The 111,408-nt window shown below is 68.4% G+C and carries 116 protein-coding genes and 1 pseudogene (2 of these 117 running past the window's edge); 55 read left to right on the top strand and 62 right to left on the bottom strand.

Going from position 1 to position 111,408, the window contains the following annotated elements; genetic code table 11:
- Positions 1-834, top strand: partial view of an SAM-dependent methyltransferase gene (locus A5730_RS04005; RefSeq protein ID WP_067895912.1) — the 3' portion only. 99 nt of this gene lie to the left of the window's left edge; the window shows 834 of its 933 coding nt (coding positions 100-933); its start codon lies off the left edge, out of view; it ends in the stop codon at positions 832-834.
- Positions 831-1,469: a class I SAM-dependent methyltransferase gene (locus tag A5730_RS04000; protein ID WP_067895909.1), complete on the top strand. Its 639-nt coding sequence runs from the start codon at positions 831-833 to the stop codon at positions 1,467-1,469. Before A5730_RS04005 ends, A5730_RS04000 begins: the two co-directional genes overlap by 4 nt.
- A 104-nt stretch (positions 1,470-1,573) precedes the next feature.
- On the opposite strand, the gene A5730_RS25080 is transcribed toward A5730_RS04000, so the two are convergent.
- Positions 1,574-2,188 carry a chitin-binding protein gene (locus A5730_RS25080; RefSeq protein WP_082946705.1) on the bottom strand — a complete coding sequence of 205 codons (615 nt, stop codon included), beginning with the start codon at positions 2,186-2,188 and terminating at the stop codon, positions 1,574-1,576.
- A gap of 207 nt (positions 2,189-2,395) precedes the next feature.
- Here A5730_RS25080 and A5730_RS03995 point away from each other — a divergent pair, with 207 nt between their 5' ends.
- From A5730_RS03995 to A5730_RS03985, 3 genes are all read left to right on the top strand, one after another.
- Positions 2,396-3,109 carry a VIT family protein gene (locus tag A5730_RS03995; protein WP_067895907.1) on the top strand — a complete coding sequence of 238 codons (714 nt, stop codon included), beginning with the start codon at positions 2,396-2,398 and terminating at the stop codon, positions 3,107-3,109.
- 94 nt (positions 3,110-3,203) lie between these two features.
- Entirely contained in the window at positions 3,204-4,049 is an 846-nt protein-coding gene (locus A5730_RS03990; protein ID WP_067895904.1) for an acyl-CoA thioesterase domain-containing protein, read from the top strand.
- On the top strand, positions 4,046-5,596 hold the full coding sequence (locus A5730_RS03985; protein ID WP_067895900.1) for a class I adenylate-forming enzyme family protein: 1,551 nt from the start codon (positions 4,046-4,048) through the stop codon (positions 5,594-5,596). Before A5730_RS03990 ends, A5730_RS03985 begins: the two co-directional genes overlap by 4 nt.
- 8 nt (positions 5,597-5,604) lie before the next feature.
- On the opposite strand, the gene A5730_RS03980 is transcribed toward A5730_RS03985, so the two are convergent.
- Positions 5,605-6,225, bottom strand: a complete 621-nt coding sequence (locus tag A5730_RS03980) for a TIGR03085 family metal-binding protein (protein WP_067895897.1) — start codon at positions 6,223-6,225, stop codon at positions 5,605-5,607.
- Between the two features lie 93 nt (positions 6,226-6,318).
- On the opposite strand from A5730_RS03980, the gene htpG reads away from it, so the two are divergent.
- The gene (gene htpG / locus A5730_RS03975; RefSeq protein WP_067895894.1) at positions 6,319-8,256 is read left to right on the top strand and encodes a molecular chaperone HtpG; all 1,938 of its coding nucleotides are present in this window, start codon (positions 6,319-6,321) and stop codon (positions 8,254-8,256) included.
- Positions 8,257-8,328: 72 nt separating this feature from the next.
- Positions 8,329-8,544, top strand: coding sequence for a hypothetical protein (locus A5730_RS03970; RefSeq protein WP_067895891.1), 216 nt, complete (start codon positions 8,329-8,331; stop codon positions 8,542-8,544).
- Between the two features lie 12 nt (positions 8,545-8,556).
- Here the strand turns inward: A5730_RS03970 and A5730_RS03965 are convergent, their stop codons facing one another.
- The gene (locus tag A5730_RS03965) at positions 8,557-9,063 is read right to left on the bottom strand and encodes a hypothetical protein (protein ID WP_067895888.1); all 507 of its coding nucleotides are present in this window, start codon (positions 9,061-9,063) and stop codon (positions 8,557-8,559) included.
- 200 nt (positions 9,064-9,263) lie between these two features.
- On the opposite strand from A5730_RS03965, the gene A5730_RS03960 reads away from it, so the two are divergent.
- The gene (locus A5730_RS03960) at positions 9,264-10,289 is read left to right on the top strand and encodes a TIGR03617 family F420-dependent LLM class oxidoreductase (RefSeq protein ID WP_067895885.1); all 1,026 of its coding nucleotides are present in this window, start codon (positions 9,264-9,266) and stop codon (positions 10,287-10,289) included.
- Here A5730_RS03960 and A5730_RS03955 read toward each other — a convergent pair.
- Complete coding sequence (locus A5730_RS03955; protein ID WP_067895882.1) at positions 10,279-11,913, bottom strand: Nramp family divalent metal transporter; 1,635 nt, start codon at positions 11,911-11,913, stop codon at positions 10,279-10,281. The two genes, A5730_RS03960 and A5730_RS03955, sit on opposite strands and share 11 nt — an antisense overlap.
- Complete coding sequence (locus tag A5730_RS03950; protein ID WP_067895879.1) at positions 11,910-13,238, bottom strand: magnesium transporter MgtE N-terminal domain-containing protein; 1,329 nt, start codon at positions 13,236-13,238, stop codon at positions 11,910-11,912. The genes A5730_RS03955 and A5730_RS03950 overlap by 4 nt, the downstream gene beginning before the upstream one ends.
- Before the next feature lie 286 nt (positions 13,239-13,524).
- Between A5730_RS03950 and A5730_RS03945 the strand changes: the two genes are divergently transcribed.
- On the top strand, positions 13,525-13,896 hold the full coding sequence (locus A5730_RS03945) for a VOC family protein (protein ID WP_067895876.1): 372 nt from the start codon (positions 13,525-13,527) through the stop codon (positions 13,894-13,896).
- Here the strand turns inward: A5730_RS03945 and A5730_RS03940 are convergent.
- Positions 13,888-14,775: a DMT family transporter gene (locus A5730_RS03940; protein WP_067895874.1), complete on the bottom strand. Its 888-nt coding sequence runs from the start codon at positions 14,773-14,775 to the stop codon at positions 13,888-13,890. The two genes, A5730_RS03945 and A5730_RS03940, sit on opposite strands and share 9 nt — an antisense overlap.
- 79 nt (positions 14,776-14,854) lie before the next feature.
- Between A5730_RS03940 and A5730_RS03935 the strand changes: the two genes are divergently transcribed.
- Positions 14,855-15,442, top strand: coding sequence for a TIGR03086 family metal-binding protein (locus tag A5730_RS03935; protein WP_067896001.1), 588 nt, complete (start codon positions 14,855-14,857; stop codon positions 15,440-15,442).
- 34 nt (positions 15,443-15,476) lie between these two features.
- Here the strand turns inward: A5730_RS03935 and A5730_RS03930 are convergent, their stop codons facing one another.
- Positions 15,477-15,869, bottom strand: a complete 393-nt coding sequence (locus A5730_RS03930; protein ID WP_067895871.1) for a hypothetical protein — start codon at positions 15,867-15,869, stop codon at positions 15,477-15,479.
- A gap of 153 nt (positions 15,870-16,022) precedes the next feature.
- On the opposite strand from A5730_RS03930, the gene A5730_RS03925 reads away from it, so the two are divergent.
- Positions 16,023-17,198, top strand: coding sequence for a thiolase family protein (locus A5730_RS03925; RefSeq protein ID WP_067895868.1), 1,176 nt, complete (start codon positions 16,023-16,025; stop codon positions 17,196-17,198).
- Here A5730_RS03925 and A5730_RS03920 read toward each other — a convergent pair.
- Positions 17,195-17,779, bottom strand: a complete 585-nt coding sequence (locus A5730_RS03920; protein WP_231994626.1) for a hypothetical protein — start codon at positions 17,777-17,779, stop codon at positions 17,195-17,197. The two genes, A5730_RS03925 and A5730_RS03920, sit on opposite strands and share 4 nt — an antisense overlap.
- Positions 17,780-17,912: 133 nt before the next feature.
- Between A5730_RS03920 and A5730_RS03915 the strand changes: the two genes are divergently transcribed.
- The gene (locus tag A5730_RS03915; protein WP_067895866.1) at positions 17,913-18,656 is read left to right on the top strand and encodes a 3'(2'),5'-bisphosphate nucleotidase CysQ; all 744 of its coding nucleotides are present in this window, start codon (positions 17,913-17,915) and stop codon (positions 18,654-18,656) included.
- A 38-nt stretch (positions 18,657-18,694) separates the two neighbouring features.
- Here the strand turns inward: A5730_RS03915 and dmpG are convergent, their stop codons facing one another.
- From dmpG to A5730_RS03900, 3 genes are read right to left on the bottom strand one after another with little or no spacing between them, the layout of a single operon-like run.
- Positions 18,695-19,696 carry a 4-hydroxy-2-oxovalerate aldolase gene (gene dmpG / locus A5730_RS03910; RefSeq protein ID WP_067895863.1) on the bottom strand — a complete coding sequence of 334 codons (1,002 nt, stop codon included), beginning with the start codon at positions 19,694-19,696 and terminating at the stop codon, positions 18,695-18,697.
- Positions 19,693-20,649: an acetaldehyde dehydrogenase (acetylating) gene (locus A5730_RS03905; RefSeq protein WP_197506134.1), complete on the bottom strand. Its 957-nt coding sequence runs from the start codon at positions 20,647-20,649 to the stop codon at positions 19,693-19,695. Before A5730_RS03905 ends, dmpG begins: the two co-directional genes overlap by 4 nt.
- A complete protein-coding gene (locus tag A5730_RS03900) occupies positions 20,646-21,275 on the bottom strand; it encodes a TetR/AcrR family transcriptional regulator (protein ID WP_067895860.1) in 630 nt (209 codons plus the stop codon). Before A5730_RS03900 ends, A5730_RS03905 begins: the two co-directional genes overlap by 4 nt.
- A gap of 95 nt (positions 21,276-21,370) precedes the next feature.
- Here A5730_RS03900 and A5730_RS03895 point away from each other — a divergent pair, with 95 nt between their 5' ends.
- From A5730_RS03895 to A5730_RS03885, 3 genes are read left to right on the top strand one after another with little or no spacing between them, the layout of a single operon-like run.
- The gene (locus A5730_RS03895; RefSeq protein WP_067895857.1) at positions 21,371-22,957 is read left to right on the top strand and encodes a bifunctional 3-(3-hydroxy-phenyl)propionate/3-hydroxycinnamic acid hydroxylase; all 1,587 of its coding nucleotides are present in this window, start codon (positions 21,371-21,373) and stop codon (positions 22,955-22,957) included.
- The gene (locus A5730_RS03890) at positions 22,954-23,814 is read left to right on the top strand and encodes an alpha/beta fold hydrolase (protein WP_067895855.1); all 861 of its coding nucleotides are present in this window, start codon (positions 22,954-22,956) and stop codon (positions 23,812-23,814) included. Before A5730_RS03895 ends, A5730_RS03890 begins: the two co-directional genes overlap by 4 nt.
- Positions 23,811-24,812 (top strand): VOC family protein, encoded by a 1,002-nt coding sequence (locus A5730_RS03885; protein WP_067895853.1) that lies wholly within the window; start codon positions 23,811-23,813, stop codon positions 24,810-24,812. The genes A5730_RS03890 and A5730_RS03885 overlap by 4 nt, the downstream gene beginning before the upstream one ends.
- A gap of 61 nt (positions 24,813-24,873) precedes the next feature.
- On the opposite strand, the gene A5730_RS03880 is transcribed toward A5730_RS03885, so the two are convergent.
- Positions 24,874-25,779: a haloalkane dehalogenase gene (locus A5730_RS03880; RefSeq protein WP_067895850.1), complete on the bottom strand. Its 906-nt coding sequence runs from the start codon at positions 25,777-25,779 to the stop codon at positions 24,874-24,876.
- Positions 25,780-25,894: 115 nt separating this feature from the next.
- Between A5730_RS03880 and A5730_RS03875 the strand changes: the two genes are divergently transcribed.
- Positions 25,895-26,623: a DUF2652 domain-containing protein gene (locus A5730_RS03875; protein ID WP_067895847.1), complete on the top strand. Its 729-nt coding sequence runs from the start codon at positions 25,895-25,897 to the stop codon at positions 26,621-26,623.
- Here A5730_RS03875 and A5730_RS03870 read toward each other — a convergent pair.
- Both A5730_RS03870 and A5730_RS03865 read right to left on the bottom strand, forming a co-directional pair.
- Positions 26,620-27,810: a MalY/PatB family protein gene (locus A5730_RS03870; protein WP_067895845.1), complete on the bottom strand. Its 1,191-nt coding sequence runs from the start codon at positions 27,808-27,810 to the stop codon at positions 26,620-26,622. The genes A5730_RS03875 and A5730_RS03870 overlap by 4 nt on opposite strands.
- Positions 27,811-27,844: 34 nt before the next feature.
- Entirely contained in the window at positions 27,845-28,942 is a 1,098-nt protein-coding gene (locus A5730_RS03865) for a dihydrodipicolinate reductase (RefSeq protein ID WP_067895841.1), read from the bottom strand.
- 237 nt (positions 28,943-29,179) lie between these two features.
- On the opposite strand from A5730_RS03865, the gene A5730_RS03860 reads away from it, so the two are divergent.
- The 3 genes from A5730_RS03860 to A5730_RS03850 are packed head-to-tail and all read left to right on the top strand — an operon-like array spanning position 29,180 to position 32,256.
- Complete coding sequence (locus A5730_RS03860) at positions 29,180-30,160, top strand: LLM class flavin-dependent oxidoreductase (RefSeq protein ID WP_067895838.1); 981 nt, start codon at positions 29,180-29,182, stop codon at positions 30,158-30,160.
- A complete protein-coding gene (locus A5730_RS03855) occupies positions 30,157-31,236 on the top strand; it encodes a dihydrodipicolinate reductase (protein WP_067895834.1) in 1,080 nt (359 codons plus the stop codon). Before A5730_RS03860 ends, A5730_RS03855 begins: the two co-directional genes overlap by 4 nt.
- 45 nt (positions 31,237-31,281) lie before the next feature.
- Positions 31,282-32,256: an LLM class flavin-dependent oxidoreductase gene (locus tag A5730_RS03850; RefSeq protein ID WP_067895830.1), complete on the top strand. Its 975-nt coding sequence runs from the start codon at positions 31,282-31,284 to the stop codon at positions 32,254-32,256.
- 1 nt (position 32,257) lies between these two features.
- Here A5730_RS03850 and A5730_RS03845 read toward each other — a convergent pair whose 3' ends face one another.
- The gene (locus tag A5730_RS03845) at positions 32,258-33,043 is read right to left on the bottom strand and encodes a spirocyclase AveC family protein (RefSeq protein ID WP_067895827.1); all 786 of its coding nucleotides are present in this window, start codon (positions 33,041-33,043) and stop codon (positions 32,258-32,260) included.
- A gap of 193 nt (positions 33,044-33,236) precedes the next feature.
- Between A5730_RS03845 and A5730_RS03840 the strand changes: the two genes are divergently transcribed.
- Complete coding sequence (locus A5730_RS03840; RefSeq protein WP_067895824.1) at positions 33,237-33,902, top strand: TetR/AcrR family transcriptional regulator; 666 nt, start codon at positions 33,237-33,239, stop codon at positions 33,900-33,902.
- A gap of 12 nt (positions 33,903-33,914) precedes the next feature.
- On the top strand, positions 33,915-35,117 hold the full coding sequence (locus A5730_RS03835) for a cytochrome P450 (RefSeq protein WP_067818094.1): 1,203 nt from the start codon (positions 33,915-33,917) through the stop codon (positions 35,115-35,117).
- Positions 35,118-35,205: 88 nt separating this feature from the next.
- Here A5730_RS03835 and A5730_RS03830 read toward each other — a convergent pair whose 3' ends face one another.
- The 6 genes from A5730_RS03830 to A5730_RS03805 all read right to left on the bottom strand — a co-directional run bounded on the left by A5730_RS03830 (position 35,206) and on the right by A5730_RS03805 (position 40,001).
- Positions 35,206-36,192, bottom strand: a complete 987-nt coding sequence (locus A5730_RS03830) for an alpha/beta fold hydrolase (RefSeq protein WP_067895821.1) — start codon at positions 36,190-36,192, stop codon at positions 35,206-35,208.
- A gap of 56 nt (positions 36,193-36,248) precedes the next feature.
- On the bottom strand, positions 36,249-36,743 hold the full coding sequence (locus A5730_RS03825) for a lipoprotein LpqH (protein WP_067895818.1): 495 nt from the start codon (positions 36,741-36,743) through the stop codon (positions 36,249-36,251).
- 84 nt (positions 36,744-36,827) lie between these two features.
- Complete coding sequence (locus A5730_RS03820; RefSeq protein WP_067895992.1) at positions 36,828-37,553, bottom strand: hypothetical protein; 726 nt, start codon at positions 37,551-37,553, stop codon at positions 36,828-36,830.
- Complete coding sequence (locus tag A5730_RS03815) at positions 37,553-38,425, bottom strand: TIGR03619 family F420-dependent LLM class oxidoreductase (protein WP_067895815.1); 873 nt, start codon at positions 38,423-38,425, stop codon at positions 37,553-37,555. The genes A5730_RS03820 and A5730_RS03815 overlap by 1 nt, the downstream gene beginning before the upstream one ends.
- A complete protein-coding gene (locus A5730_RS03810; protein WP_231994620.1) occupies positions 38,422-39,222 on the bottom strand; it encodes an SDR family NAD(P)-dependent oxidoreductase in 801 nt (266 codons plus the stop codon). The genes A5730_RS03815 and A5730_RS03810 overlap by 4 nt, the downstream gene beginning before the upstream one ends.
- Positions 39,201-40,001: an alpha/beta hydrolase gene (locus A5730_RS03805; RefSeq protein ID WP_067895810.1), complete on the bottom strand. Its 801-nt coding sequence runs from the start codon at positions 39,999-40,001 to the stop codon at positions 39,201-39,203. Before A5730_RS03805 ends, A5730_RS03810 begins: the two co-directional genes overlap by 22 nt.
- Positions 40,002-40,126: 125 nt before the next feature.
- Here A5730_RS03805 and A5730_RS24145 point away from each other — a divergent pair, with 125 nt between their 5' ends.
- A complete protein-coding gene (locus A5730_RS24145) occupies positions 40,127-40,987 on the top strand; it encodes a hypothetical protein (protein ID WP_082946704.1) in 861 nt (286 codons plus the stop codon).
- Positions 40,988-40,990: 3 nt separating this feature from the next.
- On the opposite strand, the gene A5730_RS03795 is transcribed toward A5730_RS24145, so the two are convergent.
- The gene (locus tag A5730_RS03795; RefSeq protein WP_067895809.1) at positions 40,991-41,845 is read right to left on the bottom strand and encodes a sulfurtransferase; all 855 of its coding nucleotides are present in this window, start codon (positions 41,843-41,845) and stop codon (positions 40,991-40,993) included.
- Positions 41,846-41,902: 57 nt separating this feature from the next.
- Between A5730_RS03795 and A5730_RS03790 the strand changes: the two genes are divergently transcribed.
- Positions 41,903-42,382, top strand: a complete 480-nt coding sequence (locus A5730_RS03790) for a hypothetical protein (protein ID WP_231994619.1) — start codon at positions 41,903-41,905, stop codon at positions 42,380-42,382.
- Positions 42,383-42,396: 14 nt separating this feature from the next.
- Complete coding sequence (locus A5730_RS03785) at positions 42,397-42,816, top strand: hypothetical protein (RefSeq protein ID WP_067895808.1); 420 nt, start codon at positions 42,397-42,399, stop codon at positions 42,814-42,816.
- Here the strand turns inward: A5730_RS03785 and A5730_RS03780 are convergent.
- From A5730_RS03780 to A5730_RS03765, 4 genes are all read right to left on the bottom strand, one after another.
- Positions 42,813-43,943: a glycosyltransferase gene (locus tag A5730_RS03780; protein WP_067895807.1), complete on the bottom strand. Its 1,131-nt coding sequence runs from the start codon at positions 43,941-43,943 to the stop codon at positions 42,813-42,815. The genes A5730_RS03785 and A5730_RS03780 overlap by 4 nt on opposite strands.
- A 191-nt stretch (positions 43,944-44,134) precedes the next feature.
- Positions 44,135-45,292 carry an AAA family ATPase gene (locus A5730_RS03775; protein ID WP_067895806.1) on the bottom strand — a complete coding sequence of 386 codons (1,158 nt, stop codon included), beginning with the start codon at positions 45,290-45,292 and terminating at the stop codon, positions 44,135-44,137.
- 32 nt (positions 45,293-45,324) lie between these two features.
- Entirely contained in the window at positions 45,325-46,917 is a 1,593-nt protein-coding gene (locus tag A5730_RS03770; protein ID WP_067895984.1) for a Na+/H+ antiporter, read from the bottom strand.
- Positions 46,918-47,045: 128 nt separating this feature from the next.
- Positions 47,046-48,092, bottom strand: coding sequence for a DUF5685 family protein (locus tag A5730_RS03765; protein WP_067895805.1), 1,047 nt, complete (start codon positions 48,090-48,092; stop codon positions 47,046-47,048).
- A 98-nt stretch (positions 48,093-48,190) separates the two neighbouring features.
- Here A5730_RS03765 and A5730_RS03760 point away from each other — a divergent pair, with 98 nt between their 5' ends.
- Positions 48,191-48,643, top strand: a complete 453-nt coding sequence (locus tag A5730_RS03760; RefSeq protein ID WP_082946703.1) for a protease inhibitor I42 family protein — start codon at positions 48,191-48,193, stop codon at positions 48,641-48,643.
- A gap of 17 nt (positions 48,644-48,660) precedes the next feature.
- Complete coding sequence (locus A5730_RS03755; RefSeq protein WP_067895804.1) at positions 48,661-49,140, top strand: hypothetical protein; 480 nt, start codon at positions 48,661-48,663, stop codon at positions 49,138-49,140.
- Here A5730_RS03755 and A5730_RS03750 read toward each other — a convergent pair.
- The gene (locus A5730_RS03750) at positions 49,137-49,904 is read right to left on the bottom strand and encodes an SDR family oxidoreductase (RefSeq protein ID WP_067895803.1); all 768 of its coding nucleotides are present in this window, start codon (positions 49,902-49,904) and stop codon (positions 49,137-49,139) included. The two genes, A5730_RS03755 and A5730_RS03750, sit on opposite strands and share 4 nt — an antisense overlap.
- Positions 49,905-49,913: 9 nt before the next feature.
- The gene (locus tag A5730_RS03745) at positions 49,914-50,339 is read right to left on the bottom strand and encodes a DUF1707 domain-containing protein (protein WP_067895800.1); all 426 of its coding nucleotides are present in this window, start codon (positions 50,337-50,339) and stop codon (positions 49,914-49,916) included.
- 62 nt (positions 50,340-50,401) lie between these two features.
- On the opposite strand from A5730_RS03745, the gene A5730_RS03740 reads away from it, so the two are divergent.
- The gene (locus tag A5730_RS03740) at positions 50,402-51,028 is read left to right on the top strand and encodes a TetR/AcrR family transcriptional regulator (RefSeq protein WP_067895799.1); all 627 of its coding nucleotides are present in this window, start codon (positions 50,402-50,404) and stop codon (positions 51,026-51,028) included.
- Here A5730_RS03740 and A5730_RS03735 read toward each other — a convergent pair.
- Together A5730_RS03735 and fdxA are read right to left on the bottom strand one after the other, a co-directional pair.
- On the bottom strand, positions 50,974-52,269 hold the full coding sequence (locus A5730_RS03735) for an alpha/beta hydrolase (RefSeq protein WP_067895798.1): 1,296 nt from the start codon (positions 52,267-52,269) through the stop codon (positions 50,974-50,976). The genes A5730_RS03740 and A5730_RS03735 overlap by 55 nt on opposite strands.
- A gap of 35 nt (positions 52,270-52,304) precedes the next feature.
- Positions 52,305-52,631 (bottom strand): annotated as a pseudogene (fdxA, locus tag A5730_RS03730) (ferredoxin).
- 102 nt (positions 52,632-52,733) lie between these two features.
- Between fdxA and A5730_RS03725 the strand changes: the two are divergent.
- Positions 52,734-53,699: a LysR family transcriptional regulator gene (locus tag A5730_RS03725; protein WP_067895797.1), complete on the top strand. Its 966-nt coding sequence runs from the start codon at positions 52,734-52,736 to the stop codon at positions 53,697-53,699.
- Here the strand turns inward: A5730_RS03725 and A5730_RS03720 are convergent.
- Genes A5730_RS03720 through A5730_RS03710 form a run of 3 tightly spaced genes read right to left on the bottom strand, consistent with a single transcriptional unit; the run spans position 53,663 to position 56,783 of the window.
- A complete protein-coding gene (locus tag A5730_RS03720; RefSeq protein ID WP_067895796.1) occupies positions 53,663-54,379 on the bottom strand; it encodes a sirohydrochlorin chelatase in 717 nt (238 codons plus the stop codon). The genes A5730_RS03725 and A5730_RS03720 overlap by 37 nt on opposite strands.
- Positions 54,376-55,101, bottom strand: coding sequence for a phosphoadenylyl-sulfate reductase (locus A5730_RS03715; RefSeq protein WP_067895795.1), 726 nt, complete (start codon positions 55,099-55,101; stop codon positions 54,376-54,378). The genes A5730_RS03720 and A5730_RS03715 overlap by 4 nt, the downstream gene beginning before the upstream one ends.
- 14 nt (positions 55,102-55,115) lie before the next feature.
- Positions 55,116-56,783, bottom strand: coding sequence for a nitrite/sulfite reductase (locus A5730_RS03710; RefSeq protein ID WP_067895978.1), 1,668 nt, complete (start codon positions 56,781-56,783; stop codon positions 55,116-55,118).
- Between the two features lie 235 nt (positions 56,784-57,018).
- Between A5730_RS03710 and A5730_RS03705 the strand changes: the two genes are divergently transcribed.
- Both A5730_RS03705 and A5730_RS03700 read left to right on the top strand, forming a co-directional pair.
- Entirely contained in the window at positions 57,019-57,669 is a 651-nt protein-coding gene (locus A5730_RS03705; RefSeq protein WP_231994618.1) for a TIGR03085 family metal-binding protein, read from the top strand.
- A gap of 89 nt (positions 57,670-57,758) precedes the next feature.
- Complete coding sequence (locus tag A5730_RS03700; RefSeq protein ID WP_067895792.1) at positions 57,759-58,568, top strand: lysophospholipid acyltransferase family protein; 810 nt, start codon at positions 57,759-57,761, stop codon at positions 58,566-58,568.
- Here A5730_RS03700 and A5730_RS03695 read toward each other — a convergent pair.
- Entirely contained in the window at positions 58,565-59,944 is a 1,380-nt protein-coding gene (locus A5730_RS03695; protein WP_067895790.1) for an FAD-binding oxidoreductase, read from the bottom strand. The genes A5730_RS03700 and A5730_RS03695 overlap by 4 nt on opposite strands.
- A 6-nt stretch (positions 59,945-59,950) precedes the next feature.
- Positions 59,951-60,595, bottom strand: coding sequence for a polysaccharide deacetylase family protein (locus A5730_RS03690; protein WP_067895787.1), 645 nt, complete (start codon positions 60,593-60,595; stop codon positions 59,951-59,953).
- 61 nt (positions 60,596-60,656) lie between these two features.
- On the opposite strand from A5730_RS03690, the gene A5730_RS03685 reads away from it, so the two are divergent.
- The 6 genes from A5730_RS03685 (at position 60,657) to A5730_RS03660 (ending at position 67,320) form a co-directional block, all read left to right on the top strand.
- Positions 60,657-61,277, top strand: a complete 621-nt coding sequence (locus A5730_RS03685) for a TetR/AcrR family transcriptional regulator (protein ID WP_067895784.1) — start codon at positions 60,657-60,659, stop codon at positions 61,275-61,277.
- Complete coding sequence (locus tag A5730_RS03680; protein WP_067895781.1) at positions 61,274-63,091, top strand: alpha/beta fold hydrolase; 1,818 nt, start codon at positions 61,274-61,276, stop codon at positions 63,089-63,091. Before A5730_RS03685 ends, A5730_RS03680 begins: the two co-directional genes overlap by 4 nt.
- A 118-nt stretch (positions 63,092-63,209) precedes the next feature.
- Positions 63,210-64,358, top strand: coding sequence for a serine/threonine-protein kinase (locus A5730_RS03675; protein WP_067895778.1), 1,149 nt, complete (start codon positions 63,210-63,212; stop codon positions 64,356-64,358).
- 45 nt (positions 64,359-64,403) lie between these two features.
- On the top strand, positions 64,404-64,754 hold the full coding sequence (locus A5730_RS03670; protein ID WP_067895776.1) for a hypothetical protein: 351 nt from the start codon (positions 64,404-64,406) through the stop codon (positions 64,752-64,754).
- A 78-nt stretch (positions 64,755-64,832) separates the two neighbouring features.
- Positions 64,833-66,251, top strand: coding sequence for a serine/threonine-protein kinase (locus A5730_RS03665; RefSeq protein ID WP_067895773.1), 1,419 nt, complete (start codon positions 64,833-64,835; stop codon positions 66,249-66,251).
- A gap of 16 nt (positions 66,252-66,267) precedes the next feature.
- Positions 66,268-67,320, top strand: coding sequence for a 2-oxo acid dehydrogenase subunit E2 (locus tag A5730_RS03660; protein WP_067895770.1), 1,053 nt, complete (start codon positions 66,268-66,270; stop codon positions 67,318-67,320).
- A gap of 78 nt (positions 67,321-67,398) precedes the next feature.
- Here A5730_RS03660 and A5730_RS03655 read toward each other — a convergent pair whose 3' ends face one another.
- The 3 genes from A5730_RS03655 to A5730_RS03645 are packed head-to-tail and all read right to left on the bottom strand — an operon-like array spanning position 67,399 to position 70,811.
- Positions 67,399-68,400, bottom strand: coding sequence for a tocopherol cyclase family protein (locus tag A5730_RS03655; RefSeq protein WP_067895768.1), 1,002 nt, complete (start codon positions 68,398-68,400; stop codon positions 67,399-67,401).
- Complete coding sequence (locus tag A5730_RS03650) at positions 68,397-69,557, bottom strand: alpha/beta hydrolase (protein WP_067895765.1); 1,161 nt, start codon at positions 69,555-69,557, stop codon at positions 68,397-68,399. Before A5730_RS03650 ends, A5730_RS03655 begins: the two co-directional genes overlap by 4 nt.
- On the bottom strand, positions 69,558-70,811 hold the full coding sequence (locus A5730_RS03645) for a cytochrome P450 (RefSeq protein ID WP_067895762.1): 1,254 nt from the start codon (positions 70,809-70,811) through the stop codon (positions 69,558-69,560). It lies immediately after the preceding gene.
- Positions 70,812-70,894: 83 nt separating this feature from the next.
- On the opposite strand from A5730_RS03645, the gene A5730_RS03640 reads away from it, so the two are divergent.
- A complete protein-coding gene (locus A5730_RS03640) occupies positions 70,895-71,347 on the top strand; it encodes a VOC family protein (protein ID WP_067895759.1) in 453 nt (150 codons plus the stop codon).
- Here A5730_RS03640 and A5730_RS24140 read toward each other — a convergent pair whose 3' ends face one another.
- Both A5730_RS24140 and A5730_RS03630 read right to left on the bottom strand, forming a co-directional pair.
- Entirely contained in the window at positions 71,348-73,618 is a 2,271-nt protein-coding gene (locus A5730_RS24140) for a DUF2357 domain-containing protein (protein ID WP_082946701.1), read from the bottom strand.
- 2 nt (positions 73,619-73,620) lie between these two features.
- Positions 73,621-75,768 (bottom strand): McrB family protein, encoded by a 2,148-nt coding sequence (locus A5730_RS03630; protein WP_067895753.1) that lies wholly within the window; start codon positions 75,766-75,768, stop codon positions 73,621-73,623.
- A 325-nt stretch (positions 75,769-76,093) separates the two neighbouring features.
- Between A5730_RS03630 and A5730_RS03625 the strand changes: the two genes are divergently transcribed.
- Positions 76,094-77,053: an SMP-30/gluconolactonase/LRE family protein gene (locus tag A5730_RS03625; protein WP_067895750.1), complete on the top strand. Its 960-nt coding sequence runs from the start codon at positions 76,094-76,096 to the stop codon at positions 77,051-77,053.
- On the opposite strand, the gene A5730_RS03620 is transcribed toward A5730_RS03625, so the two are convergent.
- Together A5730_RS03620 and A5730_RS03615 are read right to left on the bottom strand one after the other, a co-directional pair.
- Positions 77,050-77,895, bottom strand: a complete 846-nt coding sequence (locus A5730_RS03620; RefSeq protein ID WP_067895747.1) for an SDR family NAD(P)-dependent oxidoreductase — start codon at positions 77,893-77,895, stop codon at positions 77,050-77,052. The genes A5730_RS03625 and A5730_RS03620 overlap by 4 nt on opposite strands.
- Positions 77,892-79,103, bottom strand: a complete 1,212-nt coding sequence (locus tag A5730_RS03615; RefSeq protein WP_067895744.1) for a hypothetical protein — start codon at positions 79,101-79,103, stop codon at positions 77,892-77,894. Before A5730_RS03615 ends, A5730_RS03620 begins: the two co-directional genes overlap by 4 nt.
- Before the next feature lie 202 nt (positions 79,104-79,305).
- Between A5730_RS03615 and A5730_RS03610 the strand changes: the two genes are divergently transcribed.
- Complete coding sequence (locus tag A5730_RS03610; RefSeq protein ID WP_067895741.1) at positions 79,306-79,863, top strand: TetR/AcrR family transcriptional regulator; 558 nt, start codon at positions 79,306-79,308, stop codon at positions 79,861-79,863.
- On the opposite strand, the gene A5730_RS03605 is transcribed toward A5730_RS03610, so the two are convergent.
- From A5730_RS03605 to A5730_RS03595, 3 genes are all read right to left on the bottom strand, one after another.
- Positions 79,860-81,029, bottom strand: coding sequence for an acyl-CoA dehydrogenase (locus A5730_RS03605; RefSeq protein ID WP_067895738.1), 1,170 nt, complete (start codon positions 81,027-81,029; stop codon positions 79,860-79,862). The genes A5730_RS03610 and A5730_RS03605 overlap by 4 nt on opposite strands.
- 36 nt (positions 81,030-81,065) lie before the next feature.
- Entirely contained in the window at positions 81,066-81,455 is a 390-nt protein-coding gene (locus A5730_RS03600) for a DUF6636 domain-containing protein (RefSeq protein ID WP_156745671.1), read from the bottom strand.
- Positions 81,456-81,521: 66 nt separating this feature from the next.
- The gene (locus A5730_RS03595; RefSeq protein WP_067895733.1) at positions 81,522-81,731 is read right to left on the bottom strand and encodes a three-helix bundle dimerization domain-containing protein; all 210 of its coding nucleotides are present in this window, start codon (positions 81,729-81,731) and stop codon (positions 81,522-81,524) included.
- A gap of 118 nt (positions 81,732-81,849) precedes the next feature.
- Between A5730_RS03595 and A5730_RS03590 the strand changes: the two genes are divergently transcribed.
- Genes A5730_RS03590 through A5730_RS03580 form a run of 3 tightly spaced genes read left to right on the top strand, consistent with a single transcriptional unit; the run spans position 81,850 to position 83,914 of the window.
- On the top strand, positions 81,850-82,476 hold the full coding sequence (locus tag A5730_RS03590; protein ID WP_067895730.1) for a TetR/AcrR family transcriptional regulator: 627 nt from the start codon (positions 81,850-81,852) through the stop codon (positions 82,474-82,476).
- Positions 82,473-83,126 (top strand): enoyl-CoA hydratase-related protein, encoded by a 654-nt coding sequence (locus A5730_RS03585; RefSeq protein ID WP_067895727.1) that lies wholly within the window; start codon positions 82,473-82,475, stop codon positions 83,124-83,126. Before A5730_RS03590 ends, A5730_RS03585 begins: the two co-directional genes overlap by 4 nt.
- A gap of 26 nt (positions 83,127-83,152) precedes the next feature.
- Positions 83,153-83,914 (top strand): Rv3717 family N-acetylmuramoyl-L-alanine amidase, encoded by a 762-nt coding sequence (locus A5730_RS03580; RefSeq protein ID WP_067895723.1) that lies wholly within the window; start codon positions 83,153-83,155, stop codon positions 83,912-83,914.
- Between the two features lie 6 nt (positions 83,915-83,920).
- Here A5730_RS03580 and A5730_RS03575 read toward each other — a convergent pair whose 3' ends face one another.
- On the bottom strand, positions 83,921-84,673 hold the full coding sequence (locus A5730_RS03575; protein ID WP_067895720.1) for a cutinase family protein: 753 nt from the start codon (positions 84,671-84,673) through the stop codon (positions 83,921-83,923).
- A gap of 230 nt (positions 84,674-84,903) precedes the next feature.
- On the opposite strand from A5730_RS03575, the gene A5730_RS03570 reads away from it, so the two are divergent.
- The 3 genes from A5730_RS03570 to A5730_RS24595 all read left to right on the top strand — a co-directional run bounded on the left by A5730_RS03570 (position 84,904) and on the right by A5730_RS24595 (position 87,247).
- Positions 84,904-85,134, top strand: coding sequence for an acyl carrier protein (locus A5730_RS03570; protein ID WP_067895717.1), 231 nt, complete (start codon positions 84,904-84,906; stop codon positions 85,132-85,134).
- 230 nt (positions 85,135-85,364) lie between these two features.
- Complete coding sequence (locus A5730_RS03565) at positions 85,365-86,852, top strand: NAD(P)/FAD-dependent oxidoreductase (protein WP_067895972.1); 1,488 nt, start codon at positions 85,365-85,367, stop codon at positions 86,850-86,852.
- A gap of 257 nt (positions 86,853-87,109) precedes the next feature.
- Positions 87,110-87,247 carry a hypothetical protein gene (locus tag A5730_RS24595; protein WP_156745670.1) on the top strand — a complete coding sequence of 46 codons (138 nt, stop codon included), beginning with the start codon at positions 87,110-87,112 and terminating at the stop codon, positions 87,245-87,247.
- 36 nt (positions 87,248-87,283) lie between these two features.
- Here A5730_RS24595 and A5730_RS03560 read toward each other — a convergent pair whose 3' ends face one another.
- From A5730_RS03560 to A5730_RS03540, 5 genes are all read right to left on the bottom strand, one after another.
- The gene (locus A5730_RS03560) at positions 87,284-87,862 is read right to left on the bottom strand and encodes a fasciclin domain-containing protein (protein ID WP_067895714.1); all 579 of its coding nucleotides are present in this window, start codon (positions 87,860-87,862) and stop codon (positions 87,284-87,286) included.
- An 84-nt stretch (positions 87,863-87,946) separates the two neighbouring features.
- Complete coding sequence (locus A5730_RS03555; RefSeq protein WP_067895969.1) at positions 87,947-89,698, bottom strand: cytochrome c biogenesis protein DipZ; 1,752 nt, start codon at positions 89,696-89,698, stop codon at positions 87,947-87,949.
- An 89-nt stretch (positions 89,699-89,787) separates the two neighbouring features.
- A complete protein-coding gene (locus A5730_RS03550; protein WP_067895711.1) occupies positions 89,788-90,456 on the bottom strand; it encodes a fasciclin domain-containing protein in 669 nt (222 codons plus the stop codon).
- A gap of 103 nt (positions 90,457-90,559) precedes the next feature.
- Positions 90,560-91,255: an anti-sigma factor domain-containing protein gene (locus A5730_RS03545; RefSeq protein ID WP_067895707.1), complete on the bottom strand. Its 696-nt coding sequence runs from the start codon at positions 91,253-91,255 to the stop codon at positions 90,560-90,562.
- Positions 91,252-91,815, bottom strand: a complete 564-nt coding sequence (locus A5730_RS03540; protein WP_067895966.1) for a sigma-70 family RNA polymerase sigma factor — start codon at positions 91,813-91,815, stop codon at positions 91,252-91,254. Before A5730_RS03540 ends, A5730_RS03545 begins: the two co-directional genes overlap by 4 nt.
- Positions 91,816-91,965: 150 nt before the next feature.
- On the opposite strand from A5730_RS03540, the gene A5730_RS03535 reads away from it, so the two are divergent.
- Positions 91,966-92,664 (top strand): haloacid dehalogenase type II, encoded by a 699-nt coding sequence (locus tag A5730_RS03535; protein ID WP_067895704.1) that lies wholly within the window; start codon positions 91,966-91,968, stop codon positions 92,662-92,664.
- On the opposite strand, the gene A5730_RS03530 is transcribed toward A5730_RS03535, so the two are convergent.
- Genes A5730_RS03530 through A5730_RS03515 form a run of 4 tightly spaced genes read right to left on the bottom strand, consistent with a single transcriptional unit; the run spans position 92,665 to position 95,299 of the window.
- Positions 92,665-93,063, bottom strand: coding sequence for a hypothetical protein (locus A5730_RS03530; protein ID WP_369829854.1), 399 nt, complete (start codon positions 93,061-93,063; stop codon positions 92,665-92,667).
- Positions 93,064-93,114: 51 nt separating this feature from the next.
- Complete coding sequence (locus A5730_RS03525) at positions 93,115-93,654, bottom strand: ester cyclase (RefSeq protein WP_067895699.1); 540 nt, start codon at positions 93,652-93,654, stop codon at positions 93,115-93,117.
- A complete protein-coding gene (locus A5730_RS03520) occupies positions 93,651-94,949 on the bottom strand; it encodes a cytochrome P450 (RefSeq protein WP_067895696.1) in 1,299 nt (432 codons plus the stop codon). The genes A5730_RS03525 and A5730_RS03520 overlap by 4 nt, the downstream gene beginning before the upstream one ends.
- 17 nt (positions 94,950-94,966) lie before the next feature.
- Positions 94,967-95,299 carry an MmpS family transport accessory protein gene (locus tag A5730_RS03515; RefSeq protein WP_197506131.1) on the bottom strand — a complete coding sequence of 111 codons (333 nt, stop codon included), beginning with the start codon at positions 95,297-95,299 and terminating at the stop codon, positions 94,967-94,969.
- 106 nt (positions 95,300-95,405) lie between these two features.
- On the opposite strand from A5730_RS03515, the gene A5730_RS03510 reads away from it, so the two are divergent.
- The gene (locus A5730_RS03510; protein ID WP_067895691.1) at positions 95,406-96,491 is read left to right on the top strand and encodes a dihydrodipicolinate reductase; all 1,086 of its coding nucleotides are present in this window, start codon (positions 95,406-95,408) and stop codon (positions 96,489-96,491) included.
- Between the two features lie 104 nt (positions 96,492-96,595).
- Positions 96,596-98,257 (top strand): Hsp70 family protein, encoded by a 1,662-nt coding sequence (locus A5730_RS03505; protein ID WP_067895688.1) that lies wholly within the window; start codon positions 96,596-96,598, stop codon positions 98,255-98,257.
- A 1-nt stretch (position 98,258) separates the two neighbouring features.
- Here A5730_RS03505 and A5730_RS03500 read toward each other — a convergent pair whose 3' ends face one another.
- The 3 genes from A5730_RS03500 to A5730_RS03490 form a co-directional block, all read right to left on the bottom strand.
- Positions 98,259-98,645, bottom strand: a complete 387-nt coding sequence (locus tag A5730_RS03500; RefSeq protein ID WP_067895685.1) for a hypothetical protein — start codon at positions 98,643-98,645, stop codon at positions 98,259-98,261.
- 68 nt (positions 98,646-98,713) lie between these two features.
- A complete protein-coding gene (locus tag A5730_RS03495; protein WP_067895684.1) occupies positions 98,714-99,811 on the bottom strand; it encodes an SAM-dependent methyltransferase in 1,098 nt (365 codons plus the stop codon).
- 17 nt (positions 99,812-99,828) lie between these two features.
- Positions 99,829-100,785: an SDR family oxidoreductase gene (locus tag A5730_RS03490; protein WP_067895683.1), complete on the bottom strand. Its 957-nt coding sequence runs from the start codon at positions 100,783-100,785 to the stop codon at positions 99,829-99,831.
- Between the two features lie 71 nt (positions 100,786-100,856).
- On the opposite strand from A5730_RS03490, the gene A5730_RS03485 reads away from it, so the two are divergent.
- Positions 100,857-101,573 (top strand): SHOCT domain-containing protein, encoded by a 717-nt coding sequence (locus tag A5730_RS03485; RefSeq protein WP_067895682.1) that lies wholly within the window; start codon positions 100,857-100,859, stop codon positions 101,571-101,573.
- Positions 101,574-101,603: 30 nt separating this feature from the next.
- Here the strand turns inward: A5730_RS03485 and A5730_RS03480 are convergent, their stop codons facing one another.
- Both A5730_RS03480 and A5730_RS03475 read right to left on the bottom strand, forming a co-directional pair.
- Positions 101,604-102,227, bottom strand: a complete 624-nt coding sequence (locus A5730_RS03480; protein WP_067895681.1) for an MBL fold metallo-hydrolase — start codon at positions 102,225-102,227, stop codon at positions 101,604-101,606.
- Complete coding sequence (locus tag A5730_RS03475; RefSeq protein WP_067895678.1) at positions 102,227-103,312, bottom strand: S-(hydroxymethyl)mycothiol dehydrogenase; 1,086 nt, start codon at positions 103,310-103,312, stop codon at positions 102,227-102,229. The genes A5730_RS03480 and A5730_RS03475 overlap by 1 nt, the downstream gene beginning before the upstream one ends.
- Positions 103,313-103,401: 89 nt before the next feature.
- Here A5730_RS03475 and A5730_RS03470 point away from each other — a divergent pair, with 89 nt between their 5' ends.
- From A5730_RS03470 to A5730_RS03460, 3 genes are all read left to right on the top strand, one after another.
- Positions 103,402-104,418 (top strand): class I SAM-dependent methyltransferase, encoded by a 1,017-nt coding sequence (locus A5730_RS03470; protein WP_067895963.1) that lies wholly within the window; start codon positions 103,402-103,404, stop codon positions 104,416-104,418.
- Positions 104,418-105,236 carry a serine hydrolase gene (locus A5730_RS03465; RefSeq protein ID WP_067895677.1) on the top strand — a complete coding sequence of 273 codons (819 nt, stop codon included), beginning with the start codon at positions 104,418-104,420 and terminating at the stop codon, positions 105,234-105,236. The genes A5730_RS03470 and A5730_RS03465 overlap by 1 nt, the downstream gene beginning before the upstream one ends.
- Before the next feature lie 141 nt (positions 105,237-105,377).
- A complete protein-coding gene (locus A5730_RS03460) occupies positions 105,378-105,890 on the top strand; it encodes a DUF3145 domain-containing protein (RefSeq protein ID WP_067895676.1) in 513 nt (170 codons plus the stop codon).
- Between the two features lie 3 nt (positions 105,891-105,893).
- Here A5730_RS03460 and A5730_RS03455 read toward each other — a convergent pair whose 3' ends face one another.
- Complete coding sequence (locus tag A5730_RS03455; protein WP_067895675.1) at positions 105,894-106,796, bottom strand: diacylglycerol kinase; 903 nt, start codon at positions 106,794-106,796, stop codon at positions 105,894-105,896.
- Positions 106,793-108,373, bottom strand: coding sequence for an FAD-binding oxidoreductase (locus tag A5730_RS03450; RefSeq protein WP_369829853.1), 1,581 nt, complete (start codon positions 108,371-108,373; stop codon positions 106,793-106,795). The genes A5730_RS03455 and A5730_RS03450 overlap by 4 nt, the downstream gene beginning before the upstream one ends.
- 47 nt (positions 108,374-108,420) lie before the next feature.
- Between A5730_RS03450 and A5730_RS03445 the strand changes: the two genes are divergently transcribed.
- The 3 genes in view from A5730_RS03445 to A5730_RS03435 are tightly spaced (at most 53 nt apart) and all read left to right on the top strand, a layout consistent with a single transcriptional unit that may run on beyond the window.
- Complete coding sequence (locus A5730_RS03445) at positions 108,421-108,996, top strand: TetR/AcrR family transcriptional regulator (RefSeq protein WP_067895673.1); 576 nt, start codon at positions 108,421-108,423, stop codon at positions 108,994-108,996.
- The gene (locus A5730_RS03440; protein WP_067895672.1) at positions 108,993-110,537 is read left to right on the top strand and encodes a glycerol-3-phosphate dehydrogenase/oxidase; all 1,545 of its coding nucleotides are present in this window, start codon (positions 108,993-108,995) and stop codon (positions 110,535-110,537) included. Before A5730_RS03445 ends, A5730_RS03440 begins: the two co-directional genes overlap by 4 nt.
- Before the next feature lie 53 nt (positions 110,538-110,590).
- A protein-coding gene (locus tag A5730_RS03435) for an FAD-dependent monooxygenase (protein ID WP_067895669.1) crosses the window boundary here: on the top strand, positions 110,591-111,408 show its 5' portion. It continues 739 nt past the right edge of the window; only the first 818 of its 1,557 coding nucleotides appear in the window; its start codon is at positions 110,591-110,593; the stop codon falls past the right edge of the window.

Raw genomic sequence — 111,408 nt, 5'->3', positions numbered from 1 at the left:
ACCCCGCTGATCGACGACCGGTTCGCCGAACCGCTGGTTCGCGCGGTCGGCGTCGACTTCTTCACCCGATGGGTCGACGGCGACCTTGATGCCGCCGACGTCGACGACCACGAATCCGGCTGGAAGCTCGAGCACATGCCGGTGGCGATGGCCGCGCGCACCCGGTTCTTCGATGCCTTCTTCCACGACGCCGCGCAGGGCGGGATCCGCCAAGCCGTAATTTTGGCCTCCGGCCTCGACGCCCGCGCCTACCGATTGGCGTGGCCCGCCGACATGACGGTCTTCGAGATCGACCAGCCCGAGGTGATCGAGTTCAAGACCACCACCCTGGCGAAGCTGGGCGCCGCGCCGCGGGCCGACCTTCGCACGGTCGCCATCGATCTGCGAAGCGACTGGCCGAAGGCGTTGGTGGACGCCGGTTTTGACACGACCCGCCGGACCGCCTGGATCGCGGAGGGCCTCTTCGGGTACCTACCGCCCGTCGCTCAGGACCGCTTGCTGGACAACATCTCCGCGATCAGCGCCGAGGGCAGCAGGCTCGCCGTCGAGGCGATCCCGAACCGCCCGCAGCAAGACGTGGACAAGGCCCGCGAAATGATGCGCCGGGCCACCGCCAAGTGGCGCGACCACGGCTTCGAACTCGATTGGGAAGAGCTGGGTTTCGAGGGTGAGCGCAACGACGTCGCCGAGTACTTGAATAACCTCGGCTGGCAGACGGTCGGCACCCAGATGAGCGAGCTGCTGGCCGGCAGCGGGCTCGCGGCCATCCCGCAGACCAATGACTCGGTCTCGGTCGCCGACACCGTCTACTACAGCGCGGTGCTGAGCGAATGACGGCACCGAGCCGTCGGGGACTCAACGACGCCGTCACGCGGCTGTGGAGCTTTCTGGCCCCGGCGTACGACCTACCGGTCTTGCAGCGGTGGGTTTACCGTCCGCCGCACGACGAGGTGATTGCGCGGCTACGCGCCCACCACGCCCGCAGGATCGCCGATATCGCTTGCGGTACCGGCGTTCTCAGTGACCGGATCGCCCGCGAATTGCAGCCCGATGAGATGTACGGCATCGACATGTCCGAGGGCATGCTCGACCAGGCGCGTGCCAGAACCGATCGGGTGCAATGGATGCGCGGCCCGGCCGAGCAGCTGCCCTTCGACGACGGGGCGCTCGACGCGGTGGTCACCACCTCGGCGTTCCACTTCTTCGACCAGCCCGCGGCCCTGCGCGAATTCCACCGCGTGCTGGCGCCCGGCGGCATGGTTGCCGTTGCGGCCCTGAGCGCGCGCCAACAGCTGCTTCAGGCGCCGTCGGCCAGTAGGTGGAAGCCGCAGCACAACGCATCGCCGCCGGAGATGCGGGCGATGTTCGAAGCCGCCGGTTTCGTGATCAGCGATCAGCACCGCATCCCGCGGCCGGCCTGGACGCGAATCATTTCCGACCTGATCACCGTCGGCACCAAGAACGGCTAACGCGCTGTTCGCCTGCGCCGCAACGGGTTACCCCGTCCATCCGTGCGGAAGCGATGGCGCCCGCCTCGCCTGGTGGCGAAGCGGGCGCCGCGCTTTAGTGCTCTTTACAGCGGAATCCAGACTCCGAAGAACCAGAATCCCCACTGGTTGAATCCGGGATCCCACACCGGGGTCTCCTGGTAGCCCCAGTAGTTGATCGGGCCGTATCCCCAATGCGCACCGGGCGGGGGAAGCGGCCGGTCCCACGCCGGGCGCGGCGGCTCACCGGGTCCCCACGGGGCCGGCCCGTCGCCCCACGGTGCCCCGCGGAAGTAACCGCGCTGGGGATCTCCGTGCCAGGGACCGCCCGGCCCGCCGGGACCGCCGGGGTGATCGGGCCCGCCGGGTCCGCCTGGGCCGCCGGGCCCACCGGGATGATCGGGCCCGCCTGGGCCACCGGGTCCGCCCGGGTGACCGGGGCCGCCGGGCCCACCCGGTCCACCTCCCGGCCCGCCGGGACCGCCAGGGCCGCCGGGACCGCCAGGGCCACCGGGACCGCCCGGATCACCGGGTGCGTTCGGCGGATGAATACCGCCCGGGGCCGGCCCACCATGATTGCCGGCCGGCCCGGGCGCCGGCGCTCCCGGAGCGGCGTTGGCCGCGGCGGCGCCCATGCCCAGCGCGGCAGCGCTAAGGGCACCGGCGACGGTTATTCCCCCAAGTATTTGCTTGAATCTCATAGTCCTTCACCTGTCTAGCGATTAGTGAATTCCTCGGAATCCCCCCTTACACAAACCGACCTTAGATAGCTTTCCTATGGATCGGCTGTGCGACGCCCATGCGGAGCTTTTGGCGCACGCCGCGGCGCGGAAAATGAGCGGCGCCTGCCGGTTTGGCAAGGCTATGTTTGCTAGTCGGGCGGGTTTTCGACGTATATCGTTGCCGCCGTGTCGAGCCCGTCACATCCGGCCGAACCGCACGTGGGTTCGGTGTCGTCGAAACTTAATTGGTTGCGTGCCGGGGTCCTGGGCGCCAACGACGGAATCGTGTCCACGGCGGGCATCGTGGTGGGAGTCGCGGCGGCGACGGTGGAACGCACTCCGGTGTTGACCGCCGGCACCGCAGGGCTGGTCGCCGGCGCGGTATCGATGGCGCTGGGCGAGTACGTGTCGGTCAGCACCCAGCGCGACACCGAGAAGGCGCTCCTGCACAAGGAGCGCGAAGAGCTGCGCGACGACCCGGTCGCCGAGCTGGACGAGCTCGCCGCCCTATATGAGGCGAAGGGCCTGACCGCGGCGACCGCCCGCATGGTCGCCGAGGAACTCACCGACCACAATCCGCTCCTGGCCCACGCCGAGGTCGAACTCGGTATCAATCCCGATGAGCTCACCAACCCGTGGCAGGCGGCGTCCTCCTCGGCTCTGTCGTTCGCAATCGGCGCCCTGTTGCCGCTGATCGCCATCTTGGCCCCGCCCGCGTCCTGGAGAATCCCGATCACCGTCGCGGCGGTACTCCTCGCGCTGGTGATCACCGGGGCGGTGTCGGCCGGGCTGGGCGGGGCGCCGAAGGGGCGCGCGGTGCTTCGCAACGTCATCGGGGGCGGCCTCGCGTTGTCGATCACCTACCTGATCGGCCATTTGGTGGGCGCGGCGATCACCTGACGGCGGTCCCACCCGCGGCACTGGAACTCGAACTGTAATATCAACTGTTGCCATCCTCAGCTGAGGGTCCCAACGCCGGGCGGAGCGTCACGCATTGACCGAAGCTAATTTCGTGTTTGATGACGTCGCCTCGGCGACGTCGACCCCGTACTTCTCGCGCGACGAAAGCCGTTTCATGCCAAACCCGATCGGGCGCGGCGGATGGGGCCCGTCGCTCAGCGGGCACGTGGTCGGCGGCCTGCTGGGCTGGGCGGTCGAAACCGCGGTCGACGACCCGCAACTGCAACCCGCCCGGCTGACAGTCGACCTGCCCGCGCCGGCCGCCCTGGAACCCATCGAAGTAAGCACCACCGTGCACCACGACCGTCGGCGACTGCGGCTCGTCGAGGCCGTCCTCACCCAGCGGGGCGTCCCGGTCGCGCGGGGCAGCGCGTTGTTCCTGCGGCGCGGAACGCAGCCCGAGGGGCACGTGTGGTCGCCTAGCGTGCAGATGCCGCCCCTGCCCATCGAGGACGGCGTCCAACCATCGCTGTTCATGCGCACCTACGGCTGGGGCACCGAAGTGCAAAACCCCGACCCCGACTGGGCCGACACCCCGGGGCCGAAATACACATGGCTGTATGAGGCCCGCTCGCTCATCGAGGGCGAACCCGTCACCGCGTTCACCCGGGCGGCCATGGCGGCGGATATCACGGCTTCCCTTGCCAATTGGGGAACCAACGGGCTGCAATTCATCAACGCCGACTACACCCTGACGCTGAGCCGGCTGCCGGAGGGGCCGCACATCGGCATGGCCTCCCTGACGCACTACAGCCACGACGGGGTGGCCACCGGATCGGCCGTGCTGGTCGACCGCAAGGGCCCCATCGGCAGTGCGGTCTCGGTCGCGATAGCGCACTCCGGATTCCGCCCGGTACAGGTCAACCCGACGAGCGAATGAGCATCGGAAGCGACGTCACCTACTGGACGTTGATCGCCGACGCGGCGCGAACGGATTCGCCCCGGCCGCTGCTCGCCGACGACAAAGGGCGCAGCCTGACCGCGCGCCAGTTTCGCGACGCCGCCTGCGCGACGGCCGCCGCGTTCGCCGAACGCGGGATACGACCGGGAACCGTGGTGTCCTGGCAGTTGCCGACCACGCTGGAGACCGCGGTCGTCATGGCGGCGCTGGCCCGGCTCGGCGCCGTGCAAAACCCGATCATTCCGATCCTGCGGGAACACGAGGTCGGCTTCATCACCGAACAGCTCTCCTCGGAATACCTCGTGGTGCCGGAACTCTGGCGCGGATTCGATCACGCCGAGCTGGCGCGGGCGCTGGCCGCGACCCGCGGCTTCGAAGTCATCACCGTCGACTTGGCGACGCCGCCGGCCGGCGGCGAGCTCCGGCTGCCCCGCGCCGGCGCCGACGCGCTCCCCCCCCCGCCCGGTTCCGCCGGCGACGCGCGATGGGTTTATTACTCGTCGGGAACGACCGCGGCGCCCAAAGGAATTCGCCATTCCGACGCAACGGTGATAGCCGGTGCGACCGGGTTGGTCGGTGCGGTCGGCATCAACGGCAGCGACGTCGACCCCATCGCCTTTCCGATCGCGCACATCGGCGGGGCGGTGATGCTGGCCGCCGCGCTGCGGACCGGCATGCGGTTGGCGCTGTTCGAGGTGTTCGATCCGGCGACCACACCGTTTTCCATCGCGGAGCACAACCCGACTTTCCTGGGCACCGCGACCCCGTTTTTCGTCGGTTACCTCGAAGCCCAACGGGCGCACGGGGATCGGCCGCTCTTTCCCCACCTTCGCGGGTGCCTGGCGGGCGGCGCTCCCATCACCGCCGAGCTGGGCCGCCAAATCCGCGAGGCCTTCGGCCTGCCGGGCATCGCGAACGCGTGGGGGCTCACCGAGTTCCCCGTGGCGGCCTCACCGTCGCTCGACGCCACGCCCGAGTCGCTCGACCACACCGTCGGCAGGCCGACACCGGGCGTCAGCGTCCGGGTGGTCGGCGGTGACGAAGCGGAACTGCCCGTCGGACAGGAGGGCGAGTTGCGGCTCAAGGGGCCGCAATGCTTTCTCGGGTACGCGGACGCCGCGCTGGACGCCGACGCGTTCGACCCGGATGGCTGGCTTCGCACGGGCGACCTCGGCCTGGTCGATGCGGACGGCAACGTGCGGGTGACCGGCCGCATCAAGGACGCGATCATTCGCAACGCCGAAAACGTCTCGGCCCTCGAAGTCGAGAACGTGCTCGCCACCCATCCCGCGGTCGCCGACGTCGCGGTCATCGGCGTTCCGGACCCGCGCACCGGTGAGCGCGTCTGCGCGGTGGTGGTGCCCGCATCGGCCGAAGAGGTGTCGTTGGAATCCCTGGTGCGGCACTGCCATTCAAACAAGCTGAGTCGCTACAAGCATCCCGAGCGTCTGGTGATCGTCGATGCGCTGCCGCGCAACCAGTTTGGCAAGGTGATCAAGAAAGACCTCCGCCAAGCGTTCGGATGAGGCCGCTGCTACAGCCCCTTGGGCGCCTCGCGGACGGCCTGCACCGCCGACGGGTCGCCGTCGAACTCGACCTTTGCGGCGCGTCCGACCGAAAACAGCAGCAGCTCCTCGGGCGCGCCGGTCACCGTGACGGCCGGGCCGCGTCCCGCGGTCAACAGCGTCTTGCCCTCCGGGGTGCGCAACGCGACCCGGCCCGGCACCTTGGCGAGGGTGAGCCGGGCCATCAACGGCAGGGTGCGGCGCAGCCGGGCGCTCAGATCGGGATCCAGCGTGCGCGGCTGCCAGCCCGGCTGCGCGCGGCGCACATCCTCGTGATGGATGAACATCTCGGCCACATTGGCCACCGGATCGAGCAGCTTGAACGGCGAGTAGACCGGCGGCCCCGATGCGACCTTGTCGATTAACTCGTCCCAGTCGGCCCGTTCGGCCACCTGGTCCTGCACCTTCTCGGTGTGCGAGGCGAAGAACGGGATCACGATCCCCGGGGCGGCGTCGGGCCGGTACTCCCGGATGACGAGATGGGCGGCAAGATCCCGCGTCTTCCACCCCTCGCACAACGTGGGCGCCTCCGGCCCGGCGGCACGCATGGTTTCGACGAGGGCGGCACGTTCGCGTTGCGCGACAGACATGTGTTCAGGGTAGGGCCAGCCCCCGGGCGCGTACCATCCGCGTCTTGCGTAAATTTGCAACGTCATCACCGGAAGGAAAGTGCAGGGAATTTCATGAACGCGCGTGTCGAGCAGTTGGAGTTTCAGGCCGAAGCCCGGCAACTGCTGGATCTGATGGTCCACTCGGTCTACTCCAACAAGGATTCGTTTCTGCGGGAGCTGATCTCGAACGCTTCCGACGCACTGGACAAGTTGCGGCTGGAAGCCTTCCGCAACAAAGAACTCGACGTCGACACCTCCGACCTGCACATCGAGATCGAGGTCGACAAGGACGCACGGACACTCACCATCCGCGACAACGGCATCGGCATGACCCGCGCCGAGGTGGTGGCGCTGATCGGCACCCTGGCCAAGTCCGGCACCGCCGAGCTGCGTCAGCAGCTGAAGGACGCCAAGAACGCCGCGGCCTCGGAGGAACTGATCGGCCAGTTCGGCATCGGCTTCTACTCGAGCTTCATGGTCGCCGACAAGGTCGAGCTGCTCACCCGCAAGGCCGGCGAGAGCGAAGCCACCCGGTGGGAATCCAGCGGCGAGGGCACCTACACCATCGAAGACGTCGACAGCGCTCCCCAGGGGACGTCGGTCACCCTGCACCTCAAGCCCGCAGACGCCGAGGACGAGCTGCACGACTACACGTCCGAATGGAAGATCCGCGGCCTGGTCAAGAAGTACTCCGACTTCATCGCGTGGCCCATCCGGATGGAGGTCGAACGGCGGATCCAGGTCCCAGTGGAGGAAGACTCCGAAGAGACCCGCGAAGAAGTCGTCATCGACACCGAGACCCTCAACTCGATGAAGGCGCTCTGGGCCCGCCCCAAGGAGGAGGTTTCCGAGGAGGAATACAAGGAGTTCTACAAGCACATCGCGCACGCCTGGGACGACCCGCTCGAAATCATCGCGATGAAGGCCGAGGGCACCTTCGAATACCAGGCCTTGCTGTTCATCCCGTCCCACGCCCCGTTCGACCTGTTCAACCGCGACGCCCAGACCGGGATCCAGCTGTACGTCAAGCGGGTGTTCATCATGGGCGACTGCGACCAGCTCATGCCCGAGTACCTGCGCTTCGTCAAGGGCGTCGTCGACGCACAGGACATGTCGCTCAACGTGTCGCGCGAAATCCTGCAGCAGGATCGGCAGATCAAGGCCATCCGCCGCCGCCTGACCAAGAAGGTCCTCTCCACCATCAAGGAGCTGCAGTCCGAACGGCCCGAGGACTACCGCAGCTTCTGGACGCAGTTCGGCAGAGTCGTCAAGGAGGGCCTGCTGTCGGACTTCGACAACCGCGAAACCCTGCTGCAGATCTCCTCATTCGCCTCGACGCACAGCGAGGAGGAGGCCACCACCCTCGCCGAGTACGTCGAGCGCATGAAGGAGGGCCAGGAGCAGATCTTCTTCGCCACGGGGGAGACGCGCCAACAAATCCTGAAGTCACCGCACCTCGAGGCCTTCAAGGCCAAGGGCTACGAGGTGCTGCTGCTCACCGATCCGGTCGACGAGGTCTGGGTGGGCACCGTGACCGAGTTCGACGGCAAACCGCTGCAGTCGGTCGCCAAGGGCGAGGTGGACCTCAGCTCCGAGGGCGAGGAGAGCGAGGCGGAGCGGGAGGAACAGCAGAAGGACTTCGCCGACCTGCTGGCCTGGATGAAGGAGACGCTGAGCGACCACGTCAAAGAAGTGCGGCTTTCCAGCCGCCTGACCGACTCGCCGGCCTGCCTGATCACCGACGCCTTCGGCATCACCCCGGCGCTCGCGCGCCTGTACCGGGCGTCCGGCCAGGACATCCCGGTCGGCAAGCGGATCCTCGAACTCAACCCGAACCATCCGCTCGTCACCGGCCTGCGGCAAGCGCACCATGACCGCAGCGACGACCCCTCAATCGCCGAGACCGCCGAATTGCTATACGGCACAGCGCTTCTCGCCGAAGGCGGAGCGCTCGACGACCCGGCGAGGTTCGCCGAGCTGCTCGCCGACCGATTGACCCGCACCGTGTAAGCCGCCGGCATCCTCGACAATCGCCGGAGATGACGGCGATTGAAAACGGGTTTGCTGGGATAATCACCTCCCATGGCTGAGTTTCGCGTCATCGACCCACGTGGGCGGGTCGTCGCGACGAAGAATTTTGCCAGCGCGGAGACCGCATACGCCTGGTTCGTCGACTCAGTCGGCGGCAACACCGAGCTGGGCTGGCGCATGGAGGTCAACGATGACGGGCAGTGGGCCCACTTCGACGACACCCAGGGTTTCACCGCGCCCGTGAGCCATCGCCCCCGTCGGCGCTGATCACGTCGGGCGTCAGCCGGCCGGTCCGATCACGAAGCAGCGGCCGCTGCCGCTGGTGAGCAACACCTCTTGAACCGCGGACTGCGCGATCGCGGGGAATCCGAAGCGATGCACCTGCTGGTCGGCCGCGATGTCGGCGTCCTGCGACTCGTTGGTGCCGTCCTTCTTGCGCACCAACGCCGTCACCTTGTCGGGGGTTGGTGGGTTCTTCGGGTCACGGAAGTACCACACCTCGATCCCCGCGCCCGAGGAGTCGCCGCGCCAGCCGTCGGCGTAGTAACACGCGGGATTCCCCTCGGCGTCGGGCGGCGGTGGCCGGCATATCGACAATCCGACGCAGTCCGGCGCGCTGGTGCTGCTGGGTGCGCTGGACGAGGCGATCGGGCTGGGAGCAGCCGACGCCTTCGTCGCGCTCGAACTGGACGCGGTGGGCTGCGCGGCGTGCTGGGACCCGCAGGCCGTGAGACCGGCGCCCACCATGGCGACGACTGCGACGGTTCGCGCGATGAGAACGAACATCAGTGGCACACTTCGCGCCGGGCGCCTTGGGCCAGGGGAGCGCCCGCAATTCCGACGGCGATTGCTCCAGCCATCAACAATCCACGAAGCATGTTCGCGAGCCTTCCGTTAGCGCAAGCGGCTATGGTTGCTGCCGCTTACAGAGCTAACACCCTGACGCGGCCACCCAGCAAGAGGCACGACCCACGTAGGCTCCGATAATGCACGTCGACGCGATGACGGTTCCGCAGCCGCTGCACCAGATCGGCGAGCTGGCCCGGCGAACGCAATCGGCCGGCTTCTCCGGTTTGTTGTTCACCGAGACGGGTCGTACGGCCTATCTCAACGCCGCCGTCGCGTCGCAGGCCGCTCCCGGCCTCGAGCTGTCCACGGGCGTGGCGGTGGCCTTCCCCCGCAGCCCCTTCATCACGGCGGCCACGGCCTGGGAGCTGCAGGAAGCGACCGGCGGCAACTTCCGGCTGGGCCTCGGCACCCAGGTGCGCACCCATGTCGTCCGGCGTTACGGTGTGGCGTTCGAGCGGCCCGGCCCGCGGCTGCGCGACTACCTCTTCGCGGTCAAGGCGTGCTTCGCCGCGTTTCGATCCGGGACGCTCGATCACCACGGCGACTTCTACGATCTCGACTTCATCACCCCGCAATGGAGCCCGGGGCCCATCGACGCGCCCGATCCGAAAGTCGATATCGCAGCGGTCAATCCGTGGATGCTGCGGATGGCGGGCGAGGTGGCCGACGGGGTGCACGTGCATCCCATCGGTGAGCCGGGCTACATCGCCCGGCACGTGTTGCCGAACATCGCCGACGGGGCGGCGAAGGCCGGGCGCTCGCCGTCGGACCTTGCGGTGATCGTGCCCGTGATGACCATTGTCGGTGACACCGACGAGGAGCGTGACAAGCAACGAGAAGGGGTGCGCGCCAGCATGGCCTTCTACGGCAGCACCCCCAACTACGCGTTCATCTGGGACCAGGCCGGGTTCGAGGGCACCACCGCCCGGATCCGCGAGAAGCAGAAGGCCGGTGACTTCGCCGGCATGGCGGCCCAGGTCAGCGACGACCACGTCGCCGCCTTCGCGACCGAGTCGACGTGGGACAGTTTGGCCGACGCGCTCACCGCGAAGTACGCCGGAAAGGCCACGCGCCTGGTGCTTTACAACGCCGTCGGCGATCCGGAACGGTTCGAACGGTACGGCGAGGTGGCCCGCCGCATCCAACACCCCGTCAGTGACTGAGCTGAATCGCCTTGACCACCAACAGCAGCGCGCCGACGATCAGGTAGGCGCGCAACGCGATCATCCCGAGCCGGGTGCCCGGTGACCAGGTGACCGGTTCGAGCAGCGTCAAGGGCGGCATTCGCCACGTGTTGCGGTCTACCCCGCGCGCCGGCAGTCGCGCCGCGGGCGCTGCAGGCTGACGGCGCGACATCCAGCGCAGCACCGGTACCGCCGCCGCCGCGAGGATGGCCAGTGCCAGGGCCAGGTAGCCGGCCACCGCCACGACGTTGAGGTCGCGGAACAGCGTGGTGGTCATCAGGATTCCCGACAACAGCAGCAGCGTGCCGACGATCAGCCCGGCAACCCAGTTGAGCCAGGGCCGATTGACCCACGGCCCCAACACCTCTCGGTCGTTGCACAGCAGCAGTAGAAACACGCTGGCGCTGGGCAGCAATAGGCCGGCAAGGGCCTGCACGGCGGTGGTGATCAGGCCGAGCGGGGCGCCGGGGATCAGGACGATGGCCGCGGCCACTACCACCATCGCGGTGTAGGAAAAGTAGAACTGTTTGGCGTCGGCGAACCCACGGTGCAGCGAGTGCTTCAGGCCGAACACGTCGCCGAATGCGTAGCTGGTGGCCAGGGTCACCGCGGCGGCGCCGATGATGGAGGCGTCCATCAGCACGATGGCGAAAATCCAGCCGAGCGTCGCCCGGTGTTCGCCCAGCAGGTGCGCGGTCGCCCCGGCGTCGGTGAAACCACCGACGCTGCTGGTGGAGCGCGCCGCCCATTCGCCGGTCATCACGAGCGCCGCGGCGCCGATGACCACGACGAAGGCGCCCAGCACGGTGTCGGCGCGCTCGTATCCGATGAACCGCGGGGTAATGCGCTTGTCGACGACGTTGGACTGCTGGAAGAACAACTGCCAGGGCGCCACGGTGGTCCCCACGATGGCGATGATGAGCAGCACCGCATCGGAGCTGAAGCCCCCCGAAATGCTGGGCACCACGAAGGATTTCGCGGCCTGTCCCCACTGCGGGTGGGACATCAGCAGCATTGGGATCTGCAGCAACGTGACGGCGATGAAGACGAACATCGCGCGCTCCCACCGGCGGAAGCTTCCGCTCGCCATGATCGCGACCAGCGCCACCGCCGAGACCGGCACCACAACGTACTTGGAGATGCCAATGAATTCCGCGGCCAGGGTGATGCCGATGAATTCGGTGACGATCGTCAGGAAGTTGAGCAGGAACAGGTCGCCGACCGAGAACCAGCCCCAGCCACGGCCGAAGCGTTCGTTGATGAGCCGCGCGTGCCCGACCCCGGTGACCGCCCCGAGCCGTACCACCATCTCCTGGTTGACGATCAGCACGGGGATCAACAACAAGAGCACCCACAGCAGGGAGTAGCCGTAGTTCTGTCCCGCTTGGGCATACGTGGCGACGCCGCCGGCGTCGTTATCGCCGACCATCACGATGATTCCGGGACCGACGATCGCCAGCAGCGTCAGCAACCGCGTTTTCCACGTACGGGCGTGCTCGGTTTCGCCGACGCTGATCCGACCGAACGCGCCTTCGATGTCGCCGAGGTGCGCCGTGTCGAGCACCGCGCTGCGCCGGCTGGTGTCCTCGCGACCTGTGCTCACAGCGGGTTACCCCCAGGCACGCGGGTGCCTTGGTCACCGGGGACCTCACGGACGGGACGCGGCGCCGGTTCGCGCCGTCGCCAATCCTCGGGAATGGTCGCCTCGAGCACATCGTCGACGGTGACCACCCCCAGCACGCGGTCCTGGTCGTCGACCACCGGGATGGAATAGAGGTTGAAGTCGGCCATCAACAGTGCGATGTCCGTCAGATCGGCGTCCGCCGTGACCCGCACCGGGTCCGAATCCATCAGCCGCTCAAGGACTTCCCCGGCCGGTGCCTGCAGCAGGGCGATCACCGAGACGACGCCGTCGAGCCGTCTCTCCTCGTCGATCACGTGCACCTTGATCAGCGCTTCCGGCTGTATGGTGCGGGCCTTCGCGATCAGGTTCAGCGCTTCCGCCGCGGTGATCGAGGCGGCGCAGGAAACGAAGTCGACGTTCATCAGCCCGCCGGCGCTTTCGGGATTGAAGCCCATCAGGGTGATGACCTTGGTGCGCTGCGGGCCCGGCATCAGATCCAGCACGCGCCGGCGCCGCGACTGGCGCAGGTCGGCGATGGCGTCGGCAGCGTCGTCGGCCCGCATCCGGCCCAGCAGGGCGGCGACCTCGGTGTCAGGCATGTCGTCGAGCAGCCGGCTGGCCTTCTCCGGCTCCAACTCCTCGAAGACGTCGGCTTCCAGCTCGGGGTCGCTGCGCACGCGGTCGAGGATCTCGCCGCCCTCGGCCTTGTCCGCCTCTTCGAGAAGGTCGGCGATCTCGGCAGCTTTGAACTCGCCGAATCGGTCCGACAGGCGCCGGACGGCGTCGGACCGAGCGTCGCCGATCAGCGGCTCGAACGCCTTCCAGTCGCGAGCCGCGTGTCCACCGGACTGCTTGATCAGCCCGAACAGCCGGGGTGGCCGTCGGGTGTCAACCCGCGTAAGCATCCAACCGGCGCCGGTGTCCTCGAGCTCCACGTCGTAGGCGCGGATCAGCTCGACGTTGGCCACGTCGATCAGCCGATGTCCCAACACGTCGGTGCGCAACAGCACCTCACCGTCTCGGCGCTCGAAGCCGCGAAGGTCAACCTTGTTCTTGGTCAACAGGACTCGGTCGGCGGCGTACTCGTCGATGGATTTGTCGCCGATGAACACCCGCCGCCCGCCAACCCCGGCCACGATCCCCGTCACGAGGGGGTATTCGTCCGCGCCCCGCAGCCGCACGATCACGTCCTCGACGCGGCCCACGGTCTCCCCGGCGCGGGCCAGCACCGGCGCGCGCAGTAGTTGCGAAAGGTGGATCACTGGGCGCCCGCCGCCTTCGGCCACCGTCTCCGATGCGCTCATTCGTTCCTCCTCGACACCTCGCGACCGACTCTCCGATCAGCCTGCACGAAGCCACGTCGCGACGTCGTGTGCGGGTACGGCTTACCGCCAGGATCGGTGGTGGTGCAAGTGTGGTCGCTTCACCGGGTTCGGCCGCAAGATCGTACGCCGGGGTCGCAGCGAGCAGCTACCGCCGACAGGTGAACGGCGGGCGGCCATTGCGGTGCTATGGGTTGCCGATCTTCCCGGCGACCCGGTTGGCGATGCTGATGCCACCGATGTCGGGGCGAAGCGATATGTTCGCGACGTGACCGCAGTCGACTTCTCCTCCGTAGCCCCGATCGTCCCGGTACGGAATCTCGACGTCGCTCTGGCCCGCTATCGACGACTCGGCTTCGCCGCACGTGCATACGACGGACCAGATCGTTACGGCTTCGTCGACCGCGGATCCGTGTCCATTCACCTCACCGAGTGGGACGAGCACGACCCGTTGCGAACCGCCGCAAGCGTCTACCTCTACGTCAGCGATGCCGACGGCCTCTATGCGGAGTGGGCGGCGCTGGAAGACCTTGAGGGCCGGCTGGTCCCACCGCAGGACACTCCCTATGGCCTACGCGAATTCGCCTACGTCGATCCCGACGGCACGGCGCACCGCGTCGGTTCGCCCCGATCAGGCTGATACCGCGGGCTTTTCGCCGGCCGGCGGGGTGGATGTGGCCTGGCCGTGGGCGAGTGCCACCGTCGCCGCCGCCATCACCGCGACCGACAGGACCAGTGCCACCACGCCGATGTCGTTGGTGCGCAGCGTTTCACCGAGCACGGTCACGCCGAGAACCGATCCGACGACGGGCTCGGCGACGGTCGTCGCCGGCAGCGACGCGGTGAGCGGGCCGGCCCGAAATGCCGATTGTTCCCACGCGGTGGCCGCGATCGCGACGACCGCCCACACGTACACCTCGGGTGTGCGCAGCAGGGCCGGGATGCCGCGGTCGAGCTGGTCGACCACACCCTTGGTCAACACGGAGAACAACCCCCACAGCGAGCCGGACATCAAACCCAGCAGCATCGCGCCGACCGAACCGGGGAACATGCGCGCGCCGACCACGCACAGGATCAACGCCGGGCCCATGATCAGCGCCACGATGGTCCAGGTATGCAGAGACCCTCGCGGAGTGCCCTCCTGGGGGTCGCCGACCGTCACCACCACCGCGACCGCCGCGGCCAGCAGCGCGGCCCAGACCGCTTGTCGCACAGTGATTCTCCGGTGATTCAATCGCGCGCTGATGAGCAACGCGAACAGCAACGACGTCACCAGCAGCGCCTGGACGAGCACGACGGAACCCATCCCCAGCGCCGCGGCTTGGAACCCGAAGCCGGCGCCGGCCACCAGGCTGCCCGTCCACCACTGCCGATCGCGCAGTAACCGGCGAAACAGGGCAACAGTCCCAACCGGCTTGTCGGTGACCTCTTGGGCGGATCGCTGCTGGATGACGTCTCCGATGCCCACCATCAGGGCGGAGGCGACCGCCAAGATCGCCGCGATATCCGTTTTCCCCAAGCCGACCTCCTGTAAATCCGGCGTTGCGCCCTAGACTTCTGGACGGTACGCGACACGGCGTTTCGAGGGGATGCACGCCATGAACGACACGAACTCCCGGATCGGCGTGCTGGCCACCGAGGCGATGGATCTGCTCATCGTCGCCGTCGGCCAGATCTCACCCGAGCGGTGGGACCAGCCGTCCAACCTCGAGGGCTGGAGCGTGCGCGAGCTGGTCGGGCATGTCACCGGCAGCGCCGCGAAAGTCGTGACCCTGGTCGAGGACGGCGAGCTCTGGGACCGCCCGTCGCAGCCCTCCGACTGGATATCCGACAACCCGACACAGCGGCTGCGCGAGCTGGCCGGGCGGCTAGCCGCGGCGTTGCCGTCCGCCGACTTCGACGGACTGCGGAGATCGCCGGAAGGTGAGGTCCCGCTGGGCCGAGCGCTGACCTATCCGGTGTCGGACCTGGCCATGCACGCCTGGGACATCCATCGTTCCCAGGGCCGACTGATCGAGCTGCCCGGGGACCTGCTGGAGCTGTGCCGCGGGCTGGTGGAGTCGGTGCCCGAGCAGATGTTGCGGCGACCGGGGGGCTTCGGGCCGGCCCAACCCGCGCCGGGTGACGCGACTCCGACCGTTCGCCTCATGGCCTTCCTGGGTCGCTCGGTCGACGTCAGGCCGTGAGTCCTCCTGCCGCACAAGAGTTTTGCGTGACGCCTCAACTGTTGCGGCTGATCTTCAGCGCGGTGGTGATCATCGGAATCTGCAGCGGCAGCCGGGCGAAGGCCGCGATCCGCATCGGCCACGGCTTGTTCCACCACAACCGGCACATGTTGACGTTCGCGGGGAACACCCCGATGAACAGCGCAGCCGCGGCGAGCGCGGCCAGCCGGCGGGTGCGTCGGGGCACCAGTGCCGCGCCGACGCCGATCTCGGCCACCCCGGACGCGTAGGTGTAGAACCGGGCACTGCCCGGCAGCTCGGCGGGAACGATCGTGTCGAACGGTTTGGGCGCCACGAAGTGCAGCGTCCCCACGCCGAGGAGCATCGCCGCGACTCGGTAGGCGGTCAGCTCGGTGGTGTCACGCGCGGCGAGTGATCTGGTTGTCATCGATCCATTGTGTCCCGTCACGCGCAAGTTGCGACCCGAAAGCGCATGCCCAGGCCATTTACTATTGGCCATACGGTATTTGTTACGATTCGCGTCATCATCTACTGACACCCGCGCTGCCGAAACGCAGCCCGACCGTTCGAGGTTGAGAACATGGCCACACCCGTCATTGTCGGAGCGGTTCGGACGGCGATCGGCCGCTCCTTCAAGGGCACGCTCGTCAACACGCCGCCCGAGACGCTGATCACCACCGTGCTTCCGGAGGTGGTCCGCAGGTCCGGCGTCGACCCGTCCGCGATCGACGACATCATCTTTGCCGAATCCCATTACGGCGGCGGCGATTTGGCGCGGTATGCGGCCACCGCGACCGGCATGGAGGACATTCCCGGGCAGTCGGTGAACCGGCACTGCGCGGGCAGCCTGACCGCCATCGGCAACGCCGCGGCCCAGATCGGCTCCGGGATGGAGCGTGTGCTCATCGCCGGCGGCGTGCAGTCGCTGTCGATGACGCCGCTGACCAACTGGCGCATCCCCGGCCCGGAACTCAAGTTCGAGGAACGCTGGATGCCGCCGACTCACGTCGAGACGCCGGACGCGCCGGCCAAGGACATGTCGATCACCGTGGGCTGGAACACCGCCCAGGCGGTGGGCATCAGCCGCGAAGAAATGGACGCCTGGGCCGCCCGGTCACATCAGCGCGCCATCGCGGCCATGGACGCGGGCAAGTTCGTCGACGAGATCGTCCCGCTGAAGGTCACCCAGTTCGACGGATCGGTGACCGAGTTCTCCGTCGACGAACACCCCCGCCGGGACACCACGGTGGAGAAGCTCGCCGCCCTCAAGGTGCTGCACCCGGAGATCGAGGGGTTCTCGATCACCGCCGGCAACAGCAGCGGCACCAACGACGCCGCGGCGGCGGTTGCCCTCGTCGACCGCGAGTACGCCGCCGCCGAGAACCTGAACGTGATGGGCACGGTGCGGGCGTGGGCCGCCGCGGGCGTCGCCCCGCGCGACACCGGCCTGGGGGCCGTCAAGGTCATCGGCAAGGTGCTGCAGCGCGCCGGCCTGTCGGTCGACGACGTGGCGCTGTGGGAGATCAACGAGGCGTTCGCATCCGTGCCGATCGCGGCGTGCCGGGAGTACGGCATCGACGAGGAGAAGGTGAACTTCTCCGGCAGCGGTTGTAGCCTCGGGCACCCCATCGCGGCCTCGGGTGCGCGCATGGTGACCACGCTGGCGTACGAGCTGGCCCGCAGGGGCGGCGGCATCGGCGTCGCGGCCATGTGCGCCGGTGGTGGCCAGGGCGGCGCCGTGGTGATCGAGGTCTAATTGCAGTACGTGTAGCCGATGAACTGGGTGCCGCGGGTGTCGCCGCTCGAGTAATTGGCGAAGTGCACCGCCGGCTGCCCGTTGTATTGGGCGTTCATCTTTTGCACGGTCGGTGGCGGGACGCCCTTAGGGAACGCCAGGATCATGTCGGCGAAGATGTTGAGGCCGACCTGGCAGATGGCCTCGCGTCGCGGCGGCTGTGGATTCCAGGCGTGCACGACGACCGGCTCGGTGAGCTGATACCCGGCCGCGCAGTTCGGGTCGCAGACCTTGAACACCGCCGTGCCGGTCCCGTCGGCGCCCTGCGGGCCCCACGAGCTCCACGACATGTCTTGCAGCGCAACGGCGACGCTCGCGCAGCCCAGGACGTTGAGGCGCTTGGGACGCTCGACCGGTGGAACCGACAGGTTGTAGCAGCCCGGGATGGCGAAGCTCTGCGGGGGCGCCGGCTGGGTGGTCGGCCGCCCGGCGGTTTGGTTGCCCTGCGTCAGCTTCAGCACCACGAAGGCCAGCACACCGGCCAACGCCACCGCCGAGACAACGCCGATAACGATCAGCCGCCCCCGTGGAATGCTTCGCAACCGGCTCAATGACGGAACGTTTCCCCCGCTCACGTTCACAAGATTACGGCCGAACCCTTCCGTTCGGGGCGGTGCCCGCCGGCGTCGAGTTGGCAGGGTAAAGTTGGTCAACACTGCCAACTTAAGGAATGTGATGGCCTTGCAGCTGACGGATGACCACGAACTGGCCGCGCGGCTGGCCACCGAGGCCGGGCGGTTGCTGCTTACGGTCCGCGATGAGTTCGCCGACGCCGAGGCGGGTGAGCGGAAAGCCGCGGGGGACAAGCGATCCCACGACTTTCTGATGGCAGCGCTGGCCGACGAGCGCCCCGGCGACGCGGTGCTGTCCGAGGAGGGTGTCGACAATCCGGTCCGGCTCCGTTCGGACCGGGTGTGGATCGTGGACCCGCTGGACGGGACGCGGGAATTCTCCGAGCTCGGGCGCGACGACTGGGCGGTGCACGTCGCGCTGTGGGAGGCCGGTGAGCTGGTGGCCGGGGCGGTGGCCATGCCCGCGCAGGGCATCACCCTCGCCACCCCCGACGTCGCCACGCCGCCCGCGGCCCCGGGCAAGCCGCGCATCGTGGTGTCGCGCACCCGACCGCCCGCCATCGCGCTGAGCGTCCGCGACGCGCTGGACGGGGTGCTGGTGGAAATGGGTTCGGCCGGGGCCAAGGTGGCTTCGCTCGTCCAGGGATTGTCCGATGTGTACGTGCACGCGGGCGGCCAATACGAATGGGACTCGGCCGCCCCGGTGGCCGTGGCCCGAGCCGCCGGCCTGCATACCTCGCGCATCGACGGCTCGGCGCTGGCTTACAACCAGCCCGATCCGAAGCTGCCGGATGTGGTGGTCTGCCGTCCCGAGTTGGCCGAGGCAGTACTGGCGGTCACGCGCTGAGAGCGCCGGTGCCGCAATCCATTTCGAGCATAAGAACTTTACTCAGCGCCGGTGAGGTCGAGCGCGATGTCGACGAGCATGTCTTCCTGGCCGCCCACCATCCCGCGCCGGCCGGCCTCTTCAAGTAGCGTGCGCGCGTCGACGTCGAAACGGGCGGCGGCGGCCTCCGCGTGGCGCAGGAAGCTGGAGTACACCCCCGCGTAGCCCAGGGTCATGGTTTCGCGGTCGACCCGCACGGGGCGGTCCTGCAACGGCCGGACGAGGTCGTCGGCCGCGTCCTGCCGGCGGTGCAGGTCGCAGCCGTGATCCCAGCCGAGCCGGGACGCCGCGGCGATGAACACCTCTAACGGCGCGTTTCCGGCGCCGGCGCCCATACCCGCCAGGGAGGCGTCGACTCGGTTTGCGCCACGCTCGACGGCGGTGATGGAGTTGGCCACCCCGAGGGAAAGGTTGTGGTGGGCGTGGATGCCGATTTCCGTTGTCGGCAGCAGGGTTTGGCGCAGGGCGTCGACCCGATCACCGACGTCGCGCATCGTCATCGCGCCGCCGGAGTCGACGACATAGACGCACGTGGCCCCGTATCCCTCCATCAGCTTGGCCTGCGCGGCCAACGCGGCGGGCGTGGTCAGATGGCTCATCATCAGGAAGCCCACGGCGTCCATACCGAGGCCACTGGCGGTGGCGAGGTACGGGGCCGCGATGTCGGCCTCGGTGCAGTGAGTGCCGACGCGCACGACGGTCGCCCCCGCCTTGTGGGCGTCCCTGAGGTTGCCCAACGTGCCCACGCCGGGCAACAGGAGCGTCGCAATCTTCGCGCGACTGACGGCCGCGGCCACCGCCTCGATCCATTCGATGTCCGTATGCGCACCGAACCCGTAGACGCAGCTCGAACCGGACAGCCCGTCGCCGTGGGCGACCTCGATCGAGTCGACGCCGGCCTCGTCCACGGCGTTGGCGATCGCGATCGCCTGCTCGATGCTGTATTGGTGGCGTACCGCGTGCATGCCGTCGCGTAGGGTCACGTCGCTGACGTAGATCATGTTGCGGCTCCGGCGGTTTCGTAGTCGTGCGCGGCGATGCGCTCGGCGGTGGCCTTGGCGGCCGAAGTCATGATGTCGAGGTTTCCGGCGTAGGCGGGCAGGTAGTGTGCGGAGCCGGCGACCTCGAGCATTACGGTGACGCGGGTGCCGGTGAATTTGCCGGTCTCGGGGATGTACAGCGGTTGGTCATGGCCGAACACCTGGAACTGCACGTCTTGCTTGAGCCGGTAACCGGGCACGTATGCGGCCACCCGGCCGACGATGTCATGGATTTCCTGCTCGATCCGGTGGTGATCCGGTTCGCCGTCGACGAGGCAATACACGGTGTTGCGCATGAGCACCGGGGGATCGGCGGGGTTCAGGATGAGCACGGCCTTGCCGCGCTGCGCACCGCCGACGACCCGCAGTGCGGCGGCGGTGGTTTCGATGAATTCGTCGATGTTGGCCCGGGTTCCAGGACCCGCGGATTTCGCCGAAATGGACGAGACGATCTCGGCGTAGGGCACGATTCCGGTCTTGCCGACGGCGGCGACGATCGGAACCGTCGCCTGGCCGCCGCAGGTCACCATGTTGAGGTTGGGGGCGTCGAGATGGTCATCGAGGTTGACCACCGGTACGCACATCGGGCCGATCGACGCGGGCGTGAGGTCGAGCACTCGAATGCCGTTGTCCCGCAGCGCCGGCCAGTGGGCACGGTGCGCGTCGGCCGAGGTGGCGTCGAAGGCCAGTTTGATGCCGGCGACGTCCGGCATCCGCAGCAGCCCGTCGACCCCGTCGGCGGTGGTGGGCACGCCCATCCGCCGCGCCCGGGCCAGCCCGTCCGAGTCCGGATCGACGCCCACCATGGCGCCCACGGTCAGCGGACCGTCGCCGCCCTGGATCTTGAGCAACAGGTCGGTGCCGATGTTTCCCGAGCCGATGATCGCCACCGGCCAACGCTTGGTGGCGGTCATTTCGCGTTCTCTTCGGCCATGCGCACCGCGGCGTCGTAGAGGGCAGCCGCGTGCAGCTCGAACAGCGCAACGATGTCGACGGAGTCACCGCCGATCTCCTTGGCGATGAACAGGCCGTCGGCACCCGCCATTGCGTAGGTGGCCACGTCGTGGATCTGCGCGTCGGTCAATTCGGGAAAGAGCTCGCGCGCCGTGGTGCGCAGCGTGGACTGCATCTGCGTCCGGACGTCGATGAACATGGCCCGGGCCCGCGGCTCGACCGGTCGTCGCTCCAGGCCGAGCATCAGGCCGAGGCGCAGGAAGTCGGGGGAATCCAGTAGCGCCTTGGCGATGTGCATGACCATCGAGACGAACCGTTCCCGGGTGGTGCCTTCGGCGGGCATCTGCCAGGCCGAGAGCACATTCGCGAAGCTGCGTTCGATGACCGCGGCGATCAGATCGTCCTTGTCCTTGAAATGCCAGTAGATGGAGCTGGCCGGCAGTCCGCACTTCGCGCTGACCAGCGCGATGCTGGTGCCCTCGTAGCCGCGCTCGCTGGCGATCTCGGTGGCCGCATCCAGGATGCGCGCCCGGGATGCCTCGCCGTCGAGACGGCGGCGGCGCTGCGGCTTGTCTTTGGTCGCCACTGAAACTCCTCGGCAATAAGGTCTTGACTCTGTAGTGATCGCTACATTACCGTAGTGATCGCTACAGAACAAGCCCACACGAAGGCGAGACGGCAATGAACGAGCACCCGACCTATGACGTGGCAGTGATCGGTTACGGACCAACCGGCGCCACGGCCGCGAATCTCCTTGGGAACATGGGGCTTAACGTCATCGTCATCGAGCGCGACCCGGACGTGTACGGGCGGGCGCGGGCCATCTCCACCGACGAGGAGGTGATGCGGATCTGGCAGTCCGTCGGCCTGGCCGAGCGGCTGCAGCGCGACATGCTGCCGGACCGGCCGCTGGCCTGGGTGGACGCCCACGGCGTGCCGTTCATCGAGACGACCATGACGCCCCGGGGCTGCGGGCATCCCCCGCAGCAGTTCCTCTACCAGCCGGCGGTCGATCACGTGCTCCGCGAGGGCGTCGCGCGGTATCCAAACGTCGAGGTGCTTGTCGAACACGAATGCCTGCGGGTGCTCAACGGTGACGCCCACGTCGAACTGATGCTGGCGGACCTGCGCACCGACACCTTCAAACGCGTGCGGGCCTCGTACGTGATCGCCTGCGACGGCGGATCGTCGCCGACCCGCGCCCAGCTCGGAGTGGGATACGACGGCCGCACCTACGCCGAGCGCTGGGTTGTCATCGACACCAAGGTGATCCGCGAGTGGGACGGTCACGACCGGTTGCGCTTCCACTGCAATCCCGCCCGCCCGACGGTGGACTGCCCGACGCCGCTGGGCCATCACCGCTGGGAGTACCCGGCACGCGATGCCGAAGACGAAAAGCAACTCGTCACCGATAAGGCCATCTGGCGGGTGCTGAACGAACAGGGCATCACCGAAGAGCACGTGAAGATTCTGCGCGCCGTCATCTACAGCCACCACGTGCGCGTCGCCGACCGCTGGCGCGTCGGGCGGGTCTTCCTGGCCGGCGACGCGGCGCACGCCATGCCGCCCTGGATCGGCCAGGGCATGTCGGCGGGCGTGCGCGACGCCGCCAACCTGTGCTGGAAGCTCGCGGCCGTGATCCGCGGGCAGGCACCCGATTCGTTGCTCGACAGCTACCAGCTCGAGCGCAAACCACACGTCACCGAGGTCACCCGCCGGGCCGTGCGCAACGGGCGGCTCATCACCGAACGCCGAAAGTCCTTGGCGTGGTTGCGCGATCACCTGCTACGCGCGCTGACGCGGCTGCCCGGCGTGCTCGCCGGCGGGCAAAAACTGATCTGGATCCCGGCCGCTCACTACGCGGGCGGTTACTTCGCCACCGAGGCGCACACCGCCGTCGGCTGGCAGCTCCCGCAACCATGGGTCACCGACGCCGCCGGAACGGTCAAGCGGCTGGACGACGCCCTCGGTTGCGGCTGGACGGTGCTGCACTATGGCGCGCCGCCGGCCGGGACGGATCGGTGGGAGCGACTGGGCGCCCGCGCGCTGACCATCACGGCCGGCGCGCCCGCGGCCGGCGCGATCCGCGACGACGACGGCACGCTGACCGGTTGGCTTCGACACCACAAGGCCGCCGCGGTGGTGCTGCGCCCCGACGGATTCGTCTTCGCCGCGGCGGCCCCGGACCATCCACTGCCCGCCCCGCCGAAGGGCCTCGTCGACCTGACGCCGCCCGTCCCGGCCGCCCCGATCGGAGTCCCCGCATGATCACCACGCAATTGAACGAGCACACCGTCACCGTCGCCGGGAAACCGATCTTCGTCTCCGAAACCGGCACCGGCCCGGCCGTCGTCATGCTGCACGGCGGCGGCCCGGGCGCGTCGGGCGTGTCGAACTACTCGCGCAACATCGACGCCCTCGCAAAGCATTTCCGCGTCATCGTGCCCGACATGCCCGGCTACGGACGGTCGGTCAAAGGCGTGGACCACGACGATCCGTTCGGCTATCTGGCCGACATGATCCGCGGCCTGCTGGACGAGCTCGGCGTCGACGTCGCCCATCTGGTCGGCAACTCGTACGGCGGCGCCGCGGCCCTGCGTCTCGCCCTGGACACCCCGCAGCGCGTCGGCAAGCTGGTGCTGATGGGCCCGGGCGGCATCGGGACCACCCGGGGCCTGCCCACGGCCGGGCTGAAGAGGCTGCTGGCCTACTACGGCGGCGACGGCCCGAGCCGCGACAAGCTGGCCGCGTTCATCCGCACCTACCTGGTATACGACGGCACCGCGGTGCCCGATGACCTGATCGACCTGCGCTACCGCGCATCGATCGACCCGGAGGTGGTCGCGGACCCGCCCCTGCGGCGCCCCTCCGGGCCGATGGCCCTGCGCACGCTATGGCGGATGGACCTCACCCGCGACCGCCGGCTGACGACCCTGGCCACGCCGACGCTGATCCTGTGGGGACGCGACGACAAGGTCAACCGGCCCGCCGGCGGACCGATGCTGTTCGACCTCCTTCCGAACGCGGAGCTGGTGATGACCTCGCGGACCGGGCATTGGATGCAATGGGAGCGCGCCGACCTGTTCAACCGGCTGGCCGTCGAGTTCCTGGAGGGAGAGCTATGAGCGCCTCGGTGTTCGGGCGAGCCCATCTCGGTTATGTGGTGATCGAGAGCGAAAAGTTCGGCGACTGGGCGCGATTCGGCCGCGACGCCATCGGCATGCACTGCGACGACGCGGCGCGCGACACGATGCGGTTCCGCCTCGACGACCACGACTGCCGCTTCCTGGTGCAACGCGGACCCGCCGAGGACGTCACCGCCCTCGGCTGGCAGCTGGACGACCACGACGCCTTCGACACCGTCCTCGACCGCGTCACCCGGCACGGGGTGCCGGTGACCGCGGGCACCGACGAGGAGGCCGCGCTGCGCGGGGTGGAACGGCTGGTCCGATTCCCCGGGCCCAACGGGCTGACCCAGGAGGTGTTCACCCGCGCCCGGACCGGGCCGGCGCTGCACATGGCGACCGACGGTGGATTCGTCACCGGCGCAGCGGGTTTGGGCCACGTGGCGGTCACTACCACCAAACCCCACCAACTGCATGGCTACTACGCCGCGGTGTTGGACGCGCGGCTGTCGGACTACATCGACGAGACGATCGGCGGCCTGAAGTTCAAGATCCGCTTCCTGCGGGTCAACGAGCGGCACCATACGGTGGCGATCGCCGCGGTCAACCGCCTGAGGCTGAACCCGATCCGCACCCGCGTGCAGCACGTCAACGTTCAGGTCGCGGAACTCGACGACATGACCGCGGCCTACCAGCGGGTCAGGCAACTGGGCTTCCGGATGGCGCTCGGCGTGGGCCAGCACACCAACGACAAGGAACTGTCGTTTTACGCCGTCACGCCCTCGGGGTTCGAATGGGAAGTCGGCTGGAATCCGATCGTCGTCGACGAGGCCACCTGGGAACCCACCACCCACCAGGGCATCAGCATCTGGGGCCACACGCCCGAGGGGCAGACGATCATCGACAAACTCACCCAATTCAAGGCCGGTGCCGCGTCGCTGCTACACCATGAGGACACGGTTCCGGCGCTGGCCGGGGCGGGTATTCCCGATCACTGATAGCGAGACACGTTGCGCGGCAGGGCAGTCGTGCGCCTGGTCCACGCCCGGTGACCCGTGGTCAGCGCAGCGCCTGCTGCCAGGACAGAATGCGTTCGGCCAGTTCGGGTCCGGAGTCTTCCTGGATGAAGTGGCTGGCGTGGATGCGGGCGTGTGGCTGGCCGGCGGCGCCGGGGATGTGCTTGATCAGCGGGCGGTCGGCTTGCCCGAGGATGGGGTCGCGGGCCCCGAAGATGGCAAGCATGGGCTTTTCCCACTGCCCCAGGGCCTTCCAGGCCGCCCGGTTGGCCGGCACCGCCGGATCGTCCGGGGAGGTCGGCACCAGTTGCGGGAAGGCGCGGGCGCCGGCCTGGTACGACTTGTCGGGAAACGGCGCGTCATAGCCGGCCCGCACCCGGGCGGAAACCCGGCGGACCGTTCCCACGGAAACGATGCGGCCGGCGGGCAGCACGGGGGAGTAGCGCGCGAACGCCCGCCACGCGTAGAAGGCGGGCGGGGTGGCTCGCTCCGCGGTGGGTAGGAATCCATTCGCCACCACGAGTCGCGCGATGCGGTCACCCTGCTCGGCTGCGATGCGCAGCCCGATCAGCGATCCCCAGTCCTGCACGAACAGCGTCACGTCCTTGAGGTGGAGCCGCTCGAACCAGGAGGTCACCCATTCGACGTGCCGCTGGTAGGTGTAATCCTCGACCCGGCTCGGCTTGTCCGAGCGGCCGAAGCCGATCAGGTCGGGGGCGAGCACGCGGTTCCCGCCGTCCGTCAACGGCGGGATCATGGTCCGGTAGAGGTAGCTCCAGGTGGGCTCGCCGTGCAGCAGCACGATCGGCGGTCCGTCGGAAGGGCCCTCGTCGAGGAAGTGCATGCGTAGCGGCTGGGTGTCGCTTGCCGCCACGTCAACGTAGTTCGCTACGAACGGATAGCCCTCCAAATTTTCGAATCGGGAGTCCGGGGTTCGTAGCACATGCATATCCAGCTCCTCCGGTGGGCGGGCGCCTTGAGTTAGCCTCTCTCGACAACGCGAGTTCGTCTAGTAGGGAATTTCATTGAGCTAGACGTCTGGTGGACATTAAACTCGCTTGTTCATGGCGATTCGGCGTGCCGTCCTGATCATTGCCGACATCAGCGGCTACACCCACTACATGCAGTGGAACCGTACCCACCTGGCCCACGCGCAATTGACGGTGGCGGGCCTGCTGGAGTCGGTGATCGACGCCGGTAGGGGTCTGAAGCTCGCGAAGCTGGAGGGTGACGCCGCGTTCTTCTGGGCACCCGACGGCGACCCCAAAGTGCTGGTGTGCGACCGGCTGTCCCGGATGCGGGAGGCTTTCATCGCGCGCCGTGAACGCTTCAAAAAGGACCTGGCCTGCGAGTGCGCGAGTTGCGCGCAATTGGACAGCCTTTCGGTGAAGTTCGTCGTCCATCAGGGTGAGGTGGCCGAGCAGCGGGTTAAGCGACACGTGGAGCTCGCGGGCTTCGACGTCATCCTGGTGCACCGAATGCTGAAAAACACGGTGCCAGTGGTCGAATACGTGCTGATGACCGATCCGGTCGCGGCGTGCCTCGACGAGTCGGTGCGCTCGCAGTGCAAACCGCTGATCCACGTCTTCGACGACATCGGTGAGACGCCGACGCACTATCTCGATCTCGCCACCTCGGAGGTCTCGGTAGTTCAACCCGCGTCCGGCTTCCTTCGCCGCCTCGGGTCGACGATCAAGCTGGAATTGAGCTCACTGCCGTTCGTCCTCGGCTTCAAGGAGCCCGCGGCGGGTTTCCGCAACCTGGGCCGCGGCGCCGAGGAGATTCCGGCCTAGCCCACGTCGCGGCTAGTGGCCAGCGCGCGGCCCATCCGGGACACCGCCTCGGTGAGGATGGCCTGCGAGGTCGCGAAGTTCAGCCGGACGTGCCCCGCGCCCCCGGTGCCGAAGACGTGGCCGGAGCTCAGCGCCACCCGGGCGTGGTCGAGAAACCACCGGGCCGGTCCGGACAGGTCGGCAACCACCGCCAGGCCCGCGGCGGCCTCCTCGGCGAATCCGAGCTCGCGGCAATCCAGCCATGCCAGGTAAGTCCCTTGCGGCCATTGGTATTTCACGCCAGGCAGGTGTTCGGCGATCAGCTCACCTAGGAGCGTCCGGTTCTGATCCAGGCCGCGCAGCAATGCGTCAAGCCAGTCGCCACCGGTTCGGAACGCCTCGGCGTGGGCGATGATGCCGAAGTGGCTCGGCCCATGGCTGACCTCTTCGGGCATCCGGTTCAGGTCCGCGACCGCCTCGGGGCCGGCGATGGCCAGCGCCGCCTTGAGCCCCGACAGGCTCCAGGCCTTGGAGGCGGACGTCAGGGCGAAGGCGTTCTCCGCGCCGGGCACGGTCAGGTACGGCGTGAAACGCGCCCCGTCCAAGACGACAGGCCCGTGAATTTCGTCCGACACCACCCGGACGCCGAACCGGCGGGCGAGCGCGTCGACCGTGTGCACGGATCCGGTGGGGTTGTGCGGGTTGCACAACAGGTACGCGACGTTCCCTCCCCGCGCGCCGGCGCGAGCGAAGGCTTCTGCCAAGGCGGCCAAATCAATTCGGCCTTCGGCGCCCAGCGGCGCTTCGACGATCTGACGGCCGTCGTGCGCGACGAACGCGTAGAACGGGGCGTACACCGGCGGGTTGACGACGACGGCGTCACCCCGGCCGGTGACCAGACGCAGCAACTCGACGGCGCCGAGCATGACGTCCGGCACGATCGCGGTGCGGCCCACCGGTAGGTCATGCCATTGCCAGCGCTCGGACGCGAATTGACCGACCGCCTCGGCCAACGCGGTGCCGCACGGATACCCGGTGTCGCCGTTGTCGATGGCGGTCCGCAGCGCCTCGGCCACCGTCGGCGCCAGCAACACGTCCATCTCGGCGACCCACATCGGCAGGACGTCGGGCGGATGCGCGCGCCATTTCATGCTCGTGCGGAGCTGCAGTTGCTGCAGCGTGAGCTCCTCGAGTGGGTTAGACGTCACCCGGGCAGACTAAGCCCGCGCCGGCCGCCGCGGCTCAACGCGTGGCGAACGCGTGCTTCGGGATGGTCAACGGCAGGTCCACCGAACTGAGCAATCCCGGTTCTGCCGCAACGACATACGGCACGGCGTTGACGACGCGCATCGCGGTGGCCACCATCGCGCCGGCGCCGGAGGTCATGCCCCCCACCCCGGCTTTGTGCGGATCCTTGAGCGTCGCCGCCAGCGTGCAGTCGATGTCGGGGTCGCCGGTGATCATCACGCGGTAGGACAGATCGCCGATCCCGGTCGGCCAATCCGGTGCGACGTCGTGGGCGAGCCGGGTGACGTGCTCGATGACGATGGCTTCCCGGCCGTCGACCACACCGATCGCCCGCATGCGCAGCGCACCGCAGGTACCCGCCTCGACGGTGCCCATAGCGACCTCCAGCGTCCGGTTCGTCACCGCGCGGTCGAAATACTCGCGGACCTCCTGCACCTCGACGCCGAGCGCGTCGGCGACCAACCGGATCTGGCCCTGCCATTCGCCCGCGATCGCGCCCGGGAAGCCGATCCAGGGCTGGTAGTCGAGCGGTCGACCGAAACCCAGCGCGTCGCTCATGATGTCGGGGACGCCGTAGTCGTCGTACAGGCCGATCTCGAACGCGTGAATCTTCTCGATGGACGACGACTGGGTGGACAACACGAGCGGCAGGTGATCGGCGGCGAACCCCGGCTCGATCCCCGACGCGTACAACGACACCTGGCCCTGCTTGGCCGCGGCGACCAGCTGGTCGCGCCACTCGGCGGGTTCGTAGGCGTGCGGGTTGACCAGGCGGGTGGTGCTGGTCGTGACGACGTTGATGCCGGACTCGAGCAGCCTGACGTAATCCGGGATGGCCAGCGCGTCGCGCTCCGGGCCACTGGCGGCGTAGATGACGCAATCGGGTTTCAGCGCGATCAGTGCGTCGGCGTCGGTGGTGGCCGTGAGGCCGATCGGCTCGCCGTTGGCGAGCTCGCCGGCGTCCTTGCCGTCCTTCTCCGGCGAGTGCACCCACACGCCGACCAGCTCCAGATCCGGGCGACGCGCGATGGTACGGATGGCGATCGACCCGATGCCACCCGTCGCCCACACCACCACCCGGTGAGCCGTCATCTCGTCCTCCTCAGGTGCGCGCGCGTCGCAGGCGCGATGGAAATCCGTTGCGGCCGTTGCCCTTACGGCACGGACGGTGGCGACTGGTATCCGATAGTCGATTTGAAGCTACCGTCGCGAAACCCCTCGGTCAAGGATTTAAGAAAGCGCGCACTATCTTATCGAACAAATTTTAGGTTAACTTGCAGCCATGCGCGCGTTACACTGCGTATTCAGAGGCGGACCGGGGGGGCGCCGATGTTTACGTTGAGATTCGACATGCGGGTTCCGCGGTGGTCCGGGCCCGCCGCGGAGCTGTACGCCGCGGCAATCGACATGTGCGCGTGGGGCGAAACTCGGGGCGCAGTACTGGCGGTGTTGTCCGAGCATCACGGGGCCGACGACGGCCGTGTGCCGTCGCCGCTGATGCTGGCCTCGGCGATCGCCGCCAGGACGCGCACGTTGGCGATCCTGCTTGCCGCGGTGACGATTCCGTTACGCGATCCGGTTCGGCTTGCCGAGGAGATGTGCGTGCTCGACCTGATCAGCCGCGGACGGGTGTCGTACGCGTTCGGTGTCGGACATCGACACGAGGAGTACGACCACTTCGGCGTCGACATGGCCACCCGCGGTCGCGCGGCCGACGAAATCCTGGCCGTTCTGGGGCCACTCGTTCGCGGCGAGCCCGTCGAATATCGCGGGCGCACAGTCCGGGTCACGCCGGCGGCGGGTTCTGACTCGGGGCCGTTGATACTGATCGCCGGCGGCAGCAAGGCCGCCGCCCGTCGGGCCGGGCGGTACGGCCTGGGGTTCGTGTCCCAGACGGAGTGGCCCGGCCTGATCGAGTTCTACGAAGAGCAGTGCCGCGCTCACGGCCATGAACCCGGAATGGTCCAGTTTCCGGCCCCCGGGGTGCCGACGGCGGTGTTCGTCACCGAAGACGAGCGGGGCGTCGAGGAGGCTTGGGACGTGCTCGGGCCCCACCTGTTGCACGACGCGGTGACGGCGGCGTCATACCGGCCCCATGACGATTCCGTTGCCAGCATCACCCGCGCCGACAGCGTGTCGGATTTGCGCAAAGAGGGCGGCCCCTACCGCATCATGACCTGCGATGAGGCGACCGAGTACGTGCGCGGCGGCCGGCCGCTGCCGCTGCACCCGCTGTGCGGCGGCCTCGCGCCCGATGTCGCGTGGCCCTACCTCGAGCGGGCGGCGGCGGCCGCCGCGCGGGCCATATGAGAACGCCGGGGCCCATCCGTACCGTCGTGTGGTCCACCGGCGGTGTTGGGGCGATCGCGATCGACGCCATCGCCCGCCGTCCCGACCTGGAACTCGTTGGGGTTTGGGTGCATTCGCCGGACAAGGTCGGCAGGGACGCCGGCGAGTTGGCCGGCGGCAAGCCCCTGGGCGTGACGGCCACCGACGACGCCGATGCGCTGATCTCCTTGGCGCCCGACTGCGTGGTGTACGCGGCGAGCGGGCCCGAACGCGACGGGGCCGCGGTGCCCGACTACCTGCGGCTGCTGCGGGCCGGCGTCAACGTGGTGTCGACATCGTCGACGAGCCTGGTCTACCCGCCGACGTATTTCGCCCCGGACTGGCGCGACCAGCTCGAGGCGGCCGCCCAGGCCGGCGACGCGTCGTTCTACGCCTCGGGCATCTTCCCGGGTTTCGCCTCCGATCAGCTCGCCCTGCTGATGACGACGCAGTCCAAGAGGATCCGCACCATCACGGCCAGTGAGGTCGCGCTCAACGACCACTACCCGGTGGCCGATGTGATGATGGACGGGATGGGATTCGGTCGCCCCTTGGATTTCGAGCCCATGCTGAAGACGCCCGGATTCATCGAGATGGCTTGGAAGGCACCGATATTCCTGATGGCCAAAGGCCTCGGCGTTGAGGTGGAGCAGGTGCGCGGTTCGCTGGACCGCGAGTTGACCGACCGCGACATCGAGGTGGCGTTCGGCACCATCAAGGCGGGCACCTGCGGTGCCGTGCGGACCCGGGCCGCGGGCGTGGTCAACGGCCGCGAGGCCATCGTGATCGAGCACGTGATCCGGATGGCCCGCGATGTCGCGCCCGGCTGGCCGACATCGGAATTCGACGCGACCTATCGGGTGGACATCGAGGGCGACCCCGACATCCATTGCGTCATGACGCTCGGCGCGGCCGAGGGCCACGGTGCCGGGCGCGCCGCGATGGCGTCGACGGCCATGCGGGTGGTGAACGCGATTCCATACGTCGTCGACGCGCCCGCGGGCCTGGTGAGTTCTCTGGACATCCCGACGACTCTGCCTCTTTACGCCTTCGACTAAACGTGTAACGTACGTCCAACGAATAGCCTGGCTAGGAGTTTGGCCGTGTACACACTTCGCTTCGACATGCGCGACCCCGAATGGGCCGCCCCCCCAACCGATCTGTACGCAGCGGTGCCCGAAATGTGCGCCTGGGCCGAAGAACACGGCGGTCTGGCCGCCGTCCTGTGCGAGCACCACGGGTCCGAGGACGGCTATCTGCCCTCGCCGTTGTTGATGGCCTCGGCGGTCGCCGCGCGGACCCAGCGGCTGGCGCTGAGCCTGATTCTGATCCTGCCGTTCTACGAAACCGTGCGGCTCGCCGAGGACATGGCGGTGCTGGACATCCTGAGCCGCGGGCGCGCGTCGTACATCCTGGCCCTGGGCTACCGGCCGGAGGAATTCGAGCACTTCGGCGTGCCGATGAAGACCCGTGGCCGCCTCTGCGACGAGAAACTGGGGCTGTTGCGGCGATTGCTTGCCGGGGAGACCGTCGTCGAGAACGGGCGGCGGATCACCGTGACGCCCCGCCCGCTGACGCCCGGGGGGCCGGCGCTGATGTGGGGTGGCGGAACGGTCGCCGCGGCCCGCCGCGCCGGCCGGTATGGCCTGGGCATGCTGGGCAACGCCAACGCGCCGGGCATGCAGCAGGCCTACGAGGAGGCCTGCCGCGAGCACGGCCATCAGCCCGGGCCCACGATGTTCCCCAGCCGCGACACGCCCTCGGTCGTGTTCGTCGCCGACGACGTGGATCAGGCGTGGAAGGAGATCGGTGAGCACCTGCTGCACGACGTGCGGACCTACGCCGCGTGGAACCCCGGGGACGAGACGACGGCCGGCTTCTCGCACGTGAACACCGTCGACGAGCTGCGTGCCGCGCCGACTTCGCACATCATTATCTCTGTGCCGGAAGCGATTTCGCGGGTCCGCGCCGGCCAGGTGCTCAACCTGTCCCCGCTATGCGGCGGCCTGCCGCCCGATGTCGCGTGGCCGTATCTCAAGCGCGTGGGCGAGGTCGTGCTGCCCGAGGCTCTCGGGTGAGCTACTCGGGCTGGTTCGGTACGCCGGGGAACAACTGCTCCGTCGGCCCGGCGGTGACCCAGCCGCCGAGCTTCGTCGCCAGGTGGGGCGCGAAAACCGCGCCGTAGAGGACGTTTCCGACGACGATCATCGCGGCGACGGACAGCAGCGACGCGCCGAGGCGGCTCTTCGACCTGTTCTCGGCCCACATCTCGATGACGTTTCGCCCCTGCGCGTCGGTGCGGCCCAACAGGTAGGTGAAGACCATCATCTGGATGGCCATCGCCAGGGAGTCGTAGAGGGGGTATTGATGCACGGTTCCCTCGCGGATCGCCAGCCCCGGAATCACCCGGCCGTAATAGAACACCCCGAGCTTGGCGCCCAGGAACCCGTTGAAGAAGAGCGCCCAGCAGAAGCCGACGATGAGACCGACCACCAACAACGTTGGGGGCCTGCGCCAGCCGAACCGCGCGCTCAGCCATCGCCCGAGGGCCGTGCCGGTCACGGCCGGCAGCACGAAGTAGGAGATGTAGCCGACGGGAACGAACAGGGGCAGTCCGCCCCACGTGACGTTCAGCGGCCACCACGAGGGCATGCGGGGGATGGCCGGCGGGAACTGCGCGTACATCGCCCAGTCGTAGGGGGCCTCGATCCACGAGAAGGACATCGCCGAGATGCACAGCAGCAGAAGTGGGTGCAGCCGGCGCCGGCGGACGGTGAGGTACACGCCGAGGGCGGTGAACCCGATGCCCCCGATCAGCGCGAAGTCGCTGGCCGCCTGCATCACGGGGGTCATCTGGGAACTCACTGGTCGGGCCCCGTGGTCCGGCGCGCCTGAGGGTCAAAGCGCAGCACCAGGCCGAATATCAGAACGACCAGCCCGAACAACGTGCCCAGCATGATGACAGCGCCCACGGCCGCACCCCTTCCGATACCACCTCGACGCATTAGATAGTGCACACTATCCTAAAGGCAGTCAACCATCCGGCGAGGAGCGAACTGTGCCCCAGCGGCCACCCACCACGAAACGTGGCGCGGCAGACGCGCCGGCCCCGGCGAATCGCCGCCCGCGTGGCGCTCCGCGCCAGCTTCTGCTCGACGCCGCGCGGATACTCTTTGCGCGCCAGGACTATCGGAGCACGACGACCCGGGAAATCACCCAGGCCGCCGGCGTCACGGAACACCTGTTGTTCCGCCACTTCGGCTCGAAGGCCGCGCTCTTTCGCGAGGCGCTGGTCCTGCCGTTCACCAGCTTCGTCGACGAATTCGGCCGGACGTGGCAATCCGTCATCCCCGAAGAGACCGACGAGGAGGAACTGGCGGCGCTTTTCGTCGGTCGGCTCTACGACGTGTTGGTCGAACACCGGGGCCTGTTGTTGACGCTGATGGCATCGGAAGCCCTGAGCGACGAGGAGGCGGCCGACGCCGGCATCCCCGAAGTCCGACGGGCGTTCACGGTGCTGGGTCAGATCAGCGCCGAGGGCATCAACCTGCGCGGTATGCGGTCGGAACATCCCGACCTGCCGGCGTACTCCACGGTGGCGATGATCGCCGGCATGGCCGCGTTGCGCTCCACCTACTTCGGCGCCAAGCCGCCGTCGAGAGAAGTGATCGTCTCCGAATTGGTCCAGGCGATCTTGCACGGCTTCCTGCACCGGAACCACTAAGGGAGATCAACCATGCCAGGAACCAGCGCGGTCGACCTGTACTACGACCCGTTCGACTCCGACATCGACGACGACCCGTACCCGGTGTGGAAGCGCATGCGCGACGAGGCGCCGCTGTACTACAACGAGAAGTACAACTTCTACGCGCTGAGCCGGTACGAGGACGTGGCGCGCGAACTGCCGAACTGGCAGACCTACCGGTCCGGACGGGGGACCACGGCCGACATCTTGTTCGCGAATATCGAAGTGCCACCGGGCATTCTGCTCTTCGAGGACCCACCGCTGCACGACCTGCACCGCAGGCTGCTGTCCCGGGTTTTCACACCCCGGCGCATGTTGGCGGTGGAGGACCTGGTGCGCGGTTTCTGCGTGCGAGAGCTGGATCCGCTGGTCGGTGCGGGCGGTTTCGATTTCATCGCCGACCTCGGGGCGATGATGCCGATGCGGACCATCGGTTACCTGCTGGGCATACCCGAGGAAGATCAGGCCAAGATTCGCGATCGCGGCGGCGCCTACATCGAATTGTCCGACGAGCGCGACCCCGCCGCGGTCAACGCGAAGCTGTTCGAGGAAAGCATCGTCGTGTTCGCGGAGTACATCGAATGGCGGGCCGATCACCCGTCCGACGACCTGATGACGGATCTGCTGCGGGCCGAGATCGAGGAACCCGACGGCACGCGGCGGCCGTTGTCGCGGACCGAGGTGCTGGCCTACACCGCGATGATCGCCGGCGCCGGAAACGAGACCACCGCCCGGCTGATCGGTTACATGGGGCAGTTGCTGTCGGATCATCCCGATCAGCGGCGAGAACTTGTCGCTGACCCGTCTTTGATTCCCGGCGCGGTCGAGGAGACGCTGCGCTACGAGCCGCCGTCGCCGGTGCAGGCCCGCTACGTCGCCCAGGACGCCGAACTCTACGGCCGTGTGGTGCCGGAGGGCTCATACATGTTGCTGCTCAACGGTTCTGCCAACCGCGACGACCGGCACTTCGACGACCCCGACCGCTATGACATTCACCGCCAGGGTGGCCACCTGAGCTTCGGGCAGGGCCTGCACTTCTGTCTCGGCTCAGCGCTGGCCCGGATGGAGGGCCGGGTGGCGCTGGAAGAGGTGCTCAAGCGCTGGCCCGACTGGGAGGTCGACTACGCCAACGCCCAGCGGGCGCACACCGCCAGCGTGCGCGGGTGGGCGCGCCTACCGGTGGTCACCGGCTGACGTCCTCGGGCCTTCCCGAGTGTGCGGCTGGCCGCACACTCGGGCGCGAACGTGCGGCCAGCCGCACACTCGGCAGAAGAAGGCAAGGCTAGTCGCTTTCGTCCACCAACACCGCGCCGTCGGGTGCGTTGCCGAGGGTCTGGAGCGGGATGTCGCCGCCCTGGGCCGTCAGCCGAACGATCTGGGCCAGCTGGTCGGGGGCGTCGCATTGCAGGTAGTGGTCGGCCCCGGGTATCACCCAGTAGCGGTTGCGGCCGGGCTTCGTCTTCAGGTAGGTCTGCCAGACGTGGTTGGGCACCCGCAGCGGCGAGACGTTGTCGTGCAGCCCCCACACCACCGTGGTGTTGACCGGGCTCTTGGAAAGCGCCTCCAGCCAACCGGTTTCGTCCGCCGCCCGCTCGTGCAGGTATTGGATGGTGTCCGGCAGGACGCGGATGCCGTCGTTGTGGGCGAAGCACTTCGCCAACGCGGCGATCTCCGGGTCGTCCAGCGTTCGGCGCGGCATGAAGGTGCTGGCTCCCAGGCCGGCCGCCAGCATCTCCGGTGTCGTCGCGGCCGCGGTGGGCCGACCCGTCGCGGAGTCGAGCAGAGCGGTCTGAAAGACCGTGAGATTGGACAGCGGCAGATAGATGTTGGCGTTGGTCAGGATGAGGTCGAGGGGTTGCGATGGCGGGTCCAGCGCCGCCAGCAGCTCCAGCGCGATCATGCCGACGCTGCTGCCGCGGTCGTGGGTGAGCATGCGGAACTCGGACAGATTCCACACCTGGGTGATGGCGTAGACGAGCAGGCGCGCGTCGTCGTAGAGCGAATACACGTACGGCTCAGGCGGTTTGTCGGAGAGGCCGTAGCCGGGGAAGTCGAGCAGGTAGATGTCGAACTCAAATCCCAAGTCGCCTACCAGGCCGTGATAGTCGATGCTCGACGTCGGGAAGCCGTGCACGAGCACCAGGGCGGGGGCACCCGGTGTCCCGCAGCGGCGACTGAACACCGCGACTTCGTGCCCGTTGTTGGCCGCGGTCGTTGACCGCCAACGCAGTTCCGTGCCGCCGCTTTGCCACTCCGCGAAGATGTCCAAGCTGCCAGCATCGCAGAGCGGGTCGCGGTTAACAACCATGCGTCAGCACCGCCCCGTCACGGGCACGTGACGTGCACCCCGAAAGTGACCGGGCGCGTGCCGCTTTGACCGGGGGTGGTCGCCTCGCCGGTCCCGGTCACCGTGTAACTCTTGCCCTCCTTGGTCGCTTGCACCTGGGTCGCCGACCTGGCCGCCTGGTAGGGGAGTTGGTACTGGCCGTTGGCGAGCGTGAGCGAGATCGCGAATCCGTCGACCATGGGCGGTTTCTCGTCCGAGAGGGCCAAGGACACCGACGCCGTATCGTCACGCACGCTGATCCGGGTGGTGAGGTCACCCGACTCGGGCGGTGACGCGTTGGGTTGCGCCGCCGCACTGGTGCATTCGACCCCGGCGGTCATCGTGTGCTTGTTCCCGTCGATCATCACCGTCGTGGTTACCGAAACCGGTGTCGAACTCGGAGCCGCAGCCTGCTGGCTGCCCTTGCCCGAACAACCGGAGATACCGGCGGCCAGCACGATGCCGGCGGCCGCCAGCGCATACGGATTCGTCATCTCACCTCCCTTGCCAGCGAGGACTATAGGACCCATTCGTTTCGGGAAGGTCTCCTTTTCCTGGCGGCCAGTCGACCGCGGGGTTTACCGCCACGCTTCCCAATTCACCATGCTGCGCAGCGGTCCGGCGAACACCGGCCGCACCGCCCCCGACCGCCAGCGCCCTTCGATGGCCGGCGCCAGGGCGTCGGTCGTGGTCAGCGGGTCGTCGTCGAGGTAGATGACGGTGATGTACTGGTGGTCCGTTCGCCATCCTCGCGGAAGGCGGCTCCAGCCCGCGCTCGAACCGAAGGTCCACGCCCCTGCCGTGCCCGGCGTCTCGAGCAGCGCCGGATGGTGCTCGGCGTGCAGCCATTGCAGCCACTCGTCCGGACGGCGTCCGTCGACCGGTTCCTCGACGAGCAGGACGACGCCGCGGTGCGGCCGAAACGGCACCACCTCGGGGGAGATCAGCGCCCGCGGCGAGGACCGCCACTGCAGCAGGCGCAGCCCGGCCACTTGCAGGGACGGTCGGACGACGGGGAACCGACCGTTCTCGCGCAGCGCGCGTCCGAGCGCGACGAAGTCGTCGAAGGTCTCCTCGACGGGATCGCCCACCAGGTAGTGCACCGCGTTGCCGATCTCGCCCAGCGGACCGTCGGCCGCCAGGCGGTGTTGGGGATAGTCGCCGTCGGCGATCCAGCGCAGCCCGTGCACGATGCCCGGCAGTTGATACTGCTCGGGCATGTGATCGAGCAGGTGCCAGCGCAGATAGCTGCCGTCGTCGTCGGCCGGTGCGGTGAGGCTGAATATGCCCGCCCTGACGCGAATCACGCGGCGCCGCCGGGGGAGTGCAACTCGGCCAGCGCTTGGAGGTTGTCCAGGTATTGCTGCAGCGAGGTGTGGCGGAAGACGGCGGGCACGATGGTGGCGCCGTGCTCGGCGGCCTCGCCGACGGCGTCGCGGGTGCGCTCCGGCTCGTTGATCGGGTCCAGCGCAGCGGCAGTCGGCAGGACGACCTCGAACCCCGGCCGAAGCTCGAAGCGGCGCAACCAGTCTCGGGCTTCGGACAGGCTCACGGCAAAGGGCGCCCAGCCGTCGGCCAGGGTCGCGGCGCGGCGCAACGACCGTAACGTGCGGCCGCCGACCCAGATCGGGACCCGCTCCTGCATCGCGCAGGGGTCGACGACCATGCCGCCGAACGAATAGAACTCGCCGCGGTACGCGGGCTCGGGCGCCGACAGCGACGCGCGCAGCGCCCTGAGCGCGTCGTCGCCCCGCGGTCCGCGGTCGTCGAAGGGCGCGTCGAGGAGCTCGAACTCCTCCTTCAGGCTGCCGACGCCGACCCCGAGGATGAGCCTGCCGTTGCTGACCTTGTCCAGCGTGCCGTAGCGCTTGGCGATCTCGAGCGGATGGTGGTATCCGAGCACCAGCACGTTGGTGGCCAACCGAATTCGTTGCGTGCGCGCCGCCAGGTAGCCGAACGTGGCCAGCGGATCCCAGTAACGGGTGCCGCGGCGGTGCGTCTCGGCCGCGGGCAGCGCGATGTGTTCGCTGCAGGTCAGGTGGTGATAGCCGAGCCGATCCGCGGCCTCGGCGACAAGGGCCAGGTCCTCGATCGAGGCGTCCTTCTCCCAGTCGCCGCTGGCCTTCGGGAACATCGTCACCACGGGCGTGGCCACGGACAGTCGTGGGGCGCTCATCCCTGCATGTACCCCCCGGCGTCGACGGGGATCGATTGCCCGGTGATGGTCCGGCTTTCGTCGCTGGCCAGAAACAGGGCGAGGTTGGCGACGTCGTCGGGTGTGGAAATGTCGCGCAGCGCAACCCCTTTGAGCGCTCTCTCGCGTTGGGCGGCGACGTCGACCCCTTGCTCGTCGGCGGTGCGCTGCACCCATCGACGCCACAGCTCGGTGTCGATGGCGCCGGGCACGATGCAGTTGCACCGGATGCCATAGGGGCCGACCTCGAGCGCGACCGTCTTCGTGAAGGCCCGAAGGGAGGCCTTGGCGGTGACGTAGTGGCTCTTGCGGACGACGCCGGAATAGCCCGCCGTGGAGGAGAAGTTGAGGATGACGCCGCGACGGCGCGCAAGCATCGACCGGTTGAGCACTTCGCGGGTGCACAGCATCGCCGCGGTCACGTCGATGGCGATGGTGGCGTTCCAGTTGTCCAGGGTCTGCTCCCAGATCCAGCGGTCCTGCCCGGGGGCGGCGGCGTTGTTGCACAATACGTCGACATGGCCGAACTCATCGACGGCTCGCGACACCATGGCGGCGACGTCGCATTCGTCGGTCACGTCCGCGCGCATCGCGATGGCCCCGGGACCGGCCGCTTCGGCGGCGGCGCGCACCAGCTCTTCGCGCCGCGCGGCCAGCAAGACCTTGGCGCCCTGGGAGACGAAGAGCGAGCCGAGCACGGGTCCCAGGCCGGTGCTCGCGCCGGTGATGATCGCGACCTTGCCGTCCAGCCGGCCGGTCATTGCGTTGCGGGCACGCATGTTTCGATCCACGCGTGGATTCGTTCGGCGACGGCGAGCCAGCCAGGGTCGAGCATCATGTCGTGGCTCATCTTAGGGAAGATTTCGGCTTGCGTGCCGTAGGCGGCCGCGGTGGCCTGGACTTCCCGTCGGGTGAAGCACACGTCGTCCTCGGCGCCCAACACCAACAGCGGGGCGGTGACGAGGTTGGGCCTGGGCAGGTCATGCCAGAGCATGTCGATCGCGATCCTCAGGGCGTACTCCTCGCAGAGTTCCGCGGCGTAGCGCGCAACGTCGGCGTCGCAGTGCGACCGCGAGAAGAAGGTTTCGCGGGCCAATTCCGGCGTGGCGCCCACACCGCGCAGCGACCTGGTCATCGCCAGGCCGCTGGCGGTGTACCACGGGTGGCGCTTGAACCGGCGCGCCAGAAATCCCAGGATGCCGTTCGGGGGTGCGGAGGCGAGCAGCACGGCGGCCGCCGCCTCGTGTGACTCCAGATACTTCTGCACCACGAAGCCGCCCAGTGAATGGCCGACCACCACCGGACGTTCACCCAGTCCGTCGGCAACGGATGCGACGTCGGCGACGAAATCCGCGATCGAGCACAACCGCATCGACCTGGGCGCCGGACTGCTTCCGTGACCGCGCAGGCTCACCGCCAGCGCCCGGTGGCCCTTGCCCGCGAAGTAGTCCAGGAAGTGCTCGTCCCAGCACCAGGCGCCGTGCCACGCCCCGTGCACGAATAGCACCGGAGGCTGGTGGGATTCGCGGCCGGGCGTTCGTTCGATCACTTCGAGCATGTGCGGGACTCCTCCGTGGGCCGCGCCCCCCGGTCGGCTGCAACGCCGCTGAGATTAGCCGTTGACGTGCGCGTGGGGGACCGGAATCGGCCAAGCCACGCCGTCTCGTGGCGTTTACTGATGCGGTGGGTGTAGATGGGGAGCGGCGCACGCTGGTGCTGTCCGCGTTTCCGGGCGAGGCCGACGCCGTGCTGTCCCACACCACGCTCGATGCCGATCCGGTGGTGATCGCCGACCGGCGGCGCTTTTATCTCGGCTCGATCGCCGGCAAGAGGGTGATCGTCGCGATGACCGGCATCGGCCTGGTGAACGCCGTCGACACCACCGAGGCCGCGCTCACCCGCTTCCCTCGCGATTCCGTTGCCGCCGTGGTGTTTTCGGGTGTTGCCGGAGGGGCGGGCCGCACCAGAATCGCGGACGTCGCCGTTCCGGCGCGCTGGACGTTGGACAACGGCACCACATTCCGCGCGGTTGACCCCGGCATGCTGGCCGAGGCCGGGAAGCTTTCCGTCGCACTGGAAAGCGTCACCCACCGGATCGATTTGCGGCGGCGGCCGCGGATCGTCGTCGGGGGCGACGGATGCAGCTGGGACAACAACAACGGGGTGGCGTTTCCGTGCATCCCGAACGGCGGCGACGTCTTCGGCTGCCAGCCGCGCAGCGCGCCCGATCGGTCGCTCCGGTATACGGGCAACTTCCGGCAGGCGTCCGGAAGGTGGCTGAGAAGCGCCCTGATCAGCAACATGCGCATCGTCTCGACGTCAGACCCGGCCTATGCCGCGACCGACATGGAGACCGCGGCCGCGCAGACCGTGGCCGACGCGCACGGCGTCCCGTTCCTCGGCATCCGGGGCATCACCGACGGGCCGGGCGATCCGCTTCACCTGCCGGGCTTTCCGTTTCAGTTCTTCTGCTACAAGCGGATCGCGGCCGACAACGCCGCCCGGGTAACCGCCGCTTTCCTGCGGAGCTGGGCCGGCGCCTGACCGCTACTCGGGGCCGACGGCCACCGCGCGGCCCGGGTCCGCACACCACTCGGACCACGATCCGGGAAACAGCGCCGCGTCCTGGCCGGCCGCCGCGAGCGCGGCGACCGTGACGCTGGCGGTCACCCCGGATCCGCAGTAGGCGCCCACCGCCGCGTCACGTTCGATCCCGCGGTCGGCGAGCAGTCGCAGGAGCGCGTCCTCGCCGGCGAATGTGCCGTCGGCGGCCAGGACGGCGGTGCTGGGCAGGTTGGTGGCGCCGGGGATGTGCCCGGCGGCGGGGTCGAGCGGTTCGACCTCGCCGCGGAAGCGTTCGGGCGCCCGCGCGTCGAGCAACGTCACGCCGCCGGCGCCGGCCTGCTCGGCCGACAGGGTGGGTAGGGCCCCCGCATACAGATCATCATGGGGCACCGTCACATTCCCGGGTTGCGTTGTGGCCTCGCCGGTTTCGAGGCTCCGGCCGGCCGATCGCCAGGCCCCCAGGCCGCCGTCCAGGATGCGGACGTTCGGCAGGCCGGCCGCCGTCAACACCCACCAGGCCCGCGCCGAGCCGGCGCGGTTCCAGTCGTCATAGACCACCACGGGCTCGTCTTGCCGGACGCCCCACCGGCGCGCGGCGGCCTGCAGATCGCTGCCCGAAGGCAGCGGGTGGCGGCCGCGTCCGGCGACGGCGTGGTCGCTGAGTTCGTCCTCCAAGGACGCATAAACCGCGCCCGGTATGTGGCCCTCAAGGTAGGCGGGCCGCCCGTCGGGTTCATCGAGGCGCCAACGGACGTCGAGGATGGTCAGCGGTTCGCCGGCCTCGATGAGGTCGGCCAATTCCGCGGTGGTGATCAACACCTGGTCTCGGGCCTGCACTCGGTCGAGCCTAGCGGCCGCGCGCAGGGCGTAGTGTTCTGATCGACGGCACAGCAGATGGAGCAGATCGTGATGCGCATCGGCTACGGAACGACCGGATGTGTGGCGGTCGCGGCGGCTCTGGCGACTTCGGTCCCGGTCCAAGCGATGCCGAACACCCAGTGCGTCCTGACGACACCGGTTCAGGAAGTGCAGCATCTCGCGCAGGTGCCGCCGGAGCTGCTCAAGCTGCTTCCGCCCATCGCCGACATCGGCGCGCCGTTCAACGCGACCGACTCGGTCAGCGACCCGACACTGCCGTTCCGCCGGCTGATCCGGGCCGGCAATCGCGACGCCGACTGGTTCCTCTGGTACGAGCACGGCGGCGTCGGCTATTCCTGGCAGGCGGTGGTCGCGCGCCTCGTGCCCGGCGGGGACCCGAAGGTATTGGCCAATGCCGGAACGATTTCCGACACGTTGTGCAGGCTCACCGACGGCGCCTTTGCCGGCACCGTGCCGCCCTACCCGCCCGGATCCTGGGCGGCCTCCGACTTCTAAGGACTCGACCGGCAATGAGCACGTCCGACCAATCACAAACCCGGACCCGGTTGTTCGCCCGGGTGCTGGGCCCCTATCTCACGATCGTGCCGATCACCGTGGCGGTGCGCGGTTCGTACATGCAGCAGCTGTTCGCGGAGTTCAAGGCAAATCCCATGTGGCCGTGGCTTTATGGGGCCATTCTGTTGATGAGTGGCATTTTCATCATTGCGTTCCACCAGTATTGGCGCAGCCCCGCGGCGGTCATCGTGTCGGCGATCGGCTGGTTCTTCTCGATTCGTGGGGTGCTGTTGTTGACCGTGCCGCGGGCCTACGACGCGGCCGGTGACGCGGTGTACAGCTCGGGCATGTCCGCGGCGATCTGGGTGTTTTTCGCCTGCCTCGCGTCCGCCGGGCTGTACCTGACCTACGTCGGCTGGAGGCCCGAGCGCTAAGCCGTGTGTTCGGCGTCGCCGTCGGCCGCCCCCAGCGAGGCCAGCATGCCCGCCGCCGCGCGATGCCAGGTGAAGTCCTCGGCGCGGCGTCGCGCGGAGACCCGGCGGTGGTGTTCGGGACGACGGGTGATGGCGCTGACCGCCCGCGCGATGGCGACCGGGTGGTTGTCCGCCGAAGCACCGCTGTCCGGGGTGATGATTTCGGTCAGTGCCGAAGTGCGCGAGACGACGGCCGGCGTCCCGCACGCCAGCGACTCCAGCGCGGCCAGCCCGAAGGTCTCGTGCGGCCCGGGCGCCAGCGTCACGTCGGCCGAGGCCAGCAGCCCGGCGACCGTATGCCGATCGGAGACGAATCCGGTGAAGTCGACCGGCAGCCGGGCGGCCTGACGCTCCAGCCTGGCCCGCAGCGGACCCTCGCCCACGACGACGAGCCGGGCGTCCACCCCGGCGTGGCGCAATTCGCCGATGGCATCGATGCTGCGGTCGACGCGCTTTTCCACCGACAGTCGGCCGCAGTGGACGACCAGCAGCTGTGTCGGCGCGGCCCAGCGCCGCCGCACGAGGTAGGAGTGGCGGCGCGGGTGGAAGGTCTGCAGGTCGACGCCCAGGGGAACGGTGACGGTATTGGTGGCGCCGATTCGATCGAATTCCTCCCGCGCGAAACCGGTGGTGCACACCACCGTGTCGTAGTCGGCCGCGGTGCGCGCGTTGGCCAGGTCGGCGAACTTCACCGCGGCACGGTGCGGAAGTATCTGTCCCACAAGCCGATCCAATCGCTCATGGGAGATCATCACGGTCGTGGCGCCGTGGTCGCGGCCCCACCGGCCCAGCGACCGCAGCGTCAGCCGGTCCGAAACCTCCAGGGCGTCGGGCCGCAACGCCTCCAGCAGCGCCTTGACGGGTCCGGGCATCACCGCGCGGTAGCCGCCGGTGAGGGGAATCAGCCTGGCGGGCAGGGTGATTCGCACCACGCCGGTGCGAAGTTGGCTTCGTTCGGCCCGCTGCCCGGGCACGATCAGAAACACCTCGTGCCCGCCGGCGCAGTATTCGGCGCCCAGCCGGTCCACCGCGGTGCGAAGGCCGCCGGAGCGGGGGCCGTAGAAATTGGCGACCTGTACAACGCGCATAACGTGAGGACACGCGGCCCGCGTGTGCACTCAACAATGTGGACTTGACGGTGGCCTGAACAGTCCATGAATTCCGCCGAGCGGGCTTTGCGTGTGCGCCCAGGGCTTCGAGTGTGCGCCCACGTCGGCGGCACGCCGTGCGACGCCGCCCAGGATGCACACTCGATGGGGGCCGGTCGGAGTGCGAAAAACTAGCGCTTGCCCCAGTCCCACGGCGGCGTGGTCAGCAGGTCCTGACCGGCGACACGCGTTTCGCCCCACTCCTTGTACAGCTCGATCTCGACGGAGTCGTCGCCGATGGCCTCCAACAGCGTCCGGGAATGGGTGACCACCAGGACCTGCGTCCGCCCCGCGGCCGTGCGGATCAGCCCCGCCAGCGGGCGCACCAACTCCGGGTGGAGCGAGGTCTCCGGTTCGTTGAGCACCATCAGCGACGGCGCCTGCGGACTGGACAACGCGGCGGCCCACAGCAGGAATCGCAGTGTGCCGTCGGACAATTCGGCCGATCGCAGTGGCCGGAGCATGCCGCGCTGACGCAACTGGAGATCGAAGAGCCCGTCGTGCACGGCGACCGAAATCGTGGCGCCGTCGAACGCATCGGCGACGGCGCGGCTCAGGTCGTCGAAGCCGGCCTCGATGATCGTCTGGACAGCGGCCGCCAGGTCGCTGCCGTCGTCGGAGAGCACCGGGGTGCGGGTGCCCACCTGCGGGTGCCGCGCCGGCGCCCCGTCGTCGACGCGGAAGCCGTCGTAGAACCGCCACCCGCGCAGCCGCTCCCGCACGGCCGCGAGCTCGGGCAGCGCGTGCGGGTGGGCGTACTCGGCCAGCACGCTGCGATACGTCGGCAACGAGCGCGACAGTTCGTCGAACCCGCGGCCGGAGTCCGCGCTGACCTCGGCGTAGTCGCGGGTGCGGCGCACCAGCGTCGCGCTGGCGCGCAGCACGGGCCCGGCGAACAGCGCTTCGCGCTTGATCTCGGGATCGCGGCCGAACGCCGACTTGATCCCCGCCATCTGCGGTATGCCCAGGTCGACCAGATATCCGAAATCGTCTGAGGCGAAGCCCAATTCGAGGGAAACCGGCCGGGTGCGCACGGTGCCCTGGGCCTTCCCGGTGCGCCGGGCGCCCTTGAGCTCCTCGGGCCCGGCCCACAGCGCGGACTGCAGCCCGCCCTCCCGGGCGAGCGAGGCGATCACCTCGCCGCGGCCGCAATCGGCCAGCAACCGCAACGCGCGGTACAGCGACGACTTGCCGGCGCCGTTGGCGCCGGTGACGACCGAGAGCCGGCCCAGCGGCAGGATCACCTCGCGCAGCGAGCGATACCCGCGGATGGCGACCGTCTGCAACATGGAGCCGACTGTACGGTCGACGACCGACGCCCTTATTCGTTGTCGGCGGCGTCGAGCAGTTGGACTTCCTCGAGGTCCATCTCGTTCTGCAGCTCGCGCAGCACGATGTCGTCGATCAGGTTCTGGTTGCGCAGCGCGGTGATCTCCCGGCGCTTGCTGTCGAGCACGCCCAGCCGCACCCGGCGCACCAGCTCCTTCTTCTTGACGAGGTGGTTGTTCGTCGAGCCGTCTTCGGTGGCCAGCGCCAGCGCGGCCTTTTCCTCGTATTCCTTCTGCAGCCGTCGCCGCAGGTCGTCGCCGACGCCGACCTCGTCGGCGACCGCGGGCAACGCGTCGAGGGCGGCTCGGACACCCCGGGTGCGGGCCAGTTGCAGCTCCTCGGAGTGGGCGACGTCCTCGGGCATCTGCGCCCAGCGCACCACCGCGGGCAGCGTGGTCCCTTGGACCAGGACGGTGGTCAGGATGACGACCACCACGATGAAGATCAGCAGGCTGCGGTCGGGGAACGGCGCGCCGCTGAGCGTGGTGGTCGGGACGGCCAGCGCCGCGGCGAGCGAGACCGCACCGCGGAAGCCGGCCCACGCGGTGACGAAGCGTTGCCGCCAGCTGACGCGGCGTTCGCGTTGGGCCTGCCGGCGGTCGATGAGGCGGATCAACAACACCGTGAGTTCGCCCCAGAAGATGCGCGACAGGATCACCACCGCGGTGACGGCGAGCGCGATGAACAGCGCGTGGCGAATCCCGCCGTCCACGCCGGCGATGCCGCGCAGCGCCGCCGGTATCTGAACACCGACGAACACCCACAACGAGCCGTTGAGCAGGAACGTCGCACTGTCCCAAAATGCGTAGGCCTGCAGGCGTGATCGCGCGCGGATCACCACCGGACCGGCGTAGGCGAGCACCAGCGCCGCGACCATGACCGCGACGACCCCGCTGCAGTCCATGCTCTGGGCCAACAGGAACGCCGCGAACGGCGTCAGCACGCTCAATGCCATTTCCTCTTGCGGGGCGTCGATTCTCTTGCGCAGCAGCGTCACCGCCCCGCCGACCAGTAGCCCGGCGGCGATGCCGCCGAGGTAGGAGCCGACGAAACGGCCGACCAGGTCGGGCGGGGTGATCGCGGATCCGCCGATCGCGACGTGGACTGTGACGGCGAACAGCACCAGCGCGGTGCCGTCGTTGATGAGACTCTCGGCCTTGAGGACGGTGACGGACCGGCGCGGCAACTTCTTGGCGAGGCCGGCCACGGCGGCGGCGTCGGTGGGGGAGAGCACGGCGCCCAGGACGGCCGCCGCATGGGAGTCCATGCCCAGCGCCCGGGCCGTCCACGAGACCGCCACCGCCGTCGCGATCACCAGGCCGACGCTGAGGAACACGATGATGCGCGCGTTCGCCCGAATCTCGCGGAAGCTGGTGTTCAGGCCCTCCCAGTACAGGATCGCCGGCAGGAACAGCAACAGCACCACCTCGCCATTGACATGCACATTGGCGAAATGGGGGACCAGGCCGAGCAGGGTGCCGAGCACGATGAGCAGCACCGGCGGACCGACGCGATAGCGCCGGCCGATGACCGTCCCGACGATGACGGTTGAGACGAGCGCGACGATCAGGACGAGGCCAAACACCCAGCCCATCCTGCCGGACTTGCTCGGCTCGCGCCGAGCGGGGATGGGGTGGGCGGGGTTGTCGCTTAGGTCACTTCAGACCCGTCGAGAGTCGCCTGATGGCCGGGGATTCCGCCGCGCACGATCGGTCAGGAGCAGTCGCAGCAGCAATCGTCGCAGCAGCAGTCGCAGCTCTCGCAGCAACACCAGCAGCCGGTGCCGTCCCCGCTCTTCTTGCGCTTGCCGGCGGGGTTTTCGCCGTCACCTTCGGGCTGCCCGGGCTGATCGCCGAAGTTGATGGGTTCCTGCTGGCCGCGCGGCGTCCCGCTCTGCGCGCTGAAACCGGCGTGGGCGAAGGTGCGCTTGATCGATCGGCGCACCTCGCTGGTCAGCAGGCGGTGGGGCAGCCGGCCGTCGGTGAACGACACGTCGGCCAGTGCCAGCTCGATGCCCAACACCGCGTCGTCGCACAGGGCGCGCGCCGCCGCCACGGGAGTTGCCGTGGCCGCCAACGGGTTCCACTTCCCGCGTGCGACGTCGTCGCGGTAGTCCTCGACCGCGTCGAGCAGGTGCGCCACCCGGCCGAACAGCCGCCCGATCTCGCGCAGCGGCGCGGCGTTGTCCGGGCGACCGGCCAACACCGCGGTGTGCGCGAACGCCTCGGCGACGGCGGTCTCGGTGGGCTCGGTCACCAGCAACAGCGAGCTACCGGGACGGGCCTGGGATTCGAGCGCGGCCTGGCGGTCCATCGCGGCGACGAGCACGCCCGTGTCGAAGCCCAGGCTGTGACCGGTGTCGGTGCCCTGGCGCACCCAGCGTTCGGCGATGCGGCGCGCGGCCGGCCGCACCCCGGCCACGCCGACCAGGCCGTCGCGGTCGTCGACGTGGTCGCGGACCCGCGCGGCGGCCAGTGCCAGCGACACCACCGCGGCCAGCCGCACGCAGTCACCGGTGGCCACGTCGGCGCGGCGCATCCCGCGCAGGGGGCAGCGTCCGGCCGCGCGGCGGCTCGGTTCCCCGGGCGATTGAGCCTCGACCAGCAACGAGACCACCAGGCCGTCGTAGTTGGTGGCGATGCGCGCGGCCTGGCCGTAGTCGTCGCGCAGCGCCAGACACAATCCGCACAACTGGGCTGTCCAGGCCGCCGCCAGCTCGCCGCCGAGCCGGTGACGGCAGGGCCGGATGATGCCAAACATGCACAGAAGCTACCCGACGCGCAGCAAACGCGCGCGCGAAACGCCGAGCCGCCCATGGGGTATCGCGGGGCCGCGCGTCGAGGGGGCTTCAGGCCATAATGGGCTCGATGACTGTCGGGAAGATCAGGCTTTTGGTGACCGTCGCGATGCTCGTTTCGCCGATCCTGGTGGGCTGCCATTTCGAGTCCAGGAACCCGCCGTCGACCAAGACGCTGCAGGTGCCGATGAACGACGTGCTCACGCAGAGCCTCATCACCCAGGGCATCACGCTGGCGGTCGGCAACACGCTCGTCGTGAAGTTGGGTTCGAACTACACCACCCCGTACCGGTGGGCGCCGGACATGAAGATCGGCGACTCGGGGGTCCTCAAGCAGACCAGCCACGAATTCGTCCCACCGAGCTCCGACGCGTTGGGGGCGCCCGGCGCCGAGGTGTGGACGTTCACCGCGCTGAAGCCGGGAACCACGACCATCGGCACGTCCTACACCAGCTTCGTCGGCAAGGACACCAAACCGGCGTGCACCTATACGGCCAACGTCACGGTGCAATAGACGCTACGGTCTGGAACGTGTTCGGCTTCCTCCGCAACCTGTCCGAAATCGGCAAGCTGCCCGCCGCGCTGCGCGACGAGCTCGACGCCGAGGGAATCATCTTCAGCGCCGGCAAGGTCGGGGTGAGCCGGCACTTCGGCGGCCACGTGCCGGGCGTCTATTCGGCCTCCGGCGTCTCCCGCTACACGGGCGCGTTCGCGTTCACCGCGGCGCGGGTCGTGGCCACGCTGCCCGCGCGCGGGGACGCCAACCTGCGATCGATCGACTGCCCCTGGAACAACGCCAAGGGGCCGGCCCGGGCCACCATCACCGGCAAGGGCCTGAACCTCGAAATCGATTTGCACGGTGTCGATCCCGCCTTCAGCGGGTCGATGCGGCTCAACTACCGCAAGAAGATTCCCGACGAGGTGCTTCAGACGCTGCCGGCGACGACGCTGCGCTTTCCGGTGCAGCCGGTCTTCGTCTATCGCGCCGCCGGCGTCCGTCCCAAGACCTAGCTTTTCTCGGCGGGCCGCAGCATTCGGCCGCTGACGAGCGCCGAGAGCCAGCCGGGCATGTGTCGTGAGCCGGCGGCCATCGCCCGAAGGCGCCAGCCGGGCACGACGACGGCACGCCCGCGGTCCAGCCCTCGGAGCCCGGCGGCCACGACGGGTTCGGGCGCCGCGAGCCGGCGATAGACCGCGGTGTGCGAGACGTCCGAGCCGAGCGCATCGACGAACCCGGTCCGGGTGGGCCCGGGACACAGCGCGGTGACGCTCACCCCGGAACCGCGCGTCTCGGCCCACAACGCTTGGCTCAGCGACAGCACGAAAGCCTTTGACGCGCCGTAGGTGGCCTGATACGGGCCGGGCTGAAAGGCGATGGTGGAGGCGACATTCAGGACACCGCCCCGGCCGCGCGCCAGCATGCCGGGGAGCACCGCGTGCGTCAGCCGCACCAGCGCGTCGACGTTGACCGCGACCAGCTCACGCTCGCGCTCGGCGTCGACCTCCGCGAACGGGCCGTAGGTGCCGAAGCCGGCGTTGTTGACCAGCACGTCGACCTCCCGCCCGTCCAGCCGGGCGATTAGGTCGTCGATGCCGGCCCGGGTGCCAAGGTCGCCGACGACCAGTTCGACCGGTTGTTCGACTCGCTGCGCGACCGCGGAGAGCCGGGCCTCATCGCGCCCGGCCAGCAGTAGCGACATGCCCCGCCGCGCCAGCTGGTCGGCGAAGAGCGCGCCGAACCCGGAGCTGGCGCCGGTGATCACGGCCCATGACATGGCTAGTCCTTATTTCGCAATGGTTTTCACGGCCGGGCGGATGCCCAGCGCGTGGCTGACGAGTCCGATCCCGGCGCCGAGGATGGGCCATACCGGCCAGAAGTACGTGGCGTCGGTGGTGGCGGCGACGGCCGCCCACACGGTGAGCACGATGACGGTCATCGCGAGATAGGCGCCGAGGTGAATGCGCACCCCGCGCCGGGCGGCGGCGATGCGGGCGGCGCGGCGCCGCGGGTCCGCACGGCGAATGCGCTCGAGTGGGAGGTCGGCGAGGTGTTCACGCAGCTCGCCGGTGGTCTGCGCGGCGAACACCGCGCGCACGCGTCGGTCGTATTCGTCGAGTTCCAGGTAGCCCTGCGCGAGCGCCTGGCCCAGGCGGGTTGCCGCCCGCTCCCGGTCGCGGTCGCCGGCGCGGGGGGTCTGTTGCGGGTCCATTTCGTCCCCTTCCTTCGGATGTGAATGGCCTTAACATAGGCCCTAATGTTAATCTCGTCAACATGGCACGCGAGCGAAAATCTGTGGCCGGGGCGGCGCGGCGGGACAGCTACCACCACGGCGACCTGAAACGCGCCCTGACCAGCGCGGCACTGTCGCTGGTGGCCGAAAAGGGGCCCAAGGGCTTCACGTTGACCGAGGCGGCCCGGCGGGCCGGGGTCAGCGCCGCCGCCCCGTACCGGCACTTCGCCGACAAGGCGGCGCTGCTCGCGACCGTGGCCGAACAGGGCTTCGGTGAGCTGCACGCCGAACTGGTCGCGGCCGCCTCGGCGCCGGACCCCAAGGACCGGGTGGTCCAACTCGGCCGCGCGTACGTGCGCTGGGCCGTCGCCCACCCCGACCACTACCGGGTGATGTTCGGCGCCGAGTTGTCCAAGGCCGACCATCCCGGCCTGGCCGTCGCCGGCGAGCAGGCGTTCGGGGATCTGCTCGACGCGATCGCCGACTGCCAGCGGGCGGGCGTCTTGGGCGCCTTGGACGGTCAGGACCCACGCGACCTCGCCGCGCCGCTGTGGTCGCTGGTGCACGGCGTGGCGTCGCTGGCGATCGGCGGCGAACTACACGCCGTCGGGATTCAGGCGGACCCGGAGGCGATGGTCGCGGGCGCGGTGGCCCGGGTCCTCGCGTAAACCTCGGCGAGGAATTGTTCGACGGCGACCGCGGCGTGCACCGCGCGGGCCGAGCCGAAGATGTCGAAAGCGTGCTGGGTGTAAGGCAATTCGGCGTACACGACGGGTTGGTTGCTCACGTCGCGCAGCTTGGCGGTGAAGTCGCGGGCCTGCTCGACGAAGGCCAGCGAGTCGTTCTTGCCGTGTAGCACGAAAAACGGTGGGGCGTCGGGGTTTACCCGATGGGTCGGCGACGCGGCGGCGAAGGTGTCGTGGTGCGTCGACGGCCGTTGCTTGATGATCGACTTGATCAGCAGCCCGGGCATCATGGCGTGCATCGAGTCGTCGAGCCGGGTGAAATCGTAGATCCCGTAGAACGGCACGGCCGCCTGCACCGAGGTGTCGGCGTCCTCGAACTCGGGCTGGAACTGGGGGTCGTTGGGGGTTAGCGCGGCCAGCGACGACAGGTGGCCACCGGCGGAACCGCCGGTGATAGCGATGAATTCGGGATCGCCGCCGTACTCGGCGATGTGCTGCTTTACCCACACCAGGGCGCGCTTGACGTCGACGATGTGGGCGGGCCAGGTGTTGCGCGGGCTGTGCCGGTAGTTGATCGCCACGCAAATCCAGCCGAGTTCGGCGAGGTGGCTCATCAGCGGATGGGCTTGTCCGCGTTTGTTTCCCGTCGTCCAGGCGCCGCCCGGGATTTGGAAGAGCACGGGCGCCTTGCCGTTCGGGTCCAGGTCGGGCCGTCGCCAGATGTCCAGATGGTTGGCGCCGCCGTATTCGCCGTAGCTGATGTCGGAGTCGTGGGCGTAGTCGCGGTAGATCCGCAACATGCGCAGCAAGCCCGGCGCCTTCGCGATGCCGGCGCCCTTGGGCCGGCGCCACAGGTCGGCCGAGTCGGTGCGTCGGGACGGGCCCAGCCCGGCGTCGAGCGCCTGGGTGAGCGGCACGTTGGCTTGATGGCCGGCCCGGCTGAAGTTCAGCAAGCCCAGCGCCGATGCGGCGGCGGTCAGCCAGGCGAGGGTCCGCACCGCCGGGGTGAGCCGCCGGGCCGTCAACGCCAGACCGCCGAGCTGGCTGACCAGGGTCTGCAGCGGCAACTCGGTGACCACCAGCCCGAAAAACCACGAGAACAGCGACAGGTAGCCGCTGCGCGCCAACGGCCGATACGCGTTGAGCGTGGACACCGCGGTCACCGCGGTGACCACGAGCGACCCTATCTGCCGGATGACGTGGATGATTCGAGCTGTCCGCATGAGCTCACCTTACGAAAAGCGTCTGCGGCCGGTGGTTACGTGGCCTCGGCCCGGCTCTCCAGGTTCTTGACCGCGGCGGGGTCGTTCTCGGTCAGCCCGACCTTCGCCGCGCCGCCGGGCTAGCCGAGTTCGGCGAAGAAGTCGGCGTTGATCTGCGTGTACTCGCCGTATTCGCCCGGCAGGTCGTCCTCGTAGTAGATGGACTCGACCGGGCACACCGGCTCACAAGCGCCGCAGTCGACGCACTCGTCGGGGTGGATGTAGAGCATCCGCGCCCCCTCGTAGATGCAGTCGACGGGGCATTCCTCGATGCACGCCTTGTCCTTGATGTCGACGCAGGGTTCGGCGATCACATAGGCCATGCCTCCATGGTTCTTGGCCCAGCCATCGGCGAGTAGAGGCACCGGCGTTGTGGAGTCACAAGCTATCGTTGTGTCACACGAAATGATTGTGAGTGATCCGCCATGCCGCTCAGCCCTCGGATGCCCGAGCTCGCCTCGTTCGAGGTGTTCCTGGCGATCGCCGAGACCGGCAGCCTGGGGCGCGCCGCGCGCGAACTCGGGCTGACCCAGCAGGCCATCTCGCGGCGCCTCGCGTCGATGGAGGCCCAGATCGGCGTCACGCTGGCGGTGCGGACCACGCGCGGCTCGCAGCTGACCCCGGCGGGCCTGATCGTCGCCGACTGGGCCCGACGGCTGCTCGAGGTCGCCACCGAGATCGACGCGGGCATGGGCTCGCTGCGCAAGGAGGGGCGCGAGCGGATCAGGGTGGCGGCCAGCCAGACCATCTCCGAACAGCTGATGCCGCACTGGCTGCTGTCCCTGCAGACCGAGGCGTCACGGCGCGGAAGCGCGGCGCCGCAGGTGATCTTGACCGCCACCAACAGCGAGCACGCCATCGCCGCCGACCGCGGCGGCAGCGTCGACCTCGGCTTCGTCGAAAACCCCGGCACGCCAAAGGGATTGGCCACCTGTGTGGTGGGGCAGGACGAACTGGTGATCGTGGTGCCGCCCGGTCACAAGTGGACGCGGCGGGCGCGGGGGGTGACCGCCCGCGAACTCGCGGAAACCCCGCTGGTGGCCCGCGAACCGCATTCGGGCATCCGCGATTCGCTCACCCAGGCGCTGCGTCACGTGCTGGGCGACGACATGGAGCAGGCGCCCCCGGTGCTGGAGCTGACGTCGGCGGCGGCGATGCGCGCCGCCGTCCTCGCCGGCGCCGGGCCCGCGGCGATGAGCCGGCTGGCGGTGGCCGACGACCTGGCGGTCGGCCGACTGAGCGCGGTCACCATCCCGAAGTTGGACCTACGGCGCAAGTTCCGCGCGATCTGGGTGGGCGGGCGCACTCCGCCGGCCGGGGCGGTGCGAGACCTGTTGAGCCACATCGTCAGCCGTCAGGCCGCGGCGTCTGCCTCCAGCGCCTCGTCGTAGCGATCGAGCACGGTCTCGGCCACCAGCCGGTGCGCGCCCAGCGGCGCGGCCATCGGAATGGCGTTGTCCCGCGCGAAGGTTGAGACGCCGTCGGTGAGCAGGCCCGGCGCCAGGAACCACGGCGCGATGACCAGCCGCCGCGCGCCGCCGCCGCGCAGCTGGGCGGCGGCGCGGGCCACCGACGCCTCGGGCCGGGTGGCGAACGCGGTCGTCGCCGCGACCCACCGGGTGCCGACGGCCAGCCGGGACGCCACCGTCGACGTCCGGGCGTTGGCGGCGGTGTTGGACGAGCCGATCGCGACGACCATGACGCCCAGCCCCTCGTCGAGCGGGGAGACCCCCACCTCGGCCAGGCGTTCGCGCAGCACCGACACCAGCCGCTCGTCCTCGCCGAGCACGTCGGCCTGCCGGACGCCGTGCGCCCCGGCCTTCACGATCTGCTTCGGGATGTCCAGGCGCGCGTGGTAGGCGCTGGCCAGCAACAGCGGGGCCACCACGCCGCGACGGCTGTCCGGCAGGCCGGCCAGCACGTCGACGAAGTTCGGCTCGTTGAGCTCGAGGAACGCCAACCGCACGTCGAGGTCCGGGCGCATGCCCGCCAGCCGGTCGGCCACCGCGCGCGCGTTGGCGCCCGACCGGGGGTCACGGCTGCCGTGGGCGGTGAGTACCAGCGTGCTCATGAGGCGTGTAACCCGCATTCGACCTTGTTTCGTCCCCGCCAGCGGCCACTGCGAGGATCGTCACCCTCGGCCGGCTTGGCGGTGCAGGGGGCGCAGCCAATGGACGGGTAGCCCTCGTCGACAAGCGGGTTGACCAGCACGTTGTTGCGCTCGATGTAGTCCCGGACGTCCTCGTCGGTCCAGGCCGCGATGGGGTTGATTTTGATCAGCTCGAACGATTCGTCGAAGCTGATCAGCGGCGCGTCGGCGCGGGTGGCGGCCTCCGCCCGGCGCAGGCCGCTGACCCAGGCCGCGTAGCCGCGCAGCGCGCGGCGCAGGGGGAGGACCTTGCGCCGGCGGCAGCATTCGTTGGGGTCGCGGGCGAACAGGTCCTTGCCCAGCAGTTCGTCCTGCTGCTGCACGGTGTGCTCGGGGGTGACGTTGAGCAGGTGGATGTCGTAGACGGACTCGACCGCGTCGCGGGTGCCGATCGTTTCGGCGAAGTGGTAGCCGGTGTCCAGGAACACCACCGGCACGCCGGGCCGCACCTCGGCGGCGAGCGAAACCACCACGGCGTCTTGCATATTGGCGGCGACCACGTACTGGCAACCCGAGCCCTCGGCTCCGCCGAAGTGCTCGTCGGTCCAACGCAGGACGTCGACGGCGCCGGCGTCCTCCATCTCGGCGGCGCCGCGTTCGGCCAGCTTGCGCAGCTGTTCCTTGGTGAAGTTGATCGCCACCATCGGGTCCTCAGCTCCTATCGCAGGTCGGCCTCGTCGGCGCGCAGCGCCCAGGACGCGAAAGTCTCGTCGCCCTCCCGGCGTTCGAGGAAGTTGCGCGTCACCCGGTCGATGTAGTCGCCGAGCTCGTCGCTGGTCACCTTGTGCTGGCGCAGCTTTCGGCCGAAGCCGCTCGCCTCGCCCAGGCCGCCGCCCAGGTGCACCTGGAAGCCCTCGACCGAATTGCCCTCGCCGTCGTCGATCCACTGGCCCTTGAAACCGATGTCGGCCACCTGGATTCGCGCGCACGAGTTCGGGCATCCGTTGAGGTGAACGCTGATCGGCACGTTCAGCCTGGAGTCGACGTCGGCCAGGCGCTGTTCCAGCTCGGGCACCAAAGTCTTGGTGCGGACCCGGGTTTCGGCGAAGGACAGCTTGCAGAACTCGATGCCGGTGCAGGCCATCGTGTTCTTGCGCCACGCCGAGGGCCGCGACGGTAGGCCGAGGGCGTCGAGTGCGGCGACCGTCTCGTCGACCCGGTCGTCGGGTACGTCGAGGATGACCAGCTTCTGGAACGGGGTCAGCCGCGCCCGGTCGGAGCCGACCGTCTCCATCAGGTCGGCCACCGCCGACAGCGTGGTGCCCGAGACGCGGCCGGCGATCGGGGCGACGCCAATGGCGTTGTGCCCGTTCTTGATCTTCTGCACGCCGACGTGGTCGATGGTCTGCTTGACCGGCTCGGGGGCCGGGCCGTCGATGAGCCGTCGGTGCAGGTACTCGGTCTCGAGGACCTCGCGGAACTTCTCGACGCCCCAGTCCTTGATCAGGAATTTCAGCCGGGCCTTGGCGCGCAGCCGCCGGTAGCCGTGGTCGCGGAACGCCTTGGTGACGGCCTCCCACACGTCGGGGACCTCGTCCAGCGGGATCCATACGCCGACCCGTTGGGCCAGCATCGGATTGGTCGACAGGCCGCCGCCCACCCACAGGTCCAGGCCGGGCCCGTGCTCGGGGTGGTTGACGCCGACGAACGCGACATCGTGCGTCTCGTGCGAGACGTCCTGCAGGCCCGAGACCGCGGTCTTGTATTTGCGTGGCAGGTTGGCGAATTCGGGGTTGTTCATGGAGCGCCGGACGATCTCGTCGATCGCGGGTGACGGGTCGAGCACCTCGTCGAGCGAGTCGCCGGCCAGCGGCGAACCGTGGATGCCGCGCGGGCAGTCACCACAGGCCTCGGTGGTCTGCAATCCCACTTCGTCGAGGCGGCGCCAGATCTCGGGGACGTCCTCGATGCGAATCCAGTGCAGCTGCACGTTTTCCCGGTCGCTGATGTCGGCGGTGTCGCGGGCGAATTCGGTCGAGATCTGACCGAGCGTGCGCATCGCGTGCGCCGTCAACGGCTTCCCGTCCGTGCGGACGCGCATCATGAAGTACTTGGCTTCGATCTTGTCGGTGTTGTCGTCGCCGGTCCAGCTGCCGTCGTAGCCCTGCTCGCGCTGCGTGTACAGGCCCATCCAGCGGAAGCGCCCGCGCAGATCGGAGTGGTCGATGCTGTCGAAACCCTGGTGGGCGTAGACGTTGATGATCCGGTCGCGCACGTTGAGCGGCGCGTCGTCGTTCTTGATCTTCTCGGTGTCGTTGAGCGGCTCGCGGTCGCCCAGCGACCACTGGCCCTCGCTGCGGGTCTTGGCGGGACGTGCTGTGGTCATGGGGTGCTCCTTCGCGGTGCTGGGCTGCAGGGCTGCCGGCCGCGGCATCGACGCGATGATGTTGTCTTCTTTAGGGGACGGGCGCTTCGTTGCGCCCACGTCTGATGGCTTCATAGTGCCCGGAATAGCTCCTTGCGAGTAGAGGTCGGGCCGTTGTGAGGGCACAACCGTTGGTTGTGTGCTCCGGTTCACTTTATTGGCCTGCGGCCCAGCGTGATTGCCGTAATCTGCCGCTGTGGCCTCCTTTTCGGTGCCCACGCCCGACGCCCGCGAGCGCCGTGCGCTGTGCGATCTGCTCGCCGAACTCGGCCCGTCCGCGCCCACGCTGCTGGCGGGCTGGACCACCCACGATCTCGCCGCGCATTTGGTGTTGCGTGAGCACGATGTCATTGCGGGGCCGTGTTTGGTGCTGCCCGGCGCCTTTGCGGGGTTCGCCGAGCGGCGCAGGGCCGCATTGGCCCGTCGTTCCGATTTCCCGCGGCTGGTCGCACGGGTGCGATCCGGTCCGCCCGTCGGGTTCTTCCGGATCGGGTGGGTGCGCGCGATGGCGAATCTCAACGAGTTCTTCGTGCATCACGAGGACGTCCGCCGGGCCAACGGCCTCGGGCCCCGCGCGTTGGCGCCCGACGTCGAGGCCGCGTTGTGGCGCAACGTCCGCCGCGGCGGCCGGTTCCTGAGCCGGCGGCTGCGGGGTTGCGGCCTCGAGGTGGCATGGGCCGGCACCGACGAGCGGGTGACCGTTCGGCCCGGGGCGCCGGCGTTGCTCAGCGGTCCGCCGGGGGAGCTGCTGCTCTACCTCTTCGGCAGGCAGGGCGCGGCGCACGTCGAGGTCAGCGGGCCGCCCGAGGCCGTCGCGGCGGTACGGGGCACCCACTTCGGGATGTGAATCCGTCCTCGTAGCGACAACCGAAACGCGCGTTGTCACCGTAGCGGCGGCGTAGCATCAGCTCACGCTCAACGGCGAGCGAGGTACACATGAGCCACAGCGACTCGACCGACGTCGACAAATGGGACCGCGACCTGACCGAGCATGTCGTCGCGCTGACCCGCCCGATCGTGAAGCACTATTTCCGGTCCGAGGTGCGGGGCCTGGACAACATCCCGCCCGGGGCGTCGCTGTTGGTGGGGAATCATTCCGGCGGCATGACGACGTTCGATTGGTCGGTGCTGGCCGTCGACTACTACGACAAGTACGGCTATGACCGCCCGCTGTACGCGCTCGCTTTCGACACCATCTTCGCCGGGCCCGCCGCTGACTTCTTCCGGCGCACGGGGGTGATCCGGGCGACGCGCGAGAACGCCGCTAAGGCCTTGGCCTCCGGTTCCCCGGTGCTGGTTTTCCCAGGCGGCGACTTCGATGTTTACCGGTCGACCTTGCGGGAGAACACCATCGACTTCGACGGGCGCACCGGTTACATCACGACGGCGATCGAGGCCAACGTGCCCGTCGTTCCCGCCATTTCCATCGGCGGGCAGGAGAGCCAGTTCTTCGTGAGCCGCGGCCGGTGGCTGTCCCGCGCGCTGCGGCTCACCAAGCTGGAGCGCAAATTCTTCCGAACCGACATCCTGCCAATCACTTTCGGCTTTCCGTTCGGGCTCAGCGTGCTCGCGCCGGTCAACATGCCGCTGCCCACCAAGCTCGTCACCGAGGTGTTGCCGCCCATCAACGTCGCCAAGTTCGCCGACGCGCACGACGTCAAGCGCGTCGACGCGCACGTGCGCTGGGTGATGCAGAAGGGCCTGAAAGAGCTGGCGGCGCAGCGCCATTACCCGGTGATCGGCTAGGTTCCCGCGAATACGACGTCGGGGTTGAGGATGCCCGCCGGGTCGAAGCTGTGCTTGATGCGGCGCATCAGGTCGATCTTGACCGGGTCTTCGAGTTCGAGGTAGTACGGTGTCTTGGCGCGGCCCAGGCCGTGTTCGCCGGAGATGGCACCGCCTAATTCCATTGCCAGCGCGAAGATGTCGGTCATCAGCTTCTTGCGGGTGTCCGGGTCCTTGCAGAAGATGGCCAGGTGCACGTTGCCGTCGCCGGCGTGCCCGCAGCCGGCCGCGGCGCCGGGGGCGGCCGCCGCCAATCCGCGGGCGGCGGACAGGAATTTTGGCATCGCGCCGCGCGGCACCACGGTGTCGATGAGGTCGTCGGCGCCGACGGCCTTCAGCGTCCAGAACGCCTTCTCCCGCGCCTCGATCAGCTTGCGCGCCGAACCGCCTTCCAGCACATAGGCGTCCACGGCGCCCAGCTCGGCAAGCAGTTCGCCGGCTTTCTCGACGTCCTCGTCCAGCCGGTCCGCCGTCCGGTTCTCAAGCGCCACAACGAGATACGCGTCGCAGCTGTCGCGGACGCTGTCGGGAACGCCCAGCTCGAGGTTCTGGGTGTGGACCAGCGCGGCCATTGTCACGTTGTCGATGTACTCCAGGATGTAGGGCGCGAGGCCGCTGCCCACGATCTTGGGGACCGCCGTCATGACCTGGTCGAAGTCGGCGAACGGGGCGAGCACGGCGGCGTTGTGGTCGAGTCGCGGGTGCAGCTTGACGGTCACCTCGGTGGCCAGCGCCAGGGTGCCCTCGGAGCCGACAATGAGCTGGGTGAGGTCGTAGCCGGTGGAGATCTTGGCGATCTTGCCGCCGGTGCGGATGAGCTCACCGGTCGGCAGCGCCGCCTGCAGCCCGAGCACGTTCTGGCGGGCGATGCCGTACTTGACCGCGTTCATCCCGCCGGCGTTGGTGCCGACGTTGCCGCCGACGCTGGACGACAGCTCGCCGGGGTGCACCATGTAGCGCAGGCCGGTGTCGGCGGTGGCCGCGTCCAGTTCGGTGAGCGTCACCCCGGGTTGGACGACGGCGACCTGGTTGGTGGTGTCGACCTCCAGTACGGCGTTCATTCGCTCGAAGGAGATCAGCAGCCCGTCGGCCCGTGGGATTGCCGCGCCCGACAACCCGGTCCCGGATCCACGGGCCGTCACGGGCACGTGGTGGTCCGAGGCGGCCTTCAGCAGCTGCGAAACCGCTTCCGCGCTGGCCGGTTTGGCGACGTACGCGGGGCGTTGTGGCGGCTTGGTCAGCACCTCGTCGTGCCAGTAGTCCTCGGGGATGGCGTCACCGGTCAGCAGGTTGTGCTGGCCGACGATCTCGGCGAACCGCGCCGTCATGTCGCTCATGAGGATTCACCCTATCGCCGGAGTGAGGTGATCGATGGCTGCTCGCAGCCGACCCTGGACGATCGGCACACAGTCGTCGGGAAGGTCGGTGGTGACGTCCACGCCGCCGAGCCCGTCGAGGAACCTGGGTAGGTGCTCCATCGCGCCGGTGGGCAGGTCGTGCAGCACGACCACGGTGTGCCGTTGGCCCTCGGTGTCGGCGAGCGCCCGGTTCACCCAGCCGCTCGGGTCCGCCCAGTCGCGGGGCACGCTGTTCCACAGCACGCAGGTGTACTTCTCCGCGAGGAGGTAGTCGATCGCCGTCGGGTTCAGGCAGCGCCGTTCCAGTGCGCCCTCGGTTCCCCACGGCCGGAAGTAGCGGTCGGTGTCGCCGACAGCGTCCAAAAGCTCTTGGGTGCTGCGGATCTCGTGCAGGGTCTCCGCCGGGGAGAGCTCGCCGAGGGGTCGGCCGTGGGTGAGGGAGTGGTTGCCGATCCGGTGCCCGTCGCGCACGGCCCGCTCGAGTAACCGATGCCCGTTGGGGGAGCGGACCTGCTCGCCGACGACGAAGAAGATGGCCGCCATCTGACGCTGGGCCAGGGCGTCGAGAACTTCGTCCGTGACGCCGGGGGTCGGGCCGTTGTCGAAGGTCAACGTGATTTTCGGTCGCATCGACTGACAGCGTATCGCGCCACCCTTGCCTGACTGATCGATCAGTTAGTATCCTGGCGGGGTGACCGTGACGGTGTCGAAGTCCGAGGTACCTGCCGGCGCCGCCCGGCAGCGAATCCTGCAGACGACGATCGAGTGCTTCTGCGAGTTCGGCTACGAAAAGTCCTCGATGAAGCTGATCTCGACGCGGGCCGGCGTCTCGCAGACGCTGCTGCACTATCACTTCGAGACCAAGGAAAAGCTGTTCCAGGCGGCCATCGACGACATGGCCAAGCGCATGTTCGCCACGGCGTCGGGCCGGCTGCCGCACGGGATGTCGGTGCGCGAGGGCCTGATCGAGGCGGCCGGCCTGATGTACGCCCTGTTCATCGACAACATCGACGCGGTCATGTTCATGGTCGAGTTCGCCGCGGCCGCCAACCACAACGAGTTCTTGCGGACCGCGTATGTCGACTATCGCGACACCCAGCGCCGGCAGCTCGCGCAGGCGCTGCGCAGCATCGCGGGCGACGATGCACCGCAACCCTTGATCGACGAGTCGGTGCGCCTTTTCGAAACCGTGCTGCTGGGTATGTCCATGCAGCGTCCGTTCGTATCCGACACGGCGGGCTTTCGGCGCGACTTCGACGTGTTCGCCCAGATGCTCGCCGCCCGCATCACCGAAGGATTGGAAAGGCGATGACCGCCAACCTCACCGTGCAACCGATGGTCGAAGACGCCGTCACCGGATCCGGCGGCAAGCGAATCTTCGTGCGCCGCTACGACAACGACCAGGCGGACTACGTCCTGGTGCTGCTGCACGGCACTGCGGGGAACAGCGAGAGTTACGACGCGTTCGCCGAGCACATGCGCCGCAATTATCGGGCGGCCGTCTATGCGTTCGACCTGACCGGCCACGGCCGCACGGAAGGCGAGCCGGGCGTGTTCAGCTTCGAGGACTTCCTCGAAGACACCAGGGCCGTCACCGATTACGCGGCGCGGCGCACGTCCCTCCCGGTCGTCCTGCACGGCGCGAGCCAGGGTGGCGAGGTCGCGTTCCACGCGCTGGACGCGTGCCCGGCCGTAACAGCCGGGGTGTGCATGAACATCTTGCTGAACCACGAGGCGCCGATGAGCCCGGCCATCCGGCTGTTCCGGTCGCGCCCGGCGAAGTGGGCGGCGGAAAAGCTGGGCGATCGGGTGCGGGTCCCGCTGCGGCGGGTCATCGACTTCAAGGCCGCTTACCAGGAAGACCCCGGGCTGCTGGACACGAAGAGGAAGGACCCGTTCTACGTCTGGCGGTACGGGCTCAAGAGCTACCACTCGGTGTTCAACTACGTGCCACCAAAACCGGCCGCCGCCAACACGAAACCCGTCCTGGTCACGTGCGGGGAACACGACGAAATCGTCGGTGCCGAACACTGCCGAGCCTGCTTCGAGCGGATCGGAGGGCCCAAGGACTTCTTCATGATGCCCGGCGGCGGCCACCAGCTGATGCTGTTCGACACGGTCGTGTACAGCCGCGTGATCGACTCGTGGATTTCCGAACGCGTGCTCGGGCACGCGAAGTCGTGGCAGCCGCCGATCGAAGCAGAGGAGCGGCGTTTCTTCGAGTTCCTCGAGCGCGAACGGGCCAACGATGCGGCGGGCGAGCCCGAATACCGCTATTCGGCGATCGACCGCCTGCTCATGCGGATCAGCAACGGCACGATCGAGCGCGGGGTGCGCTACTTCTCCAACGCCGAGGTGAGCGACCAGTGGCGCTTCACCGCCGAGCTCGTCGGCGAGATCGACTACGCGGCATGGGATTTCCTGCGCGACTACCTCCCGCCCGTCGACGGTCAGCGGCCGAGAATGGCGGTGGTCGGTTGCGGCGCCGGCGGGGCGATCGAAGGATTGCTCGACCGATATCCGGAGTTGGGCGGCTGGGATGTCGTGGGCGTCGACGTCGATTACAAGTCGATCGACGCCGCCCGCAGGCGCTTCGCCGACCGAGCGGGGGTGAGTTTCGTCGTCGGCGACGCGCGTGACCCGGAGGTGTTGGGGGACAACCGCTTCGACCTGGTCTACCTGCACGGGGTGCTCGACCACTGCACCGAGCACCGCCGCCTGATGGAGACCGTGTTCCGTGCGCTCAAGCCGGGCGGCCGGATGTTCTACGTCGCGCCGGATCGCAACGTGTGCACCTGGCTGTGTTTCGTGACCGTCGGGCCGCTGTTCGTGTTCGGTCTGCACAAGCCGAACCACGACTTCCGCCGATTCCCCCGCCCCGCCGAGCTGAACGCCCTGCTGCAGCGGGCCGGCTTCGAGCTGCTGCGCCGGCGAGACCGCCCCGGCGCCCCCGCCATGGTCGGGGTCGAATACAAGTCGGGGATGAACCCGTTTCCCGTCAAGAAGTCGGTGCGCACGCGCGCCCTCGGCGAGGAAATCTTCGAGCACACCGAGCCGCGGTGGTGGCTGGGGAATGGGTTCGTCGGCGAGTACGCGGGAGCGGTCCAGAAACCGCCTGCTGTTTGACGCCTGTCGAGTAGCTAGTTTCGATTCCGCACGGGGTGGTTACTCGGAATCAGGCCAGCCAGCTTTCCGACAGGAGATCGACACGGACCTCCAAGGAACTCAACCTCACCGCGGTGAAGTGCCTCCGGCGCCGGGCGGTCTCCTTGGCGACGGCCGGTACGAGCTGCGCGGGGTCCTCGGCCGCGGGGCGATGGCCGAGGTGCGTGACGGCTGGGACCGCAAATTGGGCCGGCCCGTCGCCATCAAGCTGCTCTATCCCGGGGTCGCGGACCGGCCCGACAGCCGTCTGCGGTTCGACACCGAGGCACGCGCCGCCGCGCGGCTGACCGGGCGGCACGTCGTGGTCGTCCACGACGTCGGCGAGCATCAGGGGTTGCCTTTCATCGTCATGGAGCGGCTGCCGGGTGTGTCGCTGGCCGACCACATCGCCCGCGGGCCGCTGCCGCCGCCGTTCGTGCACGCCGTCCTCGACGGCGTCCTGGACGCGCTGGCCGAGGCGCATCACGCCGGTATCCTGCACCGCGACGTCAAGCCCGGCAACATCCTGTTCACCGCCACCGGCGAACCCAAGCTCGCCGACTTCGGCATCGCCAAGACGGCCGGCGCCGCCTACACGAGGGCGGGCGAAGTCGTCGGCAGCATGGCCTATCTGAGCCCCGAACGGCTGACGTCCAAACCGGCCACCGTGGTCGACGACCTCTACGCCGTCGGTGTGGTCGGTTACGAGGCGCTGACCGGGCGCCGGCCGTTCCCGCAGGAGGACCTGGGCGCGCTGGCCCACGCGATCCTGCACGACTCGCCGCCGCCGATCGCGGCGCTGCGACCGGACGTGCCACCGCCCCTCGCAGCCGCGATCGAACGCGCGATGGCGCGCGAGCCCGCGTCGCGGTTTGACCAGGCCGGCACGATGCGGGCCGCGCTGCTCGGCGCCCCGCCGCCGGTGATGCCCACCGGCACCCGGGTCATGGAGGCGCCGCCGCCCGCCGTGCTGACCTACACGCCCGCCGCCGCGTCCCTGCAGCCGGAAAGTCCCCGGCGCAAGTGGTGGATCGCGGGCATCATCGCCGCGTTCCTGTTGGCGCTCCTGCTGCTGGCCATCGATCCGCCGTTCTCGGCGCCGCCGCCGACGCCCACGACGACCACCACGACGCCTGCGCCGCCACCGACGACCACCGCCACCACCACACCCAGCAGCAGCACGGAGCCGGCCCCAGCGCCGCCGCCCGGTCGCGGGGGCCCCAAGCACAAGGGCGGCCACGGAGGCTGAGCCGATATGGGATCGGTAGCCGGCGATTTGTTGTGTGCTTGTCGGATGAACAAGAAGTGGATGGCCGGCGCGCTGCTGGCGGCCGGTATCGGCGCGGGGTTTGCCGCCGGCGCCGCGCAGGCCGACCCGTACGGCCACGTCGGCGGGAACTGCCCGGCCGGGCACACGTGCGGCAAGTGGTGCCCGGGCGAGCGCGTCCCGGACAACTTCATCAACTGGGACATGGGCGTGTGCCACCTCTACTACTACGACTACCGCGGCGTGGTCGACGCCGACAGCGGGGCCGTCTACGGGTGGCCGAGCGGCCCGATCAACGCCACCCCGCACCCACGGCCGGCCGGCCCGCCCAACTTCAACTGCGGCCTGTTCTGGTGCCCCGTGCCGCCGCACGCGTGAGCCGCCGCACGTTACGTCCGCGGCCAATATGGGAACCCGCCGGGCTGGACCTGTTCCGCCCAGCGAAAGGACTGCCCATTGACCTCGCGGCTCGGCACCCGTTTTGGCCCCTACGAGCTGCGCTCACTGATCGGGACGGGCGCAACCGGCGAGGTCTATCGGGCGTACGACACGGTTAAGGACCGGACGGTCGCGGTCAAGCTGTTGCCTGCCGCGATGGCGGCCGAAGATGGCTTCCAGCAACGGTTTCTGCGCGAATGCGGCATTGCCGCACGGTTGCGGGAGCCCCACGTCATCCCGGTGCACGACTTCGGTTCGATCGACGGGGTGTTCTTCGTCGACATGCAGCTGATCGAGGGCGGCAGCCTGCGGGACCTGCTGCGCGAGCGGGGGCCGCTGGAAGCGCCGCGCGCCGCGTCGATCGTCGCGCAGGTGGCCCGCGCGCTGGACGCCGCGCACGCCGCCGGACTGGTGCATCTGGGCGTCCGGCCGGAGCACGTGCTGCTGACGCCCGATCACTTCGCGTATCTGGTCGACTTCGGTGTGGGGGACGGTTCACGCGTCTACATGGCGCCCGAACGGTTCACCACTGGCCGGGTGGGCCCGCAGACCGACGTGTACTCCCTGGCCTGCCTGCTCTACGAATGCCTCACCGGCCAGCCGCCGTTCGAAGGCGGCGCGGAGGAGCTGAAGAGCGCACACCTGTTGTCGCCGGCGCCGCGGCCCAGCATCATGCGCCGCGGCGTGGGCCGGCCCTTCGACGACGTGATCGCCCGCGGCATGGCCAAACAGCGGACCGCGCGGTTCGCTTCCGCGGGCGAACTCGCCCGGGCGGCCAGTGAGGCCGTGTCCGAGGTGTACGAGCCGGTGGCGGTGGGCGCGGGCGCTGGGCCCCTTGGCACCCGGCCGTTCGAGGCGGTGTATCCGAACCCGGACGACACCGGGTACACCCCGTACCCGGTTGACGAACCAGTGCGGCTACCGCGCAAGCCTTTTGGTGGCCGCGGGCCGCTGGTGGTGACCGGGGCGGCGGTGGCGCTGGTGGTCGTTGGGCTTCTGGTGGCGCTGGTGTCGGCTTTGGTGGGTGGCGGCGCGCAGCCACCGGCCGCTAAGCCTTCTAGTCCCGCGCCGTCCAGCCCGCCGCCGCCCAAGACGCCGACGCTGTCGGCTCCGGTGCGGGGTGCCGACGGGCTGGGGTTCGTCGGCGAGACGGCCCGCTGCGATCCGGGCAATCCGCCGGCGGCCGTTGTGCGCACCGCCAAGTCTCTCGCTGTGGTGTGCCAAAACCTCAGCGGCAGTTACTACTACCGCGGCGAGCGCATCAGCGACGGCGCGCACATCGAGCTCTCGAACGCCGAGCGCGCGGGGGACGGTTTCGATGTCACCAACCCGGTCGACGGCGTGGTTTACGAGGTGCGGCCGAATCGGCTGCGGATCATCAGCGGCAGCCACGTCGATTCGTCGGAGCCGGTGCTGCAGTACGCGACCGCGTCCTGATCGCCACGGGCGGAGGGTGTTCGGCTTCGCCATCGCGAGGTCGTTTGCCAACGACAAGGGGACCTTGTCCTCTGCCCGCACCGCGGCTTCGGGCGGAAACTCGGGTACTTGCTTCGAAGAGGAAGTTCCGAACATGTGGACCACTCCATCCGTCATCCCGTTCTCCGTCTGGCGAAAGATCGCGATGGCCACCTGGCGACCGCGGAAAGACCCGATCATTTGGGCGACGATCGATATCGAAGCGGCGCAGCTGCTCGAGTACCTGCACCAGGTCCGCGAGGCGACGGGCCAGCACGTCACCCCCATGGACCTGGTCGGCAGGGCTGCCGGCAAGGTCATCGAAGCGCTGCCGGGTCTTAACGGCCGGGTCGTGTTCGGCGGCTTTCTGCCATCCCCGACCGTCGACTGCTTCTTCGTGGTATCGCTGCGGACGGACCTCGTCAGCGGAGCGGAAGCTGCGGGCACCGATCTGTCGGGCACCGTGGTGCGTCGCGTCAACGAGAAACCGCCCTGGGTGATCGCCAAGGAACTCGCCGATCATGTCGGGCGCATTCGCCACGACGAAGATCCGCAGTTCAAGCAGAGCAAGGCGTTGGTCAAGGGGCTGCCGCCGTTGCTGCTTCGCCCGGTGATGGATGCGATGGGCTTCATCACCGAGACCCTGCAATTGCCCATTCCCTTCCTTGGGCTGGAGGCTCGCCCATACGGCTCGATCCTCGTGAGCAATGTGGGCACCTACGGCCTCGACACGGCCGCCGCCCCATGGCCGACGTTCTGCCACGTGCCCCTCGGGATCATGATCGGCGCGGTGAAGGACAAGGTGTTGGCGCTCGGCGGCAAACCTGTCGTGCGTCCGGTGCTTCCGTTGTCGATCGGCCTGGATCACCGGTTCGTCGACGGCTACCAGGCGGCGACGATGGCTGGCATCTTCCGCGCGTACCTGGCCGATCCCGCCGCGTTCGACCCGGTGCCCGGGACCATCCCGCCACGCAAGGGGAAGCGTGCATCCGTGCGGTCTAACGGCGAGAGGCCAGCCGCCGCGCGCACAAGAACGAAGGCCAAGGCATAGCGCCACGCCTAAGGGGAGGCGAAAGAGCCGGCACACAATTTGCCCGCCTCATCGCGACAAACCGAGGCGCGAGTCGGTCTAGGCCGGCCGGCTGCCGACCTCCAGGCCGGCCAGCTCGCAGGTGCCGTCGAACACCACCCGGCCGTATTCCCTTACTCTGCAACGTAATCGGCCGGCGAGGTGTTCGAAGTCGGTGTCGATGTTGCGCCGCTGCGCGGGTAACGGCACCGGTAGGACGTGCGGATCCGCGCGGGTGCCGTCTCCGTCCAGGTCAATGCGGTAGCGGGGTGTGCGTGCCTTTATGGTCCAGCGCCCGTCGGCGACATCTGATCGAACGGGCGCCGGCGGGGTTACCCGGATGACGCGGTCGCCGAGGCGCACGACGACTCCGGTGACATCCCTGCTGATCGGGCCGAGCTGAAGAAGGCCGCCCGAGAACGCGACCGAGACGTCGGCGTCGCCAAAATCGTGGGCCTGACCCCACCACCAGCGCTCGGGGAAGCCCGCACCCCAGTTGCGTTCCGTGTACAGCCGGGCGTCACTGAACGACCAGGTGTCTCCGCCGAATTTGACTGTGCCGGTGGCTTTTCCGCCGAGGCGGTAGGGATGCCAGTATTGGTTGAGAAACGGGACCGATGAGAAGACGCCGCCGCCGCCGAAGGCCTTCGGCCAGTTGAACGGATCGGTGAAATGCAGGTGCAGGTGGATGCCATCGAGGTCGATCCGGAGCCAATCGGTGCTCGCCGCCAGACGGCAGTCGGGAGCGGTCCCGGCGCGCACGGAGAAGTCGGACGATTCGGCGTGGGCGCCGTCCATGGCCGCGGAGCGCACCACGCCGCCGGGATGCAGCGCGACCGCCACGGTGGCCCAGTCCCCGGTTGGATTCCGGTTGACGCTGCACAGCGCGACGACGACGCGACCCGACGCGGCATCGGTGAGGCGCCAGAACCAGCCCTCCATTTCGGTGCCGTGCGTGGGCACCGGATCGCCGAAGGGCAGGTCGGCGCCGGTGCGCCGATAGGCATGGACCAGCGGCCTGGCCGCGTTCGCCGCGATCCATCTCAGGTAGGAGGCGGTCATCTCTTGTCGGCCAGACCCGACTGCACGAGCGCGGCGTCGATGAAGCGCTGCACGGGCCGCGAGCCGAAGAATCCGGTGTGACCGCCTGGGTACCACTGGATTTCGGGTTTGCCCCAGTGCTCCCAGAGCCGGGTCACCTGGTCGCGCGGGTGCACCAGCCGGTCGGCGAGGCCGGCGTAGATGAAGCGGCCCTCTTGCGGCACGCGCGGCGTGAGCGCCAGCGGGGAGATCATCCGGCCGAGGGGCTTGGCCGCGTTCATCGTGTGGCGCAAGGCGGCGTGGCCGCTGAGGCCGGCGTGGCGGCCGACCAGGTTCACCAGGTCGACGGCCGGCACGCCCAGGATGGCGCAGGTGAGGCCGTCGTCGACGCTGGCGACCAGCGACGAGATCAGGCCGCCGAGGGAGATGCCGTTGACGCCGATCTTGGCGTCGGGCTGTTGCGCGCGGATCCAGGTGATGAGCCGGCGGATGTCCCAGACCGCCTGGGCGGCGCCGTGGACGTCGTCGAGCACGTCCTCGCTGGGGAACTTCGGGCCGCCGGTTGCCCGGGGGCCGTGCAGGGGGAGTACCGGGAGCACGATGTTGAGGTCGAGATTCCGGTATAGGTGCCAGGCGTGAAACAGCATCGGGTCCAGCGCGGCTCGTCCCATCTCGGCGCCGTGGATGCAGACCAGCCAGGGCCGCGGCCGGCGGTGCCGGAACATCAGGGCGTATTCGCGGTTGTTGCCCGCGTAGCTGCGCCAACGGTCCCGACCGGGTTCGCCTTCGTGCGGCTCGTAGCCGCTGTCGAAGCTGATGCGTTCGTAGCGGCGTCCCATGGCGGTGACGGGTTTGACAGTGACGTCGGTCAGCGGTGGGGGCGGGGCGAAGAAACCGTCCGCGTTGTCGAGCCAGCCCTTGTCATTGTAGAAGTCTTGTGCCGCAACGACCTCGGTGTTGATCCGTTCCAGCGTTCGGGCGTCCGGGGCTCGGCGCAGCAGGCTGAAGCCGGCCAGCAGGATTTCGTCGCGGAATGCCTGCGCCGCAAGGGCGATGGTGGGCCGGGCGACGGGTAGCTCGTCGGGCTGACGGTCGAGGTAGGTGCCCCAGGAGCGGGCGTAGAAGCCGCCGGTGCGGGTGAACGGGCCCAGCATGTGCGTCATCGGGTTGGCGGGCATCTAGCCTCGTTTCGCTCCGGGGGTGAAGGTGACCGGCAGCGTGCCCAGGCCCGTCATGCTCGGGTTGCCGAGGTATTGCTGGACGTTCGCGACGTCGACTTGGTAGTCGGGGATGCGGTCGAGGACCGCTTTCACCATGACTTCGGCCATCAGTCTGGCCAGGTGTGAGCCGATGCAGCGGTGCGGCCCGAGCCCGAAGGCGACGTGGCGGTTGGGCGCGCGGTCCAGGATGATCTCGTCGGGCTTTTCGAATTCTTTCTCGTCGTGGTTGGCGGAGAGCCAGCTGATGACGACTCTATCGTTTTTTCTCAGGCGTTGGCCGTTGAGTTCGACGTCGTGAGTGACTGTGCGGCTGAGGGTTTGGTTGACCGAGAAGTAGCGCAGGAATTCGTCGGTGGCGGTGCGGTAGAGCTCGGGGTGGTCGATGAGTTGCTGTCTCAGGGCAGGGTGGGTGCCCAGGTGGTGGAGCGTGAGCGCGGTTTGGGAAGTGGTGGTGTCGACCCCGCCGCCGATGAGGTTCCAGAGGATGTTGAGCAGCTGTTCGTCGGTGAGTCGGTGGCCGTCGAACTCGAACTGAAGGAGGAAGCTGGTGAGGTCGTCGGTCGGTTTGGCCCGTCTGCTGGCCGCGTACTCGAGGACCTCTTCCATCATCTTCGGGACCTTGCCGATGGCGTCGAGGTACTCCGGGCTGTCCTGCGGTACGGCCATGACGGAGTGGAAGAGGTGGGCGTAGAGGTGCCAGTTGTCGAGGGGCAGGCCCATCAACTTCATGGTGAGGATGGCCGGGACCGGGCTGGCGTAGTCGAGGACGAGGTCCATCTGTCCTTGGGCGGCATTTTGGTCGAGGAACTCGTGGGCCTTCTGGTCCATGAACGGCTTGAGCTTTTGGACGGCGCCGGGGGAGAAGAAGGGGGCGAGGGCATGCCGGAGTGCCTGGTGGTAGGGGCCGTCGACCTCGCCGATGCCCAGGGCCGGCTGGCCTTCGGGGCGGGGGACGCCCATCTCGCCCTGGTAGTCGACGCCGTCTTGTGAGTTGGGCTCGTACTTGTGGGCGAAGGTGTCGCCGTCTCGCGCCGTCCGGCTGACCGCGTCGTAGCTGCTGAGGTACCAGAAGCCGCCGTAGTTCTCGTTCCAGGCGACGGGGCATTTTTGTCTGAGCTCTTTGTTGATGGCCAGCTCGTTGAGGTTGAACGCGTCGGAGTGGTGGTCGAAGTCGACGATGGCGTCGTCGCTGACGTCGGTTCGGGTTGCCATCTGGTCGATCCTCCACCGTGGCTCGCGGCTTTTTACACTATCTTTGCATTATTGCGCTCGGGGTTGTGTCGAGAAAGGCCGCGATGAGTAGTCACCGGACGACCTTCAACCACGTCGGATTGTGCGTCTCCGATCGGGAGCGGTCGCGACGGTTCTACGAGAATGTGCTGGGGTTTCAGTTCTGGTGGGAGCTTGATCCGCCCGACGGACCGACGTCCAAGCTGGTGCAGCTTCCCGAGCCGCTCGGGGTGCACGCGAGCTATTTGGTGCGTGACGGGTTAGTGCTCGAGTTGATGGACTACTCGAAGCGTCAGGTTCACGCCGGGTCGGAACGCGTCATGGATCAGGTTGGGCTGACACACATCTCGTTCTCGGTGTCGGATCTTGTCGGCGCGCTGGCTCGAGTGGCGGAGTTTGGGGGAGCGGTGATTGACGGGACGGTGACCGAGGCGATGGCGATGATTCGGGATCCGGACGGGCAGCTGCTGGAGTTGCTTTCGGATGGGTGGCTTTCGGCATTGCCGCCGCGGCCGTAGTCAGGGCTCAGACTCGACGATCGACGCTGCTCGGACGACGTCCCACCAGGTCACAACAATTGGCGCCCCGTCTCGGACCTTCGATGTCAGAAGCTCGAGGTCGATCGAGTCGGCCCATGTGGGCAGAAGTTCGACGAACACTAAGTCGGCTACGAAGTAGATATCACCTCGAGGGCTGGGGTATCCAGTGGCCAACAAGTCGGCTGCCGTCGCCGGACGCCAGCGGGCTACCTTTGCAGCGCCGGCCACATGAAGGGAGCCGTTCCGGTTCTCGTACAGGAGAAGAAGCTGGGCACCAAGTTCTCGCCCGCCGATTTCGACGGCGCCAGCCCGATCTCCCGCACGAATGTTGTACTGCCGCAACTGTTCTATCCATCGACGGTGCTCGACACTTCGGACGAACCCGAGAAGCACATCCGTATCTGCAGGGGGTTCGTCCAGAAAGTCCGTTGTCAGCGATGAGGTGAGGGTGGGCTCACCAGGTCGGTGCACAGTGGCGGTCCAAAAACGATGCCGCTCGTTGCGCGTGACTTGACTAGCGACATGTCTAAGCACATCACTGAAGAAGTGGTCGAGCGCCTCCGATGACGATGGCAGGCCGTCGCTACTCGGCCTGAGTGGGAAGGCACCGAGACCCGGCAACACTTCTTTGAAGCCGGGATGTCTTCGAATGTCCTTGATCTCTGATCCCGGATACAGGACATACGCTCCCGCCGTTCGCGAAATCGCGTCCCGGTACGCGTGCATCTTGAGCAGGTCGTCGCGCTTGGCGCCGCCAGACGCCGCTGAATCCCAAGACAACTCATCTGAAACGGGGGTTGGTGTCAGCTGCGCGAGCAGATTGTCGACACGGTACTTCGCATCGAAATGCAGCCAGACCTCGAGCTCTTCCGTAGAAACCCGCGAAGGTGTGCTGCCTTCTGGTCGAATGCAAACCGAGCAGTCGGGACGCATGGCTTGGCTCCAGGAGCCACGTTGGTCGTCTGCGCCAGCGAAGGTTCGATTGAAGAAGACCTCGACACGCAGTGATCGGCCTCCTCGTCGGACCGACCACGACAACTTCGACGCGTGGCCTGACCGCATAGTCATGGAGAGCCCATCTCCAGCGGCAGTGAAGGCCCGCGCTGTCTGCTCTTTCCCGCAAACTCGCCCGAGTGAATCCACCACCGCAAGAAAACACCAGAACTCATAGAGCGTTGCGATGTTGCGTTGCGAGGCTGCGAAGACGTCGGTCATGCGCCCGCGATCAATGCGCAGCGTAGGACCCGACTCAGTCATCGCAAACGTTCGGAAGACCTCGCGGTATCCCTCACGTTTGAGTAACACCTGGTCCGACGTCGGCATTCTCCGCAAGGAGCTCACCTCGCGGAAGAGCGGGTGCGCTAGGTATGCGTCCAATTGAGAACCAACGTCAGCCGCGGTCTGCTGACCACGGCGCAGCGGCCCTGACTCGACCTTCTGCGAAGCTAGCGATAGCCCGTCCAACAATTCCAGCGCGACGCCTCGCCAACGCTCCAACGCAAACTTGACGAACTGGTTAGCGGAGTTGTCGACGCTCGCTTCGGCGCGATCACGAGTGAGCGCCGCAGGCAAAGTTGTGAGTGTGGCCGAGCCACCCGTCCACGGCACCCGTCGACCGGGCGCGCAAACTGCACGACGAAAAGCGGCCCCGGCTGGAAACGGTGATCCAATCGGACGCACCTCTTGCTCAGACACCCATGTGCGATGGGGCTGCGAGGTGATACGCGCAATTGCAGCTTCGAAGGCCGGATCCTGAAGGTGCGCCGCGATCATCGCGAAGCGGACGTATAGAAGTTCGGCAGGCAATTCACTCGGCTCTAGGTCCAACATGCCTGGTGCGAATCCCTGCAACACTGCCTCGGCGGCGAACGAGGATACGTCTGTCAGCATCTGGCGATACTCAGTCTCGTGGCTTAGCTTGACGGCCACTACGTCCACCTCGGTCGTCCCTGTTAACCGCCTCGCACAATCAACGACCATGATCCGGAGACGCCCAACGGCTTGACCGGGTCGTAGCCTGCCGTGCTTCCAACTGGCATCATCAGCATCGAACAACTCGCGCGGCTCGACTTCGACACGCGTTGCGTCGGTAGATATTTCGTAGCGGTACGTCGCCGCTTCACGCAGCGCGAAGTCACCACGCGCCGAGACCGTGATATCGTGCCGATCCGGCAGATTGGCGATCAACAGCTCACCGACGACATGACCATCGTCATCTCGGAGCGGCAGAGGCACCGAATCTGGAGACATGGCTACTCAGCGAAGCTGACGAACTGATTCGCGCGAACGGACTCGATCATCCGGCCAATCTTGTGGTGCGTGATGGGTAGTCGCGGGCCCGGGCCAGCCCCCATGGCCAACGCATCCAGCGCAGTAAGAACGGGCTCGACTCGCCGACGCGACCCGTGCACCTTAGGTAGGACCTTCTGCATCATCGCGAGGTCGAGCGCGGTATCAACATCGGGTTCGCCCGTCGCTGCGAAATACGCGCAGAACCGCAGGATCTCGTAGAGCGTTCTGTGCCCGAATTCTTGGTTGGCGCCAGCCAAGATCGCGTGCGCCTGTCGAAGCCTCGACACAATCTCATCGCGAGCGGGATGAGGATGCTCTCGCTGCCAATCGTCGCTCTCCGCCAGCGACGCGAAAGCGCGCACTTGCTGGTCTTCTCCCGCCAGCGCAGCAATGGGCCGCTGAAGGTCGGCGTCGAGTTCATCGGAAGTCACCCGAAACTCAAAGGTGAAGGCCCTATCGAGCACCTTCGGCGAGAACATGTAGGTCGTCTCGTCCACGTTGACCGTACCGACGACGAAAAGGTTCCGCGGCAAAGGCAGCCTCTGCGCTTCTACGTCGCGCAGGATCCACTGACGAGATGGTTCATCGAAGGCCAGATCCGGTAAGACCGGACGGCGCGATTCGACCCCAGAGAGAAAGTCGGAGAAGTAGCGCTCGACGTGGGCCAAGTTCATCTCGTCCAGGATCAACAAGTACGGGTGCTCGGGGTCGTCGGCCGCGCGAAGAACAAATTCGAACGCTTCCGGGACAAACCACACTGGCGCCCCGGACGGGGACGTACGTAGCGCATCCTCGTAGCCAAATATGGATTCCGGACCCGTCCAGTCAGGCCGCACCGGTACGACGACGTGGCGAGGACGTCCGTGTCCATCTGTGCCGAACCACTCACCGAGCCTCATTGCGAGCTGAGTCTTGCCCGAACCGGCGAGCCCGGTAAGGATCGCGAAGGGTTTAGCAAGCAGACTGCTCAAGAACGATCTAATAAGGTTCGAGCCGGCTGGGAAGCGGAGACCAGATGCCGAGACCGCTACGGAAAAGTCAAGATACAGTTCGGACGGCGCCGGCGCCGTCGGTTTCGGCAGTGGCACACGCCGTGGGACCGACGGTAGGTGCGCCGCAAGCTCAGGGAACCGTAGGGCTAGTTCGTTCACGAAGTCTCCCGCTAGGCGAAAGAGATAGCCCTGCTGGACTGATCCGGAGACCGTGAACGGTGCGCCCTGCCGGATACGGGAGCCCTCATCGATAGCAGCAACGGCGACAGGCTCATTCAGCTCCTGATAGTGCGTCTCGACCAGCCTTCCGTCCTCCCTCCAGGCTTCGCCGCCGAGCGGATTCGGCGCCGGTCTCGCAGCCGCACTTACATGACTTACGGCTCGCAACGAGCCGCTGCTGTAATGCAGGACAACATCGCCCTCGCGAATCTCATCCATGGTTTCCCAGTGATGTTGCGGTCGGCCCGCCTTGTTTAGCATCGGCGCCCACAGGAAACCACCATCGCGCTCCTTCGCGTAGGTGGCGCCTTGGTTCACCCACCAGACCGAAACCTGCCGACCGAGGAACGTGGTCCCTTGCTCCGTAAGTTCACCGCTTCTGTCGATGAGCCCACTCTCTATCAGGAGTTCTCGGTACCGAGCGCCCTGCGACTCGAAGGTCCGGTCCGCTCGCCACTGGCCCGTGTTCGCGTGGGCTTCCAGTGCGCGCCCCAAATCGTCGTTAGAGAAGCTGGGGGGCGCGTCACGAACGACCTGAAGAGCGATCCGAACGTCTTCAGCGAGCCCAGCCTTACCGCTAGAGAGCCGGTCGCGAAGGACGTCCTTCTGGATCTCACTGACAGTCCAGGGATTGTTTGGATCGACATTTTCGGCGTAGGTGATACCCGAGGCGGTGAGAGTCCACCCGCGCTCGTCCTCCGCCACCAGATCGAGCATCCGTGCATACCGCAGACAATCACGAGCTCGCCTGTCCGGGTTCTCGAACGGACCGTGGGACTTGAAGAGTTGCGCTGGATCGTCACCGAGGAGCTCGTCGATACTGGCCGAGCCAAGCTCGCGAAGGCGCGCGAGCAGCAGATTGCCATAGCTGAACTTGAGGGTCGGAATGGCCAGCACCCGTCTCAGGCTAGTTGGGAATGCCAGCGGCGCCCAGCATCCGAGTTGCATCTGCCCTCGTGTCCCTTACGAGGCGGACTATCGTCCGACCTGTACTGCAACGATCGGCGTTGTTCGATAGATATCGTCCTTGTAGCCGACCGAATGCCGGCCCGCAGTCCTCAGAGACGACACTGATCGGCTATCCGAGTCTGCACCGTCCGCGTGTCCCGCGGACTCCCGCGCGTCGAACGCGTTGAAACGCCCACGCGAATCCACATCGTCCTACGCCGGGCCACATCGGCTAACCTGACGCCCGGCGGTTATTGGTCCACAAGGGGAAACGATGAGCAAGCCAGCCGAGACGACCATCGGGGTGACCGGTTTGCACCCCATTGGTCGCGGCGTGGAGCGCCCGGAACACATCATGGTGGCCGCTGACGACAGGGTGTTCGCATCCGACAAGGCCTCAGCCGTCGCAGAACTCGTTGATGAGAACACCGTCCGCCGCATCGGGCAGGCGGGCGGCGAGCCGAACGGGGTCGCGCTCGACAGCAACGGCCACTTTGTGATCGCCAATTGGGGCTTGGGTGTGCTGCAGGACCTCGACCCGGCGACCGGCGCCATCACGGAGATAGTAAGTGGACAGCTCGACGGACGCCCGCTGCGGTGGTTGAACTTCGGTCTGGTGGATTCCGTTGGCGCGCTTTGGTGTTCGGTGAGCACTGCAGCGGATGACCTCATGGGTACCATCGCGCGCGGCACCGCCGACGGGTTCATCTTTCGCGTCGCACCGGATCGCCGATCGGCGCAAGTGGTGGCGGACAAAGTGAACTTCCCCAACTGCATGGCGCTGGATCGCGACGAGGGCTATCTGTACGTGGTCCGCACGCTGACCGCCGACATCGCGCGGTTCCCGATCGATGGCGAAGCCCTCGGCGCCCAAGAGCGATTCGGCCCGCCGCTGGGCGGCCGGCGACCCGACGAATACGGCCCTGACGCGGAGCGCCTAATGGCCGACCCAGAAAGAAGCCGCCGATGGGGGATGGCTGACGGATGCGCGTTCGACGCCGAGGGAAACCTCTGGGTCACACTCGTTCTGGCCAACAAGATCGTCGCGATCAGCCCGGACGGCACGACGACAACCGTGATCGAAGACCCCGACGGTGCACTGCTAAACGGCCCGACGAGCATCGCCTGGGGCGGCAACGACATGCGCGACATCTACATCGGCTCGATCACGGCCCCGTACGTGCTCAAGGGCAGAAGCTCGGTGCCGGGCCTACCACTGATCCACCAGCGCTAGCCCGACGGCCCGGGCCGCATGAAGTCCGGCAGCGCCTCCTCAGGATCGGCCGGGATCATCGACTCGCCCAACCCCCACAACTGTCGAATGGTCGCACCGCCGTCCACCACAAGCGTCTGGCCGGTGATGCGGGCGGCCAGCTCCGATGAGAGGAACAAGGCAGCGTTGACGATGTCATGCGCGCGCGGCGCCGCCAGCGGATTGATGCCGTTGACGGCATACTCACCAGGCGGCTGGTCCTCGTTGCCCGAGCCCACATTGCCCGGTGCGACGGCATTGGCGCGAATCCCGTACCGCCCCAACTCATCCGCGAAGGTCTTCACCAGCGAGATGACGCCGGCCTTGGCGGCGCCGTAGGCGGCATGGTAGGTCGCCGAGGCGATGCCATCGACCGAGGCGATCGCCACCAGCGATCCACCGCTGCCCTGGGCGATCATGTACCTCGACACCGCCTGGAAGAGATAGAACACCTGATTGAGGTTGTAATGGATTGCCGCGTCCCACAATTGGGGCGTGAAGTCCTCGACCTTCGACCAGGTCGCACCGCCGATAATGTCGACGCACACGTCGACCCCTCCCAGCGCCGCCTCGACATCGTCGATCGCCCGACCGACCTGCTCGGGGTCGGTCATGTCGGCGACGATCGGGACGGCATGACCACCGCGGCCGACGATCTCGCCCGCGACCTGCTCCGCGCGCTGCTCGTCGATGTCGATGCAGGCCACCGAGGCGCCAGCCTCGGCCAGCGCCAGCGACGTGAACCACCCGTGGCCCGCGCGCTCGGGGATGTAGCCCGCGCCCGACACCACGGCACGCTTGCCCGCCAGACCCAAATCGATCACGCCGGCTGGTTCGCCTTGCCCCGGAACGGCTCGACCACATGCGCGCCCAACCAGACGATCCCGCGGCCCACGCCGACAAGCGCCTGGCCTGTAACACCACCGACGGCTCCAAGGGCGGCGACGGCGGCGTCGAACACGCTCGGAATGTGGAAGTCCTCCCACGCCTCGACCTGGTGCCGCCGCGCCTCCGCGAAGCGGTCGAACTCGTCGCGCAGCGCGCCGCGCTGCCGACAAAGCTCGCGCACCGCCCTGAACCGGAAGCCGTCGATGGCCGCCGTCGTCGCGAACCGGTCGAGGATCTCCTTCGCGCTCTCGTAGATCTCGATGTCCTCGCGGAGATGATGGTCAACGAGCTCGCGGGCCTCGTCGATCGCGCGGAGCAGCTGCTCCGGCTGCGTCGACTCGATCCGCGCGAGGTTCAGCCGCTGCCACTTGTGCAGCGATTCCTCGGCGACCACCAGTAGGCTCAGCGCATCGCCAAGCCGGTTGTCCTCGAACGCGTTTCGCAGCTTCCCGGCGCGCTGCTGCACGGGCAGCTCGTGATCGAACGACGCCAGGATGCGCCGGACGTGGTTGCGCAGCTGCTCGACCGTGACGTTGAGCGCCGGACCCAGCACGGCCACCGAATCCCAATACGCATCGGGCAGCGACCCGTACTTCTCCAACGAGTCGACCATCCGCGAGATCGTCAGGTTGTTGCCCAGGACGTCGCCGGCGCGCTGCGCCCGGGCGACCTCGAGCACCGCCTCGACCTTGTCCTCCACCCGCCGGACGGCGTCTTCGACCTGGGCGACCGCGGACTTCAGCGCCACCTGCACCGCGAGCATCTGCGCCGACATCATCGCCTCGGCGCCGAGCACCGCCGGTTGCCACTGAAGGCCGGGATCGGCGCCGGTCGTCATCCGGAATACGCCCTCGGTGAGGGGAACCAGGTTGCCATCTCTCAACGCGTCCACGGCGTCGCGGTGCAACTCCACATAGGTGGCGGATTCCGCCAGCAGCGACGCCAGCCCGGCGAGCCGGCGTGCGACGAGCGAGGCGCCGTCGATCCCGGCGACCCGCATGCCCTGCCCGCCGACCGCCCGCAGCCGCGTCAGGTAGGACTCGACGGCGGCGGGATCGCCGCCCAGCAGCAGGCCCTGGTCATGGAACGACACCACGACCTCGTCGTCGTCCGTCCTTGCCGACCGTTCGAATACCTCGGTCACGGGACCCCCTGATCCTTCGGCCTGCCGGCAAGTAGGCCAAGAGTTAACAGGAATTTGTCGGCTAGCAAATGCGGACGTTACACCCATGCGTGTTCAACGCCCCGCGGTTCGCCGCGTGTTCGGGAGGAATTCATATGGGGCAATCGGCGGCCGACGCCGGGCGCAGGGGCGCACGAGCCGCACCCACCCGTAACCTGCAGGTATGGCCCCCGCGAAGCCCCCCCGCCTGACGGTCGAAGACTGGCTGCAGGCGGGCTACGCGCTGCTCGCCGAGCAGGGGGTGCGCGCCCTGAAGATCGAAGGCCTGTGCCAGCAGGCGGGGGTCACCCGCGGCAGCTTCTACTGGCACTTCGCCGACATGGACAGCTACCGCGCCGCGCTGGTCGACTCGTGGAACACGTTCCTGGAAAAGGACCGGCAATCGCTGGCCGAGCTCGACGCGCTACCCCCACGAGAACGCCTGTCCGCCATGATGACCGCGCTGACCAGCCCGGGCCATTGGACGCTGGAACGCGCGATGCGCGAATGGGCCCGCACCGACCCGACCGCCGCCGCCAACGTCCGCGCGGCCGACCGGCGCCTGCTCAAGACCGTGACCAAGGCCTACAGCGACTACGGCTTCGACCCGCAGGACGCCAAGCTGCGCGCCGAGTTGACCTTCGCCGCCGGCATCGGGCTGCTGCACCTGGCCGGCTCGGCCCAGCAGGCGCAGAAGGCCGCGCAGCGCGAACGGCTCCTCGAGCTGATGCTCAAGGACTAGACCATCGCGATCGGCGAAATCTTCGCCCCAATGGCCAACGCGCCGGCCAACTCTCGGCTCACGTCGTAGTCGAACACCACATGCCCGGCCGCGATGTCCACGTCGCGCTTGAAGCGCTGCAACGGGTTCGACAGGAACTGCGCGCTGGCGCCGGAGGCCTCCACCAGGTCGGCGATGACGGCCTTGCTCTCGTGCACCGTGTGAGCGGCGGCCAGCCGCGCCTCGGCCCGCACCGACCGGCTCACCCGCTCGCCGCGGCTCACCAGCGCGTCGATGCCGCCGGCCGTCTCGACGACCAGCGCCCGTAACGCCCGCAGCCGCACCCGCGCACTCGCCAGCCGGATCTGGGCGGCGGGCTGATCCTTTTGCGCCACACCGCTATACGCCAGCACGCGCCCGCCCAGCCGCTCGGCGAACAGCTCGGTGACCCGCTCGGCGGCGCCGAGCACCGGCATCGATGCCACCAGCGCCAGCGCGGGCACCATCGGCCAGCGATACGTCGGCACGTCGTGCGCCGTCGCACCCGGCGCCGTGCCGCCGTAGATGTCGGCCACCGCGACCATGCGGTGTTCCGGCACGAGGACGTCGGTGACGATGACGTCGTGCGACCCGGTTCCGCGCATGCCCGCGGTGTGCCAGGTGTCGGCCACCTCGACCTGCTCGGCGGGCAGCACCACCAGCGCCGGGTCGATCCGGTCCGGCCGCTCGACGAGCGCCCCGACCATCACCCAGTCCGCGTCCATCGCACCCGTGGCCCACGCCCACCGGCCGGTCAGGCGCACGCCGCCGTCGGCCGGGACGCCGCGGCCGGTGGGGGCCAGGGGAGCGGGCGCCAGCACCGGCCCCGCGGCGAACACCTCTTCCTGCACTCGGATGTCGAACAGCGACAGCATCCAGTTGTGCAGGGCATAGAAGCCCAGCGTCCACGCGCTGGACGCGCAGCCGTGCGCCATGCGCTGAATCGGTTGCAGCAGTTCGGGAAACGCCGCCTGAAGGCCGCCAAACCGGGCCGGCAGCAGCAGCCGGAACAGGTCGGTCTCGCGGAATTCGCCGACCGTCGCCGCGGGCAACCGGCGCAGCCGCTCGGCCTCCTCGGCGCGCTCGGCCAGCCGGGCGACGAAGTCGTCGGTGATCCCGTAGGTGGGGCGAGCGTCAACCGCGGACATGGCCGGACCGTACCATACTATTTTGTACGGTCGCGGTCAGCCGAGATCGTACGAATCCCGCGATACGCGGAAGTAATGCCCGGTGCTGCTGTCGGTGCACTTGACGCCCGACGGCTCGCTGTCGCACGTGATCGTGCCCTCAGATAAGGATTGGCCGTAGTCGAGCGTCTGCTCGCCGGCGACACGCAGCGTGTCGCCATGGCAGTGGATGGCGGCCGGCTCGCCCAGGTTCAACACGAAGCGGTTGCCCCAGGGGAGGTGCTTGCCGCATTCCGGCGGCGGCGGGGGCTGGTAATCGAAGTCGCTGATGTCGCACGCGACGCCGAAGCCGCCCAGGACGCAGTAGATGTTTCCGGACGGGGATTGAAAGTTCTGGCCGTCGGCGTGGGCGGTCCCAGGCGCGGCGGCCGCCGTCGCGGCGATCATTAGCCAGATCCATCGGCGCCCGACCATGCGCTCAGCGTAGGCGAAGCCAGGCCCGCCGGAATGGTTTTAGTTGGACCGCCCTCTGAGTTGCTCGCGCGCGTGTTTCTCCACGAACAACGGCACGAAATCCCGTACCCGGCTATGCGTGAACCGGGCGTGCTCCTCGCGGATGAGGGCGTCGACGTCCTCCGCCGGCACTTCGGGGAACTCGTCGACCAGTTGCCGCTCGATGTCCGCCAACACCGCCTCTTCGTTGACCTGAGTGACCTTACCCATGAGTGCGGGGTTCCCGGTCCCCGCGCGCCGTCAAACGGGTTCGCGTTAAGAGAGCGCTGCGATCGCGTGAACGGGCCGCACATTAGTAACAGAGCAGACGCTCTGTTATGCTGCTCGCATGCCCCGCCCCCGCGTTCACGACCAGGATCAGATCCTGGACGCCGTCGAACGGCTGGCGGTGCGGTCCGGCCCGGCCTCGGTGACGATACGAGCCGTCAGCGACGCGACCGGCGTGTCCAACGGCGCGCTGTACCACTCGTTCGGTTCGCGGGCGGGGCTGGTCGGCCACGCCTGGCTGCGGGCCGGGCACCGATTCCTCAGCGCACAAACCGCTTTGATCGACGCCGCGCCGACCGGGGACGGCGTCGACGCCGTGGTGGCGGCCGCCGACGCGCCGGCGGTGTTCGCCAAAACCCATCCCGAGTCGTCGCAACTGCTGCTGACGGTGCGCCGCGACGAGCTGCTGGGACCGGAGACACCGGCCGACATCGCGGCACAGTTGCGCGACCTGGACCGGCTGCTGGTGCAGACCATGATTCGCCTGGCCCGCCTGTTGTGGGACCGCAAGGACGCCGCGGCCGTCGACGTCATTACCACCTGCATCGTCGACCTACCGACCGCGATCCTGTTGCGCCGCAACAGGATCAACGACCCGGGCGCGCGGGAGCGGCTGCGCGCCGCGGTCAAAGCCGTGCTCGACGTCGGGGAGCCCCGGCGCAGGACCAGAGAAAGGGACCAGGCATGACACCGACACTCGGTTGGGACGACAAGATCGCGATCCTGAACCTCGGCGACGACGAAAACCGGTTCTCCCCGGAGTTTCTCGACACGATCAACGAACAGCTCGACGAAATCCAAAGCGCCGCCCAGGCTCTGGTCACGACCGGGGGCAACAAGTTCTACACCAACGGGCTGGACCTGGACTGGCTGGGCGCGCACGCCGACCAGACGCAGGCGTACGTCGGGCGGGTGCAGGCCCTGCTGGCGCGCGTCCTGACGTTTCCCATGCCGACCGCGGCCGCGGTGACCGGGCACGCGTTCGGCGCCGGCGCGATGCTCGCGATGGCGCACGACGTGCGGGTGATGCGCGCCGACCGCGGATTCTTCTGCTTCCCCGAGGTCGACATCCGCATCCCGTTCACCGACGGCATGGCCGCGCTGATCCAGGCCAAGCTCACGCCCTGCGCGGCGGTGGCCTCGATGACGACCGGCCGGCGCTTCGGCGGGCAGGAGGCCGCCGAATTCGGCATCGTCGACGCGACCGCCCCCGAGGGCGAGGTGGCCGCGGCCGAGACCGACCTGCTGCGCCCGTTGGCCGGCAAGGACCCCGGCACGCTCGGCGCGATCAAGCAGACCATGTTCCGCGCCGCGGCGCGGGCGCTGACCGATGTCTGAGCAGCCGCGATTGTTACCATCGCGCGGTGATTGACCTGCCCGGTCGGCTGGGGGCCGTTTCCCGTCGCGACGTGCTCAGATTCGCCGCGCCGGTCCTGCTCGGCGCCGGGGCGCTGACGATCGCACCCCGGGCCTCAGCCGGTCTGTCGGGTGCGTCCGTGTTCCTGGACCCCGGCCACAACGCGGTCAACGACGCGTCGATCGGCCAGCAGGTGCCGAACGGGCGCGGCGGCACCAAGGAATGCCAGACCTCGGGTGCCGCGGCCGGCGACGGCTACCCCGAGCACGCGTTCACCTGGGCCGTCGTCGGGCTGATCAACGACTCGCTGAACCAGATGGGCGTGCGCACCCAACTGTCGCGCGGCAACGACAGCTCCGTCGGCCCCTGCGTCGACCAGCGCGCCGCGGCGGCCAACGCGATGCGCCCCGACGCGATCGTCAGCGTCCACGCCGACGGCGGGCCCGCATCCGGCCGCGGATTCCACGTCAACTATTCGAGCCCACCCCTGAACGACGTGCAGGCCGGCCCCGCCGTCCAGCTCGCCACCACGATGCGGGATGCCTTGGTGCAGGCCGGTTTTCAGCCGTCCAACTACATCGGGTCCGGCGGCCTGTACGGGCGCGCCGACCTGGCGGGGCTGAACCTCGCCCAGTACCCGGCGATCCTTATCGAACTCGGCAACATGAAGAACGCCGATGATGCCGCGCAGATGGAAAGCCCCGACGGCCGGGCGCGCTACGCGGCCGCCGTCACCCAGGGGATCGTCGGCTTCCTAAACGGCAGGTAGCGCCGCTCAGCCGCCGAAGCCGTGGCTCGTCGTCGGCGCGGCCGGCGGCCCACTCAAGTCGAGGTGGCTGGAGGCGAAGGCGACGCCCTTGTCGATCACGGCGTTGTCGTCGGCGTAGGTGTTGTGCGCGGAGAAGTTCATGCCGTCGGAGCAGACCGGGTCTTCGGTGGCGCACACCTTGATCGTCTTGTCGGCGAAGGTGGGTCCGATGGTTACCGGCGGCTCGCCGAGGAAGTTCATGGCGCGCACGTTGGGCATGCCGAACAGCACGACCGAGGACACGTGCTGGGCGACCGACGGGTCCAGGGGCTTGGGCACGGTGTTGGGGTCGATGCCGTCGGGCACCGAGGGTGAGGTGACAAAGCCCATCACGGCCGCGCCCTGCGAGTAGCCGCCGAGCACCATCTTCGTGTTCGGGCAGTCGTGCGCCATGGACACGACGTGGGCGCCGGCGTCACGGACTCCGTCGATGCCGGTGTCCCACTGGTCGCTGGCGGGGTAGTTGACGGGGTAGACGTCGAACGACTTGGACCCCATGCGCGAGTGCAGGGCGTCGACGAAGGCCTGCCCGGTGGGGCCGACGCCGGGCGCTTCGCCGGTGCCGCGGGCGAACACCACCTGAACGTCCGGACATTGGGCGGCCGCGGTCGGGATGACCGAGCCCGCGAGGGCCGACGCGCCGAGGCCCGAGGCGGCGACCAGCGCGGGAGTGAGGGAACGGATGAAGTGACGTGCGATCATGCCGCGACTGATGACCATACGAACGCCTCCCAAACTGTCACGAGTGCAATATCCGTCTTTTCCTGTATACCGAGCCGCGGCGACAAGCGTCGGATGAGGTCCGCGTGTCGACGCAACAAATGAATCCATTCTGAAGCGCCTCGGCCCGATCGGCATCTTACGAATAGTTTTCGGCCCCTCGTTTGGCCCCCTATCCCACGGGTAGCCGAACCGCGAGACACACGATCCCGCTACGGAAAGGTGACGACATGGCTACCGGGGAAACGGGTTTCGACGACGTGGCCTTCGACTTGGTCTCGGTGCAATACCACTCGCTGAAGGCCGGGCATGACTACGGCCAGTACGTGCGCGACGCGAAAAACGCGGGCATGGACGACATCGCGTCCTTCTTCAGCGAGGTCATGGAGCAAGACTCCGAGCGCGCCCGGCGCTGCCACGAATTCCTGGGTCGGCTGCAGGGAGCCAGCGCAGCCGGCTAGCTGCTGATTCGGCTTGTGGGGCAGGCGCTTTGGCGGGGCCGGCGAATCTTGGACGCCAATAACCGCCGGGCGCCTGCCACTTCGGACCGTGGCAAAGTTCGCGCGATGGTGTCGGCAAGGTCACATGCTGACAAAGCCGCATGCGCCTTACCCGGCTATTTATTAGAGTTGCGTAAGGTAAGTCCCAGTATTTGATAAGTAAGCACGGGGCAATAGCACGGAGCATGTTTGTGAACACGGACCGTTTCGACGCCGTCATCGTGGGTGCGGGGTTCGGCGGCATCGGCGCCGCGATCCAGCTCAAGCGCCTCGGGTATGACAACTTCGTCATCCTCGAACGCGAGGATGACCTGGGCGGCACCTGGCACGTCAACCACTACCCGGGCATCGCCGTCGACATCCCGTCGACCACCTACTCGTACTGGTTCGAGCCCAATCCGGGCTGGTCGCGGCTGTTCGCCCCGGGCGGCGAGGTCAAGCAGTACGCCGCGGACGTCTCCGACAAGTACGACGTGCGCCGGCACATGCGGTTCAACACGACCGTCGAGGGCGCCCAGTGGGACGAGGACGCCGCGGTGTGGCGGGTGGCGCTGGCAGACGGCCAAACGCTGACGACCCGCTTGCTGATCACCGCGACGGGCTTCCTGTCCCAGCCGCGCATGCCGGACATCCCGGGCGTCACGAGTTTCGCGGGCAAGGTGGTGCACACCACCGCGTGGGACCACGAGTACAGCTACCGGGGCCGCCGAATCGCCGTCATCGGGACCGGGGCGTCGGCCGTGCAGGTCATCCCGGAGCTCGCCAAAGAGGCCGGCGAGCTGACCGTCTACCAGCGCACAGCCACCCACGTGCTGCCCAAGGTCGACTTCGGGTTCTCGCCCGGCGTGCGGCGACTGTTCGGGCGGGTGCCGGCCGCCCAGCGCGCGCTGCGGTGGGTCACCGACGTCATCCTCGAGATCATCATGGTCGTCGGGGCGCTGCACTTCCGGGAGACCCGGGGCCGGGGCAACATTTCCGCCTCCGACCTGGCCAAGATCAACCGGTTCCGGTGGATCCGGGACAAGGAACTGCGGGCCAAGCTGACCCCCGACTATGACATGGGCTGCAAGCGGCCGACCTTCTCCAACGTGTTCTACCCCGCCTTCAACAAGCCGAACGTGCACCTGGAGACCACCTCCATCGAGCGGATCGAGGCGGACGGCATCGTCACCGCCGACGGGCGCAAGAGGGTCATCGACACCCTGGTCCTGGCGACCGGCTTCGACCTCTGGGAGGCGAACTTCCCGGCCATCGAGGTGGTCGGCCGCAAGGGCCGCAACCTGGGCAAGTGGTGGCGGGACACCCGGTTCCAGGCCTATCAGGGCGTGTCCATGCCGTACTTCCCCAACTACCTGAGCCTGGCCAGCCCGTTCGCCTTCTCCGGCCTCTCCTTCTTCCACACCATCGAGTACCAGATGCGGCACATGGAGCGGCTGCTCGGTGAGGTCAAGCGCCGCGGCGCGACGATCTTTGAGGTGACCGAGGAAGCCAACGAACGGTTCCTCGAGCGGATGACCAAGCGCCTCGACAACTCGGTGTTCTACGCCGGCGACTGCGCCACGTCGCGCTCGTACTACTTCAGCCCCAGCGGTGAGGCGTCGCTGCTGCGGCCGACGTCGACGCTGAACGCCGTCCACGAGGGCCGGACGTTCCCGCTCGATGACTACGTGATCGCCTAGCGCCACACCCGTCACTCCCGCCCCGGGTTGGGGGATGATCGACTGTTTGCCCGCCTCACAGCGACAACGTGCTGCATGCCCAGTTGTCGCTGTGAGGCGGGCACAACGCCCATTGCCTCTCTTGCGGTGACCGGTGGGGCCGGTGTGACTCGCGGCGATCACCCGAAATCGCCCCGCGCCGTTTGCCCGCCCGCGGGCGGGGTAATCAGCCTAAGCGGAACTACGTCCGCAACCGACGCGAAAGATGATGTGGCCCAATGGAAACACTGTGCCGTTGCTGCGCTTGTCTGGCGGCACCCCTGGCCCTCGTGCTGGGGAACATGGACGCGCCCCAGCACTCGGTCGCCGAGGCGTACACGCTCCAGCCGCTGACCAGCGTCACCCAACCGAACTAGAACCGACCGTCGACGCCACCGCCTGAATCCGGCCGATCATGCCGGCGGCATCAGCACCGTGTCGATCATGTACACCGTCGCGTTGGCCGTGGGCACCCCACCGCAGACCAGACCCGCGTTGTTGATCCGAAGGCCGTTGCCCTGCCCGGTCACATTCACGTTCGCGCCCTGAACGGTCTTGTGCGCGCCCGCGACCTTCGCGGGGCTCAGCTGGCCCGGCACCACGTGATAGGTCAGGATGCTGGTCAGCAGGTTGGAATCAGTCTTCAGCTGGTCGATGGTCTGCGCCGGCAGCTTGCCGAACGCGGCGTCGGTCGGCGCGAACACCGTGTACTGCCCGTTGTTCAACGTGTCGACCAGGTTGACGTTCGGGTTCAGCTTGCCCGACAGCGCCGACGTCAGGGTGGTCAGCGCCGGGTTGTTGGACGCCGCCACCGCCACCGGAACCTGAGACATTCCTTCCACCGACGCCGGGCCGTTGGGGTTGGCGGCCGCATAGTCGGAGCAGCCCGGCCCCACCAGATCGGCCGCCGCCGCGGTGGGAGCGGTCACCACACCCAAACCCAGCATCGCCGCTACCGCGAACCCCTTCGCTGCCGTCCTGTGTGCGTTCATCGTGTTTGACTCCTTTGGTTGGTCCGACCTTTGCGCAGTGATTCGGAGCGTGAACATCTTCGGATGGGTGGCGGCAAAAAGTTTCTAGCCGTAGGTGAACGAATACACCTGCAGCCCTTGGTCGGGGCGTACCTCGAGCGTCTCCGACTGCGGGTGATCGGCCGAGACGATCTGGTGCGACGTCGGCGGCCCGCTGATTGGGATCACGACGGATCGTCCGCCGCGGGTGACGGTGAGGGACCCGGTGCCGCCGACGACGAGGTAGACGTTCCTGGCGTGGTAATTGAGTTTGATGCTGGACTGGTTGCTTGCGGCGGTGGCGCCCTGGTAGTCCAGCGACCACGGCCCTTTCAGCGCGAAGCGATCGGCGGCCAGGGTGGGCGGGTAGTCGAAAGTGGTTGTGCCCTCGTCGTATACCCCGTTGCCGCCATAGTTGACGACCTTGCCGACGCTGAGGTAGGTCTCGGGCGTGGTCCGCTCCGGCAGGGCCCAGCGGCTGGTGTCTGTCGGCGGTGGCAGCACGAGGCCGGGATGCGCGGCGACGATCAGCTGCCTGATCAGATCCTCGGTGACGTTGTAGTCGCCCTCGCCGAATTTAATGTGGCGCACCTGGCCGGTGGGGTCGATCAGATACTCCGCGGGCCAGTACCGGTTGCGGTAGTTCGTCCACGTGGAGTAGCCGTTGTCCAAGGCGATCGGGTAGGTGATGCTCAGGTCGGCGGCGCCCTTGGCGACGTTGCCGGGCACCTGTTCGAACGCGTACTCCGGGGTGTGGATCCCGATGACCTCGAAACCGTCGCCGTGGTAGGCGTTGTACCAGCTGACGACGTGCTGGATGGCGCGCTGACAATTGATGCACGAGTACGCCCAGAAATCGATCAGCACCACCTTGCCGCGCAGGGACGCCAGTGTGACCGGTTGGTTGTCGGGCGTGTTCAGCCACCCCGTGATGCCGGTGAGATCCGGTGCCGGGCCGCAGTTTTCGAGGTCCCGGTTGCCGTCGCTGCAGTTCGACAGCTGAGCGTTCTGCTCGTTGACGATGCCGCCGAGGTAGAGCTTCTCCTGGACCTCGGGGTCGGCGGCCAACTTTTCTTGCAGCCCGCTGGTGTAGTCGGGAAGGGTGCGTTGCAGAACCGCGGGGATGTTGAACACCAGTCCCACCGCGAGCGCGATCATCACGATCCCGGCCGCGACGCGGATGTCGCGCTGCCGCCGCCGGAACGCCCCCACCCGCTGGGCCACCCGATGGCCCGCCAACGCGAAGAACAACAGCGGCAGCGCGGCGCCGAGCGCGAAGGCGCCGGTGAGCACCACGGTGCGCGGGCCGAGGGGAGCCGTGGCGCCGGCCACCACGATCGCGGCCAGGATCGGCCCGGCGCACGGGACATACAAAACGCCCAGCGCGAGGCCGAGACCGAACCCGCCGCCACCAAACCCGAACTGCTTCTGCGGGATACGCGCAAACGGGCGCTCCAGCAGCCGTTCGACACTCGGGAAGATCAACCCGAAACCAATGGCGACCAGGGCGACCAAGGCGACCCAACGGATGGCGTCCTGCGGCAGGTGCAGCAGCGACAGCAGCGTCGAGCCCGCCAACGTGACCAACGTGAAGCTGAGCACCAGCCCGCCGATGACGAGGTAGGGGCGCGCGTTGCGCGATGCGCGCTGCGGTCGTGTCGCGACGTTCACGCCCCCGCCCGGAACCGGTTGTGCGGCACGGTCATCGGCCCGGCCTTGCGCGCCGGCGAAGAAGATGACCGGCAATACCGGCAGGATGCACGGCGATACGCCGGTGATGAGGCCCCCGACGAAGCCGATCAGCGCGATGGTGAGCATGAAAGGCATTCGCGGCCGAGCGCGCCGCGGATGGGTGCCGCCGCAAGAAAAACAGCCCGGCCGAAGCCGGGCTGTCCATCCAGGTGGCCTTACTGGGTCGGCGGCATCAGCACCGTGTCGATCATGTACACCGTGGCGTTGGCGGTGTGCACCCCGCCGCACACCAACCCGGCGTCGTTGACTTTGAGGTCGTTCCCCTGACCGGAGACCGTCAGCTTGGCGCCCTGCAGGGTGGTGTGGTCACCGTCGACCTTCATCGGGCTCGCCTGACCCTGCACCACGTGATAGGTCAGGATGCTCTTCAGCAACTGCGAGTCCGTCTTGAGTTTGTCGATGGTGCCCGCCGGGAGCTTGTCGAAGGCGGCGTTGGTGGGCGCAAAGACGGTGTACTGGCCGCTGTTCAGCGTGTCGACCAGGTTGACGTTCGGGTTGAGCTTGCCGGACAGCGCCGACGTCAGCGTGGTCAGCATCGGGTTGTTCGACGCCGCGGTGGCGACGGGGTCCTGAGCCATCCCCGCGACCGACCCCGGGCCGCTGGGGTTCTGCTTGGCGTAGTCGCCGCAGCCGGCCCCGATCAGATCCGCCGCCGGATCGGTGGTGGCCACCGTCGTCATCGGAGCCGTCACCACGCTGACGGCCGTGCTGCCGCTCATCGTCGGCCCAGCCGCCGGCTTGTTGTTCGAACACGCCGAAAAACCCACTACCGCAATCGTCGCGAGCCCCGCCGCCGCGATTGCCCTGCCCCGAACGTTGATCATCGCGTTTGCACTCCTTCTCCTGCGGCGGCCCATAGCGCCGCCTTTCCGACCGGACAGGAGTGATTCGGAGACGACGGGGTCGCGGACGGATTTCGACAGCGGCTCAGCTGAGGGGCAACGCGGCCAGTATGGTTCCGGTGGGCCGCGGCGACCCGGTGCCGGGTTCGACGGTGAACGCCAGGGTGGTCGACGATCCCAGGTTGGTGAGCGTCGCGGTGGTCGACGGCGCCACCGCCGCGGTGCCCATGGTGCCGGCCGATGTCGGACCCTTGTCGCCGAGCAACCACATCTGGTAGACCGTCCCGGGTTTCGGCGGCGGGACGTTGTTCATCACCAGCACGCCGGCATTGCGGTCGTGGGAAAAGACCACGGTGGCAGTGCCATTGCCGAGCGGGCCGGAAACGGTGCGCACGTCCGGGGCCGCAAACACCTGCTCGGCGACGGTCGACGGCGGGTGCGGGCGCATGGCTATCCCGACGCCGAACGCGACGGCTCCGACCACCACCGCGGCTGCCGCCGCCGAAAGGGCGGCGCGCCAACCGAATTTGCGCCCGTCGCGTGCGGGCAGGGCCGCCAGCGTGGCGGCCCGCAGGTGCTCCGGCGGTTCGACGGCCGTCGTCGCCGAGATGGCCGCCATGGTCTCGCGAACGGCGCGGACTTCGCTTTCGAAGGCCGACGCCACCGACCGCGGGGCGGCCGCCAGCCGCCGCTCGATGTCGGCGCGCTCCGCGTCCGAGACCGCATCCAACGCGTACGGCGTTGCAAGCTCGAGCAATTCGAATTCGTTCGGTTCCGTCATGGCACTTCCAGGCAGTTACGCAGGGCGCGGAGCGCGTCGCGCATGCGCGACTTGATCGTCGACAGGTTCGCGGCCAGCCGGTCCGACACCTGGCTGTAGGTCAGTCCGTCGTAGTACGCCAACTGGATACACTCCCGCTGGGTGTCGGTCAACGCGCCCAGGCATTCGACCACCCGGCGACGCTCGTCGCCGGCGATCGCGGAATCGGCGACGACGTCGGTGGCGGGGTCGGCGCTCGCCGCGGCGTAGCGGGCATCCCGCTTGCCGGACGCTTCCTCGGCCCGCACCCGGTCGACGGCCCGCCGGTGCGCGATGGTCAGCAGCCAGGACAGGCCCGAGCCCCTGCCGGAGTCGTAGTCCGGCGCGGTTCGCCACACCTCGCAGTAGACCTCTTGGGTGGTCTCCTCGCTGTAGCCGGAATCGCGCAGCACCCGCATCACCATGCCGTACACCCGACTCTTAGTGAGGTCGTAAACCGTCGCGAACGCGTCGCGGTCCCCGCGCGCGACCTCGCGCAGCAGTGCGTCCAGGTCCTTGCTGGGCGGCGGCGGTCCGGTCATCGATCGGTAGCCTAGCGCCAGCCCGGCATCGACACGGCCGGATCCGGGCGCCTGCCGCGCCGAGGTCCCGACATGCATCCACTCCCGGTATTCGTAGCCCGGGCCCGGGCGGACGGTTCCCGTCAACCGCGCGAGGGCCATGATTGGCGGGTGGTCAAAGCTTTGTTGTTCGACGTGCAGGGCACCGCGACGGACTTTCATTCGACCGTCTGCGACGAGGCGCGGCGGATCAGCGCCGGCCGGCGCCCGGATGCCGACTGGCCCGAGGTGGTAAGGCGTTGGCGCGCAGGCTACTTCACGACGCTGGAGCAGGCGCGGGCCGGCCAAAGCGCGTGGGTGTCGGTGCACTCGGTGTATCGGCGGGCGCTCGACCCCGTCCTGGACGAGCGCGGCATCGCGTTCACGGAGGACGAAAGAGACGAACTGACGCAGGCCTGGCGACGGCTCAAGCCCTGGCCGGACGTGGTGCCCGGGCTCACGCGCCTGAAAGTGGGGTACACGCTGGCCACCCTGTCCAACGCCGACGTGTCAGCCGTCGTCGAGATCTCCAAGCGGGCGGGCTTGCCGTGGGACGCGGTCTTCGCCGCCGAGATGGCCGGGGTGTTCAAGCCCGACCCGGCCATCTATCGGATGGCCGCGACCTACCTGGGCCTGGAGCCCGCCGAGATCATGATGGTGGCCAGCCACAAGTACGACATCCGCGCGGCGGGCCGGCTGGGTTTCGCGACGGCCTTCGTCGCGCGTCCGCTGGAGTTCGGGGTCGACGGCGAGGCCGACGTGGCCTATTCCGACGAGTTCGACGTCAACGCGTCCGACTTCAACGACCTGGCGGCGCAGCTCGGCTGCTGATCAGCGGCGTGCGGAACCCGTCAGCGGTTGCCCGTTGGCGGACTGCAGCAGGCAGATGACCGTGCTCGGGGTGGGGTCGGCGCCCGTCCGATCCTGGTTCGAGTCGATGAGGAACGTGATCGAGAACGGGCTGCCGTCGACGGATCGGCCGGTATATGGCGCGAATCCATCGTTGCAGTCCTTGTTCGCGACGATGGCGACGGCCTTGTCGACGGCCAAGGGGCCACGCAGATACACCTCGGCCAAATGTGGTGTGCCGCAGTCGACGGCGGTCACCGTGATCCGGCTGAGGTCGATCGGCGGTAGGTCGGCCACGCAGTCGCCGACCTGCAGGTCGATCCATTTGACCGTGTGCGAGGTGGTGGGGGCGGCCGTGGCACTCGCGGAGGCGGCCAGCATCGCGGCGACGGTCAGGCCGCCTACCGCACAAAGGCCACGCATGCGCAGAGTCTAGGCACCCGTGAGCGCCGGGTCGGGCTTTTCCGACGACATCGACAGGAAGCCGCGCGCGCAGCGCGCGGCCAGCAGCCAGTTCGCCGGCTTCTTCATGTCCAGCCCGCCCAGGAGCTGTTTGATCATGGTCAGCGTGTCGAAGTAAATGCGTTCGCACACAAGCGTTTCGGACTCGTCGAACACGAAGTAGGCCGTCATGCGGACCCGGAACCGGCTGCCGGTGGGCGGGACCCTGCCCAGGTATCCGCGATGGGTGCCCATCAACCAGAACTCGACGATCACCGCGTCGGCGCTGTGCCGCAGCGCGATGATCTCGTGGTCCTGGTCGGGAAACGCGGTCCGCGTGTAGGTGTAGTAGTCGCGCACCGCGGCGTCGCCGTCGTGCACGATCATCTGCGGGATCAGCTCGTAGCGCGGATGCGGGAACGTCGCCAGCACGTCGTCCCAGTCCTGGCGGACCTCGTCGTGGAAATGATCGAGCACCAGCTTCTCTCGGGCGGCCAGCACGTCGGCCGAAGGGAACGCGGGAATGGTCATCCTCGCGGCGGGGTCCAGGCGACCGGCAGGGTCTTGATGCCGTGGATGAACTGCGACAGCAGCCGCGCTGGCTCGTCGACCGCGACGATGTCCGGGATTTCGCGGCGCAGTTCGTCGAAGACGACCCGGATCTCGCGGCGGGCCAGGTTGGCGCCCAGGCAGAAATGCGCGCCGCCGCCGCCAAAACCGAAGTGCGGGTTGGGGCTACGCGACACGTCGAACAGCCAGGGATTGTCGAACGTCGACTCGTCGCGGTTGGCCGAGTTGTACCACAGCACGGCCTTGTCGCGTTCCGCCAGCTTGGTGCCACTCAGCTTGAAGTCGCGGGTCAGGGTCCGCCGCATGTACACCACCGGCGAGGCCCACCGCACGATCTCCTCGACCGCGGTGGGCGCCAGCCGGTCGAAGTTGGCCCACCACTTCTCCCGCTCGTCGGGGTACCGCGACAGCGCCAGCACGCCATGGCTGATCGCGTTGCGGGTGGTCTCGTTGCCGGCCACCACCAAAAGGATGAAGAACGACGCGATCTCGGCCGACGTCAGGCGTTCGCCGTCGACCTCGGCTTCGACCAGGCTGGTGGTGAGGTCGTCGTGATGATTGAGCCGGCGATCCTCGGCGAGCGCGGAGGCGTACGCGCCGATGTCCATCGAGATCTTGAGGAATTCGTCGAAGTCGGTCGTCAGGTCGGGATCGCCGAACCCGAGAATCACGTTGGTCCAGTGGAAGATTCGCTGATGGTCCTCCTCGGGGATGCCCATCATGTCGCAGATGATCTGCAGCGGCAGCGGCCCGGCGAGCTCGGTGACCAGATCGGCTTCCCCGTTGGGGTGGTTGGTGATCAGCGCCGAGACCAGCCGGCGCGCCCGCTCGCGCACCGACGCCTCGATGCGCGCCACCACCTTCGGGGTGAACGCCCGGCTGACGATCGAGCGCAGCCGTTGGTGTCGCGGGTCGTCGAGCACGATCATCGAACCGAAGTATTCGGCGATCTCGGGCGCGTTGTCGTTGACGGTGATGTTCGGCGTGCTGCTGAAGATCTCCGGATGACGGCTGGCGAAGTGCACGTCGTCGTGCTTGGTCAGCGACCAATAGCCCTCGCCCGCCTCGAATCCCTCCATCTCGATCGCGGGCCAGAACGACAGCGGGGCCTCGCGCCGCAGGGTGGCGAAGGCGCCGTCGCGAAAGTCGTCGTCGAGGCCCCAGAAGTCGAGCGAATCGAGGTGGATGTCGGCGAGGGGTACTTCGGGCGGGGGCGCCCCGTTGGTTCGCGTCGCGATGCCGGTCTTCAGACTCACCCAAAACCTCCTGCGGATTAGTGCGTGCAGACGGTCCGGCCGCCCGCCGACTGCGCGTCGGCGACCACGTTGCCGTCGAGCAGGATCCGGCAGCGGATGGGCCCGACGCCCTGCGCGCTGACCACGAACACCTGGCCCCCGAACGAGGTGAACTCCGTCGACCAGGGCAGCGGCGCGTTCACCTGGTGCAGCTGGCCTTGGTCGGTTTGGTAGTAGATGAATTGCGCGACGCCCGTACCGGTCACCTCGTAGCGGGCCTGGGGCATCTGCGGGATCGCGTGGGCCACGCCGGGGGCCGCCGCGACGCCGACAGCGAACAGGACCGAGAGCGCTCGCACATGCTTCGTCATGATTTGCATCGTGTCATCACATGCGGTGCTAGGGAAGCTTTCCGGCTAGTCGAAGGTCGGGCCGGTCTAGGGTGAGTCCCACGGGGGCTGGTACGGGAAGGTGAGTATGTCGGAACACGGCACAAAGCGTGTGGTGGTTTGGGGCACCGGCTTCGTCGGCAAGATGGTGATCGCCGAGATCGTCAAGCACCCGCTGTTCGAGTTGGTGGGCGTCGGCGTCAGCAACCCCGACAAGGTCGGGCGCGACGTCGGCGACGTCTGCGGGCTGGGAGAGCCGGTAGGCGTCATCGCCACCGACGACGTCGACGCGCTGATCGCGCTGAAGCCCGACGCGCTGGTGCACTACGGCCCGACCGCCATGCACGCCAAGGACAACATCTCGCTCATCACCCGCTTCCTGCGCGCCGGCATCGACGTGTGCTCGACCGCGATGACGCCGTGGGTGTGGCCGACGATGCACCTCAACCCGCCGAACTGGATCGCGCCCATCACCGAGGCCTGCGAGCTGGGGGAGTCGTCGTGCTTCACCACCGGCATCGACCCCGGGTTCGCCAACGACCTGTTCCCCATGACGCTGATGGGCCTGTGCTCGGAGGTGCGCCGGGTGCGGGCGTCGGAATTGCTGGACTACACGAACTACGAAGGCGATTACGAAGTCGAGATGGGCATCGGCCGCGAGCCCGAGTACACCCCGCTGCTGGAAGACTCCAACATGCTGATCTTCGCGTGGGGCGCCACCGTCCCGATGATCGCCCACGCGGCCGGCATCATGCTCGACGAGATCACCACCACCTGGGACAAGTGGGTGACGCCCACCGAGCGCAACACTGTCAAGGGCGTCATCAAGCCCGGGCACGTCGCGGCCGTCCGCTTCACCATCAACGGAATCTACAAGGGCGAGAACAGGATTCAGCTCGAGCACGTCAACCGCATCGGCCTCGACGCCGCACCGGACTGGCCCTGCGGCCACGACAACGACGTCTACCGGGTGGACATCGAGGGCACGCCGAGCGTCTTCCAGGAAACCGCGTTCCGGTTCACCGACGGCTCGGGCCGCGACGCGGCCACCGCCGGTTGCCTGGCGACGGGGATGCGGGCGTTGAATGCCGTGCCGGCCGTCAACGACCTGCGGCCCGGCTGGGTCACCCCGCTCGACCTGCCGCTGATCGCCGGCGCGGGCAACATCCGCTGACCCGGCGCACAGCGGGCACCTAGGTGTCGCTGAGACGCGGTACAGGTTTCGGCGGCACAATAACGGCTAGCCGTGCGCAGTCGCTGGAGTTGGGGTTGAGACATATGGCCGATGGAGCTGGGACCGCGCTGGGCCTGTCGATCGGGGCCACCAACCTCGCGGCGGTCGCCGCGGACCAGGCCGTAACCCGCAAACCGGTGCTGACGCTGTACCCCGAGCGCGCGCCCGAGGTCGGCATTCCCGCGGAGAACCCGCGCCTGGACCAGCCCGGACTGGTGATGACGGGCTTCGTGAACCGGGTCGCCGACCCGCGCGGCATCGTGGCGGCCGACGGCTCGGTGCACCGCGGCGAGGAACTGGTCGCCGACGCCATGCGCGCCGTGGCCTACGCCGTGACCGGCGGCCGGCCCCTGCCCGACAGCGTGGCGGTGACCTATCCCGCCCACTGGGCCTCGCCGACGGTCGACGCCGTGGGCACCGCGCTGAGCTCGGTGACCGAGTGGTCGAACCGGGCGCGGCCCCTGCTGCTGATTCCCGACGCCGCGGCCACGCTGTTCGCCGTGCGCACCAACCCCGGCATGCCGGCTCGCGGCACCGTGGCGATCTGCGACTTCGGTGGCAGCGGCACCAACATCACGTTCCTGGCCGCCGACGGCGACTACCAGGCGCTGGCCCCGACCGTGCGGCTGCACGACTTCTCCGGCGACCTGATCGACCAGGAGCTGCTGAGCGCCGTCATCTCCAACATGCCGAGCACCGCGGGCTTCGACCCGGCGGGCACCGTGGCGATCGGCTCGCTGAGCCGGCTGCGGACCGCCTGCCGGGCCGCCAAGGAGGAGTTGTCGTCGAGCACGACGACCACGCTGCGCGACGGCCTCACCGGCGACGTGACGGTGACGCGCGCCGACCTCGACGAGGCGATCCGCACACCGCTCGACAGGTTCGTCGCGGTGCTGGAAAACACGTTGGCGCGCAACGGGATCCAAGATTTGGTCGCGATCGTCTCCGCCGGGGGCGGGGCGAACATCCCCGCGCTCACCACCGCGCTGTCGCAGTACTTCCGCGTCCCGGTGATCACCACGCCGCGCCCGCAGCTCACGGCGGCCACCGGCGCGGCGCTGCGGGCGGCGCACGGCCCCGGCGAAAACGCGGCCACGGCGTCGGCGCCCGCCGCGCCCGCGACCGCGACGGCGCCCGCCGCGAGCGCCATGCCGGCGCGGGCGTGGTCGCAGACCGGGACCGAAGCGCGGGTGACGCCTCCCGCCGAACCGTCGGGTGAGCCCGAGAAGCGCAAGCGGCGCCTGTTCCGGCTGCCCGTGGTGGCGGCGGTCGTCGCCGCCGCGGCGGCCGCGCTGCTGGTGGGTGCCGCGGTCACGATCGGCCTGCACTCGGCGAACAAATCGGCGACGACGCCGGCACCCGGCGTGACCAGCAGCCCGGCTCCCGCACCGCCGGCCAACACCGCGACCGCTCAGCCGCCGCCGCCCACGCAAGAGGCGCCGCCGTCCGTCACGGATACCAACCCGCCGGCCAACACCGAGACGCCGTCGACCTCCGTCCCGTCAGCCAAACCGCAGCAGGCGCCGCCGCTGGCGGCCGCGCCCGCGATCCCGCGGATTCCGGAGGTGCCGCCCATTCCGCCGGTGCCCGGCCTCAACGAGCCCATCCCCGGGCTGGACCGGGTCAACCAGATCATTCAGGGGATCGGCGGAGACTTGGGCATCCGCGGCATCCCCCAACTGCCTGCGCTGGGAACGACCCAGTAGGTCAATCCTTTTCGCCCTTGTTCTCCGCCTTCGCGGCCTCTTTGAGCTTCTCGTTGAGCTCTTTGTCCTTCTCGATCTGCTCTTTGAGAGCTTCCTCGTCGCGATCGTCGTCGGACTTGCTTTGCTCGCCGGAGTCTGCGCCCTCGGGGACCTCGTGCTTGGGATTGCCGTCCTCGTCCAGCCAGTCGTTGACCGCGGTGCCCGAAACGCTGCCCCCGGTGCCGGGCAGCACGATGGTGGGCTTCTCCTTGTAGGCCTCCATCATCTCGGCGGCCTTCTCTTTGTCGCTTTCGTCGGGCTCCGGCTTCTCGGTCAGCTTTTGCTCGTCGTCTTGATCCTTGTCCTGATCGTTTGCCTGATCAGTGGACTTGTCATCCTGCACGCTCATGCAAAACCCCCTCGCAGTCGCAGTCGCGATGTGAGGGGGTTACCCGTTGCGGCGTTGTGTCGAAACTCTCACGGGCCGGATCGCTCGCGCTTGACCAGCTCGACCAGCGCCAGCGGAATCCGCATCGGCTCCGGCGCGGTTGACAGGTGCGCCGCGACCGCCCGCTCCAGCTGGTCGACGAATTCGGTGGCCCGCGCGTCGTGGGCCCCGCCGTCCAGCCCGCGCACCAGGGCGGGAAAGAGCGCAGCCCGGGCAAACGCCGCCCACTGCCCGCCGAACGCCTCGGCGTCGCGGTCCGCCTGGTAGCGGGCCCAGAATCGATCCTGCGCGTTGAACATCTCGAGGTGGTCGATCGTCAGGCCCTCGAAGCGCCCGCTCGGCGCGAACGGGGCGCGAAAGTCCTTCTCGCTGCGGGCAAATGTCGGGATGGTCATGCGCCCCGCCTCGTCCTGGCGGAGCAGACCGTCGCGCACCTGATCGCCCAGCCCGGTCAGCATCGCGTCGAGCAGCGTCGGGAACCCCGACGTGCCGTCCTCGTCCTGGGCGATCGTCATCACCACCAGCCGGCCGTCGGGCGCCAGCTCGCGGCCGCGGAACGCCACGAAGTTGTGCCAGTCCAGGGCGGCCCGCTCGGCGTACGCGGCGCGCGCCGCCGTGTCGCTGCTGTAGGTCACGTGCACGTGGTCGTGAACCTCGCCGGGCATGGTGCTCAGCCACTGCGTCCCCCACGACGACCAGCCGAGGTTGACCGTATTGGACGGCACGATCTGGTCGTAGAACGAGCGGCCGATCGACGACGCGAACGTGGCCGCGTCCAATTGCAGGTAGCTTTCCGGGTCATCGGCCAGGGTGTGAAACAGCGCCGAGAAGTCGTTGTCGGGAATGTCGGTGTGCACCACCAGGATTGCGTGGTCCTGTCGGGTGCGGCGACGCAGCACCGCGATGGCCGCCGACATCGGCTTGAGCGAATTGTGCCCGTTGGCGGCGCCGTAATCCGCGATCACGATCGGCTGCGGGGCCTTGGGCAGCGTTACCTGCTCGGCGGCGCGCTCGAACAACGCGATCGCCGGGGCCAACCCGGCGGCCTGCAGGCGCGACGACTGGGTGTAAACCGGCTCCGGCCGGACCACAATGCTCGATTCGGGCATCCGAGGCTGAGGCCGCATGTCGGAAACGATAGTCGTCAGCTTGGCTTCGGGTAGCTGACGCCGGTGAGTTGCTCGGAGAGCTCCCAAAGCCGTTGGCAGTCAGCCTCATTGCGCGCCCGCTCGGGCACCCTGGCCTGCCGCACCCCGCCGCCCGCCAGCTCTTGGAAGCCGCGGGGCCCGTAGAACGCGCCGCCCTCGGCGTGCGGCGCGGCGGCCGCGTACAGTGCCGGCAGGATGCCCTCGTCGATCTCCTGCCACAGGAACGGGGTGAACCGCCAGGACGCCTTGTACAGCCGCTCCATCAGCGCGGGCTTCTCGCGGCCGTGCGACGGCCCGGCGATCTGCAGGTTGGTCTTGGTCAGGCCCGGGTGCGCGGCGTTGGAGACGATGCCCCAGCCGGCCGCCCGGCTGCGCCGGTCCAGTTCGAGCGCGAACATCAGCACCGCCAGCTTCGACTGGCCGTACGCCGACATCGCCGCGTAGGACTTCTCGAAATTCGGGTCGTTGAAATGGATCTTGCCGCTCTGGCGGGCCGCCAGGCTGCTCAGCGAGACGACGCGCGCTTTGCCGGCGGCGCGCAGCAGCGGCAGCACGTGCCCCGTCAGCGCAAAGTGGCCGAGATGGTTGCTGCCGAACTGCAATTCGAAGCCGTCGGCCGTGGTGTCGCGTTCCGGCGGCGTCATCACACCGGCGTTGTTGATCAGGATGTCGATCGGGCGGCCCTCGGCGTTGAGTTGTTCACCCAGGGCGGCGACCGAGGCAAGCGACGACAGGTCCAGCGACTTGATGGTCAGCTTGGCATCGGGGACCGCGGTGCGGATTTCGGCGATCGCCTTCTCGCCTTTGACGCGGTTGCGGATCGCCATGACGACGTCGGCCCCGGCGGCCGCGAGGCGCCGGGCCAGGCCGAACCCCAGTCCGCTGTTGGCGCCGGTGACGATTGCCAGCTTGCCCGACAGGTCGGGCACCGTGGCGACAAGATCGTTGGCCATGCGTAACGCTCCTCTCGGTGTAGCCCGGGTCCAGTGTGCGCCGTTTGCCGCCCCGGTGACACACTGCGTGGATGAGCAGCCGACGGCTCGCGAAGCTTTCGCTGGCCGCTGCCATCGCGATGATGGTCGTATCGGTGGGCGGTTTCATCACCGCCCTGGTGCTCAACGCCTTCTTCCTGGACAAATACAACGCCTACGGGGAGGTGCCGATCCCCGGTTCGGGCAGCGTCTACCTGCCGGCCGGCGACGTCACCGTCAGCCTGCACACCGTCGTGATCAGCGGTCCGGACCGCGGTCTGCCGGTGCCGCCGCTGGGGGTCACCATCGCGCCGCCCGAGGGAGTGGCGCAGCCGGTGGTGACCGAGAGCATCGGGACCACGACGACGGTCAACAACGACGCGCACGTGCGGGTGTGGGTGGCGCGGATCGCGGCCAACGGCACCTACAACATCACCACCGACGGGCAGGTCAACGGCTTCATCGCCCCGCGACTGGCCTTCGGGCACCAGACTTCCTATGGCTTTTTGGTGTGGCTGTTCGTCGCCACCTTCGTGGCGGGGCTGATCGGTGCGTTGTTGGCGGGCTCATGGCTGGCCCGCACCCGCCGCCGGGCGGTGGTGGCGGCGAACCCGTCGTACCACCCTCCCGCCGTCGCGGTGGCGCACGAACCGACAGACGAGGGCGTGCGGCTGGAGCGCCTCAAAACCCTTGCGGCCCTGCGGGATTCCGGGGCGCTAACCGACGCGGAGTTCGAGACCGAGAAGCGCCGCGTGCTGGAGGGGCATTAGCGCCTCTTCGATCGGGGGTGCCAAAGCCGCTCAGTGGCCGCGGGCCACCCACTCCTCGTAGTGGACGATCTCGTCGCCGATCGTGGTGCTGTCGCCGTGGCCGGTGTGCACGACCGTCTCGCCGGGCAGCTTGCCCAGGCGCTCGGAGATGGACTCCAGGATCGTGGGGAAATCCGAATACGAGCGGCCGGTCGCGCCCGGGCCGCCGGAGAACAGGGTGTCGCCGCTGAACACCACGCCCAGGTCGTGCGAATACCAGCACACCGATCCCGGGGAATGGCCCGGGGTGTGCAACGCCCGCAGCTCCGTCCCGCCCACGCTGATGGTTTCGCCGTCGGACACCGAACGAAAATCGCTGTCCGGGTGCGTCATTCGCCACAACACCTCGTCGGCCGGGTGCAGCAGCACCGGCGCGTCGAGCGTCTCGCCGAGCTCCGGCGCCACCGTCACGTGGTCGTTGTGGCCGTGGGTGCACACCACCGCGACCACGTGGCGACCGCCCACGGCCTCGACGATCGGCGCCGCGTCGTGCGCGGCGTCGAACACCACCACGTTGGAGTTGTCGCCGATCAGCCAGATGTTGTTGTCGACTTCCCAACTGCCGCCGTCGAGTTCGAAGGTGCCGTGCGTCACCACCCGGTCGATGGACACCATCAGAGCACCACCACCGACCGCAACACCGAGCCACCATGCATCTTGTGAAACGCCTCCTCGACGTCGTCTAGCCCGATTCGCTCGGAGACAAACTTCTCCAGGGGCAGCCGGCCCTGCAGATAGAGGTCGATCAGGGTGGGGAAGTCCCGTTCGGGCAGGCAATCGCCATACCAGGACGACTTCAGCGAGCCGCCGTGGCTGAAAAAGTCGATCAGCGGCATCTCGAGCTTCATGTCGGGCGTCGGAACCCCCACCAGCACAACCGTTCCCGCGAGGTCGCGGGCGTAGAAGGCCTGCTTCCAGGTTTCGGGCCGGCCGACGGCGTCGATGGCCACGTTGACCCCGAACCCGTCGGTGAGCGCCTGGATGGCCTCGACGACGTCGGCCTGGCGGGCATTGATGGTGTGGGTCGCGCCGAACTGGCGGGCCCAGTCCAGCTTGGTGTCGTCGGTGTCCACCGCGACGATGCGCCGGGCGCCCACCAGCGCGGCGCCGGCGATGGCGGCGTCGCCGACACCGCCGCAGCCGATCACCGCGACGGTGTCGTCACGGGTGACGGCGCCGGTGTTGATCGCCGCCCCGATCCCGGCCATCACCCCGCAGCCGAGCAGGCCCGCGACGGCCGGGTCGGCGGCGGGATCGACCTTCGTGCACTGGCCGGCGTGCACCAGCGTTTTGTCGGCGAACGCCCCGATGCCCAGCGCGGGCGTCAGTTCCGTGCCGTCGGTCAGCGTCATCTTCTGCGCGGCGTTGAAGGTGTCGAAACACAGGTGCGGGCGGCCGCGCTTGCAGGCGCGGCACTGCCCGCAGACCGCGCGCCAGTTCAGGATCACGAAGTCGCCCGGTTCGACGGCGGTCACCCCGGGGCCGACCGCCTCGACCCGGCCGGCGGCCTCGTGGCCGAGCAGGAAGGGGTACTCGTCGTTGATGCCGCCCTCGCGGTAGGTCAGGTCGGTATGGCACACGCCGCAGGCGATGATGTCGACCAGGGCCTCACCGGGACCCGGGTCGGGGACGACGATGTCGACCAATTCGACGGGCTCGCCCTTCTTTCGCGAAATCACGCCGCGCACTGTCTGACTCATGGCCACCAACCTACGGTGTAGCGTCCCAGGGCGTGACGGCAGCAAGCGAGACCGCCCCCGAAACTACCGAGGAATTCAGCGAACGGATCATGGCGGCCGTCGACGGCGCAAGCCTGACGCTGCTGCTGAGCATCGGGCACCAGACCGGCCTGCTCGAGACGATGGCCACGCTCCCGCCGGCCACCAGCGCCCGGATCGCCGAGGCGGCCGGCCTCGACGAGCGCTACGTGCGTGAGTGGCTGGCCGGCATGACCACCGGGCGCGTCGTCGACTACGACCCCGGCGCCGCCACCTACTCGCTGCCCGCACATCGGGCCGCGGTGCTGACCCGCGCGGCCGGGCCGGACAACCTGGCCCTGGTGGCCATGTTCATCCCGCTGCTCGCCGAGGTCGAGCAACAGATCGTCGGCTGCTTCCGCGACGGCGGCGGGGTGCACTACAGCGAATTCCCGCGCTTCCACGCGCTGATGGCCGAACAGAGCGCCGCCGTCTACGACAAGGCGCTCGTCGACACGGTGCTGCCACTGGTCGACGGGCTCGTCGACCGCCTGCGCGCGGGGGCCGACGTGGCGGACTTCGGCTGCGGCAGCGGCCACGCGATCAACGTGCTGGCGCGGGCATTCCCGGCCAGCCGGTTCACCGGCGTCGACTTCTCCGAGAAGGCCCTCGCCGTCGGCGCCCGCGAGGCGGCCGAGCTGGGGCTGGCGAACGCGGCCTTCGAGAGCCACGACCTCGCGCTGCTGGACAAGCGGGACGCGTACGACGTCATCACCGTTTTCGACGCCATCCATGACCAGGCGCAGCCGGCGCGGGTGCTTCAGAACATCCATCGCGCCCTGCGGCCCGGCGGCGTCCTGCTGATGGCCGACATCAAGGCGTCCAGCCGGCTCGAGGACAACGTCGGCGTGCCGCTGAGCACCAACCTGTACACCACGTCGCTGATGCACTGCATGACGGTGTCGCTGGCGCTGGACGGCGCCGGGCTGGGCGCGGCGTGGGGGACCCAGCTGGCCACCGCGATGCTGGCCGACGCCGGGTTCGGCGACGTGCGTGTGGCGGAGATCAAGTCGGACCCGGTCAACAACTACTACATCGCCCGGAAGTGATGGCGGCCCTCGACGCGCTGGAGGACTGGCCGGTCGAGGCCGCCGCCGCGGCGGTAATCGGTCCCGACGGCGTGCTGGCCAGCCACGGCGACACCGGCCGGGTGTTCGCGCTGGCGTCGGTGACCAAGCCGCTGGTGGCCCGGGCCGCGCACGTCGCGATCGAAGAGGGCGTCGTGGACCTGGACACGGCGGCGGGGCCGCCGGGCGCCACCATCCGGCACCTGCTGGCGCACGCGTCGGGCCTGGCCCTGGGCAACGATCACGTGCTGGCCGCCCCCGGCGCGCGGCGCATCTACTCCAATTACGGCTTCGCCGTGCTGGCCCAGGCGGTGCAGCGGGAATCCGGGATCGAATTCGGCCGCTACCTGGCCGAGGCGGTGTTCCAACCGCTGGGGATGACGTCGACCCGGCTGGAGGGCGGCGCGGACGCCGCCGGGTTCGGCGCCACGTCCACGGTCGCCGACCTGGGCAAATTCGCCGTCGACCTGCTGCGGCCTGCGACGCTCTCGGCGCAACTGCACGCCGAGGCCACCACGGTGCAATTTCCCGGCCTGGACGGCGTGCTGCCCGGCTACGGGGTCCAGCGGCCCAACGACTGGGGGCTGGGTTTCGAGATCAGGGACGCGAAGACGCCGCACTGGACCGGCGCGCGCAACTCGCCGCGAACCTACGGTCATTTCGGCCAGGCGGGAGGTTTCATCTGGGCGGATCCGGACCGTGACCTGGCGCTGGTGGCCCTCACCAACCGCGATTTCGGGGAGTGGGCGCTCGCGCCCTGGCCGGCCTTTTCCGACGCCGTGATAGCCGAATACGACTGAAGGAAAATGCACACTAGCGCAACATGGGCAACACAAGGCACAATAGACACGCACGACACACAAAATAGTTAGACATCCTGCTCGCCAGGTCCCGCCAGGTCGTTGGGGAAGACGTCCCTCGCGGAACCGAAGGAGCAGGAAATGCGTGCGTCGAATCAATTCGCCGACGTGACGACTGGCGTGGTGTACGTGCACGCCTCGCCGGCGGCGGTATGCCCGCATGTCGAGTGGGCGTTGTCATCGACCCTTGGGGCGAAGGCGAACCTCACCTGGACGCCACAGCCGGCCATGCCCGGTCAGCTGCGCGGCGTCACCAACTGGGTCGGGCCGGTGGGCACCGGCGCCCGGCTGGCAAACGCCCTGCGCTCCTGGTCCGTGCTGCGGTTCGAGGTCACCGAGGATCCCAGCCCCGGAGTCGACGGCCAGCGGTTCAGCCACACCCCGCAACTCGGCCTGTGGAGCGGGGCGATGAGCGCCAACGGCGACGTCATGGTCGGCGAGATGCGGCTGCGGGCGCTGATGGCGCAGGGCGCCGACACCCTGGCCGCCGAGCTGGACACCGTGCTGGGCACGGCGTGGGACGACGCCCTCGAGGCGTACCGCGACGGCGGCGAGGTCGGCGAGGTGACCTGGCTGAGCCGGGGCGTCGGCTAGGCGTCAGGCCCGGCGCAGGATACGCAGCGCGCCCGGAACCGCGGTGATCTCGGCGGGCAGCGCGCAGGCGAAGTCGCCGTCGGCGTAGACGTTGATGCCGGGGCACTCGACGTGGATAGATTGGGCCCGCGTCGTGCTCACCTCGTCGAGGTTGACGTGGGTGCCCTTCATCACGGTGGGGAACAGGCGAACGAGCTTGGTGCGCGACGCCTCGTGCACCATCGTGATGTCGAGCAGGCCGTCGGTGTGATCGGCGTGCGGGCAGATCAGCAGGCCCCCGCCGTAGCTGCGGGTGTTGCCGAAGGCCGCCAGCGTGATGTCGGCATCGAGTTCCCGCGTCCCGTCGAGCACCAAGCGGAAAGGCAACAGGCGCAGCTGCGATAGCTCGGCGAGCATCGCGAGGTAGTACCGCAACCGGCCGTGCGGCCAGCGCATCCGGTTGGCCCGGTCGGTCACCAGAGAGTCGAATCCGGTTGCCGCCACCGTGCCGAACCACTTGGTGGCCCCGTCGCCGTCGCGAATGCGCCCCAGGTCGATGGTTTCGGTAACGCCGTCCACGATGATGTCGGCCGCGGCTTCGGGATCCTTTGTCGGAAGCCCGAATTCGCGGGCGTGGTCGTTGCCGGTCCCCGCCGCCACGATGCCCAACGGGACGTCGGTGCCGGCGAGCACTTGCAGCGCGTTGGAGACGACGCCGTCGCCGCCGGTGACCATCACCGCGTCGGCGCCCTTCTCCAGCGCCGCGCTCACCAGGTACCGCGCGTCCTGCGCGTCGTCGCCGATGATCTCGACCACCTCGACACCGCGCTGGTGCAGCCGCGCGATCGCGAGCTGGGCCGCCCGGATTGCCGCGCCGTGCCCCGACACGGGATTGGTCAGCGCGATCACCTTGGCGATCTCAGTCATGGAATCAGCTTGCCGGGGTTGAGGATTCCGGCCGGGTCCAGGGTCGCCTTGACCGCCCGCAGGATTTGCACGCCCAGCTCGCCCACCTCGTCGCGCATCCAGGGCCGGTGGTCGGCACCGACCGCGTGGTGGTGGGTGATGGTTCCGCCGCTGGCCATGATGGCGTCGCACGCGGCCTTCTTGGCGGCCAACCATTGTTCGATCGGATTGCCGCGTTGCCCGGCGACGACGGTGAAGTACAACGACGCGCCGGTGGGGTAGACGTGCGAGATGTGGCACATCACCAGCGCCGGTGTGCCGGACTCGGCCAGCGCATCGGTAAGCGCTTGCTTCACAGCGGCTTTGAGCGCTGGAACGTTCGACCAGTCGGTGGCGGTCTCGAGTGTCTCGCAGAGCGCGCCCGCCGACAGCAGCGAGTCGCGCAGGTACGGCGCGCCGAACCGGCCGTGCTCCCAGGCCCGCGCCGGTGCCTCGCCCAGCGACGTCGCGCCGTGGGCGGCCAGCAGGGCGGCGGTTTCGGCGTGCCGGCTTTCGACGTGTTCCTTGGTGCCCTCGAACACGGTGATGGCCAGGCAGCCGCCGGTGATCTGGCTTTCGCCGATCGCGTCCGTGGTGGCCAGGTTGACCCCGGTCTCGGCCTCGTCGGAGAGCCGGATGACGGTGGGGCCGGTGCCCGTCTGGGTCACCGCGCGCAGGGCGGCGGCGCCGGTCTCGAAGTCGGGGAAGGACCACGCCTCGTAGCGCACGGTCTCGGGCGCTCGGTGCACCCGCAGCCGCACCTGGGTGATGACGCCGAAGGCGCCCTCCGAGCCGATCATCAGCTGACGCAGGTCGGGGCCGGCGGCGGATTCCGGCGCGCGACCCAGGTCGATGGTGCCCGCCGGGGTGACGACGCGCAGCCCGCGCACCATGTCGTTGAACCGGCCGTAGCCCGCCGAGTCCTGCCCGGACGAGCGGGTGGCGGCGAATCCGCCGATGGTCGCGTACTCGAAGCTCTGCGGGAAATGGCCGAGCGAAAAGCCTTGGGCGCCAAGCATGCGTTCCGCGTCGGGCCCGGTGACGCCGGCCTCGAACACGGCCTGGCCGGACACCTCGTCGAGGGAGATCAACCGGTCGAGGCGGCGCAGGTCGAGCGACACGACGGCGTTGAACGACCCGCGGATCGGATCCAGACCGCCGACCACGCTGGTGCCGCCGCCGAAGGGGACGACGGCGATGCGGTGTTCGGAGCAGTGGCGCAGGACCGCGGCGACGGCGTCGTCGTCACCGGGCAGCAGGATGGCGTCGGGCGCGTCCTGCACGCCCGGGTCCTTGCGGCGCAGCAGGTCGATCGTCGACTTCCCGCCCGCGTGCAGCAACCGGTCCCGGTCGTCGGTGCGGCAGTGCGCCGCGCCGACGATGCCGGCCAGCGCCTCGCGATCTTCATCCGACAGCGCCGACGGGCGTAGGCGCACCTGGTCCGCTTCGAGTTCGGCCCTGGGCGCATCGTCGATGCCGACCGCCTGTTTCAGCAGGCTGCGGATGCCGTCGGAGAGTGGCTTGGCGGCGGCGGGATCCCCCCACGCGTTCCATTTCATCGGGGGGAGGAGACCCTCGGGTTGCGTCATGCGTTACAGTATTACACATGCTGTCAATCAGTAACGCACGTCCCGGGGTGGACACCGGCGAGCGCATCCTCGCGGCGGCGGCCAGCTGTGTGGTCGATTACGGCGTCGAGCGGGTGACGCTGGCCGAGATCGCGCGGCGCGCCGGCGTCAGCAGGCCCACGGTCTACCGGCGCTGGCCGGACACCCAGTCGATAGTCGCGGCGCTGTTGACCCGCCACATCACCGAGGTGATGCGCGACGCCCCGCTGCTCGGTGACGACCGGGAATCGCTTGTGCGACAGATCGTTACGGTGGCCAACCTGCTGCGCCAGGACCGGCTCGTGATGTCGGTGCTGCACTCGGAGCTGGCGCCGATCTACATCACCGAACGGCTCGGCACCAGCCAGCACATGCTGATCGACGCCCTTGCCGCCCGGCTGCGGGTGGCCCAGCGCAGCGGCAGCGTCCGCGCGGGCGACCCGGTTCAGATGGCGACCATGGTGCTGCTGATCGCCCAGTCGACCATCCAGTCGGCCCAAATCGTCGAACCGCTCCTGGACGCCGACACGCTGGCCTCCGAACTCGCCTACTCGCTGAACGGATACCTGTCGTGATCGCCGATCCCACCGCGCTGAACGCCGCCCGCCGGGCCGCCGACCTCGCCGCGCTCGCCGACGGCGAGCCGCTGGACGTCGTGGTGATCGGCGGCGGCATCACCGGCGCCGGCATCGCCTTGGACGCCGCATCGCGGGGGCTGCGCGTGGCGCTGGTGGAAAAGCACGACCTGGCCTTCGGCACCAGCCGCTGGAGTTCCAAACTGGTCCACGGCGGCCTGCGCTACCTGGCGACCGGAAACGTGGGGATCGCCCGCCGCAGCGCGGTCGAACGCGGAATCCTGATGAGCCGCAACGCCCCTCACCTCGTTCGTGCGATGCCGCAGCTGGTCCCGCTACTGCCGTCCATGAGCCGGGGCAAGCGGGCGTTGGTGCGCGCCGGATTCCTGGCCGGCGACGCCTTGCGCATGCTCGCGGGCACGTCGTCGGCGACCCTGCCCCGCTCGCGCCGGATCGGGCCCGATCGCGTCGTGCGGATGGCGCCGACCGTTCGGCGCGACGGCCTGGACGGCGGATTGCTGGCCTACGACGGGCAGTTGATCGACGACGCCCGACTGGTCACCGCGGTCGCGCGCACCGCCGCGCAGCACGGCGCGCGGATCCTGACCTACGTGGCGGCCTCGCACGCCACCGGCACGTCGGTGCGGCTGACCGACCAGCGCACGGGTCAGGCGTTCGACGTTTCCGCCGGTGCGGTCATCAACGCGGCGGGGGTGTGGGCGGCCGAGATCGACGGCTTGCTGCGGCTGCGGCCCAGCCGCGGCACTCACCTGGTGTTCGATGCCGCCGCGTTCGGCAATCCCACTGCCGCGCTGACGATTCCGATACCCGGGGAGCTCAATCGGTTCGTGTTCGCCATGCCCGAGCAGTTGGGTCGGGTGTACCTGGGGCTGACCGATGAGGCCGCTCCCGGACCGATCCCGGACGTGCCCACGCCGTCGGCCGACGAGGTCACCTTCCTGCTGGACACCGTCAACACCGCGCTGGGCGTCGCGCTGGGCCCGTCCGACGTCGTCGGCGCCTACGCGGGACTGCGGCCGCTGATCGACACCGGCGAGGGCCGCACCGCCGACGTCTCGCGCGAACACGCGGTGGTGGAGTCGGCGTCCGGGGTCATCAGCGTGATCGGCGGCAAGCTGACCGAATACCGCTACATGGCCCAGGACGTGCTGGACCGCGCCGTCAGCCTGCGGCGCCTGCGGGCCGCGAAGTGCCGAACCCACGACCTACCGCTGATCGGGGCGTCCGCCAACCCGGGGACGCCCCCCGCCGGCCCGGCCGTCGAGCTGCCGGCGTCGCTGGTGCAGCGGTACGGGGCGGAGGCGGCCAAGGTCATCGCCAGCGCGACCTGCAAGCGCCCGACCGAGCCGATCGCCGAGGGCGTCGACGTCACGCGGGCGGAATTCGAGTACGCCATCACCCACGAGGGGGCGCTGGACGTCTCCGACCTCCTGGACCGACGGACCCGCATCGGGCTGGTGGAGTCCGACCGGGAGCGCGCGCTGGCGGTGGCCGAGGAGTTCGTGGGGCAGTTCGGCTGAGGCTCCAGCATTTCGATAGTCAATGTTTAATGACATGGACTATCATTTTTGGCATGACAACCACACGGGTGCCCGTCCTCATCGTCGGCGCCGGCGCCGGCGGCCTCGCGACCTCGGCATTGCTGGCCAAACACGGGGTCCGTTCGCTGGTGGTCGAGAAGCGGCGCGAGGTCTTCATCTATCCGAAGGCGCGCAACCTGAGCTTCCGCAGCCTGGAGATCCTGCGCGGCCTCGGCTTGGCCGACGAGGTCCATGCGATCGCCCACGGCGTTTCCGACATGCTGAGCAGGCCGACGCTCAACAGCGCCGAACAGCGTCAGGCGCTCGACGTCAACGCGATCTTCGCGCCGTTCAAGGATCTGAGCCCGGAGCCCGGCGGCCAGTACTGCCCGCAGAGCGCCTTCGAACCGATCCTGCTCACCCACATCCGCCGGCACGGTAGCGAGGCGCGCTACAACACGGAATTGGGCTCGTTCGACCAGGACGAAAGCGGCGTCACCGCGGTCATCCGCGATCGCGAGTCGGGCGGGACCGAGACGGTACGCGCCGACTATCTCGTCGCCGCCGACGGCGTGCACAGCCCGATCCGCGACGCGCTGGGAGTGAGCACCTCCGGCTACGGGGCACTGCCGATCTATGTCGTGTTCGTCTACTTCCGGGCGTCGTGGCGAAAATTCGCCCGCGACCTCGGTGCGGGTGACGGCATCCAAGTGAAAAACCCGGATGTGGAGGGCATCTTTCTGCCGGTGCGCGACGACTTCGGCATGTTCATCAACACTTACTTTCCCGCCCGCGGCGAATCCGCCGAACAGTTCACCGCGCAGCGGTGCCGCGAGATGCTGACGAAAGCGATCGGTGAGCCGATCGACGT

It is taken from the genome of Mycobacterium sp. ACS4054 (assembly GCF_001667275.1).
Taxonomy (GTDB): Bacteria; Actinomycetota; Actinomycetes; order Mycobacteriales; family Mycobacteriaceae; genus Mycobacterium.
Note: the sequence above shows the minus strand (reverse complement) of the source record. Positions and strands in the feature narration are given on the sequence as shown.

Bases quoted from the DNA above. Each gene is read 5' to 3' on its own strand.
- A5730_RS03485 (WP_067895682.1), top strand. From the start codon at position 100,857: ATGAGCAGCCGACGGCTCGCGAAGCTTTCGCTGGCCGCTGCCATCGCG.
- A5730_RS03670 (WP_067895776.1), top strand. From the start codon at position 64,404: ATGAACAAGAAGTGGATGGCCGGCGCGCTGCTGGCGGCCGGTATCGGC.
- A5730_RS03890 (WP_067895855.1), top strand. From the start codon at position 22,954: ATGATCACCACGCAATTGAACGAGCACACCGTCACCGTCGCCGGGAAA.
- A5730_RS03725 (WP_067895797.1), top strand. From the start codon at position 52,734: ATGCCGCTCAGCCCTCGGATGCCCGAGCTCGCCTCGTTCGAGGTGTTC.
- A5730_RS03740 (WP_067895799.1), top strand. From the start codon at position 50,402: ATGGCACGCGAGCGAAAATCTGTGGCCGGGGCGGCGCGGCGGGACAGC.
- A5730_RS03715 (WP_067895795.1), bottom strand. From the start codon at position 55,101: ATGGTGGCGATCAACTTCACCAAGGAACAGCTGCGCAAGCTGGCCGAA.
- A5730_RS03775 (WP_067895806.1), bottom strand. From the start codon at position 45,292: ATGTTGCAGACGGTCGCCATCCGCGGGTATCGCTCGCTGCGCGAGGTG.
- A5730_RS03690 (WP_067895787.1), bottom strand. From the start codon at position 60,595: ATGCGACCGAAAATCACGTTGACCTTCGACAACGGCCCGACCCCCGGC.
- A5730_RS03625 (WP_067895750.1), top strand. From the start codon at position 76,094: ATGAGCAAGCCAGCCGAGACGACCATCGGGGTGACCGGTTTGCACCCC.
- A5730_RS03680 (WP_067895781.1), top strand. From the start codon at position 61,274: ATGACCGCCAACCTCACCGTGCAACCGATGGTCGAAGACGCCGTCACC.
- A5730_RS03605 (WP_067895738.1), bottom strand. From the start codon at position 81,029: ATGTCCGCGGTTGACGCTCGCCCCACCTACGGGATCACCGACGACTTC.
- A5730_RS03585 (WP_067895727.1), top strand. From the start codon at position 82,473: ATGACACCGACACTCGGTTGGGACGACAAGATCGCGATCCTGAACCTC.
- A5730_RS24595 (WP_156745670.1), top strand. From the start codon at position 87,110: ATGGAAACACTGTGCCGTTGCTGCGCTTGTCTGGCGGCACCCCTGGCC.
- A5730_RS03515 (WP_197506131.1), bottom strand. From the start codon at position 95,299: ATGACGAAGCATGTGCGAGCGCTCTCGGTCCTGTTCGCTGTCGGCGTC.
- A5730_RS03555 (WP_067895969.1), bottom strand. From the start codon at position 89,698: ATGCTCACCATCGCGCTGATCGGCTTCGTCGGGGGCCTCATCACCGGC.
- A5730_RS03475 (WP_067895678.1), bottom strand. From the start codon at position 103,312: ATGAGTCAGACAGTGCGCGGCGTGATTTCGCGAAAGAAGGGCGAGCCC.
- A5730_RS03695 (WP_067895790.1), bottom strand. From the start codon at position 59,944: ATGAGCGACATGACGGCGCGGTTCGCCGAGATCGTCGGCCAGCACAAC.
- A5730_RS03835 (WP_067818094.1), top strand. From the start codon at position 33,915: ATGCCAGGAACCAGCGCGGTCGACCTGTACTACGACCCGTTCGACTCC.
- A5730_RS03610 (WP_067895741.1), top strand. From the start codon at position 79,306: ATGGCCCCCGCGAAGCCCCCCCGCCTGACGGTCGAAGACTGGCTGCAG.
- A5730_RS03445 (WP_067895673.1), top strand. From the start codon at position 108,421: ATGCTGTCAATCAGTAACGCACGTCCCGGGGTGGACACCGGCGAGCGC.
- A5730_RS03895 (WP_067895857.1), top strand. From the start codon at position 21,371: ATGAACGAGCACCCGACCTATGACGTGGCAGTGATCGGTTACGGACCA.
- A5730_RS03865 (WP_067895841.1), bottom strand. From the start codon at position 28,942: ATGACGGCTCACCGGGTGGTGGTGTGGGCGACGGGTGGCATCGGGTCG.
- dmpG (WP_067895863.1), bottom strand. From the start codon at position 19,696: ATGATCTACGTCAGCGACGTGACCCTACGCGACGGCATGCACGCGGTA.
- A5730_RS03500 (WP_067895685.1), bottom strand. From the start codon at position 98,645: ATGAGCGTGCAGGATGACAAGTCCACTGATCAGGCAAACGATCAGGAC.
- htpG (WP_067895894.1), top strand. From the start codon at position 6,319: ATGAACGCGCGTGTCGAGCAGTTGGAGTTTCAGGCCGAAGCCCGGCAA.
- A5730_RS03720 (WP_067895796.1), bottom strand. From the start codon at position 54,379: ATGAGCACGCTGGTACTCACCGCCCACGGCAGCCGTGACCCCCGGTCG.
- A5730_RS03540 (WP_067895966.1), bottom strand. From the start codon at position 91,815: ATGACCGGACCGCCGCCGCCCAGCAAGGACCTGGACGCACTGCTGCGC.
- A5730_RS03700 (WP_067895792.1), top strand. From the start codon at position 57,759: ATGAGCCACAGCGACTCGACCGACGTCGACAAATGGGACCGCGACCTG.
- A5730_RS03455 (WP_067895675.1), bottom strand. From the start codon at position 106,796: ATGACTGAGATCGCCAAGGTGATCGCGCTGACCAATCCCGTGTCGGGG.
- A5730_RS03480 (WP_067895681.1), bottom strand. From the start codon at position 102,227: ATGGTGTCCATCGACCGGGTGGTGACGCACGGCACCTTCGAACTCGAC.
- A5730_RS03490 (WP_067895683.1), bottom strand. From the start codon at position 100,785: ATGGCCAACGATCTTGTCGCCACGGTGCCCGACCTGTCGGGCAAGCTG.
- A5730_RS03950 (WP_067895879.1), bottom strand. From the start codon at position 13,238: ATGAGCGCATCGGAGACGGTGGCCGAAGGCGGCGGGCGCCCAGTGATC.
- A5730_RS03640 (WP_067895759.1), top strand. From the start codon at position 70,895: ATGAGTAGTCACCGGACGACCTTCAACCACGTCGGATTGTGCGTCTCC.
- A5730_RS03710 (WP_067895978.1), bottom strand. From the start codon at position 56,783: ATGACCACAGCACGTCCCGCCAAGACCCGCAGCGAGGGCCAGTGGTCG.
- A5730_RS03805 (WP_067895810.1), bottom strand. From the start codon at position 40,001: ATGCTCGAAGTGATCGAACGAACGCCCGGCCGCGAATCCCACCAGCCT.
- A5730_RS04000 (WP_067895909.1), top strand. From the start codon at position 831: ATGACGGCACCGAGCCGTCGGGGACTCAACGACGCCGTCACGCGGCTG.
- A5730_RS03970 (WP_067895891.1), top strand. From the start codon at position 8,329: ATGGCTGAGTTTCGCGTCATCGACCCACGTGGGCGGGTCGTCGCGACG.
- A5730_RS03790 (WP_231994619.1), top strand. From the start codon at position 41,903: ATGGAGCAGATCGTGATGCGCATCGGCTACGGAACGACCGGATGTGTG.
- A5730_RS03785 (WP_067895808.1), top strand. From the start codon at position 42,397: ATGAGCACGTCCGACCAATCACAAACCCGGACCCGGTTGTTCGCCCGG.
- A5730_RS03510 (WP_067895691.1), top strand. From the start codon at position 95,406: ATGTCGGAACACGGCACAAAGCGTGTGGTGGTTTGGGGCACCGGCTTC.
- A5730_RS03925 (WP_067895868.1), top strand. From the start codon at position 16,023: ATGGCCACACCCGTCATTGTCGGAGCGGTTCGGACGGCGATCGGCCGC.
- A5730_RS03465 (WP_067895677.1), top strand. From the start codon at position 104,418: ATGGCGGCCCTCGACGCGCTGGAGGACTGGCCGGTCGAGGCCGCCGCC.
- A5730_RS03530 (WP_369829854.1), bottom strand. From the start codon at position 93,063: ATGCTGGCCGCCTCCGCGAGTGCCACGGCCGCCCCCACCACCTCGCAC.
- A5730_RS03655 (WP_067895768.1), bottom strand. From the start codon at position 68,400: ATGACCGCCTCCTACCTGAGATGGATCGCGGCGAACGCGGCCAGGCCG.
- A5730_RS25080 (WP_082946705.1), bottom strand. From the start codon at position 2,188: ATGAGATTCAAGCAAATACTTGGGGGAATAACCGTCGCCGGTGCCCTT.
- A5730_RS03525 (WP_067895699.1), bottom strand. From the start codon at position 93,654: ATGACCATTCCCGCGTTCCCTTCGGCCGACGTGCTGGCCGCCCGAGAG.
- A5730_RS03600 (WP_156745671.1), bottom strand. From the start codon at position 81,455: ATGATCGCCGCGACGGCGGCCGCCGCGCCTGGGACCGCCCACGCCGAC.
- A5730_RS03855 (WP_067895834.1), top strand. From the start codon at position 30,157: ATGAGAACGCCGGGGCCCATCCGTACCGTCGTGTGGTCCACCGGCGGT.
- A5730_RS03760 (WP_082946703.1), top strand. From the start codon at position 48,191: ATGGGCTCGATGACTGTCGGGAAGATCAGGCTTTTGGTGACCGTCGCG.
- A5730_RS03505 (WP_067895688.1), top strand. From the start codon at position 96,596: ATGGCCGATGGAGCTGGGACCGCGCTGGGCCTGTCGATCGGGGCCACC.
- A5730_RS03495 (WP_067895684.1), bottom strand. From the start codon at position 99,811: ATGCGGCCTCAGCCTCGGATGCCCGAATCGAGCATTGTGGTCCGGCCG.
- A5730_RS03815 (WP_067895815.1), bottom strand. From the start codon at position 38,425: ATGAGCGCCCCACGACTGTCCGTGGCCACGCCCGTGGTGACGATGTTC.
- A5730_RS03780 (WP_067895807.1), bottom strand. From the start codon at position 43,943: ATGCGCGTTGTACAGGTCGCCAATTTCTACGGCCCCCGCTCCGGCGGC.
- A5730_RS03575 (WP_067895720.1), bottom strand. From the start codon at position 84,673: ATGGTCATCAGTCGCGGCATGATCGCACGTCACTTCATCCGTTCCCTC.
- A5730_RS03450 (WP_369829853.1), bottom strand. From the start codon at position 108,373: ATGAAATGGAACGCGTGGGGGGATCCCGCCGCCGCCAAGCCACTCTCC.
- A5730_RS03935 (WP_067896001.1), top strand. From the start codon at position 14,855: ATGAACGACACGAACTCCCGGATCGGCGTGCTGGCCACCGAGGCGATG.
- A5730_RS03750 (WP_067895803.1), bottom strand. From the start codon at position 49,904: ATGTCATGGGCCGTGATCACCGGCGCCAGCTCCGGGTTCGGCGCGCTC.
- A5730_RS03645 (WP_067895762.1), bottom strand. From the start codon at position 70,811: ATGGCAACCCGAACCGACGTCAGCGACGACGCCATCGTCGACTTCGAC.
- A5730_RS03980 (WP_067895897.1), bottom strand. From the start codon at position 6,225: ATGTCTGTCGCGCAACGCGAACGTGCCGCCCTCGTCGAAACCATGCGT.
- A5730_RS03880 (WP_067895850.1), bottom strand. From the start codon at position 25,779: ATGCATGTGCTACGAACCCCGGACTCCCGATTCGAAAATTTGGAGGGC.
- A5730_RS03885 (WP_067895853.1), top strand. From the start codon at position 23,811: ATGAGCGCCTCGGTGTTCGGGCGAGCCCATCTCGGTTATGTGGTGATC.
- A5730_RS24140 (WP_082946701.1), bottom strand. From the start codon at position 73,618: ATGTCTCCAGATTCGGTGCCTCTGCCGCTCCGAGATGACGATGGTCAT.
- A5730_RS03550 (WP_067895711.1), bottom strand. From the start codon at position 90,456: ATGATCAACGTTCGGGGCAGGGCAATCGCGGCGGCGGGGCTCGCGACG.
- A5730_RS03460 (WP_067895676.1), top strand. From the start codon at position 105,378: ATGCGTGCGTCGAATCAATTCGCCGACGTGACGACTGGCGTGGTGTAC.
- A5730_RS03965 (WP_067895888.1), bottom strand. From the start codon at position 9,063: ATGTTCGTTCTCATCGCGCGAACCGTCGCAGTCGTCGCCATGGTGGGC.
- A5730_RS03765 (WP_067895805.1), bottom strand. From the start codon at position 48,092: ATGTTTGGCATCATCCGGCCCTGCCGTCACCGGCTCGGCGGCGAGCTG.
- A5730_RS03570 (WP_067895717.1), top strand. From the start codon at position 84,904: ATGGCTACCGGGGAAACGGGTTTCGACGACGTGGCCTTCGACTTGGTC.
- A5730_RS03905 (WP_197506134.1), bottom strand. From the start codon at position 20,649: ATGACCGCCACCAAGCGTTGGCCGGTGGCGATCATCGGCTCGGGAAAC.
- A5730_RS03650 (WP_067895765.1), bottom strand. From the start codon at position 69,557: ATGCCCGCCAACCCGATGACGCACATGCTGGGCCCGTTCACCCGCACC.
- A5730_RS03595 (WP_067895733.1), bottom strand. From the start codon at position 81,731: ATGGGTAAGGTCACTCAGGTCAACGAAGAGGCGGTGTTGGCGGACATC.
- A5730_RS03915 (WP_067895866.1), top strand. From the start codon at position 17,913: ATGGCCTTGCAGCTGACGGATGACCACGAACTGGCCGCGCGGCTGGCC.
- A5730_RS03810 (WP_231994620.1), bottom strand. From the start codon at position 39,222: ATGCGTGCCCGCAACGCAATGACCGGCCGGCTGGACGGCAAGGTCGCG.
- A5730_RS03590 (WP_067895730.1), top strand. From the start codon at position 81,850: ATGCCCCGCCCCCGCGTTCACGACCAGGATCAGATCCTGGACGCCGTC.
- A5730_RS03545 (WP_067895707.1), bottom strand. From the start codon at position 91,255: ATGACGGAACCGAACGAATTCGAATTGCTCGAGCTTGCAACGCCGTAC.
- A5730_RS03745 (WP_067895800.1), bottom strand. From the start codon at position 50,339: ATGGACCCGCAACAGACCCCCCGCGCCGGCGACCGCGACCGGGAGCGG.
- A5730_RS03985 (WP_067895900.1), top strand. From the start codon at position 4,046: ATGAGCATCGGAAGCGACGTCACCTACTGGACGTTGATCGCCGACGCG.
- A5730_RS03860 (WP_067895838.1), top strand. From the start codon at position 29,180: ATGTTTACGTTGAGATTCGACATGCGGGTTCCGCGGTGGTCCGGGCCC.
- A5730_RS03470 (WP_067895963.1), top strand. From the start codon at position 103,402: ATGGCGGCCGTCGACGGCGCAAGCCTGACGCTGCTGCTGAGCATCGGG.
- A5730_RS03930 (WP_067895871.1), bottom strand. From the start codon at position 15,869: ATGACAACCAGATCACTCGCCGCGCGTGACACCACCGAGCTGACCGCC.
- A5730_RS03825 (WP_067895818.1), bottom strand. From the start codon at position 36,743: ATGACGAATCCGTATGCGCTGGCGGCCGCCGGCATCGTGCTGGCCGCC.
- A5730_RS03560 (WP_067895714.1), bottom strand. From the start codon at position 87,862: ATGAACGCACACAGGACGGCAGCGAAGGGGTTCGCGGTAGCGGCGATG.
- A5730_RS03735 (WP_067895798.1), bottom strand. From the start codon at position 52,269: ATGCGGACAGCTCGAATCATCCACGTCATCCGGCAGATAGGGTCGCTC.
- A5730_RS03875 (WP_067895847.1), top strand. From the start codon at position 25,895: ATGGCGATTCGGCGTGCCGTCCTGATCATTGCCGACATCAGCGGCTAC.
- A5730_RS03960 (WP_067895885.1), top strand. From the start codon at position 9,264: ATGCACGTCGACGCGATGACGGTTCCGCAGCCGCTGCACCAGATCGGC.